Genomic DNA, 115,343 nt, shown 5'->3' on the forward strand with positions numbered 1-115,343 from the left:
GCCAACACTTTGACCTACTTAGAGAGTTTTGCAAAGAGTCCCCTATGGGCCAAATTTCAGGCTTAACCAGAGATTCCGATTTTTTTGCCCTTGAACAAATCGCAAAGGACTTTGGTTTTTACACCCAATATTCAGCCACACATCATTATTCCGGAAACATGTTGACGCACGAAGTCTCTAGTTCGAAAGACACTGCTGAACTGATTACCTCATCACTAAAAAACGCAAAAGAACAATGGCCGCAATGGCTTGCAAATCATATGCGAGTTTTACCGAGAGGGAATGCCCAGCTCGTGACGCAAAAAACACAGATCAGCCTAGCCAATACCGATCAACATGACTTCTTAGTCTCTTGGTCTTTAAGCCCAAATAAAAACAAATAACAATTGGAACAACCATGACTAAACCACTCCCACAAGGCATCACTTTAGGCCAGCTTAATGCGGCGATCGCCGAGATCGAAAAAGTCGTCGGCAAAGAATATGTTTACTTGGATGACATAAAAGAACTTCGCAGCTATCGCGACCCTTATAACACCACCAATGATGCTGACTTTGCTCCATCCGCTGCTGTTGCACCTCATAATGTTGAGCAAATCCAAAAAATTCTTGCCATCGTTAATAATTACAAAATACCTGTTTGGACAATTTCCACCGGTAAAAACTTTGCCTACGGTGGACCCGCTCCTCGTAAGCCCGGCTATATTGTTCTGGATTTAAAGCTCATGAATAGAATTCTTGAGGTTAACGAGAAACATGGTTACGCAATCGTTGAGCCTGGTGTGAGCTATTATGACTTATATAACTACCTTCAAGAAAAAGGCTCAAAGCTTTGGATTGATTGTGCCGCACCCGCCTGGGGCGGAATTGTCGGTAACACCTCTGAGCACGGCGCTGGCTACACACCTTATGGCGATCATCTATTAATGCAATGTGGTATGCAAGTCGTGCTTGCTGATGGTACTGTCGTTGAAACCGGCATGGATACTACTGCAAACAGTAAAACAGGCGGCCTCTACAAGTACGGTCAAGGCGCTGCGATTGATGGATTATTCACCCAATCAAACTTTGGTGTCATTACCCGTATGGGCATCTGGTTAATGCCAGAACCTCCGGGCTATACACCTTTTATGATTACTCTGGAAAATGAGCATGACCTTGAAACAGTAACCGACCTCTCGTTACCACTTCGGGTTAATCAAGTCATTCATAATGCGCCAATGACTGTTGATTTACTATGGGAAGCAGCCATGTCTGTTAGCCGTAGTCAATACTATACGGGCAAAGGCCCAATGCCAGACAGTCATCGTAAAAAAATGGCTAAGGACCTCGATTTGGGTATCTGGAATTACTACGGTGCTGTATACGGCCCAGGCCCGATGATGAAAAACAATATGGATGTTATCAGAGATACATTTGGTAGTATTCCAGGCGCAAAATTTCATTATGACGACACCAGAAAAGGTGACCCCGGTTGGGATTACCGCGTCAAACTAATGAAAGGTGTTCCTAATATGACTGAGTTCAGCCTACTGAATTGGGTTGGTGGCGGTGGTCATATTAACTTTTCGCCTATTTCAGCCGCTGATGGCAAATCATCTATGAATCAATACAAGATGATTGAAAAACGTGCACACGAATACGGCTTTGACTACATTGGCGAATTCTTAATTGGCTGGCGAGATCAACACCATATCTTTATGCTAATGTTTAACCGCATGAGCCCAGAAGAGAAAAAGCGCGCTCACGATCTATTCGCCATTTTAGTTGATGAGGCAGCCGCCTTAGGATACGGCGAATACCGTACTCACTTATCCTTTATGGACCAAATTGCTGGCACATTTTCATGGAACGATAACGCACTTTGGGACACCCATCACGCCCTAAAAGATGAATTAGACCCAAATGGAATCCTTTCTCCAGGAAAACAGGGGATTTGGCCAAAAAATTTAAGGGGTGAGTCATGAGTAAATATTTTTTAATTATTACAAGTCTTCTGTTTTTGACTGCTTGCGATCAACAAACAACAGATTCTGCAACAAACCCAGAACCAAGCACTCAAAAAGAAACTGCCGAAATTCCTGAAACTGTGGCAGAGCCTACTTCAAACTATGAGCCTAGCAACCGCTCAGGAAAGGTAATTTTTGACCTACACTGCGCTGGTTGTCACGATTCTGGTAATGCGTATGCAGCCACCAAACAACTTGCTCTAGTTCGTGGCAAGGATCTAGCCGTTATTAGAGAACGTACAGACTTAGTTCCTGACTATATTAAATATATTGTTAGAGACGGGCTGCTAGAGATGCCTCCTTTCCGCCCAACAGACATTAATGATAAGGAACTAGATAACTTAGCAGCATATATCGTTGACAGTGCTAAAGCACACGCAAATAAGGAAAGCAAATAATGAGTACCGACAAAAAACCGTTATCCGCTGAAGCCAAAGCTGTTGGCGAACGTATTGGCAGCTTACGTGATTTTCTAGAATTTTTAGAAGAAAATGGCCAATGTATTACTTGGACTGATGAAGTCATGCCTGAACCAGATATTCGCAATATAGCTGTTGCTGCTGGTCGTGATTCAATGAATGGCCCAGCTGTTATATTTAATAATATCGCTGGCTACCCAGGCAAAAAACTCGTCCTAGGCGTACATGGTAGTTTCACCAATCTAGCACTATTGTTGGGGCACCCTAAAGGCACCACTATAAAAGAATTGTTTTACGACATTATTTCTCGTTGGGGTGACGATAAACCGCTACTCGATTTTATTGAACCAGAAGCTGCTCCAGTCAACGAAAATCGCCTGACTGACAACTTCAACCTTTATGATTTATTACCGCTTTATCGTATTAATGAATATGACGGTGGCTTTTATATAGGTAAAGCCAACGTTGTCAGCCGTGACCCACGAGACCCCGAAAACTTTGGTAAGCAAAACGTTGGGATTTACCGTATTCAAGTACAAGCACCGGGCGAGTTTACCCTGCTGTCAGTTCCTGCACATGATATGGGTCGTCACATTGTCGCTGCTGAACAAGAAAATGTACCATTAAAAATATCCGTCATGCTCGGCAACCACCCAGCTATGTGTATGTTTGCAGCAACACCTGTTGGTTATGAAGAGTCTGAGTTTGCCTATGCATCTCAAATGATGGGTAGTCCGCTACGACTAACAAAATCAGGCAACGGCATGGATATTTTGGCTGATTCAGAAATGGTTATCGAAGCAGAACTAATGAATGGTGTGCGTAGCTTTGAAGGGCCTTTTGGTGAGTTCCCTGGCAGTTATAGTGGCGTTAGAAAAATACCTCGCTTTAAAGTAACGGCTATTTCACACCGCAACGACCCTATTTTTGAAAATATTTACATTGGTCGCGGCTGGACAGAGCACGACACCTTAATTGGCCTAAACACATCAGCACCAATCTACGCACAACTTAAAAAAGACTTTCCTGAAGTTGTTGCTGTTAACGCCTTGTATCAGCATGGCCTTACCGGCGTAATATCGGTTAAGAATCGGTTTGCTGGCTTCGCAAAATCAGTGGCCATGCGAGCACTTGGCACGCCACATGGCACCATGTACCTTAAAAACTTAATCATGGTTGATGATGATGTTGATCCTTTCGACCTAAACGAAGTGATGTGGGCCTTATCAACACGTACCCGGGCTGATGACACGATTGTTATCCCCAATATGCCATTGATTCCGATTGATCCGGCAGCAGAAGTTGCGGGCAAAGGTCATCGCTTAATTATTGATGCAACAAGCTTTATGCCACCCGATAAATTGGGTTCCGACTCAAAAATTGTTACCCCACCATCGGGGGCAAATATTGATGAATTAGCTAAGGTTATTCAATCATTACAAAATGGAGGTCAATCATGAGTTTATGCCCACGCTGCCAAGCCGCCGAAGAAAAAATCCGAGTTGAACATAAAGGTCTCAATGCTCAAGGTGAACTCGTTTGGACAATCTTTCATTGTAGCGCCTGTGAGTTTACATGGCGAGATAGTGAGCCTGCTACTTCCATAGATTACGAGGAACGGGAAGCATTTTTCAGGGTTGATCCTGAAAAACCATATCCAATAATTATGCCTCCGGCTCAATATAAATAGGTTTATCAGCATGAAAAATATTATAGAAAACCTTAACGGCTTATTAGGTGCTGACAACGTCATTAGCGCTTCAGATCAACCTACAGAATATCAATTTCTAACAGACCGCATCAATAATGGTGAGCGTGAAGTCATCGCCGTGGTAACGCCTAGCAATCTAGAGGAATTAAAAAATCTACTGGTCTCTTCCACAGATGAAAGCTATTCCTTGTTCAACCTATTAAGCCCTGGAGAAATAAACACCGCGCCTATTCCCGCAAAAGGTGCCATCGTAGTTATTGATCTTAAAAAGCTTAATAGTATTATCGAAGTTAACACTCAAGCTGCTTATGCACTGATCGAGCCTGGCGTTAGCTATGCTCAGCTCAATGAATACTTAGAAACCAATAATATTCCTTTTATCGTTGATTTTGATAAAAACTCAACTCAATCGGTTTCAGGTGGGATCAGCAATAGAAGTTATGGCTACACGCCGTATGGTGACCACCTCATGATGCAATGTGGCATGGAAGTGATGCTCGCGAATGGTCGTTTAATACGTACAGGTATGGGGGCGATGCCAAACAGCGACTCGTGGCAATTATTTAAATATGGTTTTGGTCCCTATATTGACGGCACCTTTACCCAATCAAGCTTAGGCATTATTACCAAAGTAGGTATCTGGCTAATGCCCAAGGCACCAGCTTATAAACCGTTTGCCATTCAACTGCCAAACGAAACAGCCATGAATCAAGCCGTTGAGATTATGCGCGACATGAAAATTAATATGCTGGTTCCAAATACGGTAACTGTCGCTTCCGCAAAGTCTGACGCCTTGCAATTCTCTACTGAAGCGCTGGAAGACATTGGCAACAACGATGAAGCGGCGACAAAACACCAATTGGGTGCTTGGAATATGTACGGTGCTTTGTATAACATGCCAGCCAACGTTGATTTCTTATGGCAAGCTATTAATGGCGCCTTCAGCCAAATTGAAGGGGCTAAATTTTTAATGCCTGAGGAAACAGCCAATAACCCTATCTGGGCTCAGCGTGAAATGAAGATGGATGGAAAATTCAATACAATTAATCCAAACTTATCAGGCTACTCATCCATCAATGTACATTTTGCTAGCCCAATTGATGGTGACGATGCAGTTAAGATGCAAACGCTGCTAGAAAGCGTTAACAACCCAGCGGAGCTTAACATCATCGGTCAGTTTGCGCTGACATGGCGTACCATGATGACGCAGCTTCAAGTGCTCTACCCTACAGGTGATGCTGAAAAACTAGCACAAGCACGTCAACTCACTAAGCAGCTTATTGACGACTTTTCAGCTCAAGGATACCCTACTTGCCTAGTGGATGCGGACATGCAAGAAGCCGTTGATGCCGTCAGTCTAGATGGACTCAAAACACTTAAAAACCGTGTTAAAAAAGCACTCGATCCGCAGTCTGTTTTTGGTTAAAACTGCTCCATATTATTATTGCTGAGTCGTGTCACTAAGCATTTTGTTTAATGCACGACTCAGCATAATTGAGTTGTAACAATACGCCGAGTTATTTTAATTAACTTATTCTTCAAACCTTACTAACAGTAGATACTTATTATGATTAAAACCTATGACCTTTGGATTAATGGAGAGCACACAAAACCAGCTTCTGGAAAATATTTTGATGTCCTTAACCCGCTAGATGACAGCCTTTATTGCAAAGCCGCCGAGTCTAATCAAACAGATATCAACAACGCAGTAGATGCTGCTCATGCTTGCTTCTCCAGCTATCGAAAATGCTTAGCTAAAGACCGTGAAGCAATGCTTACAAAAGCCGCTGACCTGCTCGAAAGAGACCGTGAAGAATTCCTTGAAATCCTAATTGATGAAGTCGGCTCTCCAATCAACAAAGCACAATTTGAGGTCACTCAAACAATTGGCCAGCTCCGCGCTGCTGCCGGTAGCGCACGTCGTATTACAGGTCAAACCATGCCGTCTGACACACCGGGCCGTTTAAGCATGAGTGTGCGTAAGCCATTGGGCGTTGTTGCTGCTATTACTCCTTTTAATGTCCCCTTATTAAAAGCTGCAAAATTAGTCGCCTCGCCGTTAGCGACTGGTAATACTGTTGTATTATTAACCTCCGAAGAAGCACCTGCGGTCTCTTTCCGTTTTGCCAAACTAATCGAAGAAGCAGGCTTTCCTGCCGGCAGCTTAAATGTCGTATCTGGTTTTGGTGTGGATATTGGTGACTTTTTGACCGACCACCCTCTAGTAAAAGCTGTTATGTTCACCGGTTCAAGTGTAGTCGGTAAACACATCAGCGAAATTTGCGGCCGAAATATGAAACCCTGTGTTCTAGAACTCGGTGGTAAAAGCCCTTATATCGTTTTAGCTGATGCCGACCTTGGATTAGCGGTACAAAATGCCATTATCGGCATGTTCTTTTATCAAGGCCAAGCATGTATTGCATCCAGCCGTATTATTGTAGAAGCAGCTGTGTACGATCAATTTGTTGAAATGTATAGCGCTGCGGCCAAGCAGTTATCAATGGGAGACTTACATGAGATGTCGACCATCTTAGGGCCCATTATTTCACCACGCCAACGCAACCGAGTACGCACACATATTGAAGATGCCGTATCAAAAGGAGCCACTCTTGTTACTGGTGGTGAGTGGGAAGGCAACCGTTGTCAGCCGACTATTCTTACCAATGTCACCGAGGACATGATTGTCTGTCGCCAAGAAACGTTTGGCCCGGTGACCTCCATTTACTCTGTTGAAAACGCTGAAGAGGCGTTAGCACTCGCAAATGATACACATTATGGACTCAGCGGTGCTATTCACACCAACGACCTTAACAAAGCGCTATCGTTAGCGCATGAAGTAGAAACAGGCATGATACATATCAATGCGCCAAGTGTTTACGATGAACCGCATGTACCTTTTGGCGGTATTGGCGACAGTGGCTTCGGTCGTGAAGGTGTTGATGTAGATATTGATGCGTTAACACAATGGAAATGGATTACGATTCAAATGCCTGGTTACGATCAAGCCCACTAATACCAAGCTTTTCAATTAAAACATTAACTTAAAGACTTTAATATTAAAGGACAAACATGACTACCAAACATGATCTATGGATAAACGGTGAGCACACCCAACCCGACAGTGGAAAATATTTTGACGTTCTAAACCCGTTAGACGATTCTCTCTACTGCCAAGCTGCTGAGTCAAATGATGCAGATATTAACAAAGCAGTAGAAGCAGCACATCGTTGCTTTCAAACTTATAGCAAAACATTAGCAAAAGATATCGAAGCAATGCTATGTAAAGCAGCTGATTTAATGGAAAGGGATCGTGCTGAGTTTACGGACATTCTAATTGACGAAATCGGCTCACCAATAAACAAAGCCAATTTCGAAATCGCCTATGCTATTACTCATTTACGTGCTGCTGCAGGCGTTGCTCGCCGTGTTACTGGGCAAACCATGCCATCTGACACACCGGGCCGGCTCAGCATGAGCGTACGTAAACCTTTAGGCGTTGTTGCTGCCATCACACCGTTTAACGTACCGTTGATTAAAGCAGCAAAGTTAGTCGCCTCACCTTTGGCAACGGGCAACACCGTTGTACTACTGTCCTCAGAAGAAGCACCAACACTGTCTTTCCGTTTTGCTCAACTACTGCATGAAGCCGGCTTCCCTGCGGGTTCTGTTAATGTTGTCTCTGGCTTTGGTGTTGACGTAGGTGATACCTTAAACAGCCACCCACTGGTTAAAACAGTGATGTTTACTGGTTCTAGCCGAGTAGGTAAACATATTGGTGAAATTTGCGGTAAACAAATGAAACACGCCGTGCTTGAGCTTGGCGGAAAAAGCCCACTCGTTATCTTGGCAGATGCTGACCTTGGATTAGCAGTCAAAACGGCTATTTTTGGTATGTTTTTATACCAAGGCCAAGCCTGTATGGCCTCCAGCAGAATCATTGTTGAAGAAGGTATTTATGATCAATTCATCGCAGCCTATAAACAAGCGGCAAGCCAACTGTCTATGGGCGACTTACGTGAAATGTCCACCATCCTTGGCCCTATTATCTCTCAACGCCAGCGTGACCGTGTACGCCGTCATATAGACAATGCAGTAGAAAAAGGTGCTACCATCGAAACCGGCGGTAACTGGCAGGGTAATAAATGTGAGCCAACGATCCTAACCGGAATCACAGAAGAGATGGATGTTTGCTACGAAGAAACTTTTGGTCCTGTAACCTCGGTCTATTCGGTTAAAGATTATGAGACCGCTCTCGAGATGGCAAATGATACGCCCTATGGACTCAGCTCGGCTATTATTACTAACGACTTAAATAAAGCCTTAGATTTTGCCGAGAACATTGACTCTGGCATGGTTCATATCAACGCCCCTACTTTGTATGACGAACCTCACGTACCTTTTGGCGGTACAGGCGACAGTGGCTTTGGCAGAGAAGGAATCGAGGTCGACGTTGATGCACTAACGGAGTGGAAATGGATTACCATTCAACTCCCTGACGCAAGCGCTGGACACTAAGAATTTATGTTTAAGTAACATTAAAAAGCAGCCCTTCCCGGCTGCTTTTTTTGTGTCAAAAATTTATTATTAAACTTCTACTCAAAAGGATAATCTCATGATCAAACCCGCCAGTGATTTTATTAAAGAAGCCCAAAAAATATGCAATTGCCTTGATGCCGTTGCAGCTAAAGAACTTGCCGGGCAGTCAAATAACCTGATTATTTTGGATGTTCGAGAACCACATGAGACCACCGAATCTAAGCTTGAACAGGCCATCAACATTCCTCGCGGCCTATTAGAAATGAAAGTACAAAACCATTGCACCGACCCTGATACTCTGATTCTTATCCATTGCGCAGGTGGTGGCCGTGCATCTTTAGCCGCAGCCAGACTACATGAAATGGGCTATCGTAATGTCCATGCCATTACCGAAAAATTTACCGATATCAAAAAAGTTTTTGACTAACTAGGGCAACACAAATAAAACACTAATCAACCTAATTTGAAGACTTTATTTTATTTCAAACATCTTAAAAGTGAGGGGGAAATATATGTACAAAATAATACTATCGAGTTACAGTTAATTCATAGGTATGCTGAATAGGACTCATGGATGGATGCTCCCAAACAACCCAGCAATGAAACTCAACGTCTTGAGGCTCTAAAAAAGCTCAACATTCTTGACACGCCTGATGAAGAGCGCTTTGACCGCATAACAAACATTGCTCAGCAGTTTTTTAACGTGCCCATTGCGTTAATTAGCTTAGTGGATGAAGATCGCCAGTGGTTTAAATCCAAACAAGGCCTTTCTGTGTGTGAAACATCCCGAGAAATTTCTTTCTGCGGCCACACTATTTTACAATCCGATGTATTTGAAGTTCAAGACACCCTCTTAGATCCACGATTTAAAGACAACCCTTTAGTCACTGCAGCACCTAATATTCGGTTTTATGCAGGCACCCCTCTCCAAACAAAAAGTGGCTTTGCTATCGGCACATTATGCTTGATTGATTCACAACCCAAAAAACTCTCATCCACTGAAAAAAAAGTGCTAAACGATTTAGCAAACTGGGTGCAAGATGAACTGGCTCATAACGAAGCCATGGCGGCCAGCACTATTATTCGAGAAAGTGAAGCACGTTTAAATGCCATTTTAAACACCGTGGCAGATGGCATTATCACCTTAGACTCCAAAGGCACACTTGAAAGCTTCAATGCCGCCGCCACACGTATTTTCCAATACCAGCCAGAAGAAGTCATTGGCAAAAACATCACTATATTAATACCTGAGCTATATCACAATGAGCATATCGGCACCGGCCGTGAAGTAACAGGCCTTCGTAAAGATGGCAGCACCTTCCCAATGGACCTCTCTGTCAGCGAAACTGTTGTTGCTGACCGGCATTTTTATACCGGTATTATGCGTGACATTACCGAGCGTCAAGCGATCGAGAAAGAACTCTTATTAGCGAAACAGTCCGCAGAGGTAGCTAACCAAATGAAGTCTGAGTTTCTTGCCAATATGTCACATGAACTACGAACACCGTTAAACGCTATTATTGGTTATAGCGAATTATTAACTGAAGATGCTCAAGACGTTGGTCTTACACAACAAGTAGCAGACTTAGAAAAAATTCACACGGCAGGCAATCACCTACTGAGCCTAATCAACGATGTGCTCGATTTAGCTAAAATTGAAGCTGGCCGCGTTGAATTGATGCCAGAAAAAATTGCTATTTCAAGACTTATTAAACAGGTCGTGACAGTCGCACAAAAGCAAATTGAAAAAAATGGAAACACCTTCAATGTTATATGCCCAGACGATCTTGGTGATTGCATTACTGACACTGTAAAGGTATGCCAAGTTCTCCTTAATTTATTGTCAAACGCAAGCAAATTCACAGAACAGGGGCAAGTAACATTGTCTGTACAAAAGGAAAACTCACAACTCATTTTTAGCGTAGAAGATACCGGTATTGGTATGACACCCGGCCAATTAGATAAAGTTTTCATCCCCTTTGTTCAAGCAGATAGTGGTACGACTCGACAATATGGTGGTACTGGGCTAGGTCTACCGATAAGCGAGGAAATCTGCCAACTAATGGGTGGTGAAATTAAGGTCAATAGCGCCAAAGGGAGCGGCTCAACATTTACAGTAACGTTACCCATTGATATATCAACCCTCGTTAAAATAAAAACCTATTTAGCAGAACAACCAAAAGAAAACACTTCGCCTGAAAGTAGCCCTAAAGGCTCCATCTTAATCATTGATGATGATCCCCAAGTACACACATTATTGAGCCGACACCTTAATAAAATGCCATTTAAGATCATTACCGCTCAAGATGGCAAAACTGGTGTTAAAAAAGCCCGTGAGCACGCCCCCTCAGTCATCATATTAGACATCATGATGCCCGAAATGAACGGCTGGACAGTTTTACAAATTTTAAAATCTGATCAGCGTACCGCACATATCCCTGTTGTCATGAGCACCTTTTTAGATGAAAAGAAAAAAGCTTTTGAATTGGGCGCAATTGACTACCTTAACAAACCTGTTAATAAAAACAATTTATTACGTGTCGTCAGTAAAGCTATTAGCAACAACAAAATGCCTGAGATATTAATTATCGAAGATGAAGTAAGCACCATAGCTAAACTGGAACAAGCCCTCGAAAATTTTGGTTGCACCATAACAAAAGCACTCAACGGTAAAGAAGGCGTTAATAAAATAAGAAACCACTTCCCCGACTTGATTCTGTTAGACCTGATGATGCCTGAAATGGATGGCTTTACATTCTTAGAAAAACTACACCAACTACCCAATACCAAAGAAATTCCCATCATCGTTATGACAGCCAAAGATCTATCACCCGTTGAAAAAGACCTCTTAAAGACCTCGACTCAACAAATCATTACCAAAACATCACTGCTCATGAATACCGATGATGTCATTCTACAAATTATTAACCGCATCCAAACTAGTGCTCTAAAAGCCTATGACACTTAAAATTTTACTGGTGGAGGATAATGAAATGAACCGTGATATGTTGAGTAGACGCTTATATAGAAAAGGCTACCACATGATCCTTGCTGAAGATGGTCAACAAGGAGTTGAGTTAGCCCTGTCAGTATCGCCTGATGTCATTTTAATGGATATGAATTTACCGATCATTGATGGTTGGCAGGCAACTAAAACCATTCGTAAACATGAAAAGCCGCTAGGCAAGCATACGCCTATTATCGCCGTCACCTCTCATGCGATGACATCAGATCAAGAAAAAGCCATTAATGCGGGTTGCGACCACTATGAACCCAAACCCATTAACTTAGACCAACTGATTGAAAAAATAGAGCTTTTACATGCCACGTATCAATCAAAAAACGCTGAAAAAAGTTGTGATTAAACTCAGCCATAAGGCTTAAGAGTATGACCATGCAAACTATTCTAGTCGTCGATGATCTCTCAGAAAACTTGGAGTTATTGTCACGCATTTTACAACGAGAGGGGTATAAGGTCCTCAGCGCTGTCAATGGTGAAGATGCCTTAGCACAACTCACTACGTCTAACCATATTGATTTAATTATCAGCGATATTTTAATGCCCATTATGGACGGTTACGAGTTTTGCAGACAAGTTCAGCAAAATGATCGTTTTTGCTCCATCCCCTTCATTTTCTATACGGCCACGTATACCGATGAAAAAGATAAAGAGTTTGGATTAAAACTTGGCGCAAATCGCTTTCTCATCAAACCTCAAAAAACACAAGACTTATTAAACATCATCAAAGAAGAGTTAGCCAAACCGTTTAAAGTTGAAAAGAACAACATCACACCCGATGCTAAAAGCCCGCTGATAGAATCTGAACAGCAGTATTTACGGCAATACAGCAGCCGATTAGTCCATAAACTAGAAGATAAACTGCTTGAACTCGAACAAAAAAACACCGAGTTAGAAGAAGAAATGGCCAAGCAATTACAACTTAAACAGCATATTGAATTACTGAACGCTGATTTAGAACGCCGTGTTGCATCACGAACCAAAGACCTGCTCAGCGCCAATCAAAAACTACTGGAAATGGACCAAATAAAAAGCATGTTCATTGCCTCTATGAGTCATGAGCTAAGAACCCCCTTAAACTCAATCATTGGTTTCACCGGCATTATGTTGCAAGGCATGAGCGGCGAGATCACCGATGAACAAGCTAAACAACTCGGCATTGTCAAAAAGAGCGCGTCTCACTTATTAACCCTGATTAATGATGTGATAGATGTCAGTAAAATAGAGTCAGGTGTTGTGTCAATTACTAACCATAATTTTGATCTAATCGAGTTAATAAAAGACGTTATCCAAATACTCTCAAAAGCCTGTTTAGACAAGCAGTTAACTATTCGATCAAACCTACCTGAAAGCTTTTCTTGTTTTAGTGATAAGCGCCGTATTAAACAAATCCTAATTAACCTACTGGATAACGCCATTAAATTCTCCAATGAGGGAGAAATCATCATCTCACTCACTCAAAGAGAATCGTTTTTTACCGTGACTTTCTCTGACACTGGCATCGGAATCAGCGACGATAATGCCAACAAACTTTTTTTACCGTTTAGCAAACTCAACCCAACTCAAGCCAACAATCCACGAGGTAAAGGCACTGGCTTAGGGCTTTATCTTTCACAACGATTAGCTAACAAACTTGGTGGACAAATAACCATGACCAGCGAACCTAATAAAGGTAGCAACTTCTCTTTAACACTACCCATTGGAGGAGCCAGCAAATGAAAACTATTTTAATTGTCGATGATAATCCTGATAACCGTTACCTTATTACCTACATCCTAAAAAACAATGCCTTTCTAACCATTGAAGCTGTTAATGGTACACAGGCGGTTAACAAAGCGCTGGATGAGCAACCTGACTTAATCTTAATGGATATACAGCTACCTGATATGAGTGGCTTAGAAGCGACACAACAAATTAAACAATCCACACCCCATCGCCACATTCCCGTCGTTGCATTAACCTCTTATGCTCTAGATGGCGATAAGGATAAAGCCCTCAAAGCAGGGTGTTCTGGTTATATCGAAAAACCCATTAACCCAGACACTATCATCGATCAAATCCACCAAGCATTAGCGTCATGTTAGCTATAAACACCATTTTAATTGCAGAAGATATCGAAGATGATCGGTTGATGCTGATGACCCTTTTAAAAGGGCATGGCTACCAAACCGTTGGCGCAGAAAATGGTCAAGATGCGATGGATAAATTGGCTAAACAAAAATTTGACCTGATTATCAGCGATATCTTAATGCCAGAAATGGACGGGTACCGCTTTTGCCTGTCTACTAAGTCTGATGAACGCTATCAAAAGATTCCTTTTGTTTTTTATTCAGCAACCTTTACTGAAGATGTTGATGAAGCTTTAGCAAAAGAAGTTGGCGCCGATTTATTCATCGCCAAACCAACAGACCCTGAGCAATTTATCATTCAAATTAAAAATATACTTTCGCCCGTTGAGAAAAAAACTCCAATAGATGCCCCTGTTTCACATACAAATGAAACTAATTTAACGAAGCAATACAACCAAAGTCTCTCAACCAAGCTTGCAATTCAGGCCATAGACCTTAAAGCGTCTGAGATTAAATACAAAGCTTTATTTGAAACAGCTCAATCCGCAATCATCATCTGTGATAGTGAAAAACTCATTGATTGCAATACAACTTGTTTAAAACTGCTTGGCTGCCATCATCGAGACCAATTTATTGGTACCAAGATAACCGATTGGTCTGCCACCACTCAACCAAACGGCTCTAAATCAACCTTAACTGCCGCACGATATATTACTTTGGCTCTTAGGGAACAAAAACAGTCTTTCGAATGGAACTTAAAAAAACTTAATGGCGAGCTATTTCCTGCATCCGTAGAACTCAGCTCGATGGTAATAGATAACCAGTTACTGATCCAGGCTACCGTTCATGACATAAGCCAGCGTAAACGAAAAGAGCAACAAGAGCAGCTCCACAAAGAAGTGCTTAGGCAATTATTAGACTCTCGTAACCTAGCTACCGTACTAGAAAAAATTGCTACCGGATTAGAACATGAAATACCGCATACCCGATGTAGCATTTTATTAGCTGACGCTCAGAACCAATTATCTCTAATAGCGGCCCCTTCAATGCCAGATAGTTACCAACAAGCTATTAGCCAAAGCTTTACAGAGTCCAGCAACTGCTTATATAAGCAAGCAATACAGCAAGGCCGAAAAATCATAGAGCGTACTCCCACCAGTAGCCAGCAGCCAACTGACTATAAAATAATGTCCGAAACAGGGTTTAATGCCTGCTGGTTAGAACCCATCGACCTCTCATCATCAGACGACACTTGCGTTATTGCTATACATTTTCGCGACAAAGCAATGCCTATGACGACTCTAAATATTGAGTTATTTTCTTTTTATGTCAAATTAATTGAAATCGCTATTCAACGATACGAAGCTAATAAACAACTAAACCTAGCCAATGCCATTTTCCAACATTCTGTTGAAGCCATGTTGTTAATTGATAAAGACTATAAAATTATTACCGCTAACCCCTCTTTTACTACCGTGACGGGATACTCTGTTGAAGAAGTAATTGGTAAAACCCCTCATATTTTAAGATCAGGTCGGCACGATGAAAAATTTTACGACAAGATGTGGAAATCATTGGCTGATACTGGCCAATGGCAAGGGGAAGTCTGGCATAAACGGAAAAATGGCGAACATTACACAGAATGGCTAACAATAACAACTATTTACGATGATAACGGCGAGGTACTTCAGCGTGCGGCATTATTTTCAGACATTACCGAAAAGAAAAAAATGGATGAGCTGCTTATTAAACAGGCCAATCATGACAGCCTAACAAAATTGCCAAACCGCAATCTGTTAAAAACACGCATTAGTGAAGAAATAACCAAATATCATCGAACTAAAATTCCGTTTGCCGTACTTTTTGCAGATTTAGATCATTTTAAAGAAGTTAATGACTCATTAGGACATGATCTCGGTGATTTATTATTGATTGACGCGGCAAAACGTATTTCTGAGTGTGTCCGCGAAACCGACTTGCTCGCTAGACTAGGCGGCGATGAGTTTACCATCGTTATGACGGACTTAAACAACCCGCACAGTGTAGAGCGCGTCGCTAATGCTATTATTGAATCATTAAGCCGGCCGTTTAAGCTCGATACAGAAATTGCTTATGTGTCCGCTAGCATAGGCATTGCCTTTTACCCTGATGATGGAGACAGCATCGTTGATTTATTAAGGCATGCAGACCAAGCAATGTATTACGCAAAAGCTCAGGGGAAAGGTCGTTTTTGTTACTTCACCAAAACCATGCAAGAAAATGCAAATTATCGGGCCTCTATTTTAAATGACCTACGTACCGCATTACCGTCAAATCAGTTAGAACTCTATTATCAGCCCATTATCTCGCTAAGAACTAACACTGTTATAAAAGCAGAAGCCTTATTACGCTGGAATCACCCACAAAGAGACATTATTAGTCCGCTACAGTTTATCCCTATTGCAGAAGAGTCTGGCCTAATCATAGATATTGGCGATTGGGTGTTTCAACAGGCGTTAGCCCAACTAAAGCATTGGCGTCAACATTTTCAAGCTGACTTCCAAGTGAGTATTAACAAATCGCCTGTGCAGTTTAAATCACTCAGTCAACACGCCGATTGGATGGACACCTTAAGTCGAGCATCAAACTACCCAGAACCTGGCTTAGTCGTTGAAATCACCGAAAGTCTATTACTCCAAGAAGACCCAAACATAATGTTGCAATTTAAACAAATGCAGCATAACGGCGTAAAACTGTCCCTAGATGACTTTGGAACCGGTTACTCATCACTGTCCTATTTAAATAAATTTGGCTTTGACTTCTTAAAAATAGACAAATCCTTTACCCAAGAAATTGTTGAAAACAGTGACAAACGTGAGTTATGTAATGCCATTATTGTTATGGCTCACGCCCTCGGTATAGAAGTTGTCGCAGAAGGTATTGAAACATTAGCACAACAAGACTTATTAAGTGAAATGGGCTGTGACTATGGTCAAGGCTACCTTTACTCTAAACCTGTGCCCGTTAAAAAGTTTGAACAAATCCTAAAAAATGGTCTAGTAAAGTAGACACTAACACCTATACTCTATAAAGATACCTTAAACTAAAGAGGGTTTAATGGAAAAACCAATCATTCCGGATAATGAGCAAAGCCGTCTCAAAGCACTTCATTCACTCAATGTCTTAGACACGCCGCCAGAAGAGCGGTTTGACCGTTTAACACGCCTAGCTAAACGCATGTTTAATGTTCCCATTGCTCTGGTCAGCCTTGTAGATGAAAACCGTCAATGGTTCAAATCTTGTGTTGGCCTTAGTGTCTGTGAAACACCCCGAGATATTTCGTTTTGTGGGCATACTATTTTGGGTAATGACATTTTCATCGTCCCTGACACACTGGTTGACCCACGTTTTGCAGATAACCCACTCGTGCTAAATGACCCGTGCATTCGTTTCTATGCTGGTTGCCCACTAAGGCACTTAGACGGCAGTATGTTGGGCACGTTATGTATTATTGATCAAGAGCCCAGAGATATTAGTCAAGAAGACTTAGATATCTTGAATGATCTTGCTGACCTTGCATCACGCGAACTGATGGCTATCGAACTAGCAACGCTTGATGAACTCACAAAAATATCTAACCGAAGAGGCTTTATTAAATTAGCTGAACATAGTCTAACAATATGCACCCGCCAAAATATTCCTGTTTCGATTGCTTTTCTAGACCTCAATAGTTTTAAACCCATTAATGATACATTTGGACATGCTGAAGGAGACACTGCGCTAATTGCCTTTGCTGAATTAATGAAAAAATCATTCAGGAAGTCTGACGTGTTTGCACGGATAGGAGGTGATGAATTCGCTATTTTATTAACTGACACCCTCGCTCAACCTGCCGAAAAAACAATGGCCCGTTTTCGTCGTGCTCTAAGGCTATACAATAAAACAGCCAATCGTGGTTATAACATTGAATTCAGTGAAGGTATTATCCCCATTGATCTAGAACAAACCCCATCAATAGAGTCTTTATTAAACCAAGCCGACTCATTAATGTACCAACAAAAAAATACGTCCCGTAAATAACTAAACTAAAAAAAATAAACCATAGAAGTACCGCTACTGAAAATAAAACTTTTTTATTCTCACAAAAGTTTTATTTTAGGTGATTGATAGCGCTGTTGAATCTAAACAAACCAAGCTAGTTTTTCTTCGCTAGTTTTATTTGCTCATAATAATGTTTAGCGTAGTTGGTCAGAATACTTTTCTTTTCTTTTTCCGCTACCTTTAAGGAAGTTAACCCCATCCCAGCCAATTCAATGCTCGCTTCTATGGTGTCTGATACAGCTGCTGAGGCCCCTACTTCTAATAACTGGGTACACTCTAATGAATTGCCACCCCTAACGTAAATCGCTAAATCTGGGTAAGTTTGCCGTAAAGACCCAACAATTAATTTTGATGTTTCCATATCATTAACCGTCACAATGACTATGCGCGAATCTCCGACACCAACTGAATCAAGCAATCCTTTATTACAAACATCTCCATAATAGACAGGAAGGTTATTCGCTTGAGATTTTCGAACAATATTAGGGTCGATATCAATAGCAACAAAGGGCTTTCCCGCTAACTTTAGAATATCTCCTATCCGATGCCCAACACGACCAAAACCCGCTAGTATTATTGGCGATGATTTAGGCACTTCGGAAGGGTTTATTCCTATCAATTTCTTCTTCGTCACCACCTTTCTTGCACATTCGGCCAATATTGGCGTGACTAATAAACTAATTAAGATCACTAATAACAGTTGTTGATGAAGGGCCGGCGCTAAAATGCCTGAGTCTAGTGATAAGGAAAACAGCACCAATGCAAATTCACCACTTTGAGCCAAAACCAATGAAACCGCTAAGCTTTTCCCCTTACTTAAACCAAACATATAAGTTAATGGGAATAAAATCAGTATTTTGATACCAATCAATAACGCAACTAGCCCCATTGAAAGCAACGGCTGATCAATCAGCAAGCCAAGGTTTAATGACATCCCCATTGTCATAAAAAACAACCCCAATAGCAGCCCTCTAAACGGTTTAATTTCAGAAATAACCTGATGTTTATAGGATGAATCAGACATCAGCATACCAACTATAAACGCGCCCATCGCCATTGATAAGCCAACCTTCTCGGCAATCAACGACACACCAAGAACAACCAATATAGCTGACGCCGTAAACACTTCTGGAATTTTTGTTAACGCAATCCGATGAAGAACAGGGTGTAAAAAATAGCGTCCAAATAAAATCACCATCAACAGAGTAAATACAGACTCTGCCAGCGCTAAACCAATATCATCCCCCATACTTATTTCTGACGCGCCTAAAAGACTGACCAATGCCAGTAACGGCACAACGGCCAAATCCTGAAGAAGGAGAATCGAAAATGATGTTCTACCGTATGTTGATTTCAACAAACGTTGTTCACTTAAAAGTTGCAAAACAAAAGCTGTTGATGACAGCGCTAATGCCGGACCAATAATAGCTGCTGCTTGTAATGGAACTTCAAAAACATAGTAACTCACTGCAACAAGGACCAAGCCTGTTATCAGCACTTGGAGCGTACCTAAACCAAAAACCATTCGTTTCATCTGCCAGAGTCGCGACGGCTTAAGCTCAATCCCAATCACAAATAAAAGAAAAGCTATGCCTATTTCAGCAAAGTGACGGATTTCAGATAGATTATGAATGAGCCCTAGGCCTGATGGACCAACAGCTAAACCTGCAATCAAAAAGCCAGGAACAGCACCCAGTTTTAACGTTTGGCATATCGGCACCACCGCTACGGCAGCCACCAGTAGAATAATTAAATCTTCAAGATAACCCGATGACATATCTCTACCCTTCTAAGTAGACTGTTTTCTGCAACAATTAAGGATCCAGTAACCAAAAACTCCCGATGCAAAGGAACCCAACAAGATAGCTAGTTTATCAGTATATTGAAACAAGCTGGCATCGGTGGAGGTTAGAGAGACAATAAACAAGCTCATCATGAAACCTATACCAGTCAGAATAGAGACTCCATATAATTGCATCCAATTACTTCCACTAGATAGTGCCTCTAATTTTAACTTAATGGCTAACCAACTAAAACCAAAAAAAACTAATTGCTTACCTAAAAACAAACCCAGCATGATGCCAACAGTTACTGAGCCAGCCTTTGGTTTAGAGATATATCACCCGCATTAAAAAATGCAAATAAAGGTAAGATGAGAAAAACCACCCCACCAACCGCGCCAATAACCTCGAAACCACCTCTTTGGCAGTTATCGTATATAAAGCTACATTAACTTTACTAACATCGGCTTTTAATATTGTTTTAGCTTCACTTAAATGATGATATACACTTAGTATCCGCAAGTTCTCTGCTTCCAACACCTCCGTGTTAATAGCCAGCCCATCTACATAACAATCTTTGTTTGACCTTAAGTTCTCTTCAAGCCTAGTGAGTATTTTTATTTGATCTGATCAAACACTTAATGTTCTAAAACATAATGTCCTGGAGCATCTATCAAGCTTTTAGCCACGCTACCCTTTATACCCATTTTTGGTGGTGCGACCTTTTCCGCCTCATTTTTACTGACCAACCAGCGCTCCCATTCCAACCACCATGAACCTTCTTTAACACCTGTTGACTCCAACCATTTATCAGGTGAAAGGTACTTATCACTTTTTTTCTTTAATGAAACACGGTAATGACGGTTTGGGTGACCAGGCTCACTAATGATCCCTGCATTATGTCCACCACTAGTCAGTAAAAAGATCACCTCTGTACGCGTTAAGTGTTTGATTTTGTAGACTGATTTCCATGGTGCCACATGATCCTTCTCCGCTCCTACAACAAAGAGCGGACAATCAATATCCCCTAAAGAAACAGGTTTACCATGGACCTTGTAACGATGTTCTGAAAAATCATTATTCATGAAAAGCTGTTCAAGATACTCAGAGTGCATTTTGTAAGGCATTCTTGTTGCATCGCTATTCCAAGCCATTAAGTCATTCATTGGTGCGCGTTGCCCCAACAAATAATCATGTAATACCCTTGACCAGATTAAATCATTGGAGCGCAATAACTGGAATGCTCCCTTCATCTGTTTTGTATCTAGGTAACCTTGTTCCCACATCATATCCTCTAAGTAAGCAACCTGACTGTGGTCAATAAAAAGCATTAACTCTCCAGCCTCAGAGAAATCAGTCTGTGCAGCAAATAACGTAATTGAACCAATGATACTGTTATCTTCTTTAGCCAATGCTGCGGCAACCAATGTTAATAAGGTCCCTCCTAAACAATAACCAACTGTATGAATTTTTTTATTCGGTATAATTGATGAAACTTGCTCTAATGCATGCCCTACACCCAAGTCTATATAATTTTCTAGTGTTAAATCACGATCTTCCTCTGTTGGGTTCTTCCAAGAAATCATAAAAACCGTATACCCATTATCGACCAAGAACTTAACCATTGAATTATGTTCAGATAAATCCATGATGTAGTACTTCATAATCCAAGCTGGCACAAAAAGAATCGGCTCCGCATAAACCTTGTCAGTCGTCGGGCTATATTGAATCAATTCAATCAAGTGATTGCTATACACAACCTTCCCTGGCGTTGTGGCTAGGTTTCCCCCTATTTTGAATGCTTCTATACCGACAGGGCCTTCACCCCTGCTACTTCGTCCCCAATCTTCCAAGAGGTTTTGCATCCCCCTTACTAAGTTTTGCCCCCCTTCTTGTTCGGTGACCTTCAATAAATCCGGGTTTGTCAGCAAAAAATTTGAGGGAGAGATCACATCCAGCAACTGGCGTGTCGTAAACGAAACAACATTCTCATGATGCTTAGAAACACCATTAACACCCGTTATCGCGTTGTGCCACCACTGCTGAGTCAATAAAAATGACTGAGCATAAAGTGAAAACGGTAATCTCTTCCATGCATCTGATTCAAAGCGCTTATCTTGTGGCAACGGTTCTATACAACGCTGATTGTCCACATCATTTCCAAGGTGAGTCAAACACTTAACAACATAATTCAAAAAGCGGCTATTTTTTTTCATCGCTTTTTTAATCAGCTCGCCTTGTTTCCCAGGCGAATTAGCCAAATGTATAGCCCAATCGATATAAGCTAACATCATTGATGTTGGTGAAATCCCCGCCGTTATTTTTCCTTCAGCAGCGTGAATAATACGGTCTAACGTGTTAACACTTTTACTAGGGTCTCTATGTTCCATAATGACTCCTTGCCTTTATAATCAATTAAATATCCATTTCCACACTAATGTAAAGAGAATATAACGATTTAATAAGGTCTACTTAATACATTTGATATTTATCTAACCACCGTGCTGTAATCAGTGAAAGTAAGGCGATAACCAGCATTGGCCAATACTTTGTCCATAACAATGCAAGTTCTACTCCTTCCATAAAAACAAATCTGATCATAATTAAAAATAACGCAAAGGATCAAGCTAAGTTAAATACTGCACAGCATCTGGCCTATTCGATATAAGTGTTACAAACCCAGATAAAATAACAGCGGTAGCAAAAAAAGAAACACCCCAAGATAAAGTGCTATCAAACTACCTAGTTGAACTATCGGTAAACAGTAATATTTTGGTCTCGTACAAAGCCGCGCATCAAATCTAAAATGCTGGAGATCCAGTCAAAGAGTACTGGATCACAATGTGTCTGGTTGGCGTGTTGAGTTTAAGCAGCGTCCCCAACCTACGAGCACAAAAAAACCGACGATTATGTCGGCTTTTTTTGATTAGGATGGTGGGTCGTGCGCGATTCGAACGCGCGACCATCGCATTAAAAGTGCGGTGCTCTACCAGCTGAGCTAACGACCCTCCAAGAGGCGAGAATGATACCGGATTGACGCAAAAAGGCAAGTCGAATGTAGTGTTTAAATGTTACTTTTAAGACTAATATTAATATTTAGTGCTGATATCGTGTCGGGTCTTGTACTTTTGCTTTTTCAAAGCCTTGTTGACGTAAGCGGCAAGACTCACATTCTCCGCATGCTTCACCTTTAGTATTAGCCTGATAACATGAGACTGTTTCACTGTAATCAACGTTTAAGGCTTCACCCTTTTGGATTATTTGTGCTTTGCTCAGGTTAATGAGCGGTGTATGTATTTTAAAGCCACCTTCTTCCACACCTGCCTTAGTCGCTAAATTGGCTAAGTTTTCAAATGCGTTAATAAACTCCTGTCGACAATCGGGGTAACCTGAATAATCCACCGCATTAACACCTATAAAAATATCCCATGCCGAAAGAACTTCGGCCCACCCTAGTGCGATTGACAAAAATACAGTGTTTCTAGCTGGCACGTAAGTGACGGGAATTCCCGTTGCTTTTTCGGTTGGAACGTTTATTTCGTCGTCTGTTAACGCAGAACCACCAAACTCTCCCATCCCTAATTCAATGATTTTATGCTCTTGCACATCATAAATTTTGGCGAGTCGACTAGCCGCTTCTAATTCTGAGTCATGGCGTTGCCCATAGTCAAAACTAAGCGCATAACACTCATAGCCTTGCGACTTGGCAATAGCCAATACAGTAGCCGAATCAAGACCTCCCGACACTAATATAACTGCTTTTTTTAACATTCTGAACCGTATATAACTGTCTACTTACCGGGCTCATCGCCCCATAGGTATTTATGTAATTGAATTTGAAATCTGACTGGTAATTTATCAGTTAATACCCAGTTAGCAAGGTCGCTTGCTTTCAGCTCACCCTGCACCGGTGAAAACAGTACCTCACATTTATCACTTAAGGCATATTCTTGCAGGTGTTGTTTCGACCATTGAAAATCGTCTCTATCACAAATGACATATTTCACTTGATCTTGTTTTGTTAAACAATCGTAATTTTCATGGCGATTTTTAGCCATTTCACCAGATGCCGGTGTTTTCACATCTAACACTTTAATAACCCGCGGATCAACGCCGGACACATCTAAGGCACCGCTGGTTTCCAGCGAAACATGATAACCAGCATCGCACAGCGTTTTCATCAGCTCATGTACCCTTTTCTGAGCCAACGGTTCGCCACCAGTAACATTAATATAGTGCGCACCCAGTTCCTTCACTTGTTGCACAATCTCATCAATACTCCGCGTTTCCCCACCATAAAAAGCATACTCTGTATCACAATAGCCACACCGTAAGGGACAACCTGTTAAACGAATAAAGGTTGTCGGCAGGCCTACTGTTTTCCCTTCGCCTTGAAGTGAGTAGAAAATTTCAGTAATCCGAAGAGTATCTTTGGGCATAGCGATTAAAACTAGAAATTAAGAAGTTGTTTAATGCTTTTCTTGACGCATACGTTCAAGTCTTTTCTGTGCAAGGCTTGAAACCGTTGTATCAGGATAAGAAGCGATGACCTTTTCTAGTGTTTCACGGGCTTGCTGCCACTGTTTATTCTCATATTGAATAAAGCCTATTTTTAACATCGCGTCTTTAGCTTTTGAGTGAGCTGGGTATTGCGAAACAACTTTAGTAAACTCGTCTAGTGCGCGCTTAAAGTTTCGGCTAACGTAGCTAGCTTCACCCAACCAATACAAAGCATTGGGTATATAAACACTGGTTGGAAACGTGGTAACAAACTGAGAAAAATCAGCAATTGATTGCTGATAATCGCCTGATTTCAAACTTGAAAACGCTTCGTCGTATGCAACCTTATCTTGCCCACCGCTTACTTTCGTTTGCGAAGGTGCTGAAGGGCTGCTTTGAGCCGATATACCACTATTTGCTGCCTGTGCTAGCGAACCCGATGATGCTTTGATTGAGGTTGATGAATTACCCGATTCTAATTGTGCGATTCGACCATCTATATCCAAATATAAATCACGCTGTCGTTTCTTTAATGTTTCGATCAGGTAATTTTGTTCTTCAATCTGACCACGCATTTGCTGAACTTCACGTTGCAATTGTTCCAATCGGTTATACATTCCCAGCATACTTGAAGCTGATGCTTGCTGTGCAGGAGATGCTATTACGCGACCACTTCCATCAACAACTGGCGGTAGGGCTGCCGAAGCAGCCCCACTGACAACTAGAAGAGCAGCAAACTGCCCTAATATTTTTTTACTGATCAATGCGCTGGGTAAATAAGTTCAACGCGACGATTTAAACGCCAAGCCGATTCATCATGCCCGATAGCAACTGGTTTTTCTTCTCCAAGTGCTACTGCTTCTGTTTGGTTTTCGCCAGCACCTTGGAGTGACAATAAGTTTTGTACTGTTTTGGCACGTTTTTCACTAAGCGCAACATTGTATTCGCGTGTACCACGCTCATCAGCATGTCCTTCAACAATCACTGACACGCCTGCATTAGCGGCTAAATAAGCACCATGAGCGGCCAAAACAGCTTCATATTGTGGTTCTACTGCACTGCTATCGAATGCGAAATAAATAACCTTTGTTGACAAAGGACTTGCTGGGTTATCAAGCGGATGGCCTGAAAAGCTACTTCCATCACTTACGCCCGAAGTACTTGCACCGCCAGTTGATACACCATTAACTCCATCGCTAGTTCCCGTAGCAACATCATCGCCACCAAACATGCTACATCCTGCCAACGCTGTTGAAAGCAAAAGACCCATTACTACATTTTTATACATTTTCATTTTATTCCTCAATTTACTATTTAAAAGGTGACCAGGCTGGCTCTCTAACTTCACCCTCTTGCAGGCGAAGTTTTTGTCGTACTTTACCGTCAGATGATACCGCAGCCAATATCGATTTCAAGCCATCATTCGTTGAATATAGAATCATACTACCATTAGGCGCATAACTGGGTGATTCATCTAAGCTTCCATTAGTAAGAATATTGGTAAAACCTGATTTTAAATCCAGCGTTGCTATGCGGTACTGGCCATTAACCCGATGTACCATGACGATATATTTTCCATCTGGCGAATAACTGGCTCTGGCATTATACGACCCCTCGAATGTTACGCGAGCGGCTTGGCCACCACTAGCCGATATGCGATAAATTTGCGGCTTCCCACCTCGGTCAGAGGTAAAAATAATGTGCCGCCCATCAGGTGACCAATCAGGCTCAGTATCAATTGCATAACTTCTGGTTAAACGACGAAATGAGCGAGTAATCACATTATAAATATAAATATCAGCGCTGCCATCTTTCGAAAGAGTTAACGCTAATTGGCTGCCGTCTGGCGACCAAGAAGGGGCGCCATTAATCCCTTTGAACGAGCGCAGTTTTTCACGCTGACCGGTTCGTAATGTTTGCGTATAAATAGAGGACCGCCGTCCCTCATACGACACATAAGAAATTTTATCTCCTCTTGGTGACCAAGAAGGCGACATTAACGGTTCAGTTGAAGTAACAATGGTCTTTGCACCGTATCCGTCGGCATCCGCGACTTGAATTTTATACTCCTGCTTTCCATTAGCCCCCATCATTGATGTGACATATGCCATGCGTGTACTAAAGGCACCTTGTTGACCAGTTAAATTTTCGTAAATCAAATCACTGATACGGTGCGCGACACCACGTAAATTAGCTGTGTTAGCAGGAATACTAAACCCCGTTAATTGCTCGCCTTTATATACGTCAAATAGCTGAAACTGCACCGTCAACATGCCATTTGCGGTGGGTGTCACCCTACCAATTACTAAATTGTCTTGCCCCAGCGATTGCCAATTACGAAAATTAACCTGCTCTGCTGATGATGGTTTATTCAACATATCTGTCCGAGGCAGGGGTTTAAATCGACCGCTGCGCGCTAAATCATCACTAACTATCTGAGCAATATCAACCGGCAAACCTCCGACGACTTGTTCACTTGAAAAAGGCACAATCACAATCGGCTGGGCAGATGAAACACCTTGCGTTATTTCAATTCTTAAGGCTTCGCTCATCGCCGAAAAAGTTACAAAAGCACTTAAAAATAAAACCGTTTTAATCATTTTTTGCATTCTTTATTAATCTCCTGGCCTAAAGTAAAACTCAAGCGTTCTAAAAAAATTGAACATCTTAGGGTCATTGGGCAATGGTAAAGGCGCGGCTTTTCTTGTTGCTCGCTCAACCGAACGATCAAAAAGTGCGTTACCACTGGATTTTATCACCTGCGCATCAATCACATCCCCACCTGGAATTAAGCGAACACGAACCACGCAATCTAAGCCGGCAATATCTCCAGGCGGTTGAATCCAGTTTCGTTCTACTTTCTGCCTAATCAAATCAGTATAGCTCGCAACGGCTTCTTGCGCTCTAATCTCCTGCTCTTCTTGATCTGCCAACTCGCGCAATGCTTGCTCTCTTTGAGCCTGCTCTTTTGCTGCTTTCTCTTTTGCTGCTTTCTCTTTTGCTGCTTTCTCTTTTGCTGCTTTCTCTTTTGCTGCTTTTAATTTTTCGGCTTTTTCACGAGCCAGACGCTCTCTCTTCTTTTTTTCATCCGCCTGTTTCTTTTTTTCTGCGGCTTCAGCTTTTTTCTTTGCTAATAGGTTTTTCTCTTTCAACTTCGCTTGTCTGGCGGCTTCGTCGGCTTTTTGTTTAGCGAGCTTCTGTTTTTGTAGTTCTTGCTGTTTTTTCAAATCAGCTATTCTTTTTTCTTCCGCTAACCTTTTCTTTTTAATCTCATTTAAACGTGCCTGCTCTTGTAGACGCTTTTTGTTTTCTATATTTTTAAGCTTTTCCGCCTCGGCTTTAATCTTAGACTCATCAATAACGGTTGCTTTTACAACATTAACTGTTGGTTTTGGATTAATTTTTTTCTCACTAAAAATGTCAGCACTAAACATAAAGAATGCCACTAGCAGCAAATGAAAAACAACAGACAATATGACCGCAACTGGATATTTTTTAAATAAATCCATCATCGTTATTGTTGTTATTGATTTGGGTCCGTTAGCAGACCAATGCTTGGTACTCCTGCAGCTTGCAAGCTAGTCATTGCTCGTACCACTTCACCATATAGCACGCCTTTATCACCCCGTATCATCACCGGCGTTTTAGGTTTATTACGTAAGACAGCTGCTACTTTAATTTGTAAGGTGTCTGTTGAAATTGGCTCATCCGTCTTTTCACCTACGTCTAAATAATATTGCCCTTGCTGATCTACTGTTACGACTAATGGTTGAATATTATCATCGTCAACCTGCTCAGCATCGGCTTGCGGCAAATCAATTTCTACACCTTGTTGAATAAGTGGCGCGGTAATCATAAAAATAATCAGTAATACCAACATAACGTCGATATAAGGCACCACATTAATTTCAGCCATCGGCCGACGTTTTGTGCTACGAGCCACTGCTTTTCTCATTCATGCTGACATGTGCCTGGCGTTGCAACACGGTTGTAAAATCGTCCATAAATGTTTCGTAACGTGTGGCCAAGCGGTCAGCATTGTTTGAAAACCGATTATATGCAACAACCGCTGGAATGGCCGCAAACAAACCCATTGCCGTCGCCACCAGCGCTTCTGAAATACCTGGTGCCACTAAGGCCAATGTTGCTTGCTTCATATTACCTAATGCTTGAAATGAGCTCATAATGCCCCATACCGTACCAAACAAACCAACGTATGGACTTGTTGAGCCGACTGTCGCTAAAAAAGGTAGATGGTTATCTAGCACATCCATTTCTCGTGTGTACTGAGCCTGCATTGCACGGCGTGCACCTTCAACAACATGCATCGGCTCCATGCCAGATTGTTCTTTCAGACGCTTATACTCTTGAAAGCCCATATGAAAAATGCTCTCCATACCACATCGGCTATGGTGAGCCGAACCTATTTGGCGCGATAATTCATTAAGATCAATCCCAGACCAAAACCGCTTTTCAAATGTATTAGTTACCTTAAATGCAGATTGAAATTCTTTGTATTTTGCAAAAATAAAGGTCCACGAAATAACGGAGGCCACAACTAACATCAACATCACCAGTTTTACGATGGGCCCCGCTTGTGTTATCAGGTGAACGATGGATAAATCATTTGTCATGTTAATTGCTCAATCATTTGTTGTGGAATGGCTTTGACTTTCATACTTTGCGCATCAAGGCAAGCCACCTTTATAACGGCTTTGTTTATTATTTCACGATTATTGTCTGCCCGCACAATTGCTTGCTGAAAAACTAATGAGGCACGTTTTAATGTTGCTATTTGTGTAAGCACCAGCAAATTATCATTAAACTTTGCTGGCTTCAAGTAATCCATTTGAACCGCCCTTACTGCAAATGCGACATTTTGTTCGCTTATCAATACATCTTGTTCAACGCCATTGCTACGCAAAAACTCCGTCCGTGCTCGTTCCAAGTATTTCAAGTAATTAGCGTAATACACAATCCCTTGCATATCCGTATCTTCGTAATAAATACGTATTGGCCATTGATGATTATCGTGCATCATATATTGCTATTGGATCAGCTGACCCTACTCTGCCTCAGACACTGCATCGTCTGCATCTATGTTTAATTTATTCGGTGCCTTTAAGCCCAAGTGTTCATAGGCATGACGTGTTGCCATTCGACCACGAGGCGTTCGCATAATATAACCTTTTTGAATAAGGTAGGGCTCTAACACATCTTCAACCGTGCCTCGTTCTTCACTTAATGCAGCGGCCAAACTATCTACACCCACTGGACCACCATCAAACGTATCCACTAAGGTATTTAATAAGCGGCGATCTAATTTATCAAATCCGCTTTTATCCACCTCTAACATCGACAACGCTTTATTTGCTATATCCGCCGTAATCACACCATCACCTTTGACATCCGCATAGTCTCTAACACGTCTTAACAGGCGATTTGCAATGCGCGGTGTTCCTCGTGATCTTACGGCAATTTCTCTAGCCCCCTCAGTGTCTGACCTCAAGGCCAATATATCCATTGAACGCTGAACAATGTGTGATAAATCGGCATCATTATAAAACTCTAAACGCTGCGTAATACCAAACCGATCACGTAATGGGGAGGTTAACAATCCAGCTCTAGTAGTCGCTCCCACTAGCGTAAACTGAGGCAAATCCAGCTTAATTGAACGCGCTGCTGGACCTTCACCTATCATAATATCTAGCTGATAATCTTCCATCGCTGGGTACAAGATTTCTTCTACCACAGGGCTTAGGCGATGAATTTCATCAATAAATAATACATCGCCTTCTTCAAGATTAGTTAGTAGCGCAGCCAAATCACCGGCCTTTTCCAACACAGGGCCAGATGTTTGACGTAAGTTCACCCCCATTTCATTGGCGATGATGTGTGACAAGGTGGTTTTACCTAAGCCCGGTGGGCCAAAAATCAGTACATGGTCTAGCGCTTCTGAACGTGACCTAGCAGCTGACATGAAAATTTCCATCTGCTCACGGATTGCCGGCTGTCCAATATAATCCGTTAAGGTTTTAGGTCTAATAGCTCGGTCTATTGCTTCATCATCCAGCAAGTTGTCAGAACTAATGAGTCGATCGCTTTCTATCATGTCGGTTACTTTTATTTCTTTGCGGCTGATTGTAAGGCAGAACGAATAATTTGTTCACTGCTAGCATCATCACTGGCTACGGCTCGTGCACGCTTTTCAGCATCTTGCGGTTTATAGCCTAACGCCACTAAAGCGCTAATCGCTTCTTCAACAGCTGATGTTTTTTGCGTCAACACGCCCAACGGTTGTGGCGTGGTCGTAACTGTTTCCTCTGGCAAACGATCACGCATATCAATCACTAATCGTTCCGCCGTTTTTTTGCCTATGCCGGGCAAACTCACTAGAGCGGCTACATTGCTATCACTCACCCACAAACAAAAATCACTAACGCTCACGCCTGATAAAATACCCAAGGCAACTTTAGGACCCACTCCATTTACTTTAATCAGGCTTCTAAATAACGCCCGTTCTTGCTCCGTTAAAAAACCATACAATACATGGGCATCCTCTCGAACGACAAGATGAGTCCGGAGAGATACTGTCTCGCCTAATGCTGGTAGGTTAAAGAAGCTCGACATAGGTGTTTCAACATCGTAACCCACCCCATTTACATCTATCACAACATGTGGCGCTTGCTTTTCGTCTACCGTGCCACGTAAAAAACCAATCATGCAAACACCTTCGAAGTTGCTTGATTTGTTTGATCCGTATGGAAATGACACAACGCCACTGCTAACGCATCACTGGCATCCATTTGCGGGTCGCCTTGTAGCTTTAATAAAATTTTAACCATGTGTTGAACCTGTGTTTTATCGGCACTGCCTTTACCAACCAGTGCTTGTTTGATCTGACGTGCTGCGTATTCAAACACTTTAATATCATGATCAAATACCGCACAAATTGCTGAGGCTCTAGCTTGCCCTAACTTCAACGCCGAATCGGCATTACGCCCCATAAAAACTTGCTCTACCGCCATTTCTTGGGGTTGATAATGCTGCATTATTTCACGAACACCAAGGTATATTTTTTTTAACCTGTCAGGTAGCGCACCACCACCGGTTCGTATACACCCACTATCGACGTATTTAACTTCTCGCCCAGACACATCTATAACACCATAACCTGTGGTTCTAGAGCCCGGATCAATACCTAGTATTCGCATCTAACTATAATTACTCAGCGCTGTTCATTATTTCATCTGGATAATCTGCATTTGAATAAACGTTTTGCACATCGTCCAAATCTTCCAACACATCTAACAATCGCAATACCTTTTCGGCATCTTTTTCATTCACCGGCGATAAATTATCTGCCCGCAACGTTACCTCGGCATGCTCATACGGAAAACCCGATTCAACCAAGGCATCACGCACCGTCATAAAATCTTCTGCTGGCGTCAACACCTCAAACGATCCGTCATCATGTGTAATAACGTCATCCGCACCCGCCTCTATAGCGGCATCCATCAAACGATCTTCATCTAACTGACTCGACAAGCTAATCACGCCAAGTTTTTGAAACATGTAATCAACCGATCCACTGGTCCCTAAGTTACCACCTGCTTTACTAAAGGCGTGACGCACTTCAGCAACCGTTCTATTCTTATTATCGGTTAAACAATCGACGATAATCGCTATTCCTGCAGGACCATACCCTTCATAACGGATCTCATCGAAATTCTCTGAATCAGTTGTACCACTGCCTTTTTTAATCGCCGTCTCGATGGTGTCCCGCTTCATATTATTAGATAGGCCTTTGTCTACAGCGGCTCTTAATCGAGGGTTATTATCTGGGTCAGGGCCTGCTGCTTTGGTTGCAACGGTGATTTCACGAATAAGCTTAGTAAATAATTTGCCTCGTTTCGCATCTTGTGCGCCTTTACGAAAACGAATATTCGCCCACTTACTATGACCCGCCATACATCTACCTCTCCAAGTAATATTCAACAAGCGAAGTGTATCACTCCCTTGGGTTTTGCTTAAGCGAAACCACTCTCTATTAGCTTGACCTATAAAGCAGTATGGCCTGAATCAACGAAAGCCTGATATCTTTGAGAACTGCTGTCTACAAGAAATTGCCACTCCTCATTTTTTCATTGAAAATAACGCCTTGTCGATTTAAATAACCGACTGTTAAATCAACCTTGGTAACCCTCAAAAACAGCATTAATGCTAACAAACAAGCTAGCAAAGCGTGCTGTAAGTTTTATTTAATCGCTTTGAACAATGCTAAAATCTTTTAAAACCAATTACTCACCTTATCAGGAGAAACAGATGGCTGATTTATTTGATCCCATAAAGGTTGGTGCGCTTGAGCTACCAAACCGTATTATCATGTCCCCCCTTACCCGCTCACGTTCAGGAAGCAGCCGTATTCCTAACGAATTGATGATTGAGTATTATGTACAACGCAGCTCAGCTGGTTTAATTATCAGCGAAGCGACAGCCGTCTCACCCATGGGCGTTGGCTACGCAGACACACCCGGCATTTGGTCCGATGAACAGGTTGAAGCTTGGAAAAAAGTTACCGACTCGGTACATTCAGCAGGTGGAAGAATCATTATGCAATTATGGCATGTTGGGCGAATCTCTGACCCGATGTTCCTCGATGGTCAATTACCACTGGCCCCTAGCGCCATTCAACCCAAAGGCCACGTTAGTTTAATTCGCCCAGAAAAACCTTTTGTCACACCACATGCGTTGGAACTAAATGAGATCCAAGACATCGTAGAGCAGTTTCGCACTGGGGCTGAAAACGCTAAAAAGGCAGGCTTTGATGGCGTAGAAATTCATGGTGCGAATGGTTACTTACTGGACCAGTTTCTTCAGGACAGCACCAACCATAGAACAGATATATACGGTGGCAGTATAGAAAATCGTGCTCGATTTATGTTGGACGTGACCGATGCTGTTATTTCCGTCTGGGGTGCAGACAAAGTGGGGATGCACTTGGCTCCAAAAGGGGATGCACACGACATGGGCGATTCCAACTTACTAGGCACCTTTAGCTATGTTGCAAAAGAGCTGGGTAAACGAAAAATTGCCTTTATCTGCTCGCGCGAGGCCTACAGTGATGATTGGTTCGGCCCTACATTAAAAAAAGCTTTTGGCGGCGTTTACATTGCCAACCAAGGGTTCACAAAAGAAAGCGCCAGTGCTGTATTAAACTCAAATCAAGCAGATGCAGTCGCCTTTGGCCAACTCTATATTGCGAACCCGGATCTGGTAGAAAGGTTTCGAAACAACGCACCTCTCAACACACCTGACCCAACAACCTTTTATGCCTCAAGCAGCAAAGGTTATACCGATTATCCGTTGGTTTCACAGGTAAGCTAAAACACAGGCTTGTTTTCGGTAAAGGGAAGAATCAAGAAAAAATTAAAGCAGGGAAGAGCCAGACAATTTTAAAAAGCTTTAGACCTAGGCTCTAAAGGCTTCTACGTCTACTCACAGCACTTTTTTAACCGCTTAAGCATAAAAAAAGCCTGAAAGTGAACCACTTTCAGGCTTTTTAAAACGCTACGAACCAGTATTAGCGAAATATGCGGATGATTTACATCATGCCGCCCATTCCACCCATACCGCCCATACCGCCCATACCGCCCATATCTGGCATTGCACCTGCGCCAGCACCGGCTTCTTCAGGCTCATCGGTAATCATAGCTTCTGTCGTAATCATCAAGCCCGCAATAGACGCAGCATTTTGAAGCGCTGTTCTCGTTACTTTTGCAGGGTCAAGAATACCCATTTCAATCATGTCGCCATATTCACCAGTGGCCGCATTGTACCCTTCGTTTCCAGTGCCTTGCTTAACCGCTTGAAGTACAACGGATGCTTCTTCACCAGCATTGGTTACAATTTGACGTAATGGTGCTTCCATTGCGCGTAACGCAATTTTAATACCGATATCTTGATCATGGTTCAGACCTTCAGCTTTGCTTGCAGCCTCTAAAACACGAATTAATGCAGTACCACCACCCGGTACAACACCTTCTTCAACCGCAGCACGTGTTGAATGTAATGCGTCTTCTACACGCGCTTTTTTCTCTTTCATTTCAACTTCTGTTGTTGCGCCTACTTTAATAACAGCAACACCACCAGCTAGTTTAGCCATACGCTCTTGAAGTTTTTCTTTGTCATAATCAGAACTTGCTTCTTCAGCTTGTGAGCGAATTTGTGCTACACGTGCTTCAATGTCTGCCGCTTGACCTGCACCGTCAACAACAACTGTACTGTCTTTAGTAATCGTTACACGTTTTGCAGAACCCAAGTCTTCTAACGTTGCTTTTTCAAGTGTTAAACCAACTTCTTCAGCAATAACAGTACCGCCTGTTAAAATCGCAATGTCTTCTAACATTGCTTTACGACGATCGCCAAAGCCAGGTGCTTTAACAGCCGCTACTTTTACGATACCGCGCATATTATTAACAACTAAGGTTGCTAATGCTTCGCCTTCAATGTCTTCTGCGATAATTAATAATGGACGGCCTGCTTTTGCAACGGCCTCTAGAGTTGGAAGCAAATCACGGATATTTGAGATTTTTTTATCGTGTAATAAAATGAAAGGGTCTTCCATATCAACACTCATGCTTTCTTGATTGTTGATGAAGTAAGGTGACAAGTAACCACGATCAAATTCCATACCTTCAACGACGTCTAATTCGTTTTCTAAACCAGACCCTTCTTCGACAGTAATAACGCCTTCTTTACCCACTTTGTCCATTGCTTCAGCAATGATTTTACCGACTGACTCATCAGAGTTAGCAGAAATTGTACCTACTTGAGCAATTGCTTTGGTATCAGCACAAGGCACTGATAAGTCTTTAATTGCATTAACTGCAGCAACAACCGCCTTATCAATACCACGCTTTAAATCCATTGGGTTCATACCCGCTGCGACAGATTTCAAGCCTTCAGTAAGAATAGCTTGAGCCAACACTGTTGCAGTTGTTGTTCCATCACCGGCAACATCAGATGTTTTAGCGGCAACATCTTTTACCATTTGCGCGCCCATATTTTGGAACTTGTCTTTTAATTCGATTTCTTTTGCAACCGACACACCATCTTTAGTGATAGTTGGGCCGCCGAAGCCTTTGTCTAACACAACATTACGGCCTTTAGGTCCTAATGTTACTTTAACTGCTTTTGCTAGTGTGTTTACACCTTCAACCATTAGGCTGCGTGCATCATCACCAAATTTAACTTGCTTTGCCATGTTTCTTTTCCTTTCTCTAAATAAACTTTAAATTATTCAACAACTGCAATGATGTCGCCTTCGCTCATCACCAATAATTCTTCACCGCCTACTTCAACTTCAGTACCGGAATATTTGCCAAACATCACGTTATCGCCAACCTTTACAGACATCGGCTGAACATCACCTTTACTATTGATAGCACCATTACCCACAGCAACAATGTTGCCTTGACTTGGTTTTTCTTTTGCCGAATCTGGAAGCACGATACCGCCTGCACTAACCGCTTCTTCTTCAACGCGTTTAATAATGACGCGATCACCTAATGGACGTAAGTTCATTTATTGAATCTCCTATTGTTTAATATTGATATAGCCATTATGGCTAGCCCCATAGATATGGGGTGATGTTCAACTAAATCAACCCCATAATATGAAAAATTTTATGGCTTTTTTAAAAGTTTGAAGACTGCAGCATAAAAATGCTTAACTACTGTCGCCTCAGCCTACCTGCTGAACCAACAAATAAGCGTCTTTTGCTTATCTTCTACGAAACTTATGGTTAATAATCATAAAACTCAGTTACCATAATTATTGGCAACAATAACCTATACAGCTGACCATGAATGACGAACAACTTCTTAGATACAGCCGACAAATCATGCTGCCTTCAATTGATATTGAAGGACAACAAGCTTTATTGGATGCACGGGTCCTTATCATCGGTATGGGCGGTCTCGGCAGCCCAGTTGGACTTTACCTTGCTGCCGCTGGCATCGGTCACATGGTCATTAGTGACTTTGACGAAGTAGACCTATCTAATTTACAACGCCAAATCGCCCACACTACTAAGCACATTGGTCAACCAAAGGTTGAATCAGCAAAACAGTCCTTTCACCAAATCAATCCCATGATTGAAATCACCGCCATCAATAAAAAGTTAGAAGGCGATGAGTTATTAGCACAAGTTAAACTTGCTGATATTGTTGTCGATTGCTGTGATAATTTTGAAACCCGCTTTGCCATTAACGATGCCTGTGTTGCCGCTAAAACGCCTTTAGTCTCTGGCGCGGCAATTCGGTTTGAGGGGCAAATTTCCGTCTTTGATGCCCGCGATGCAACCTGCCCATGCTATAACTGCCTCTACCCACGTGACGGATCGGTTGCTCAAAACTGTTCAGAAAATGGTGTCATCGCACCCATTACTGGCATCATCGGTAGTACACAAGCGCTTGAAACCATTAAAGTACTCACAGGTGCCGGCCAATCCTTACAAGGCCGCGTTTTATTGCTTGATGCGCTATCAATGCAGTGGCAGAGCATGCGGCTACCTCGCAATCCAAATTGCCCTACCTGCTCAAATTCTTAAAGCTAATCTATTGCTTATTAAAAACATTAACATAACTAATGACATTTCTTTAGCCCTTTTATAGCCTAAGACGCATAAAACAACGGCACGCCTATCACATCGACTCAAATTGCTTTATTATTTAAACCGTACACATACTATATGGATAAAGCGGCTTAATACGACTAACGATTGTCCACTGAGCGACAATGGTTGTTAGACACTTAAAATAGATAAGGTTGGGCCGTTAAGTTAACTAAATTTTTAAATTGAGGTTATAAAATGGATAACAAAATCGTACAAATAATTTTGGCTATATTCCTTCCCCCCATCGCTGTATTCCTTAAAAAGGGTGCCGGCAAAGACCTTATTATCAATATCCTGCTGTGTTTAGTGTTTTATATTCCTGGTGTTGCTCATGCTTTATGGCTTGTAACAAAATAGGCTAATACCCGCGTCTAACAACTAGCAAAAAAGTAAGGCGCAGCTCTATGCTACTGTCCTAAATCATGAGCTAGCGCGATAAAAGCATCTTTACTCGCCGATTCTAGTGAGCAATCAGCGTAGTGCCCAGCTACCTCATAACGCTTGAGCAGCTGGCAAGCGTTTTAAGTGATAAACACAAGCGCGGTAATGCTTTACAGTAAGGAAATACAAGCACTTGCATTCAGCCGCAGAAAACTTATACTTAGATTCATTCAGCGCACCATTAATTATAATAAATATTAAAAAAATATAACCGCAGGAGATCCAACATGAAGTGGGAAACGCCAACATACAAAGATTTACGTTTCGGTTTTGAAGTAACCATGTACATTTACAACCGATAAATAACAAATTTACAGATACACAAGGGGTTCCAATAGGAACCCCTTTTTTATTTATCAGCACTCATTTAAGGTCCATTATTTAATATGCAAATTCGTATTTTAGGCTCAGGTGCCGGTGGTGGTTTTCCACAATGGAATTGTAGCTGCCCCAATTGTAAGGCACTTCGAGCAGGCACGATTAAAGCCACTGCGCGAAACCAATCCTCCATTGCCGTTTCATCTGACGGTGAACACTGGGCTTTATTTAACGCGTCGCCTGACGTTCGCGCTCAATTAGAGAGCTTTCCTGAAATACACCCAAAAAATAAAGTACGTGGCACCGGTATTGAAGCCATTGTGATGTTTGATTCTCAAATTGATCACGCTACAGGGTTATTGATTTTACGCGAAGGCGACCCATTAACCATTTATTGTACCGAGATGGTAAGGCAAGACCTAACAACCGGTTTTCCAATTTTTAACATTTTGGAACACTTTTGTGGTGTTAAAGACCACACCATTCCATTAAATGGTGATGCGTTTATAATTCCCAATATTCAAGATTTAGAGTTCACCGCCTTGCCGTTAAAAAGCAAAGCGCCGCCTTATTCACCCCATCGTAATGACCCACACGAGGGAGATAATATCGGTATGATTATTCGGCAAATCTCCACCGGCAAAACAACCTTCTATGCACCTGGATTAGGTAAAATAGAAGCCCACGTTGAACAAGCAATGAAGGACGCTGATTGTGTATTGGTTGATGGTACTTTCTGGTCAGATGATGAACTTGCTTCCGTTGGTAGACCCTTATTGGCTAGAAAAATTGGGCACTTACCGCAATCTGGCAAAGGTGGCATGATTGAGTTTCTAGATACCCTTGAAAAGCCGCGCAAAATTTTAATTCATATCAACAACACTAACCCTATTTTGAATGAAGAGTCTGAGGAACGCGATATACTGACCCAACACGGCATTGAGGTGTCGTATGACACTATGAATATCGAACTATAATATGACAGAAAAAGCACCTTGGTCACTGCAAGAATTTGAAACACGCATTCGCGATATGGAGCGTTTTTACCATATCAACCACCCTTACCATGTGATGATGCACGAAGGTGCGTTATCTAAAGAGCAAATTCGTGGCTGGGTAGCTAACCGATTCTATTACCAAGTTAACATTCCCTTAAAGGACGCGGCGATTATGGCAAACTGCCCAGACCGTGATACCCGCGCGCAGTGGGTTCAACGAATTATTGATCACGATGGCGCGCCTGGTGAAGCTGGTGGCATTGAAGCCTGGTTGCAATTGGCGGAAGCAGTAGGTTTAACACGTGAAGAAGTCTTGTCTGAAGAACATGTTTTACCGGGCGTTCGCTTTGCTGTTGATGCCTATGTTAATTTTGCACGTAGAGCCGATTGGCACGAGGCTGCTAGCTCTTCATTAACAGAATTATTTGCACCAAAAATTCACCAACAACGGTTAGATAATTGGCCAGCGCATTACCCTTGGATTGACCCAAAAGGGCTGAGCTACTTTCAAAAACGTTTAAGCGAAGCCCGCCGTGATGTTGAGCATGGCCTACGCATCACCCTAAGCTGGTATAAAACCCGTGAACAACAAGAAAAAATGATTCGTATTTTAAAATTCAAACTGGATATTCTATGGACCATGGCTGATGCAATGCACATGGCTTATGTTCATGAAATGCCACCTTACTTTACTGTTGAATCATGAGTCTGCAACTCACAGAGCCCTTTCAGTTGTTAACAAGCTACCGCTTGCAATGGGAAGAAGCACAAAATATGTTTGTGTTGCTCTACCCTGAAGGGCTTATTGAGTTAAACCAAAGCTCTGCTGAAATTTTAAGCCTCTGCGATGGCCAGCACACACTTGACGATATTGTTTCAGTACTTGAAGTAAAATTTTCAACAACGGGTATTAAAAACGATATTACCCATTTCTTAACTACCGCGCTCAATAATGGCTGGATTACCCAAAACACCTAGCCCACCTCGCTGGTTGCTTGCAGAGCTAACGTACGCTTGCCCATTACAGTGTCCATACTGTTCTAACCCCCTGGACTACAGAAATTTCTCAGCTGAATTATCGACCAATGAATGGAAACGTGTGCTGAAGCAGTCTCGCGAAATGGGTGCCGTACAGCTGGGCTTTTCAGGCGGCGAGCCGCTGGTTAGGAAAGACCTAGCAGAACTGGTTAACTATTCACACCAACTCGGTTATTACACCAACCTCATCACCTCCGGCTACAAGATGGATGAGGCTAAAGTTATCGAGTTAAAAGACGCTGGTTTAGACCACATTCAAATCAGCATTCAAGCCAGCTCAAAAGAATTAAATGACTTTATTGCTGGCACAGAAAGCTTTGACGATAAAAAATCCGTGGCTAAATTAGTTAAGAAACATGGTTACCCAATGGTGTTATGCGTTGTATTACACCGCGAAAACATTCATCAAATGAGGGATATTCTAGAGATGGCGATTGACTTGGGCGCCGACTTTGTAGAACTAGCAAACGCACAGTATTATGGTTGGGCGCATCACAACCGCGATCAACTAATGCCAACGCAAGAACAACTTCAAGACGCTGAAAAAATTGCTAACGAATACCAACGCTCTCAACAAGGCAAGATGAAAATTTATTACGTCATACCTGATTACTACGAAAACCGCCCAAAAGCTTGCATGAACGGCTGGGGAACCACCTTTTTAACCATTGCGCCAGATGGTGCGGCATTACCTTGTCATTCTGCTCGTCAACTGCCTAACTTTGATTGCCCAAATGTTAAAGACTTCTCAATAAGTGACATTTGGAATCACTCTGTAGCCTTCAACTACTTTCGTGGCGATGACTGGATGCAAGAGCCGTGTAGAAGTTGTTCTGAAAAAGATAAAGACTTTGGCGGCTGTCATTGCCAAGCCTTTTTATTAACCGGTGATGCAACAAACGCAGACCCTGTTTGTGATTTATCAACACAACACTACCTAGTAACCGATGCTATTAAACAAGCTACTCAACTAACTGAGCAGCCACTATTATTTAGAAACAGCAAAAACTCTAAACAATTTAATCACTAACCCCAACCCAAGGAACACCTATGAAAGTAACCGCTGCTGTTGCCTGGAAAGCAGGTCAACCATTATCCATAGAAGACATTAACTTAGACGGACCAAAACATGGAGAAGTGTTAATTCGAAACGTCGCCGCGGGTGTTTGTCATACCGATGCGTTTACTTTATCCGGCGATGACCCTGAGGGCATTTTCCCTACCGTATTAGGCCATGAGGCTGGCGCCATCGTTGAAGAAATTGGCCCAGGCGTCACCTCAGTACAAGTAGGTGACCACGTTATTCCGTTGTACACACCAGAATGTGGGCAATGCAAATTTTGCTTATCGGGCAAAACCAATTTGTGCCAAGCCATTCGAGTCACTCAGGGCAAAGGATTAATGCCTGATGGCACCTCTCGCTTTTCCAAAAATGGACAAGCAATATACCATTACATGGGCACCTCCTCTTTTGCCGAATACACGGTTTTACCAGAAATATCACTCGCTAAAATAAACAAAGCAGCGCCGTTAGACAAGGTTTGTTTATTAGGTTGCGGTGTCACTACGGGTATCGGCGCTGTGCTCAACACCGCCAAAGTAGAACCGGGTAGTACTGTCGCTATTTTTGGCTTAGGTGGTATTGGTCTAAGTGCTATTCAAGGTGCTGTTATTGCGAATGCTGAACGGATTATCGCTATTGATATCAATGAAGATAAGTTCGAATTTGCCAAACAACTCGGTGCAACAGATTGTATTAACCCGAAGCATTTTGATCAGCCTATTCAAGATGTTCTTGTCGACATGACCGATGGCGGTGTTGATTACTCATTTGAATGTATCGGCAATGTTAACACCATGCGCTCTGCGCTAGAGTGTTGCCATAAAGGCTGGGGTGAGTCTGTTATTGTTGGCGTAGCGGGTGCAGGACAAGAAATATCCACTCGCCCATTCCAGCTGGTCACAGGCAGGGTTTGGCGCGGTACGGCTTTTGGAGGCGTTAAAGGTCGCAGCGAACTACCCGATTATGTTGAAAAATACCTTCGCGGGGAAATTAAAATAGATGAAATGGTCACCTATACCATGCCCTTAAACGACATTAACCGTGCCTTTGATTTAATGCACCAAGGAAAAAGTATTCGCTCGGTGATTATCTATTAATACGCAGTTTTGTCTGACAGGATCATACAAATTGATCAGTCGCCGACACCAACGCATCAATCATTTCATCACCATGCGCTAAATGCGTTGAATTTGGCAGACGGATAAACTGTGCAAGAGGAAGTGCTTGCGCCAACGAAAATGACGACTCAATCGGACACATAAAATCTTTTTGGCCGTGGATAATAGTGCAGGGTATCTCTTGTATGCGAATAGCATTATCCAAAATTTGATTTTCTCGAATATAGTAGTTATTCATCGCGTAGTGCGTTTCGATACGTGCTTGCGCGATGGCTTTTTCAGGCACCGCTCCATCCAACGCTTCTGCCTTAAAATCATCACCTAACACCACCGCACCACCCCATGCATCCCACTCACGGGTTGTTTCTTGAAGGACCTGCTCATCATCAATACTTAAACGATGATAATATGCCTTCAACACATCTTTACGTTCATTGCTTGAAATATGGCCCGTAAAACGCTGCCACGCTTCAGGGTATAACCTGTTCACACCCTCTTTAAGAAACCAATCTGCATCTTTAAAACGTGCTAAAAATGTACCTCGTAAAACCAACCCCAATACATTATTTGCATATTGTTGGGCATACAACAAGCTTAATGTTGCGCCCCAAGAGCCACCAAACAGCAACCATTTTTCAATGGCCAGTTTTTTACGAATCAACTCCATATCTTGTAATAAATGATTCGTTGTATTGTTTTTCAACCGCCCCAAGGGTCGCGAACGGCCAGCACCGCGCTGATCCATCAAAATAATATGGTATTTATCAGGGTTAAAAAAGCAGCGATGATGCGCCTTACAACTTGAACCTGGCCCACCGTGCAAAAAAATAACCGGCACCCCTTTAGGGTTACCTACTTGCTCAAGATACACTTCATGCCCATCCCCCATATCAAACCACTCATGGGCAAAGGGTTCAATCTCAGGGTACAACGTTTTCAATATTAACATCCTTCGTTTTCATCACTTAAAAGCTGATCAGGCTCAGCAAATATCGAGTTAGACTACGCTATACTACGGCTTTTTAAAACCCCACTTCATTATGTTCGATTTTCTTATTATTGGCGGCGGCCTACTTGGTTTATTAACAGCTAAGGAACTACAGCAAGCGGGGGCAAAGGTTGCGGTGGTTGATAAAAACAGTCGCGGCCAACAAGCTACTTGGGCAGCCGGTGGCATTTTATCCCCGATGCGGCCTTGGTTATATTCCGAACCTGTTAATGCAATCAGCTCACTTAGCCAGTCGGTCTATCAGCAACTTTCCACCGAGCTTCGTGATCAAACAGGAATAGATCCAGAATGGTTATTATCTGGCATGTTAGTACTTGAGGATAATGAACTGCCTCAGGCTATCCAATGGTGCGAACAAAATAACTCACCCGTTGAAGTGTTATCTGTCGAAGAGCTCAACAGCCAGTTCGAGCACTTAGCGCCCTTTACAGAATCTGCCATTTACCGGCCAGACGTTGCCACCATCCGGCCCCACAAACTGTCAGCTGCGTTAACCCAGTATTTAACGCTTAACGGTGTCTCATTTTATAACGACCAAGAAGTAACAAAATTACAGCATACTGATTATGCCGTTACAGGTGCCGAGATTGGAAAAACTACTCTCAGCGCTAATGAATACATCCTTTGTGGCGGCGCTTGGAGTACACAATTAGTACCCAAGCTTTGCCCGCAACCAGATATCAAGCCTGTTAAAGGTCAAATGATCTGTTTCCCACCAACAGATATCACCAACCTATGCATGGTCATGGATGGCAACCGTTATATTATTCCTAGGAAAGATAAGCGAATTGTCGTTGGCAGCACACGCGAATACACTCAATTCGATGCCAGTACCACACAGGCCGCTTTCGACGAACTTAAGCATTTTGCCCAACAGTTATACCCCGCCTTAGCAAGCATTGAACCTGATGCACACTGGGCTGGGCTTCGACCTGCTTCACCCAACAGCATCCCTTATATTTGCAGAGTCGCCCCTCTCAGCAACCTAAGTCTCAATGCTGGGCATTATCGAAATGGTATTGTTACAGCACCGGCAAGTGCCGAATTAATGAGCGATATTTTGTTAAATAGACGCTGTAAAATAGACCCAACACCCTACCAATTACAGCGTTAACTACCCACTAAAAACCTTGTGCTATACTGAGACCAAGAGATCAAGGTGATGATAATGGCTGAAAAAACAGGCGAACAACACGTTAAATACTTACTTAATGCGCATGGCATTACGCCCACTCAACAACGCATTAAAATCGCTAATTTTCTGTTTAAGAAACAACAGCACGTAAGCGCCGACCAAATTTTATCAACCATTAATCAAGGGCAACAACCCGTTTCAAAAGCAACCGTTTACAACACCCTCGGCTTGTTTGCTAATAAAGGCTTATTACGTGAGGTGATTATTGACCCTAACAAAGTCTTCTACGATACTAATACCAAACACCATCACCATTTCTACAATACAGACACCAACACACTCACTGATGTTAACGATGGCGAGATCACCATTCAAAACCTTCCCGCATTACCCAAAGGTACTGATTTTCACTCTGTTGAAGTTATTATTAAAGTTAACAACCAGTAAACGTCTTGTCTCACCTTCAACAATTCCCTATACTTTCTCGCCCATAAAGCCGATGTAGCTCAGGTGGTAGAGCGGCTCATTCGTAATGAGTAGGTCAGCGGTTCGAATCCGCTCATTGGCTCCATTTTAATGACTTTTTAAAGTAATCTGCCCATTAGGGAATATTCAAAAATACTAGGCCTTGGCCCAGCAATATAAAGTAAACCGCTTTCGTCTTAGCTTTTATAGGTTTCGAATATTTCATTAAATACTTCGTGATTAGCCACAAATTTTTCTTTAACTGCCGGATCGAAATGGCCTGACTTAATTTTCTCATCGCCATGTTCTATAATACCTACCGCTTTTTTATGATCAAACGCCTTTTTATAAGGCCGTTCACTTCGTAACGCATCATATACATCACACAGGCCCATAATACGAGCAGACAGTGGAATCTCCTTACCTTTTAAACCATTTGGGTAACCACTTCCATCCCACTTCTCATGATGACATAAGGCCACTTTTTTACCCATTTTGATATAGCTCGAACTATGCTCACTTGTTTTCAAAATCTCAGCGCCAATGGTGGTATGACTTTTCATTATTTCCCATTCACCAGGCTCAAACCCGCCCGGTTTTAAAAGAACACTATCGGGTATACCTATTTTTCCAATATCATGCATCGAACTGGCTAAAAACAAGGTGTCACAAAAAATTTTATTCATTCCAAGCATTTCCGCTAAACGCCTACAATAGTGACTAATGCGTTTAACATGCGCACCGGTTTCATCATCTCTATATTCTGAGGCACGCATTAATAAAAATATGCTCTCTTCAAATGACGCCTTTAGCCGTTGAGTGCGTGCTTTTACTTTCTCGTCCAGAAGATGATTATGGTTCTTCAAAATATCATTCGCAATTTTCAGCCTTAGCAGATTGCGAACTCTAATTTGAATTTCATTGGCTTTAATTGGCTTGGTAATAAACTCTTCAATCCCTCTTGAAAGCCCTTTCTCACGAGAGGCCTGATCATCAAGAGCGGTGACCATAATCACCGGAATACCCTCTGTTTTATCATTACTTTTAAGTTGCGTCGCAACTTCGAAACCATCCATTTCTGGCATCATGGCATCTAATAAAACCAAATCTGGCGAAAACATACTGGTTTGCGCTAACGCCAAGCTGCCACTAGAGGCTTCTTCAACCTGATACCCTTCTTCTTCCATCAGTTTCCTGAGTAACACCCTGTTTCTTTTTTCATCATCTACGATGAGTATTTTGGAACCTTTTGTATCAATCATCACGTCTCACGAATCATTTTTAACAGCTCATCAATCTTTTCTATAAACACTTTAGGGCTTATTAGTTTTATCATGGAACCATTACAAGCAGCCGCTAGCTCCGCCCCATAGTGTTTGTAGTTAAAATAAAGATGATGATTGTTAAGCGTTTTAAACCTCAGCGTGGTTACCTCTCTTCAACCACCCACCTTTAGTAATTAAAAACTATTACTAAAGGCATGCTAACCATATTATCTGTTACAACTAAGCTTTTTTAATGCGGGTGGTCATATGTGTGAAGTAGCTCTCAATTGCTAAATAGCTCTTGCAAATCAATTTTTATCAATACGTCCATCACTCAAAAACGCGTTAACTAAGTTCAGTAACATCAACAAATAACCGACAATCTAAACTAAATAATCAGTCTCTAAGTCTACTTTTTTGTATGGTAAATAAACGCTAAAGGTAGAACCTTCGCCAAGTGTTGATACAACCGTGACAAAACCACCATGAAGCTCAGTCATTGCTTTGACCAAACTTAGTCCTAGCCCCGTTCCCTCAAACTCCCTTGCTAAGGAGCCATCAATCTGTTCGAACCGGCGAAATAACTTACCAATATTCTCTTCAGATATACCAATTCCTGTATCACTAACAGATAACTTTAAATAAGGAGTTTCGCACTGAGCCAACTCGCTATCGTCTAATCTAAAATCAGGATGAAGCACCTTATCTATTGTTGCCGATATAACAATGGAGCCACCTTTTGGAGTAAACTTAACGGCATTGGACAAAAGATTAATTACAATTTGCTTTGTTTTCCGCTCGTCCAACAAACAAACCGTCACTTTTTCCTCTACTTCCTCTGTAATACTAATACCACGCGCATTCGCTTTATCCCTGAGCATATAAACAGTGCTCTGCAATAATAACTGAATAGAGACTTCATCTAATGCCAATTGCTCTTTCCCAGCTTCTATTTTTGATAAATCTAAAATACCGTTTATTAAGTCCAATAGGTGCGAACCACTATCAAATATTTCTGTTGAATATTGGCTCTGTTCCTCCGTTAATGGGCCAAGCACACCACCTTTTAAGAGCTCTGAAAAACCGATGATAGCATTCAAAGGTGTTCTTAGCTCATGGCTCATATTTGACAAAAATTGCGATTTCATCTGACTCGCCAATGCTAGTTCTTTATTTGTCTCTTTTAATTGCTCTTGAACACGCCTTCTACTCTCTTCTTCAAGCAAGACCTCCACTAACATTGATAGTGACTTAACATATTGCGCTTCATCAGACCTTAATACTCGTGCTTCATCTTGGTTCACAACATTAAACACCCCTGCGATGCTTTTATATTTTGTAACAGGGAGCTGGAGGGTAGATACTGGAGAATGAGCTTGCTCAGGAAAATGAGATAATAAGGGTGTTGTCTCATTAGACAGCAACCCGCCTTCCATTAAGAGTTCAGAAAAATAATATTCATGCTCTGACACCAACAATGAGGGTAATGTAAAATACGATTTTTCTCTGCCGCTGTAATAATTCTGACATAACAGCGCATCCCTCTTATTATTAAATAACCAAAGTCCCACCCAGTCTGCCTGAAGTACTTCAGCACACTCTTGTAAAATTTTATTACATGCTTCCTCAAAATTGGTCGAAGCCCTTCTAACAAAATCACTGAGTGATAAATAGCTATTATATTGCTTCTTTAAACGTTCATCGGTCTGCTGAATTTCCAGCTCCATCGCTTTCCTAACCGTTATGTCACGAAAGATACCTATAAAATGCTGTTCTTCATTAACCCTATACTCGTTTATAGATAAGCCCATCGGGAAAACTGAACCACTTTTTCGTCGGCCAACCACTTCCCCATTATGTTCTATTCCTTTTGACGCGCCTGTGTCCTTATAATCAGCATCAGATTTCTCATGCTCTTCCTTAAACAGCTCTGGTATCAACAGATTGATATTGTTACCGACCATCTCCTTTTCGTCATAGCCAAACAAATCAATCACCGCTGGGTTACAAGACTTAATCGTTCCAAACTCATCCATCATTATTAACGCGTCTTCCATATGAACAACAACATTTTCTAACGACTTGGCGCTGGAATCGGCCTGTTTCTTCATTTCTTTTAGTATTACCTCAGACTGCTCGGTATATTCATTAAATGCCTGAAATAATTCCTTAAACTCATCATCAACACTTGTTTCATCAAGCCGAACTGAAAAGTTCCTATCGCCTACAGCACGACAGCCCTCTACCAATCGAACAATAGGATTAATAATAATTCTTGATACAAGCATTGATGCAAAAAAAACGGCCAGCAATACAATCATTAAGCCGGTAATAAGCATCGAGTCGCGTGCTTGATCTAGATGCTTAAAAACAACACTTTTAGGCAGTTCATGAATGACCCCCCAATAGCGCTGAGAGTTTTTTTCATCAAATAAAATTTTATGGACAGCTAAAACACTGTTTCTTTTTTCATTGATGAGAACATACTCGTTTTGTTGTCGTTCATTGGCTAAAAAGTAAGCACTAAAATCAGTAATTTCATTAGGCCCAACCCAAAACTTACCTTTATTATCAATAATATAAGTATCAATTCCCTTTCTTTTTTCAATCGCAGAATTAAGCAACGGCAAAGCTGAAATTTCTGCCACGGCGACACCCTCCACTTGCCCATTGATATAAATAGGTGTTGATACCGTTAATATAGGCAAGCCATCGGCCTGTTGATGCTTAATATCTGAATAATAAACAGCCTTATCAGCTAACCTCATAACTTCTTGATCAGCCGCTAAGTGCAGCGCACCCGCCAACACCTTCCCTTCAGCATTTAACAACGCAAGACTAAGGTAATTAGGATAATTCGCAAGAAAAGCCCGAACCACTTGATTTAACCCACTCGCGCAAACCTTTGCTCCTTCCGTTGATACAGGTTCAATACCACCGTCTTGATTTGTTCTTAAAGTAGCTTCAACGGCAGGTATTTCGGCAAACGTTAATAAATTTGATTTCGAATTTTTTAATACGCTTGTAATTTCATCTGAATAGTCCTCTTGTTGCTCCAACAATAAACCAAGGGCTTGTTTTTCCGCTAAACGCATACTACTAAAATAAATACTCCCCCCCATTAATAGCAAGGAAAGGCTCATCAAAGCCCCCACACTAAACATGACTTTCGCATTAAGACTAAAGCTCAGAGGCTTGATGATTGGTTTTTTCAAGTTCTTTTTTTTAATTTGAGACCCCTTCTTGAACGATGCTGAATTTTGAATACTAATTAATCAAAAAAATATTTTAGTTTTATTACACCGTTTAAATTTATTGTTTAACCATGAATTTGAATACTCGCCAGCGACTTGATTAGATGAATTGGCCATTTTCAAGATAACGCTAATCTAGCTCTACGTAAACTGATTATCGAGGCGCCTCCAGATAAATCATAGACAGAAAACCGTATCAATACATGTCTTTTTATTACCCAAGCATAAAGCGTTACGCCCACAAATATTGCGACCTTCTATACAAATTAAAGTGCCTAAAATAAATAAACGACGTTTTTAATACCATAAAGTACCCAAGCACCTTAATGCTAAAGTCAGTAATCTCTACGAAGCTATTGCCGCTTAAAGCTTATTAATTTTTTTATTCGTTAAGTAACGAAATAATAATAAGACTGCTAACAAGACAGCGTAAATAAATGGTTCTGTATCATCTAGTTTTGTTAACCAAAAGAAATGTACAACACCCATTACCGCTATCAAATAAAGGCTTCTATGTAACTCAACCCAGCGCTTACCCAACCGACGCATCATGCCTTTGGTGGAGGTTATCGCAAGTGGTATTAGCATTAAGTAGGCCAACAAGCCCAGCATAATGTACGGGCTTTCTGGTATATCCTCTAGCATATGATCAACCCTTAATGATTGATCTAAAACCAGCCAAACAGCCAGATGTAAACTGGCATAAAAGAACGCAAATAAACCAAACATCCGTCGAAAACGTATTGGCAAAGAAACGTTAAATGCCCGTTGTAGTGGTGACATTAGCAAGGTGATTAATAAAAACCTTAACGCCCAATCTCCTGTTCTAACATGCAAGGTCTTGATTGGATCAGCGCCTAATAAATCATTAAACCCATCCCATATAATCAATAAAAATGGAATTAAGCAGGTATTAAAAACTATCGTTTTTAATAGCCTTATCTGCTGTTTAGAAGCTTTCTTTCTTAGCATTTTAATTATAGTTTTTTTAAAAAAACTGGCGAAGGTTCATCCCTTTATATAAATAAGCCACGTGCTCACCATAACCATTGAATAGTTCGGTATCACGCTTGGGCGTAAACAATGACGCGCCAATCACCCTTTCTCTACGTTGACTCCATCTTGGGTGAGGAACATCCGGGTTAACATTAGCGTAAAAGCCGTATTCATGTTTTGCTGATTCATTCCATGATGTTTTGGGCATCTGTTCTGTAAATTTAATTTTGACGATCGATTTAATACTCTTAAAACCATATTTCCAAGGCACTATTAAGCGCAACGGTGCACCGTTTTGATTGGGCATTTCTTCACCATACAAACCGGTGGCCATCAGTGAAAGCGGGTTCATTGCTTCGTCCATTCGTAACCCTTCTACATATGGCCATTTTAGAATACGGCTTTTTTGCCCTGGCATTTGCTTAGGATCATACAGCGTTGTAAATTCAACATATTTCGCTTTTGACGTGGGTTCCATCTGCCTAATCAATTCAGCTAATGAAAAGCCAATCCATGGCACCACCATTGACCATGCCTCTACACATCGTAGGCGATAAATACGCTCTTCGAGTTGTTGCTGCTTAAGAATATCTTCTAAATTGTAAACTCCTGGTTTAGCCACCTCGCCTTCAATTGTTAAGCTCCAAGGTTTTGTTTTCAATAGATGTGCTCTTAATGCTGGGTCGCTCTTTGCTGTCCCAAATTCATAAAAATTATTGTAGCCGGTCACATATTCATAAGGTGTTAGTTTTTCTTTCAATGAAAACTGGCTAGTCACATAATTTTCAATTTTATTACCAGCCCATAAGGCATCAGGCGCTAAAGCACCCGCTACCATAAATCCTGAACTACGCGTTAGAAATTGTCGTCGAGAAGCGGATATGAGTGCACGACTTTTATCAAAATCAGCCTTCGGAGTAACATCATTATCGGTAAGAGATGTCAATTTTTTAATACCCATGAGAGTCCTTTTCTTATACCTCAACACTATAGACCCTATCGTACCGTAAAACCTTTCAGACAAAAAAACGGGGCCAAGGCCCCGTTGTTAACATAAGACTATGTCATTTAATTATCTTTATCATTAACCTTTATACGTTTTGGCAATACCGCCGGCTTCTTTGGAATTATTAATTCAAGAACACCTTTTTCATAATTTGCGCTCACTTTATTTTCATCGGTTGTATCGGGTAATACAAAGCGTCGATAAAAAGTACCATTGAAACGCTCTACACGTTTATAGCCATCTTTCTCTTCTTTTGATTCACTAGAACGTTCACCTCGTACAGTTAAAATGCCATCCTCCATTGTCACATCAATCTCGTGTGGGTCTACACCCGGCACATCAGCGTGAAGAACAAAGCGATCATCTTCTTCTTTAATATCCACTGCTGGTGTCCAAGTTGATGTTGAAGAAACACTGTCTTCATCATCTGAAAACCTGCGACTTAAATCGTTTCCATAACGCCCTAAAAGGTTCCATGGTTCATATCTTGCAATTGCCATATCAATTCTCCTATTTAAGTTGTTTACAGTATTTAAATAGGGAGGCATGAACATTTTTTCAAGACTTATCTTGCACTTTTTCGTGGTTTTTAATAAAGAAAAGTGCTGTTGCCGTGACAAAACAGAACGAACCAAACACAATAAAGTTCACATCTAAACCAAACGATGCGGCGACTAAAGCACCCGCTAATAACGGGCCGACAATAGACCCGATCCGTCCAATGCCTAAGGCCCAACCTACCCCAGTAGAACGAATATGTGTTGGGTACATATAGCTGCTCAGTGCATTCAAACTGACCTGCCCACCCACAACAAAAAAGCCAGCAAAGAAGGACAAAATCATCACCATATTAATCGATGAACCAAATTGGCCTACAGCCATCATACTGAACCCAGCCAATACAAAACAAACCACCAAGACCCTCTTAGAGCCCCAGTAAGATATAAATTTAGCTAAAATAAAAGGCGAGATGGCACCGCCAATATTTAAAACAATGACTGTTTTTGTAGCTTCACTTAGCTGATAGCCCGCCTCAACCAGTAGCGTTGGAATCCAGCTATATAGGAAATAAGCCACCAGTAAATTAAAGAAAAAGACCACCCATATTAACAAGGTGTCTGCCTGCCTTCTTTCCATAAATAACGCCTTAACAGGAAAGTGCTTTTCCACTGGGTGATGATAAAACACGCTGTTAGATGGAACCTCTCGCCTACTCTCTATTTTTTGGGCAATCTTACAAAGCAACTTATCATTATCGTTATCATGCTCCACTAAAAACCGAGGTGACTCAGGTAAATATAGAATTAACACAGGAACCAATAGCAGGGGCAAAACTCCACCTACGTAGAACAATGACGCCCAACCATAAGCCGGAATAATTTCTGAAGCAATTATTCCGCCGCTTATACCACCAATCGGCATGCCCAGAAATATCACTGCTATGGCAATGTTTCTATACCGTGTTGATACATATTCAGTCATCAATGCCATAGCATTTGGCAAAGCACCACCAAGTCCAAGACCGGTGAGGAAACGCAACAATACAAGTTCGTTATAGGTTTCTATAAAACCCGTCAACAAGGTACACAAACCAAACATACAAACGCTGGAAATAACCGCATTACGACGGCCAAACTTATCGCCAACCGGGCCTAATATTAATGCCCCCAACATCATACCGAACAACCCTGCCGCAAAGACATAACCCAAGTCGCTGTTAGCTATCTCTAACGCCTTACTAAGGTCTGGCGCAGCAAACGCGATGGCTAACACGTCAAAACCATCAAAAATAATGATCAAGGCACAAAAAAGCATCACTAATTGCTGAAATTTACCTAGCGGGTTTTCTTCGATAATAGCGCTCATATCTAATGGTTTTTGATTCATAATGCTGTCCCCTTTGTTGTTTTAGCGTTCTTCAATGACGCATTTACGATCTTCATGACGGTATCTATTTCTTCTATATCTCTTGGCGCATAAACGAGCGCTATGGTTTCTGGAATAGGCCCCTTACCTGCTAATGGGTGTCGTTCACCCCATTGTTTATCAATCACTGTTTTAAAATCTTCTTCGGATAGCGCCATATGTAGACTACCATCATACGCCGGATGAATATGTGCAAATTCTCGCTCGATCATAAACCCATTCGTACAATTACATGGCTCACCTTCTTCTAGCCATAGCGCTTCAGCACCGGGCACAGAAATAATACTCGGACGACGACTCACCTTATCAAAATGAAATAATTTCTCTTTAAATAATTGATGGCATTCAACACTTGGGTTTTGCGTTAATTGCTCATGCGGATTAGTATTAGTCGTTTCAGGGCGTTCGCCCTCACGGGTTGATATCTGCAACATATTTTGCCTTATAATCTAATTCAAAAACTAACTAGCTTACACTAATATATGAGTCGTTATCGACCTCCTTCACCACCGAAATCTGCCTATATTACCAAAAAAGGCTTTGAACGCTTACAAGCCGAAGAAAAGGATTTGTGGCTAAAGCGTCGCAGCGTTGTCGCAGCTTTATCAGCCGCAGCCGCCGAGGGTGATCGCTCTGAAAATGCTGAATATATTTACCGCAAAAAAGAACTGCGTGAAATCGACCGACGTATCCGATATTTACAAAAACGCCTGCCCATTCTTAACGTTATTCATGAAAAACCAAGCAACTTAGACAGCGTATTTTTTTCCAGTATTGTTACCCTAGAAGACCTTGATGGCGAAGAAAAAACTTATCGCATTGTAGGCCCAGACGAACTGGATCACCAACCCCACTACATCAGTATGGACTCCCCAGTTGCCAAGGCTTTATTCAAGAAACAACTCGATGATGAAGTGACCGTTACCACACCTGCTGGCAAAATAACCTACATGATTACTAGCATCGATTATGAATAATTCTTTATGCCCTTGCGGTTCGGGTCGATTGTACTCACAGTGCTGCGCACTTTTTATAACCGCATCATTAATGCCTGAAACAGCTGAACAATTGATGCGTTCAAGGTTTACTGCTTTCTATTTCAACGAACACCCATATTTAGTCAATACGCATCATCCAAGCCAACGCGAAGCCAATGAATTAACAAGCTTACAAAACAGCCAAGAAACAAGCCATTGGATTAAGTTAATCATCCATCAAGTAAAACACGGTGATAAGCAACACCAAACGGGCCAAGTTGAATTTTCTGCTTTTTTTAACGAAAACAATGAATTTTTTGAGTTACGCGAAAAGTCACGATTTATTAGAGAACAAGACCAGTGGTATTACCTTGATGGAGAGCCCAACATTTACCGCACCAACCTTAAGCTAAAAAGAAATGATCTATGTTGGTGTCAAAGTGGCAAAAAATTTAAACACTGTCACGCATTATAAAAAATTCATTTCTCTTGATTCTTCAGTCAATCAGCGCATAATCAGCATATATGTTTACTACCATGAATAATGAGTACTCATCCTGACAAAGGCTTAACAACGAGCCATGAGAACTTATTTACGTTCCATCTGCTCGATAGTATTACTATTCCCACTTTTGCCATTAACACCCAGCACGAAATAACACACTGGAATAAAGCACTTGAGAAAGCCACCGGCTTTCTAGCTGTCGATATGATTGGCACTAAAAAACAATGGAAACCGTTTTACCCAAACCCTCGGCCAACATTGTCAGACCTTATTATTGAAGGCGCAAAGGATGAGTCCGTTGAGCGTTTCTATACCAATAAATATCATCGGTCTAACGTGTTAGACAATGCTTTTGAAGCTGAAGATTTTTTTCCAACCATAGGCTCCGGTGAATGGTTACTTTTTTCTGCGGCGCCCATATTAAATGCCAACCACGATATTATTGGAGCCGTTGAAACACTGATTAATATTAGTGAGCAAAAACACAGTGAAAAAAGACTTTTCGATAACCAACAAAAATACCGAGAACTCAGCACGCTGGACGATTTAACTCAACTGTATAACGCACGACATTTCTTTTCAGAATTTAACAGCGAGGTCAGTCGTTGCGATAGGTATCGACAGGTTTTATCCATCTGCATGTTAGATTTAGACGACTTCAAACAGGTTAATGATACCTATGGTCACCAGTTTGGCAATACTGTGCTAACAGGCTTTGCAGACATCATCAAAGAAAACATTCGTCACGTCGATGTAGCCTTTCGTTATGGTGGTGAGGAGTTTGTTATTTTATTCCCCTTTGTTATTGCAAATAAAGCAGCGATTGCCGTTAAAAAAATTCGCACCCAGCTAGCACAGAAAAACTTTGTAACTGACGAAGGCAAAACCGTTAACATCACGGTAAGTGCAGGCGTTGCTACCTACCTAACAAAAGAGGGCGCTAACAGTTTTATTAAACGAGCAGACAAGGCTATGTATCAAGCTAAAGAAAATGGTAAAAATCAAGTTGTTATTGCCAAATAAGCAACTCACCTCATTACTCTACGTCGCTATGATTAAACACATCGTTTTATACTCCTTACGCTATGTTGAAACAGCGCAAACAAAAGAAAACTTTAAAACTGAAACCGCAATTAAACGTTATGTTATACAGCATTCTCTGAGCATCAAACGCTTAGCCCTTTTATCAGCTAACTATCACTTGCCCCTAAACCCATTAATAATGAAACTGACTAACAATGAATGCTGACGACTTTGGCTTATGGGCTATGCTGGCCTTTTGGGGTAGCGCCATTGGCGGTATATTTTTAGCTATTCAATGGGCCAGCAAGAAAGGCAAAAAAAGCCCCGCCCCACGTGATGTGATGATTAAATCACTCGACAAGCGGCTAGCTGAAGGTGAAATAACTGCAGAAGAACATCAACGGCGAATCAATGAATTATGAGCGTTTAAAGCGGTTTTTACCCTACCCACTTTCTCGCATTTCTAAACATTCTTAACCACGCGCCATCCTCACCCCACTCTTCTGGTGACCAGCTATTTTGTACGGTTCTAAAGCAACGTTCTGGATGCGGCATCATAATTGTAAAACGGCCATCATCTGTTGTTAGCCCGGTAATGCCTTGCACTGACCCATTTGGGTTAAAGGGGAACTGCTCTGTCACGTCACCATCATGATCAATGTAACGCAACGCCACATGGCCTTGCTCATCAGCCTTAGTATATTCTACCCGACCTTCACCATGCGCCACGGCTACAGGCATTTGTGAACCTTCCATACCCGATAATAAAACAGAAGGTGATGGTTGAATTCCTACCATCGCTACTCGCGCTTCAAATTGCTCAGACTCATTTCTAACAAAATGTGGCCATGCTTGCGCACCGGGAATCAATTCACGCAAATTCGACAACATTTGACAGCCATTACACACACCTAAGCCAAACGTATCGCTACGGTTAAAGAAGTCACTGAAGGTTTGACGTGCATGCTCGTTAAATAAAATAGATTTAGCCCAGCCTTCACCAGCACCTAAAACATCACCATAAGAAAACCCACCACACGCTGCCAACCCTACAAACTCTGCAAGGTCACGTTGACCCAAAATCAATTCACTCATGTGAACATCAACAGATTCAAAACCAGCTTTATCAAAGGCAGCCGCCATTTCAACATGACCATTCACGCCTTGTTCTCGTAGTATAGCCACTTTTGGTCGAGCCTTAGTTGCTGTTAACTCGGCAACGATGTTTTCTCTTGGATCAAAACTTAATTCACTAAATAAGCCCTTATCCGCATTATTGACAATTCGCTCAAACTCTTGTTGAGCACAGCTTGGGTTATCCCTTAATGCCTGAAGTTTGTAGGATGTTTCTGACCATGCCTGTTGCAACTTCGCCCGCGACTCTTCAAAAACGGTCTCCCCGTTTTGCGTAACAATGATGCGTTGAAACGTATACGCCGTACCAATAACACTGACGCAATCTGCCAATCCTTGTTTATTAAAGGCGTCTATTACTGAAGCTTCATCTGTTTTGGATACTTGAATAACAGCGCCAAGCTCTTCATTAAACAGGCTGCTAAGTAGATCGCCTTCAATATCAATAATAGCCCCACAGCGACCAGCAAATGTCATTTCACATAAGGTTGCCCATACACCACCATCCGAACGATCATGGTAGGCCATCAGCTGACCCTTTTCATTAAGTTGCTGAACCGTATTGAAGAAGGCTTTAAATGCTTTAGCATCATCTAAATCGGGCACCGATTCACCCATCATCTGCTGGGTTTGCGCTAACACCGAGCCACCCATACGGTTTTTACCTGCACCCAAATCAATCAAAATTAAACTGTTATCAATATCTGTTTTTAACTCAGGGGTCAGTGTTTTACGTACATCGTTTACTGGTGAAAAAGCCGTAATAATTAACGATAGTGGTGAGCTGACGACTTTTTCTGCCGCATCTTCTTTCCATGCCATTTTCATCGACATTGAATCTTTACCCACTGGAATGGCTAAACCCAAGGCTGGGCACAGTTCCATACCAACGCTTTTTACCGTATCAAATAATGCTGCATCTTCACCTGCTTCACCACAAGCAGCCATCCAATTGGCTGACAAACAAACTTCATCTAAACCACGAATATTTGAGGCTGCAAGGTTAGTTAAGGCTTCACCAATGGCCATGCGCCCCGATGCAGGCCCATCGATAACGGCCAACGGAGTTCGTTCGCCTAACGCCATAGCTTCGCCCGTGTAATGATTAAATCCACTCGTTGTGACCGCCACATCAGCTACTGGAATTTGCCACGGCCCGACCATTTGATCACGTGCAACCAGCCCCGTTACTGAACGGTCTCCAATATGAATAAGGAATGATTTATCAGCAACCGCCGGAAAGCGTAAAACTTGATATGCCGCCGTTTTTAGGTCAATTGTACTTGCATCATAAGCCGGCACATTACATTGAATATGCTCAACCGAGCGTTCCATTTTGGGCGGTTTGCCAAATAATAATGACATCGGCAAATCAATTGGTCGGTTATTAAACAAGCGATCATTAAGAACTAATTGCTCTTCTTGAGTTGCTTCACCAATGTGCGCGTACAAACAACGTTCTCGTGCACATAATGCTTTAAATTCTTCTAACCGATCTGCCTTTAGCGCAATAACATAACGTTCTTGCGATTCATTACACCAAATTTGCATCGGCGATAAACTGCTATCAGCACATAAGATATCACGCAATTCAAAGCGACCACCCAAATCACAATCATGAATGATTTCTGGTACCGCGTTAGATAAACCACCCGCACCTACATCATGAATAGAAATAATGGGGGTTTTTTCGCCCATCGCATTACACGCTTCTATCACCTCTTGGCAACGGCGCTGCATTTCTGGGTTTTCTCGTTGCACGGATGCAAAGTCTAAGGCCTCAGAACCTTCGCTGGAGGTTTGTGATGACGCCGCACCGCCTCCCAAACCAATCAACATCGATGGACCACCCAATACTATAATCGGTGAGCCCGGTTCTATTTTTTGCTTTAAAGCATGCATCGGACGGACTGAACCAACACCACCTGCAAGCATAATTGGTTTGTGATAACCACGCGCTTTTAGGCTGTTTTCATTTGGTACATTTTGTTCAAAGGTACGGAAATAACCGGTTAAATTTGGACGCCCAAATTCATTATTAAACGCCGCCCCGCCGAGTGGGCCTTCCAACATAATATCAAGCGCTGAAGCAATCCTCTCTGGCTTGCCAATGCTTTGCTCCCATGGTTGTGAAAACTCAGGAATATTTAGGTGTGATACGGTAAAACCCGTTAGACCCGCTTTAGTGCGTGAGCCTCGCCCAGTCGCCCCTTCGTCACGAATTTCACCGCCAGAACCTGTTGCCGCACCAGGGTAAGGCGAAATGGCTGTTGGGTGATTATGCGTTTCTACTTTCATGAGATACGGCACATGCTCTTCAACAAACTGATATGAACGACTTTCAGGGTCACGAATCATCACATCTGCGTCACTACCCTCTGCTACTGCAGCATTATCGCTGTATTTAGAAATAATGCCTTTTGGGCTGTGCTTGGCCGTATTTTTTATCATACCGAACAAGGTTTCTTCTTGTTCATCACCATCTATCGTCCAATCTGCATTGAAAATTTTATGTCGACAGTGCTCCGAGTTTGCCTGAGCAAACATCATCAATTCAATGTCATTAGGGTTTCGACCTAGGGCCGTGAAATTGTCAACCAAATAATCAATTTCATCGCTTGATAAAGCCAACCCCATTGTTTTGTTAGCCGCTACTAAGGCCTGCTTACCTTCTGACAAGATATCAACCGATGCCAAGGTGCCGGGTTCTGCATGAGCAAACATATCATCTGCCCGCTCCCCTTGTTTTAAAACCCGCTCTGTCATTCTGTCATGAAGTTGCTCAGCGACTTGAGCGAGTTGCTGCTCGTTAAGGTCACCTTGCACATAATACGCAACACCTCGCTCAAGTCTCTTGACTTGATCCAATCCACAATGTTGTGCAATATCGGTGGCCTTACTAGACCATGGTGATAACGTATTCGCGCGTGGCACAACCAATAAACGTTCACCCACGTGTTCAACCCCGTCACTCTTGGGTCCGTATGTTAAAACACGCGTTAACGTTTCTAGCTCACTATTCGATAGTGTCTGTTCAATATCAACAAAATGAATAAATTCCGCACTAATATCAGTGATGTGTGGAACAGATTGTCTGATTTTTGTTAAGAGTCGTTGTTTACGAAAAGCAGATAGTGCTGTGCTGCCAATAAGTTCAAGCATGTAGAGTCTCGTTACTTTTAATGTTTGTTGTTAGGTTGCGCCAAGCCATACCCATCTCTTGATCAATCACTTCTAACCAAGCTCGGTCGCATTGTATCGCCTTGCTCACGCTATCTAAAACGAGATCATGGCTATTGTTCTTTTCACTGACGTGAGCCAGTACTAAATGTTGTAATGTTGCTGTATTCAGGTGCTGTAATAATTCAATCGCTTGTTGATTATCCAAATGCCCCCAATCACCCATCACCCGTTGTTTTAGCGACTCTGGGTAGACACCATTCAACAGCATCTCCCGGTCATAATTACATTCAAGTATCAAGGCGTCGCAGTCATTCAACACATCAACCATATGCTGGGTAATCGACCCCGTATCGGTCATAACACCGAGTTTCAAATGATTCGATTTAAAAACAAATTGTGTCGGCTCGCGTGCATCGTGCGGCACTAAAATAGGTTCGACTGAAATACCCCCTAATTCAAAGGGTTTATGACTATTAAAGCACTGTACTGAGTCAATATTTTTCATCATCGCCGCGGTGCCATAACTGGCCCAAACAGGGATATTGTAACGACGAGCGTATCGAGCAACACCGCCCACGTGATCGCCGTGTTCATGCGTTACAAGAATAGCGCTAACATCACTACCAGCAACGCCTAAGCGTTGCATCCGTTTATCAGTTTCCTTGATAGAAAACCCGTTATCAATCATCAACAAGGTCTCGTCAAACTGGACGAGCGTTGAATTCCCTCGGCTGCCGCTGCCTAGGGAGGCAAACCTCACGGTGCTAACTGGGCTAATAAATCAGTCAATAGTGTTTGAGAGGTAGCGTTATCAATACGATTTCTTTCTTCATCTAAAACACGCACTGTGATGCCATTTTCGGCTCGTTGTAACTCAACCACATACACATCAGTCTCTGCTTTCTTCCAAAAAGAAAGACTAGACAACATACTGCTCGAACCACTATTTTTTGCAATATTCAAATAAACCAAACTCGTTTGGCGATTCTTGTCTTCTATGTCGTAGTTTTTCTCTTCTAACGCAGAGATCGTTTTACGCCAAGCATTTCGTAAACTATCGCGCACAAGTAAATGGCTATCCACCCCATCTTGTATTAATTCAGCGCTGGGTTGACTCTCGTTTAGCGGCGTTGTTTGAACAACATTACTATACGCTGAGGGACTAACATTATTATTGTTTACACCACCATCATATTCATCCTTAATCACGCTGCCCGATAAGTCAGGCGGCACTTCAAGCGAAGGCAGTTCGTGCGCTCGCTTATACGCTTCTCGTTGATCAACAAACACTTCATCGACTGAAGGCATCATGCCGCATGCACTTAAAACAGCCATTAACATTGCTATTAAAATCAATTTAACCATTACGTTTATCTTCATTATTTTAATTTTTAATACGTTTATTGAGCAGCCAGCATCGCTTTTTTAACAACCTCTTCACATTCTGGGCTTAACCAAGTCATCGGCAAACGGATGCCTTTTTTGATAAGGCCCATTTCACTCACAGCCCACTTCACTGGAATCGGGCTCGACTGAACAAATAAGTCACGATGTAAGGGTTGAAGCGTGGCATCTATTGCTTTTGCAGCCTCGGCATCACCGGCTAATGCTTTCATACACATTTGGTGGTTTTTTGCTGGTGCGACATTACCTGTAACTGTAATAGAGCCCTTTGCGCCCATTAAAATTAACTCACATGAGGTCGCATCGTCGCCAGAATAAACTGCAAAATTTTCATCACTTAAATCAATTAATGCTTGCCCAATGGCCATGTCACCCGTAGCGTCCTTAACCCCTATTATATTGGGGATATTTTTTAATTTAGCCACCGTTTCAGGCAACATATCACAGGCAGTTCTGCCCGGTACATTATATAAAATTTGTGGAATATCTACCGCTTCTGCAATCGCTTTAAAATGCAACACTAAGCCCTCTTGTGTTGGCTTATTATAATAAGGCGTTACTAATAAACAGGCGTCCGCCCCTGCCTGCGCGGCGCAACGTGTCAAGTCGATCGCTTCGGTTGTTGAATTTGCACCGGTGCCAGCAATAACAGGAATACGACCGGCTGCAATACGGACTACCTGACGAATAAAGTGACAATGCTCTTTTTCATTCAAGGTCGCTGATTCACCGGTTGTACCCATCGCCACAAGGGCATCGCTACCCTGTTCGATGTGAAATTCAACCAATTTATTTAAACTCTCTTCGTCAAGCGACCCATCTGCATGCATGGGGGTGACGAGTGCAACAATACTGCCTTGAAACATAGTTGAATCCAATTTAAACGGAAATTTAACGACTATCTTAAAGACCTTTCTTTAAGATAGTCTCGATCAGCAGGATATTATACATACATCAATGCTACAACTAAAAAACAGTCTGCTAAAATACTTCCAATTTCAATAAATTTTTATAAGGTTATTAATCATGGACACCGTAACACTTAATCAAACCGTTCCTGAATTTTCTTGCACCACAACAGCTGACGAATCATTAACGCTGAGCAGCTTGGCAGGTAAAAACATCGTCATTTATTTTTACCCTAAAGACAACACACCTGGCTGCACACAAGAAGGGCAAGATTTTCGTGATCACTACGAAGAGTTTCAAGCGGCCAACACCGAAATTTTTGGTGTTTCACGCGATTCCGTTCGCGTTCATACCGGCTTTAAAACAAAACACAACTTTCCATTCGAGTTGATCAGCGACCCTGATGAGTCTTTATGCAAATTATTTGACGTAATTAAGCTAAAAAAATTATACGGCAAAGAGCACATGGGTATCGAACGCAGCACGTTCATCATTAATGCCGACGGCGTACTCACTCACGAGTGGCGTAAAGTTAAAGTCAAAGAACATGTCACCGAGGTCTTAGACGCTGTAAAGGCTTTAAATACTTAAAACCGAAACAACGGAACGACTTTTTCTACTCCAGCCATGTCATTCACAAACCGCGTTGCTTGCTGCGCGGTTGATTGACTTAACTGGTCACCTAATAGGTATACATAGCCATCGGACACCACCACTTTAATTGTTTCTGCTTTATCAATAATCGATGCATGCAAAAGCTTATTAACAATGCTGGCGCGAAGTAGATCATCGTCACTTCGAGCCACTTCGCTAATTGGCGTGGACACCCTCACCTCATTATAGAAACGATTCACCGTACTACACTCTTCTGCCGTTTTTAAATTAAAACGACGACGATCGTTCGCGGCCATTTTAGATGCTTTCTCGCCACATACTTGGGCATTCGAAGGTTCCACATGGTTAACATCGCCTTGTGTCCATTGTAAATGTGCCTCGGACAACACCACGCTCAACACCTTATTTTTTATTTCTTCTGTCGCTGCTTGACCGGCAATTAATACCGAATTTCGATTACGTGACACAACAATATGCGCTCCTTCACGCAAAGTTTTATTACGTAATAATGCCGAATCTACTTTAAATTCAAACGCAGCATCCTTTAATTGACCCTCTATTCCTGTCGCATTATCTTCAAAAAGACGGTCAGAAATATCTGATAATTCAAATGCATGCACCGTTGTGGCAGCAAATAATAATGTGCAAAAAGTAAGTTGGAGCAATTTCATGAGGATCCTTTTTAAAATTAAATTATTTGATTGGGCTATCAAGCACATTATAACGAGTGGGCCACGCCACTAAAACTGCTTGAACTAATGTAGCCAACGGAATTGCAAAGAAAACGCCCCAAAAGCCCCATATTCCACCAAAAAATAAAATGGCCACAATAATGGCAACAGGGTGAAGGTTAACAACCTCGGAGAATAACAGCGGCACAAGAACATAGCCGTCTAGCGCTTGAATAATTAGAAAAATACTTGTCAGGTAAATAAATTCATTTCCCCATTTCCATTGAACATACGCAACTAGCACCACAGGGATCGTCACAACGGTAGCACCGACATACGGCACCAATACAGATAACCCGACTAAAAAGCTTAGAAGCATTGCATAGTGCAAGCCCACTAAATTAAACGCGATAAAACAGACCGCCCAAACAATTAAAATTTCCCAAACCTTGCCTCTAACATAATTAGCAATTTGCTCATTCACTGTTGACCAAACTTCTATTGTTAAACGTCGATTGGTGGGCAAAAAGCTGGCAAACCATTGTGAAATTTCTGCCTTGTCCATTAAGAAAAAGAACACCATCATCGGCACTAAAAGCAGATAAACAATTAACGCCACAACATTTAAGACCGAGGCGGCTGAAAACGACAATAAATTTTGCCCATATTTAACCGCTTCTGTACTGACTTGATCAAAAATTAATTTAACCTGAGCTTCGGTAATAAAGTTTGGGTACTTTTCAGGCAAGGCCGTAAATAAGTGAACCCCCTGATTTAACATATTGGGTAACTGTTGAGCCAATTGAACTGTTTGTATGGATAACAAAGGAATCAGCCCAAATATCATATAAGACAACAGCGCCATAAATAAGCTAAACGAACTGATAACCGCTAGCTTTCTGGACAAGCCCAAAAATTGGAATTTAGCAACAACCCCTTCCAGTAGGTAAGCTATCACTATACTGGCCAACACTGGTGATAACAATTCACCCACCCAGAGGATGGCTAACAACCCAAATAATAAAGTTCCTAACAAAGCCAAAGCTTCGGGATTTGTCAGCACTCGATTAAACCACTGTTTTATATTTTCCATATCGCATCAAAAATTTAGTTACACCCAACAACCCCAGACATCCTACTGATCATCCCACACAATTGATCAACATAAACCAAATGGATTTATTCGTTGACTACCGACTGATGCCGACCCCTTATATCATAACCTGTTTTTAGCCATCTCATCGCCAGCAGCACATAAATGCTAGAAGATAGCGCCGTTACGATTATTTACGCAGTTTTCTTTCTGTTTTATTCTCCTTAGACCCAATAGCGCTTTTATTGCTGTCCTTGCAAATTGCATAAGGCTTTACAAGCAAACAAAATATGGTGACACTTGCTGCATTATTATCACCTTATTTGGCCCATGTCCTCATCTTCTAAGAAAGTTATCTACGCGGCGCTCATTGGCAACAGCCTCATCTCCATTACTAAATTTATTGCTGCTTTCTACTCGGGCAGCTCTGCTATGCTCTCTGAAGGTATTCATTCGCTGGTCGACACGGGCAACCAAGTGCTACTGTTGCACGGTTTAAAAAAGGCCAAACAACCTGCTGACAAACAATTCCCTTTCGGTTATGGCAAAGAAATATATTTTTGGAGCTTTGTCGTCGCCATCCTTATTTTTGCGGTTGGCGCGGGTGTTTCTATATATGAGGGTATTCACCATATTATTGCCCCCACACCAATGGGCGACCCAACGCTAAGCTTTTGGGTCTTAGGCCTAGCCTTCGTTTTTGAAGGTGTCGCATGGTTTTTTGCCTTAAATGAATTCACTCGCAGCAAGGGCAAATGGGGATACCTTGAAGCCGTACAGCGTGGCAAAGACCCGTCTATGTTTGTTGTATTATTTGAAGACTCTGCTGCCATGCTCGGCCTGTTGATTGCCTTTCTAGGCATAGCCGCCTCTTATTACACTGGCAACCCATTATTCGATGGTATCGCCTCTGTCATTATTGGCTTAATTCTAGCAGGAACTGCCATTTGGCTTGCTTACGAAACTAAAAGTTTATTGATCGGTGAAAGTGCTAAGCCAGAGTTAGTCAGTGATATTCGACGTATTGTTAGTCATTATGACACTGTTGAGTCGATTCATGAATTACTCACCATGCATATGGGGCCAGACTTCATTATAGCGACGCTAAACGTCAACTTTAAAGACGACCTATCAACTGGCCAACTAGAACAAACCATTGCCAACATGGATTTGCAAATCAAACAAAAATATCCGCCTGTTAAACGCGTGTTTATTGAAGCACACACCATCAGCTCATCAGTAACCAAAACCCCGCAGCGTTAAGTTTATCGCTGCTTCCTAAAATTAATTTGCAACAGCACCCCCCCGACAATAAGCGCCGCTCCTAGCCCTAAAGTCATGGTAAACGGCTCACCAAGCCATATGGTTGACGATAATATCCCCATTAATGGCACCATTAGCAAGCCTAGCGAAACAGTCATCGCCGGTAAAATTTGCGTTGCCCTTATAGATGCCCATTGAGCCAGCGCCGTCGCCAGCATGCCGTTATATAACAAAATAAGCACCAGCTCAGCACTCCAAACAACAGCTTGTGTATTAGAAAACCAAGCGTAGGGCACCACGATCAGTAAAGCCACCATAATTTGCCAGGGCGTTAACTCCAGCACACTGCCTTTCCATTTATGTTGTCTAATATGCAAAATAGATATTGCCCAAACCATCGCCGCCACTAGCAATAATATATTGCCCTTAACCACCGAGGCATCATTCCAATCAAAACCTAATGGGTTAAACAGAATTAATAGACCGCAAATTCCAACAGCTGCCCCGACCAACTTTATTCGCGAGACCGGTTCTTTTAAAACAAAATAGGCGCCAGGCGTCACCCACAATGGCGTGGTATAAGCCAGTAACGCGGCCCTTCCAGCATTCACCTCAGTTAAGCCCATATTTATTAAGGTTACAAAGACAGCAAACTGCATCACCCCGACACCTAAAACAATAGGAATATCCTGCCGATGCGGCCGCTTTAAACGTCCCAAGAATAAAAGTAAAACCGAAATAGTAACCAGCGCTATACCCAATCGTGCAGCCGCGAACCAAAGGGGGTCTATCGACCTTAAACCAATTTTTATAATCGGCCAATTTACCCCCCAAATAATCACTATTAAGATCAATAAAACCCATGCAGAAGATAATAATTTATTCACATTCTTGGCCCATTTAGAAAAATACAATATAGCATTACATAATGCTCCTCTATAATGTGAATCACCAATCAATATTGAGGGCGACATGACCAGATTATCTATCACGTACCCAGAACACACCTTATTCAGTTGTACGTTACCTGTTCGCATCGGCGATATTAATTACGGCCAGCATCTAGCACACGACAAGCTCATTTCAATGCTGCATGAAGCTCGCGCCCAATTTTTTATCCACGTTGGTATGCAAGAGTCAAACATTGCTGGCTTGGGCATCATCATGGCCGATTTATCTATCTGCTACCAAGCTGAAGCTTTTCACCCTGACCAGCTAAACATCGACATTGCCATAGAAGACCCAAGCCGTTGTGGCTTCAATATGCTCTATCAAGTCAGTAAGAATAACGGGGAAACCATTATTGCCACTGCGAAGACAGGCTTACTGTTTATGGATTACCATAAGAAAAAAATAAGCGCCATGCCTAAGGAGTTTAAACAGCTCATCGACCCGGACTTATAAAAACACATACCCGTTATACAGGCATTCTTTAGCACGTCCAAAACGCTTAGAAATGGCAAAAATAACGCAAAACAACCCTATTGCTAATATACGTTACAATACAATTGTTCATCAAGAACCTAATCATTGACTACTGACTACATTAAAAACTAATTTGTTAACTCAACATAAACCAACCACTTACACATTACACGAACTCGGTTTATCTGCCGATAAACTTGACCGCCACGCTGTTTCAATTACTGACCGCTTGGTTAAAGCAGGCTTTGAAGCTTATTTAGTTGGCGGTTGTGTTCGCGACTTATTATTAGGACTACACCCTAAAGACTTCGATGTTTCCACCAATGCCGAACCTGAAGAAGTCCAAGCGCTATTCAAAAACTGCCGATTAATTGGCCGCCGTTTTCGGCTCGCACATATTCATTTTGGTCGCCATATTATTGAAGTAGCGACTTTTCGCGGGCCTCACGTTAAACACGATAAAAATGACAGCCATGCTCATCGAGATGGCCGCCTATTGCGTGATAATGTTTATGGAACCTTAGAAGAAGATGCTTGGCGCCGTGATTTTACCGTTAACGCGCTGTATTTAGACCCTAAGAAAAAGACCGTTATTGATTACGTTGGCGGCATTAAAGACCATCAAAATAGAGTCTTACGGCTAATGGGCGACCCTGTCACCCGCTTTAAAGAAGACCCGGTAAGGCTCCTTCGCGCTGTTCGGTTTCAAGCAAAGTTAAACTTTCAAATAGAAAACGACACCGCCGCACCTATGCTCGAAATGGCACCGTTGCTAAAAGATATTCCTTCTGCTCGTTTGTATGATGAAACACTCAAACTTTTCCTCAATACAGACGCAAATCAAATTTTCGACGCACTCCGTCAATATGGTCTATTTGAAGCGCTTTTCCCGCAGACCGACTTATGTCTTAAAAAAGCTACTTCTGATAAACCACTTGGGCTTCTTAAACAAGCCATGAGCAACACAGAAACCCGCTTAAAGAATCAGCAACACGTCACCCCTTATTTTTTATTGGCCACCTTGCTCTGGGAACCTGTCCGCCGGCTTATTGAACAAAACAGGTCATCATTCAGTAATGATACGCAGGCCATTCATGCAGCAGCCAATGAAGTCATTGCACACCAGGTTAGCCGACTAGCTATCCCAAAGCGGATGACCACACCCATGCGTGAGGTTTGGGCTTTGCAACCACGCTTTCATAAGCAAATTGGCGTGCGATGTTTGCGCTTTTTAGAACATCCGCGCTTTCGTGCGGCTTATGATTTTATGCTATTAAGGGCGCAGTACGGAGAGGTGGATGAAAAAATTGCCGATTGGTGGACTCATATCCAAACACTAGACCCTACTGAACAAAAGCTAATGACACGGCCCAATCAGTTCAAACATAAAAGAAAATCACGCAAGAAGCCCCCTAAACCAAACAACACTGAGCTTTAACGTGCAACACTCTGTTTCCGCCTATATTGGATTGGGTAGCAATTTATCAAACCCTACGCAACAAGTACTAACCGCTATTGAGCGCCTTAAGCAACTAAAAAACTGCTCGCTTGAGTTGGTCTCCAGCTTGTACCAAACGCCTCCGATGGGGCCTCAAGATCAGCCTGACTACACTAATGCTGTGGCTAAAGTCAGTACCTCGCTTACGCCCTATGAGCTATTAACTTCATTACAAGCCATCGAAAATCAACACGGTAGAACACGGGACTCGGGGCGTTGGGGCGCAAGAACATTAGATTTAGATATATTGCTTTATGATGCACTGGTTTCTCAAGACCCAGAACTGACCCTCCCTCACCCTGGGATCGCTTCTAGAGCTTTTGTTTTATACCCATTAATTGAACTCAACAAAGATCTCAACATCCCTACCTTAGGCCCTGTTCAAACCTTAATAGACAAGTTGAATGACAGCGCACCCACACGTCTCGATTCAGCCAAAATTTAACCGATGATGGCTTGAAACATATCGTCGTATCGTGCAAAGTTCTCTTCTCACCCATAGAAAGCATTAAACCTTGGATAATCACACTTTAGAAACCGCTCACCCACCCAAGTTCATTGCTGTTGAAGGCCCTATTGGCGTCGGCAAAAGCAGCTTAGCGAAAAAACTTGCAGCAAGTTTTTCGTGCGACCTCGCGCTGGAAAAAGCCGATGAAAACCCCTTTTTAGAACATTTCTATACGCACACCAACCAATCCGCATTACCCGTTCAACTGCATTTTTTAACGGAACGAGCAAAACAATGGAACGAATTAAGCCAAAATGAGCTTTTCTCAACAGGTGTTGTGGCTGATTTTATGCTCGAAAAAGATCGTTTATTTGCGAAGCTCACCCTGACGGATGAAGAGTACAAATTATATGATCAAATGTATCAATCACTTGCCATACAAACAACAAAAGCCGACTTGGTCGTCTACTTACAAGCCCCCGTTAATACTTTACAATCTAGAATAAGAAAACGCGGCATTAAGCACGAAAAGAATATCAGCGGAGAGTACCTACAAAAACTCTCCAATGCTTACACTGAATTTTTCCATCATTATGATTCAGGGCCCTTACTTATCGTCAACGCAAGCGACATCAACCCTGTTGATAACGATGAGGACTACGAGCAACTGCTAAAACACATCTGCTCTACACGCGCAGGTCGCCACTATTTAAACCCCTTACCCATTTTATAACCCCTTTTTGAGATCGACATGAGCCAACATTCAAGCCATAAAAAAATCACCAATACCGACTTACTCACCATGAAAAAACGTGGCGAAAAAATTGTCAGCCTTACCGCTTATGATGCCAGTTTTGCGCATATTCTTGATAAAGCGGGCGTTGAAATGGTACTGGTTGGCGACTCACTCGGCATGGTTGTCCAGGGCCAGTCAAGCACCGTTCCTGTTACAGTAGAAGAAATGGCTTATCACTCAAAAATCGTTTCACGCGGCTTAGAACGCGCTCTGTTGGTCACTGACCTACCGTTTATGAGTTACCCCGATCCTCATACAGCGGTTGATAATGCAGCTATTTTAATGCAGCAAGGCTACGCCAATATGGTTAAGCTTGAAGGTGGCCAAAAAATTCTCGACAGTGTGCAACATATTGTCGATCAGGGCATTCCCGTCTGCGGACACCTTGGGTTATTACCACAGTCGGTCAACCAATTAGGCGGGTATCGCGTCCAAGGTAAGGATGACACACAGGCAAACATAATGATTGAAGACGCTAAGTGTCTTGAACAAGCCGGTGCCAGTGCAATTGTTGTTGAGTGCATTCCTTCATCCTTAGCTAAAAGAATTACCGCCTCTGTTAGTATCCCTATTATCGGTATTGGCGCAGGTGTTGAGTGCGACGGGCAAGTCTTGGTCAGCTATGATATGTTGGATATTACTGCTGGTAAACGCCCCAACTTTAGTAAAGATTTTATGCTTGAGGCAGGTAATGTTTCAGCCGCCGTTAACGCCTATGTTGAAGCTGTAAAAAATAAAACATTCCCTGCAGAAGAACACTCGTTTTAACTATGCTTGTTGTAGCAACCATTAAAGAATTACAAAACGCCCTCCATAAACACCGGCAAGCAAATAAAAAAATTGCTGTCGTACCCACCATGGGGAACTTACACGAAGGGCACCTTGCGTTGGTTAAAACTGCTCAACAACACGCTGATATCGTTGTGGTAACCTTATTCGTTAACCCTACACAATTTGGTGCCAACGAAGACTTAGATAGCTACCCGCGTACCTTTCAAGATGACTGCGACAAGCTTGATGCGCTCAATACAAGCATTCTTTTTGCACCCAACATTGATGAAATGTACCCGTTAGGTGGCGATCAAACAACCCACGTACACGTTCCCAATATGACCCAAGTTTTATGTGGCGCTTCACGACCCGGGCATTTTGATGGGGTGACCACCATTGTGTCCAAATTGTTTAACATTACCCGTGCTGACATTGCTATATTTGGTGAGAAAGATTATCAGCAATTGGCCGTTATTCGTCGCATGGTGAATGACTTAAATATCCCCATCAAGATTATCGGAAAACCAATCGTTAGAGAACCTGATGGATTAGCCATGAGTTCTCGTAATGGTTACTTATCTGAAAAAGAGCGACGAATAGCCCCTCGTCTTCATCAACTTTTACAGACCATTAAACAAGAAATTATTGAAGGAAACCATGATTTAAAAAGCCTAGAAAGTCAGGCCATAACAGACTTAATCGAAGCTGGTTTTAAACCCGACTACCTACAAATTTATCAGCGCAGCGAACTTAGGCCCGCCACTGAAAACGATAAAGAAATTATTATTCTTGCAGCGGCTTTTCTGGGTTCAACAAGGCTAATCGACAACATATACGTTAACCGTTCATAAGCATTATTAACCATGAAATATACGTTACTGACCCTTATACTTCTTCTCAACACCAGCCTTTGCTTTGCAGAAAACGCTGACTCTACAGAGAATGACAATGACCATCAGGTGGTCAGCGCAGAAGCCTTAGGCCTTAGTTCGCCAAGGGATACTTTTGCAACATTCTTGCACAGCATGAATGATATTAAACGTGGTCAGCCAGAAAAAATTAATAAGGCCATCAGCACACTAGATTTATCAGCTATCAACCCACTGGTTCGAGATGAAAAAGGCCGTGACCTAGCATGGATGTTACTTGAAGCCATTGATAAAACCCGCATCGTAAAGCTTGAGAACATTCCAGATAATAAATCAGGCCCTCCCTACGTCTTTGCTCAATACAAAAATGACACTATCAGTATTGTTAAATCATACAATGATCGTTGGTTGTTTAGCCAAGAAACGCTTTCATCGCTCCCCAACATTATTGACCAACTTGCGTCTAAAAAAACCCTAAAAGTTGAGGATCAAAACGCACAGTTTATTCCTTGGCATATTCAATTTCGTCGGCAATTACCCGACACCCTTAAAACGCGCTCTTTCTTGCTTGAAAATTGGAAATGGTTAGGGGTTTTATTGTCTATCGCGCTCGGCGTTATCGCTGACAAAGTTGCCGCTTTCTCACTGCAATTAATGGTGTTAAATTTCCGCAGAAAAACTAAGACGCCGGCCTTCAAAGAAGCACCTGAAGATATGCTTAGGCCGTTGGCGATGCTCGCCATGGCTGCTATTTGGTGGGCTGGTTTAAACCTCCTTGCACTGCCAGAACAGGCAATGGTTATTTTATTGGTTGCCGTTAAAGTTCTCGCAGGCATTGCGGGTGTTTGGGGTGCTTATAGACTGGTTGATTTTGTCACTCTCTATTTACATTACCAAGCCAGCAAAACTGACAATAAAGTAGATGATGTTCTTGTTCCCCTTATTAGAAAAACATTAAAAGTTTTCGTCACTGTCATAGGCATTACCTTTATTGCTTCTAATTTAAATTTGAACGTTTCAAGCCTACTGGCTAGTTTAGGCCTTGGCGGTTTAGCATTTGCTCTGGCTGCAAAAGATGTCGTACAAAACTTATTCGGCTCGATCACGGTTATTCTCGATCAAACTTTCCATAATGGCGATTGGATCGTCGTTAACGATATCGAGGGCAGCGTCGAAGAAGTGGGGTTACGAAGCACCAAAATACGCACCTTTTATGATTCCCTTATTACGCTGCCTAATGCTATTTTTATCAATGCAAAGGTCGACAATATGGGGCAGCGCCGCTATCGCCGACTTAGCTGTAACGTAGCCTTAACGTACGATACACCTCCCGATAAAATTGAAGCCTTCTGCGAGGGTGTAAGAGAAATTATTAGACTGCACCCATACATGAGAAAAGATTATTTTCATGTTTACCTCAATTCACTGGGCGCCTCTTCGCTAGATGTTCTTGTTTATGTCTTTTGGGAAACGCCTGATTGGAGTACCGAATTACGAGAGCGTCAACGTTTTCTATTAGATATATTACGTCTGGCAAAAGCACAGCATGTTGACATTGCATTCCCAACACAAACCTTACATTTATTAACGCCAAACGATGTAGCTGACAATAACAAAGAAGGCACGGCAGTCCCTTCTGACTCTTCTATAAATACACTGTCAGAACAATTCAAACGCTCTGCAAAAGACATTGTTTCTCAATCGATAGACCCAGACAATAAACCCCCGCCAGTAAAGTTCTAACGAATATTTGAATTTTATAGCCCTATGATTTATAAAGAATTATTGCATATGCACATTATTGTTGATGAAAAACGACATATGAGGCATAATTCCCCTCCTATTTAGTCAATCTAGCTTATTTTTATGCGTTCTACGATGTTACAAACAAAGTTACATAGAGCTACTGTAACTCACAGCGAACTTCATTATGAAGGATCCTGTGCTATTGATGGAAGCCTACTCGATCTTTCAGGTATTCGTGAGTACCAACAAATTGACATTTATAATGTTAATAATGGCGAACGCTTCACTACATATGCTATTAGAGCAGAAGATAACAGCGGTATTATTTCTGTTAATGGTGCGGCTGCACGTCGCGCAACAGAAGGCGATATTTTAATTATTTGCGCTTATTCAGAATACAGCGAAGCAGAACTGGCTACCTTTAAACCTTGCCTGGTATACCTTGACGATAATAATGGCGTTAAAGAAACAAAAAACGCCATTCCTGTGCAGGCAGCATAGTTCAAACATATTGAGCAAAACCCGGTGAGAGTTCACCGGGTTTTTTTATGCCTAATAAACAACTTGGACTTAAGCCTATAAGCGACCAATTTGCTTTTTAATAGGTTCTTTAACGGTTATCGCTCAACTGGAAACGCAAGCTTATTCCACGCCAGCATGCCACCTTTCATATTCTTAACATTATGAAACCCCAGCCCTTTTAAAATGGCGGCTGCAGTCGTACTTCTAGCGCCTGACCGACACACTAAGATAACTTCTTTCTTTTTAAGTGGCTCCAAGTCTTCTATTACTTTAGGTAATGAGCGCATTGGAATTAAACGACTACCGGCTATATGCCCAAGCTCACCAGTGAATTCAGAGTCCTCCCTTACATCAATAATTACGCAGTTATCGGTGGTTTCTTCGAGTCGATTTTTTACCGCGGCGGGTTCCATTTGTAATACTTGATTTAACTCTGCAATCATTGGAAATTTAATAAGGTCATCATCGACCTCGCTTTGGTTGATCTGTAAAACTTCTTGAATTTTTTCAGGAAGTGGCAGGTTCAAATTATCCATAATCTCGATATATTCCTCGCGCGTTTTCCCCGCTATTCGGGGATTTGTTGCCTTCTCTAAACCAACCGTTGTTTCTGTATTGCCACGGTAATCATGCGCAGGGAATAACAAGGTTTTATCAGGCAGAGTAAAAATTTTATCCGTAATAGAGTCATATTGATCACCAGCATTTCCACCAGCAAAATCTGACCGCCCTGTGCCTTGAATCAAAATAACATCGCCCGTTAAAACCCTGTCATCATTAACATAGAAACTAACGCTATCTGGAGTATGCCCGGGGGTATGCAGCACTTTAATATGTATATTACCAACCGTTAACTCATCACCATCAATATAGCGCTTATCTACTGTTGGTTGTGGTGATAGCTCATGCATCATCACAAGGCAGTTCGTTAATCGCCTAAGGGCTGTACAGGCTGAACGATGGTCGGCATGCGTATGCGTATCTGCGACAAATTTTAATGTAAGGCGGTGATAGGCCAATATCGCAAGGTAGCGATCTATATAGCTATCAACCGGGTCAATGATAGCGGCCTGCCCAGCATCTAAGTCCGCTATTAAATATGTCTTACAGTTGATATTATTTAATTCTTGAAAAAACATAACACAACCCCTTTTATTCTAATTGTCTATTACCTTATATTAATGACTTATATCAATCCATGATTTATCTCATCAATTAGCGTTAATCCACCCTATCTCTCTCGCTGTTTCTACACCTATCACAGATTGTTTTAACGACTCTGGCATAATTGACTCGTCTTCATTGATTGGAATCTTACCCGCCATTATCTCGGCCTTTGACTGACGATAGCGCAGATTAGGTGATGCAAAACCACTTGGGTAACTCGGCTGCCCCGTTGTTAAACTATATTTATCCGACGCGCCCACTGTATGCAATAACTCATGTGCAATAACCAAATTATTCTGCTCATCATACTCAGCTGAAGCATACGCATTGACCACGCCAATCAAACCTTTTTGCAAACCCAACGAATGTGCTAACGGCTGATTAGCATTGACTGGATGATAACGCACAAAAATATTCACTGTGTTTCTATGACTATCGACAGCCTGTTGGTATGACCAAAACCGTAAGCGTAGACTCCAAAAAATCACCTTTAATATATTACCATCTGTTGGTGGAAAGGGTGGTTGCTGCATGATTTCTGGCTTTAGTGTGATAACGATAGGGTCCGCATCAAATTCCCTATATGTCGCCCATTGCACCTTGAAAAACTGATTTAGACTGAGAAAGTCTTGAGCCGTTAAGGCATTAATATATTGACCTGTTAATACGTCCCCGCCAGCATTAATAGGGTAAATAGATACCTCTAATGGTTTAATCCAAGCCATGGTATCAAGACGTTGCAATTTGCTATAAAAAGCGACAAAAATAAGGATCAGTAATAACAATATAATCCTGAGTAATTTCATATTACTATGCAAAGTATTTTAAAAATTTGCACTCTCCATTAAAGATCATATAATTGTACCTCCTTAGTTAACGGGGCTTCGCCTATGTTATTAGCTTTCATTCTTCTTATATTAGTGGTGTTAGCACTCGTTTACTACAAAAAGAAAACACCACGCACCTCTTCAAAAGCAAACACCTCGACAGAACGTCAACAACAGCGAATTCAATCAATGATTGATTCAAAAAAATACTGGGGTTTTTATATTGAACCCCGCGATGAAAAAAATTGCTGTACCTCTGTTCTGGCCCTTCGTAAAAAGCACTTCCCTATCAATAGCATTCCCGCCTTGCCGTTAGACGACTGCTCAAAAAAAATATGCCATTGTAAACATGTGGGTTTAGTCGAAAAAAGAAGGCCCGTTTATCAGCGCCGCAGAACTAATGACCGCCGTGGCAGTATTAGGTTTGAAGAAGTATCAGATCGACGTTCACATTCAGACCGTCGGTCTAGTAATTGGGTACAATATAGGCATTAGCCTGTCTGTTCAACGCGACAAAATACCCCCCTTTCAATTTCTGTGTTTTCTTTCTTTTACGCTTAACGAATCTATTGTTAACTGCGTTGCTATACCCATTCGTATAAAAAACACTCTTAGTCAAATATCATAACCTAATCATTTAGCTTTCATGTGCTTTCTCCAAGAAGAGCCCCTCATATTTATCACACTCAATACAAAGTATCTCTGCTGATAAAAAGAACTGGTTTATAATGCTTAAAAGTATACTCTACGAGTTAAAAATCATGACTTTTAAAACAGCAGACCTATGTGATGACTATTCAGATAACCTGCAGATTGCGACCCCCATGTTTCAGTCTTTTGGTGGTCACAAAACCTTTAATGGCACTATTCAAACGGTAAAAGTCTTCGAAGACAATGTATTCGTTCGTGAAATGCTATCCCAAAAAGTAAACGGCGATGTTTTAGTCGTAGATGGTGGGGGTTCTTTACGTTGCGCTTTGCTTGGCGACATGCTCGCTGAAATGGGGCACCAAAATGGCTGGAGTGGTGTCATTATCTATGGCTGCATTCGAGATTCCGTTGATATAAATAAAATGCCTATTGGAGTACGTGCATTACAAACCAACCCTCTAAAAAGTATTAAAAAGGGCTGGGGAGATAAAAACATTCCTGTCACCTTTGCTGGCGTCACTTTTAACCCTGGCCACTACCTTTATGCAGACGAGGATGGCATTATTCTTTCAAAAAAGGCTCTACTTTAATTTATGGGACATCGGCTTTCTAAAATTTACACCCGAACTGGTGATGCTGGCACCACTGGCTTAGGAGATGGTACTCGGGTAGATAAAGACTCACTACGTGTTGAGGCATATGGCACTGTTGACGAATTGAACAGTCAAATTGGCCTAGTGATTGCCTTCGGCATAGAAAAAAAGATAGCCGATCAACTGCTAGACATACAACACGATCTTTTTGACCTAGGCAGCGAATTATGCGTGCCAGGCTATAGCGCTATCAACGACAGCCACACGGATTTGCTCGAAAAAGTTCTAGACGAACATAATGCAACACTACCCGCCTTAAAAGAGTTTATTTTACCCGGTGGTAATCTCGCAGCAGCAAGCTGCCATATTGCAAGAACCGTATGCAGGCGATCTGAGCGAATTGTTGTGCGCCTAATGCGAGAAGAAAAAATCAATCCACCCGTTATAAAATACCTCAACAGACTATCCGATTTATTATTCGTTTTATGCCGAGTACTGGCCCGCCAAGACGGCCAATCAGAAATCCTCTGGGATAAAAATCGCCAACCAGAAAAAGGTAAGCAGTAAATGCAAATATTTTTAGCTAATCCTCGTGGTTTCTGCGCCGGTGTTGACCGTGCCATTGAGATCGTCGAGCGCGCACTTGAATTACTCGGTTCACCCATATACGTTCGACACGAAGTCGTACATAACCGTTTTGTGGTAGAGAATTTAAAGAAAAGAGGCGCCATTTTTGTTGAAGAGCTTAACGAAGTCCCCGATGACTCAACTGTTATCTTTAGCGCTCACGGCGTCTCTAAAGCAGTAGAAGACGAAGCAAAACGCCGTCAATTAAATGTTTTTGATGCGACCTGCCCCTTGGTAACTAAAGTCCATATGGAAGTTGTTAGTAATGCAAAAAAAGGCCGTTGCGTTATCCTCATTGGACACAAAGGCCATCCAGAAGTAGAAGGCACAATGGGGCGCTATGAACAACAAAACCCAGATGTTCGAATTATCCTCGTAGAATCCCCTGAGGATGTAGAGTCATTAGAAATACCAGCAAATACAGGGCTTTCCTATGTAACACAGACAACCCTTTCAATGGATGATACCAGTTCAATTATTGATGCTTTACGTGATAAATTCCCACATATTACTGGTCCTAAAAAAAGCGATATTTGTTATGCCACACAAAACCGCCAAGATGCGGTCAAAGAACTCGCCGAAAAATCAGATTTAGTATTAGTCGTTGGCTCACCGAATAGTTCAAACTCAAACAGGCTTCGCGAAATTGCTGAAAAACTTGGCAAACCTGCTTACCTGATTGATGGCTCAGAGGATATTGATAAGCGTTGGCTAGAAGGCGTACACAGTATCGGCGTAACAGCGGGAGCCTCCGCACCTGAAGAACTCGTTCAACGAGTCATCGATCAACTTAAATGCTGGGGTGGTGAAACAGCTCTTGAAACCCCTGGTATTCAAGAAAAGGTAACGTTTTCCTTACCTAAAGCTCTACAAAAATAATATTCTTTTTAGAGCATAAAAAAACGGGCTTAGAGCCCGTTTTTTTATGTCTAACCCTATTAAACTACATGCGTTCCCAAAGAGTCGCTATACCTTGCCCACCACCAATACACAAAGTAGCCAATGCGTATTTGCCTTGAACACGCTCTAACTCATGCAGTGCTTTTACAACAATAATATTTGCAGATGCCCCGATTGGGTGACCTAATGAAATCCCACTTCCGTTAACATTCACCTTATCCATTGGAAGGTCAAGTTCTCGACAAACGCTTAACGCCTGGGCAGCAAACGCTTCATTCACCTCAAACACATCAATATCGCCAATCGTCAAACCTGTTGCCGCTAAAATTTTCTCAACAGCAGGTACAGGACCAATCCCCATAATTTCTGGTTCAACACCAGCATGGGAGTAAGCCACTAATTTTGCCATCGGTTTTAAACCACGCGCTTCTGCTGCCTCTTTAGCCATCAATACCATTGCAGACGACGCATCGTTAATGCCCGATGCATTACCCGCTGTGATGCTACCGTCTTTCTTAAAGGCTGGGCGCATACCAGATAACTTCTCAACGCTGATATCAGGACGAACATGCTCGTCTTTATCAAAGACCGTCACACCCTTACGCGTTTTAATTTCTACTGGAACAATTTGACTATCAAAACGACCTTCTGCTTGTGCACGCGCTGCATTTTGATGACTCGTCACGGCTAATGCGTCTTGGTCTTCTCGAGAAATATTGTATTTATCTGCTAAGTTTTCAGCCGTCATCCCCATATGACCTGTTCCAAATGGATCAGTTAATGCGGAGATCATTAAATCAATCATTTGACCAGCACCCATTTTTTGCCCCCAACGAGCGCCAGGTAAGGCATACAAGGAGTTACTCATTGATTCAACACCGGCACCAATGGCAACGTCATAATCACCTAGCATAATCCCTTGCGCAGCATCCACAATAGCTTGCATACCACTGCCACAGAGCCTGTTGACCGCAACACAAGATGTTTCACAAGGAATACCCGCTTCGATTTGTGCAATACGAGCAGTATAAGGCGCCCTCTCTTCTTCAGGAACAACCGTACCCATCACCACCATACCAACCTCTGCAGGTTCAATACCTGATCTGGCAACACTTTCCTTGAGCGTAATGGCCGCTAAGGTGCTCGGCTCTACGGTTTTTAAACTTCCACCAAAATCACCAATCGCAGTTCTGACAGCGCTTAGTACGACAACCTCTCTTACTTCACTCATGCTTCTCTCCAAATTTTAGGTTATGCTTTATAAAACAACAGTTCGATTATAGATGCATCGCAACAATAAATCATCAAATAACATGAAAACTCAATACCTTACTAGCTGTTCCACTGAAGGCTTACACCACCTTGCTTACACCGATTGGGGTAACAAAGATAACCCCAATATTCTTGTTTGTTCGCATGGTTTAACACGTAACAAGCATGATTTTGATGCACTGGCTAATAAACTATCTACTGAACGTAGAGTCATCTGTTTTGATTTACCCGGCCGTGGTGAAAGTGATTGGTTAAACGATAAATCAGCCTATGATTACAAACAATATATCGTAGATGCTTTGATGATTATTGCTCGAACAGGTGCCAACAAAATTGATTGGCTAGGCACCTCAATGGGCGGCCTATTAGGCATGATGCTCGCCTCGTTGGAAAACTCACCCATTAAATCGTTAATCCTCAATGATGTTGGCCCGTTTGTCCCTAAGGCCGCCTTAATTCGTATCGCTAACTATGTGGGCAAACTACCTTATTATGATACAGCCCAAGAGCTTGAGAACTATATGCGAACCACCTACGCTGGCTTTGGAGACCTAAGCGATGAACAATGGAAACATTTGTTACGTTATGGGCAAAAGAAATTAGATAATGGGCAAATAACGCTTAATTATGACCCCGGTATTTCTCTCGCCTTTAACCATCAACCCATTGAGGATATCGATTTATGGCCTATATGGAATAATATTCAGCAGCGAGCCTTGATTATTCGCGGCGAAAACTCTGACCTGTTAGCACGCTCAACAACTGAACAAATGCTTGAACAACACCCTAACGCTGAGTTTTTAGAAATACCGAATACGGCCCACTCTCCAGCACTCATGAATAATGCTGATATTCACTCAATTGAACAATGGCTTGATAAAGCCGAACCAAACAGCTTTATCGTTTGAGAGAGACTTATGCCCCTTTGGGTATAAAGCCGAACCAAACAGCTTTATCGTTTGAGAGAGACTTATGCCCCTTTGGGTATAAAGCCGAACCAAACAGCTTTATCGTTTGAGAGAGACTTATGCCCCTTTGGGTATAAAGCCGAACCAAATAGCTTCATCGTTTGAGAGAGACTTATGCCCCTTTGGGTATAAAGCCGAACCAAATAGCTTCATCGTTTGAGAGAGACTAGCCAACCTCAACCACCTTATTATTTGAGCAGGGCTACTATCTTTATACTCTAAACACGTTTAACTCACTATGTTTTTTCTTTCCAGCCATTTAAACAAATAACCTCGCGCTGGATCTTTCCCTGTTAACAAGTACTCTAGGGTATATCTATTGGACAAGTTAGACTCTAGAAATATTTTTTCTTTTGGCTGCATACAAAATAATATTTCATCATTCACTCTTAACTGCAAATCATTGGCAGGTAATACTTTAATCACCTTCCCCCGACGAAGAACCAACGGAACCATTTTTAACGCGTTTTCTCTGTTCGATGGTTTTTTGTAAATATCGCCTAAACTAACCTCGCCATTATTTGATAGCTTGGCACACACCGCAGGGGCTGTTTTCTTATCAAGAATATACGTCCTAAGAGCAGGAAAATTGCCGCCTACCTCTAGTGCGAGTCTATTGGTTATATCTGCAAGTTTTGAGGGGTCATTCTCATACAATAACCTAAGGTGTGCAAAAAAGGATTTCAATAATGGCGCCATCAGCATAAATAAAACCATTCGAGCGATGACTAAACTGGGTTGCAAAATATAGTCTACATCTGCTTTTTTAAACAGCACTTCGTTAACATGTCTGTTTTGCCTGACGATAGAAAACAGCGATGGGTTTTCCCTATTCGCTTGATGTACCATGCTTAAGTTGAACGTATCGTTGTCTGTACCGGCGACTAAACCCACACAGCCCTTCAACCCTGCTTTATTTAAGTTTTCTAAGTTTGCTCTTCCTAAGACAGCGTGATCGGCAATCTCCTCAACATTTTCAACCAGTGGTTCGACTACTGTCAGATCAATCCCTTTTTCACAGAGTTTCTTATAAACAATTTGCCCCATCCGACCATGCCCACACAAAATCCACCGACCTGCTTTCAGTGGGCAAATATTGCGATCCAATGTTGCCCCTGGCTCTCCTGACATCCATTCATTCAATGTATGTACGGTGGGGTTATAAATGATTAAGCTGAGGTAACTTGCAAAAACACGAAATGGATCAACAACATGCGTGTCCCCACCAATGGCTAAAATTTCACTCTCATTTTCTGCGGAGGTTGAACGACAAATAATTTTAATATCAGGCCTTAATATTCTCGCCGACACAGCTACTTTTAGATTAGCTTCTTCATCATTGGACAAAATTAAGACACCGATACACTTATCCCTTTCAATACCAGCATCTAGCAAATAGCGCGGTACCGTTGCGTCTGCGCAAAGCCCCAATACCTTGGATTTATAGTTACGCAAATCGAGCGCTTTAATACGTTCATTGTCCAACTCTAAAACAACCGCGGAAAAGCCTGCATTGGTCAAACCACGCAATAAGAGACTGCCTGTATCTCCAAAGCCACACACCAAATAATAATCTCTGCTTTTTTTTCTAACCGCTCGTATAAATTTCTCTTCAGCAAAAGCCGAATATAGATAGGGGTTCTTTAATAAAGAAATTATTTTTCCAACCGTATACAGCCAAGTAATGACACTAATATATAAGCAGCAAATTGCCCATATTCTTTGTGCATCACTAAAGGGCCTAGGTAATTCCCCAAACCCTGTTGTTGTAGCGGTATACGCAAGGAAATAATACGCATGGAAAAATGACATATACGTCGTTTGGCCATTTGCATCCGGCAGACCGGGCACTAACACCATCCCTAAAATGCACAAAGCATACACAGATATAAAAATAATAATCGGTGTGCGCATATGGCGCAGCACGATGAACGATACTCTACCCAGTGATGAGCCTGACATAGTCGTACTTTTAACGTCGTGACATAAGTGTTTCTGACACCAGCATCACCACAGAAACAATGTTAGCAACCAATGCACCACCCAATAATGAAACAATCACTGAGGTATTGTCTGCCGTCAATCCAGTTTCTGAAATTTGTGTTACATAACCCCACACGAAGGCCCCTGCAAGTAATTGTAAATTAGCGACTATACTTGTCGACAATAAAACAGCACCCACTTGCGAACGATCTCCCAGTTTCAAGCCCATCGCAACAAGGTTAACGAAAATTGTAGCGAATAGCACATAGATATTATGGTCTGTTGGGTTGCCCAACTTACCCAGAAAAAAACCAAAATTCAGTGTCAGTGCTAAAACAATAAAGAAACTGAAAACAACTTTTTCGGCATTCATGCAAACCCTCCAATCTATATTATATAAGTCAATTAGTTTACCCCTAAGGTTTAGGTAATCAAGGGCCTATTGAGGGTTAATTCATTTACTAGCCACCTCACTTCTTTTGGTCGACTAAACTCGGCTTCCATGTTTTTAATGCCTGCAAACGATTCTGACACTGCGTCATAACCTCAGCACGTTTTTGCTCCGAAAAAGATACCCATGATGTGATTTCACCAAGCATTCGCCCACAGCCAAGACACATGTCGTTTTCATTTAACGTACACTGCCTGACACAAGGGGATTTCATAACCACTCCAATCGTTTCTTTTTTACACATGAAAAAGCCACCGTATAAACGGTGGCTTCTATAATCACATAGCTAAGCTAAGTTGTCAGGTAAAGCTTCAATAAAACTTAACGCTAACTGGCTTTCGCCATAACAAATGACCCCGGTGCAGGTTCTAACTCTGGGTATTTATCTGTCCCTAATTGAGAGGGGGCATCAACTGTTTTATTACCATTAGCTTTCAACCACGCATCCCAATGTGGCCACCAGCTTCCCGGCACTTCCTCCGCTGACTCTAACCAATGCTCAGGCCCTTTACCCAGCTCACCGTCTTTCCAGAAATGACGTTTGTTTTTACTCGCAGGGTTAATAACACCCGCCACATGACCACTTGCCGCCAAAACAAATTCTATCGACTCAGATTTAACCAACTCTGTACCAATAAACGTAGTTTTCCATGGAGCAATATGATCTTCAATAGCCGACAAGAAATACACAGGACAATCAATCTTCCCTAAATCAACCTTAACACCACAAAGTTCAACACCACCCGGTTTTGCCAAATTATTTTCTAAATACATATTGCGCAAATACCATGTGTACATCGCAGATGTCATATTAGTTGAATCACCATTCCAAAATAAAATATCGAATGGAGGTGGCGTTTTACCTTTTAGGTAGTTATTAACAACATAACTCCATACAAGGTCATTCGCACGTAGCATTGCAAAGGTTGATGCCAGTTGCTTACCCGGCATGACACCGCCTTCTTTTAGTTTGTGTTCATGTTGTTGAACCTGTGACTCATCGATAAATACACCCAATTCGCCCGGGTCAGAAAAATCTAATAAGGTTGTAAAAAATGTTGCTGTTGCTATTGGTTTTTTGCGTTTTGAAGCCAACACAGACATTGTTGTCGCTAACATCGTGCCACCTATACACCAAGAAACCGCATTGATTTTCTTCGCACCAGAAATTTCTTTCACTGCATCAATAGCAGGTATTGTCCCAACAGAAATATATTCATCCCAAGTAACATCACCCAAGGACTCATCTGGGTTTCTCCAAGAGATAATATAAACATCATTGCCTTGTTCTAAACAGTAACGAACATATGAATTATGTTCCGACAAATCAAGAATATAATATTTATTAATGCATGGCGGAATAATTAAAATAGGACGCTCATTCACTTTCTCAGTCATCGGCTTAAAGTGAACCAATTGAATCAGCTTGTTTTCAAACACTACCGAGCCGGGTGTAGTCGCCAAGTTTTCACCTAATGTAAACTTTGACTCATCGGTCATGCTGATACGCCCTTTATCTATATCAGACATTAGGTTTTCAAGCCCTGCAACCAAATTCTGACCATTAGACTCTATGGTTTCTTTCAACACTTCTGGGTTCGTTAAGGCAAAATTAGATGGCGACATCGCATCAATAAATTGGCGCGTGTAAAAATCGCACTTTTGCTTAGTTTTCTCATCCAGCGTTGAGTTTTCAACCAAGCCTGTTAGCCAACGGCTCGATAATAAATAGGACTGCTTCAAGTAATTATGAACGGGGCTTTCTTCCCATTCATCACCTGAGAAACGACGGTCGCCGCGCTCTGGATGAACTGTAGATTGACTCGCTGGATTAAACATATTAATCCAGAGGTTAAATTGATCTTGGTAAAAACCAGACATCGTTTTCACCCACTCTTCAGGACTCTCCATGGCACGAGTAACAATTGTATTCCATGCATTCCCAAACTGAGACAACATTTCTTTTGATTCTGCCGCTGAAAAATCTTTAAACATGTTATGGCCTTTTTCCGCCATTTTCTCAAATATTTCTTGTGGGGATTTATCATCCATTTGCCCGCCTCCAATTTAATTAATCATTTTATTGCGTTGCATCATTGTATGCTTTTTTTTCGCCCTTTACCAGAAAATGGCTACAACGGAATTTTATTGATCATAGTTTTTTTCAGCTAATAGTTCACCATTATCAGACCAAGATTTAAATACACCCGTTCGCTCCCCCTTATCAAAATGACCTTGTTCACGCATTTCGCCGTTTGGCCAATACGCAGTAAAGAGGCCATGATAATTACCCTGTGCAACAGTTGCGGTTAGTGCAATATGCCCTGTTAAATACCATGATGTATGATGGCCTTGCATAACACCTTGAATAAAATCTGTTTCAGAAATTTTCACGCCAGAGGGGTGCCAAATTGTTCGCTTTCCATGCATAACCTCACCGAGGTATTCACACTCCTCTATGAGCTTCCCATCATTATTGTGCTTAAGTTTCACGCTAACGTCTTGACTCATTGTCTATCCTTATATTTTATAGATACAAAAAACGCGCAAGAATGCGCGTTTTTTGTATCTACTAATTTTAAATTTAAGTCTTATTTTTTCAGTGTCTTCAAGCCTTCTTGACTGGCAAAATAAGCTGCTAAATCAACGATATCCTCTTCAGTCAGCGCCGCAACTGAAGCTCGCATAATAGGGTCATTACGTAGCCCCGATTGATATCCTTTTAACGTATGAACCATATAATCTGCATGTTGCCCAGCAATAGTAGGAAACATCGGGCTAGCACTCACCCCACTTACACCGTGGCATGCTGCACAGGCTGTTGACTTTTCTTTGCCTGCTTGAATATCACCCGCTGCTATAGCACTGACAGATACCACAGTAAGCAATACGGTAAAAATCATCTTATTTAATTGTTTCATTTTCTTCCTCGTGATCTTTAATATTAACGTTTATTTTCCGTCTTGCTCAAAATATGCCGCAATATCTTGCATATCTTGCTCTGATAAATCAGCCACATTACCATGCATGGTGGCATGGGTGCGTGTACCGTTTTTATAGGCTTTCATGGCAGTTACCAGATAGCCAGCATGCTGACCACCCAATCTTGGCACATGATAGGTTGGATACGCATTGTTGTAATTTTCCACACCGTGACAACCAAGGCAGGTTTGCCCTTTAATTGTTCCAGCGGCAACATCACCCGCTGCGTTTGCCGTTACAGAAAACGCCATTCCCAACACCAATAAACTTACTAATAATCGCTTCATTGACTCTTTCTCTCTATGATTTTATTAATTCTTCAACATCCCGTGATTCTACTGAAAACAGGCCCATAGCGCTAGCATAAACCCGTTAATCCAACAGATTTCCCTTCCAAATCTGTTAAAATTAACTGAAATTAATTTAACGCTATCGACCTCCTATGTCCAAGATCACTATATACACTTCTTCTTTATGTCCTTATTGCACTCAGGCTAAACGTTTGTTAAATAATAAAAACATTCCATTTACTGAAATTTCCATTGCAAATGACCCAAACAAAAGAGCTGAAATGATACAAAAAAGTCAGCGCTCTACCGTTCCGCAAATTTTTAATGGTGACAAACACGTTGGTGATTGCACAGAAATTTACGATTTAGAAAGTCGCGGAAAACTAGACGAGTTACTCGCTTAATTATCTAGTGACTGAAAACGTTCTAACAAAACAGCGTTTAGATACTTGGTTATGGGCTGCTCGTTTTTTTAAGACACGACGGCTCGCCACCGAAGCGATTTCAGGTGGAAAAATCCACCTCAACGGTCAACGAAGCAAACCCAGTAAAGAAGTTCGCATTGATGATAGCCTGCAAATCCATAAGGCTGGTTATCAATGGACGGTTAAGATTGTCGGCTTAAACCCTCAACGTCGCCCCGCCAAAGAAGCCGTCCTTTTGTACAAAGAAAGCGATGAAAGCCTTCAACAACGTCAAGCGCTGAAAGCACTCAATAAAGACATGAACGCCTCTATGCCTCGCTCTGAACGGCCTAATAAAAAACAGCGACGGCAAATTCACCGATTTAAACAAACGGATTAATACAGCGTCTTTATATGCATGAAGGTGGAATAGGTAACCCCGCATATTTATTCGCGTATTTTAATGGTCCGTTTGGAAATAATTTATATAAATAAATAGACGACCCTTTTTCAGCGCCCAATCTCTTCTTGATCGCTTGGCCAAATAATCGCGCATTGGGTTGGTGATTAAATTCATCGTAGTATGCTTGCGCAAAATGAATAATTTCCCAATGCAATGGCGTCAGTAATAGCTCATCTTCTTTCGCCATTGCCTCAGCCACGGCCTCGCTCCAGTCGCTTCTATTCTGCAAAAAGCCATATTCATCGCGTTTTAACTGCACTAACATCAACAGCAAGACCTAACAGGATTATTATTTTCTACTAACTCAACAAAGCCTGCATAATCAACATACCGAATATGCTCATAGCAGCGGTTAACATCAATGCCTCTCGCTTTCATATCAGGGCTTAACGCATAGATCTGAACCTGATCGATAGGTTTAGATAAAATGGACGGTGGCTTTGTAATGACCGTAGCTAAAACAGCTTCTTCAATTAATAAGACAACATCATTTGACATCACTCTTTCAATGCAACTGTCTAGGGCCTCGGTTCTTTTATTAACAATATATAACATCAGATACTGAATACATGGTGTGCTGCATTAAGTTGTTCAACCATCTCATGACGAGAAACCAACGTAGTTTCAATGGTCAGCTGTTCCTTCACTAAGCCCCATTGATCCATTGACTCTTTTTCAACAAACACGTCATTAATATCATATAACGGCAAGGCCTTTAATATAGGTGTCATGTTTTTTAAGGCAATATTTTCAGGCTGCTGGTTTTTAACTAAGGCATTCACAGCTTCACCTTCAAACAAGATAACAACCTTTTGGTCAAAAGCCGCCGCCATTAATGCCATATCTAAAAACTCATGACCTCGCACATTTCCATGAAACCCTTTATTAAAAATAAAAAATAGCGTTTTCACTTCAAGCCCCAAAAGTAACATGACGGTCCGACTCAATAACCGCCTCCATTAACAAACCTAACCCTGCGATTCGAAACCCATCCGCCAAGGCATTTTCGTAACCCGATACTTTGTGAGCGACAGTTTTTTCAAGCAAACCTCTTCGCTGCGCTGATGAAACGCACACCACTAAATCCACACCTTTTTCTGCTTGTAAGGCCGTCCACCTTTTTACAATATCCCTTTCATCACTCGGTGGGCGTGAATCACGGCAGGCATTAAAAATGCCATCATGGTAAAAAAACACCCGGTATATGTCATGCCCACTGGCAATCGCCGCTTCAATAAAGTGCCACGCCGTATCCGCTGCTTGATATTGGTAGGGGCTTGCATTGATCTGAATAGAGATTTTCATTTAACTTGCATTTAAACTCAATTACACTAAAACGGCTTATGAACAAATATCATAATATCATGCGTCGTTTTCTTACCGTACTAATCGCCTCAAGTTTTACATGCATTATTGCGAGTAGCGCCTTTGTTTGGTCTAAAAATAGCCAAGCTAATGAGCGAATTAAATTACCCGACATTGGTAATACATCAAATATCATCATTTCAGGTGAACTTGAAAAGAAACTTGGTAAAGCATTCCTTAGGAGCATTCGACTAAGGGTTCCACTCAGTAACGACCAAGAAATTAATGACTACGCACAACAACTTGGTGACAGGGTCGCTAAATTCAGCGAACAACCTGACCGACAATTTAATTTCTTTGTCGTGCAAGATGATCGAATCAATGCGTTTGCAGGCCCCGATGCTAATATCGGACTAAACACTGGACTTATTTTAGCGGCTGAATCTGAAAGCGAATTAGCGTCAGTCGTTGCTCATGAAATTGGCCACGTTACCCAACAGCATTTACAACGCGCTATTGAATCAGCCAGTCAAATGTCGATGCCCAGCGCAGCGGCTATGCTTGCCGCCGTCGTTTTAGGCGTAACTGTTCCAGGTGTTGGCCCAGCCGCTGTTTTGGCGGTACAAGCTGGGCAAGTGCAACAACAAATTAATTTTACGCGAAGTCATGAAGCTGAAGCCGACCGAGTAGGTGTACAAAACCTTGCCGCTGCTGGCTTTGACCCTAGAAGCATGCCGATTTTCTTTGGTCGACTTCAAACGGCAACCACCCAATACGGTCAAAAAATTCCTGAAATTCTGCTCACTCACCCAGCGCCCGCTTCGCGTATCTCGGACACCGCTGCACGTGCGGAAAAATTCCCTTATAAACAAGTTGAGGACTCCCAAGATTTTCGTTTAATTCGAATGAAAATTCGCGTTAACAAACACCCACAAAACTTAACCGGCGAGTTAATAAACGCCTTAAAGGATGAATCATCACAAGGCATTACAAAAATTAAAGAGGCGGCTCGTTATGGCCTTGCACTCGCCTTAATGAAGGATAGGCAATTTGAAAAAGCACGCGACATTCTCTCTACGCTGACAGAGCAAAACCCCACCCAACTCCATTATTTAACTGCTCTCGCTCTGAATGAATACCGTGACAATAAGCCGCAGCAATCCTTGGCGTTACTTGATCAGGGCAAACAACGATTCCCTCAAAGTCGCGCGGTTAATTTATTATATGCCATGGTTCTATTACACAATGGTAAACCGCAACAGGCCTTAACGAACCTCAATGAGGACCTACAAAATTACGAACCGACACCCAATGTGTACGACCTCCTTTCCATCGCTTACGGCCAGGTTAACAACCCAGTACGAGGTTTCCAATATAAGGCTGAGTACTTTTACTCGCTTGGGTTAACCAAAGACGCTATTATCCAGCTTGAACAAGCCTTACGAGCCGCTAATAATAATTTTTACTTAAGCAGCCAAATTGAAAACCGTATTAATCAACTTCAAGCCGAACTTAGGGCCCCCAAACTACTGTAACCAATCTATATAACACCCCATGCCTAATTTAACAAAGCCACCTGGTCTGCTAAGACGGTTAGCGATCATCACTTATGATGCGCTATTACTGATTGCCATCTTATTTTTAGCGACATTAGTATTGCTTCCCTTTCAAGATAGTCATTTATTTCAACCAAACTCATGGCTATATTCGCTGTACCTCTTGTCGGTCAGCTTCTTATTTTATGGCTGGTTTTGGACTAAAAGTGGTCAAACGCTGGGGTTGCTCGCCTGGAAGTTAAAAATAGCTAATAACAAAGGCCAAAATATTAGCTGGCGACAAGCCTTGATACGTTTCACAATGGCCATTCTGTCTTGGGGGGTTCTTGGCCTTGGTGTTTTGTGGATACTCGTCAATAAAGATCGGCTGAGCTGGCATGACATCGCCTCAAATAGTCGTTTAATTTGGGTGGAAAAGGAGCCTTCAGCCCATTCGCCGGATGGTGAAGACTGATATACATAATGCCAAGAAAAACGGCAGCGATGCAGCGATAACTGGGTTTAAACCGTACAACACCCCAATATTTCCAAACAGTCTATCAACCAAATTAAAACCTATTCCAATTAACGCACCGATTAAAATTCGCGTGCCAGTACTACCTGCTCGCTTTACCCCTAACACCATCGGGATGGCAATCAAGAGCATAACCAGAATTACAAAAGGCCGAATTAATTTACTGGTCATCGCAACAATAAAATGCGTAGCATCTTGCCCGTTATTGTCTAAAAAGTTGATATAACTGGCTAAGCCCATGATAGATAAACGCTCTGGTTTAACAACAATAACATCAAGCAAACCAGGGTCTAATAACGAGTCTAATTTTGCCGAATCAGACAAGGCAACTTTTACACCGGCATCATTAATGGTGGTTTGCTCAACGCCGCTTAACTCCCACTTATTATCAATAAAACTAGCGGTCTTTGCATGCGTTGCATACTTTAGCTCGTTCATATCCGTCATTTCATAAATACTGACGTCTTTGAGTTCAGCTGAGTTTAAAATTTCACGGATATTTAAATACGTATCACCATCTCGCGTCCAAAAGCCATATTTCGTTCTCAACGCTACTTGTTCATTTTTAGCCGTAAACTTTAGCATTTGAGCCGCTTGTTCAGATACCGGTGCCACCCCTTCGCTAACCAGTAAAGAAACTACCATCAATATCATGCCGACACGCAATGCAGAAAAAATAATTTGCCAACGACTAATCCCTGCCGCTCGCATAGCGGTTAATTCATAATTATTGGCCATTCCACCTAAGGTAATCAAAGCGCCCAACAGAGCCGCCGAAGGCAGTAATTCATAAAAATTACGCGGTGCAATTAATGCCAAGTACTTAAAAATCTCAACTAAACCATATTGACCTTTGCCCATATCGTCTAGCTCATCGGCAAACGTAATGACCAATACCAGTGATAACAAAAAAAGCACCGCCACCGCCGTGCTTTTTAACATTTCTACGGCTATGTATTTATTAACGACCTTCATCTTTTAAACATCACTTTCTTTTTAACATAGCTAACACCGTGCATATTAACCACCATAATTGCTGTAACACCTATTAGCAGTAGATGCACCCACCATATGCCAAACCAAGGTGCCGTTACCCCTTTTACTAACCACGAGTGCGATAAACTCATGAAGTTTTCAAACACAATATAGATCAGCAAAGCCGTTAATAAATTCCCATACATTCCCGCCCGTGGCGATACACGGCTAATGGGTACTGCTAATAAGGCAAATGTTATTAAGGCCAACGGCACAGACCAACGCTTTTGCAGTTCACTGATTGCTCTAGGCGACTTCATCGCCATCAACTGAATAGTAGAGGTTTCTTTGGTACCAAATGACACCTGTGCTGACGACTTTTCCGCCACTACAACACCGTATTCCTTAAAATTGGTAATTTTATAATCTGCTTGGCCCGGCACGCCTTCATAACGGTTACCGTCTTTTAGAATAATAAAACGATCGCCTGTGACAGGGTCCACCTTTATTTCGCCACTTTTCGAAGAGGTAATCCCCAACTTGCCATGCTGACGATTTTGTATAAATACGTTCAACATCTTGTCGTCGCTGGTTATTTTCTCAACATAAAAAACCAAGTCGCCACGACTGTATTCATTAAAGCGCCCATCCGTAATGCCACGAATATCTAAGTTAGCTTGATCGCTTGTCTTCACTCGCTCAATCGCTTGCATTAATGTTGGGGCTGTTACTAATGAGAGGTATATCGTTAAAGCGAATAAGGGGACAACAAAAATAAATATTCCACGATAGATCTGAGTTAAGCCTATACCTGACGAGAACAGTGCCGTCATTTCATGGTCTCGATACATCCGGCCTAACACCAGTAATATCGACAACAACAAAGCCACCGGTAGAATTTTAATCATCAATAGCAACAGGTTAAAGCCAACCAATGACAACACAACATCAGCGGACAACTCACCGGCTGTAACCTTAGAAAACAAACGAACCAATCGCTGACTCAATAAGATAACCGTCAACACCGTCATGACCCCTAACATCATTTTGCTAATTTGAGTCACTAGCAATCGATCAATAATTTTTAATTTAAACGCAGACATCAACAGTGTATTTGGCTTATAGTTAGGCACATAAATCCATAGAGTTATGGTGTCGTATCCTAACGGAAAAGCCAAACAAAAACATTACTTATCATTCAGAGGTATCCGCATGCAATTCGTTTCAAAAACAGGGTCAATCGATAAACTTTCAACTCCTTGCCTTCTTTTGCCCGTTTTCAGTAAAGGTAAACAGCTTGAAATAACCACCCACTTCGACCAAGCCCATGATGGACAAATAGCTGCCGTTTTAAAACAAGGTGACGCTTCTGGCAAAGCGGGCAATACACTGTTACTTCAAATGCCTGCCAGCAGCAAAATAAAGCGTGTGCTTCTTGTCGGTTTTGGCGAGCAAGGCAACACCTCTGCGGAAGATTACACAAAGGCCATCAGCGAAAGCATCAACTCGCTCAAAAACTTACCGATTAAGGCTGTTTGCTCTACATTATTAGCTGTTGAAGTTAGCGGTAAAGATATCAACTGGAAAGTTCGTCAGTTAGTATTGAAGTCTCGTGAAGCCCTTTACCAATACACCGATACGCTCACAACCTCCGCGCCCGATGCCAACATATTAGAAAAATGCCAACTATGGCATACCGATGATTACACTGCAAAAATGATCAACAGTGCTGCAGACACCGCCTCGAGTATCGCTAATGGCATTGACAGCGCAAAAAAATTAGCCAATTTACCCGGTAATATTTGCACCCCAAGCTACTTAGCTGAGACAGCAAAAGAACTTGGCAAACAACACGCATCGCTCAAAGTAATCATTTTAGATGAAGCCAAAATGGAAGCACTAGGAATGGGCTCATTATTATCTGTTTCTAGGGGTTCTCGCCAACCGGCGAAGCTCATTACTATGGAACATAAAGGTGGCCCAAGTTCTCAAAAACCCATCGTTCTGGTTGGTAAAGGCCTCACTTTTGATGCCGGTGGAATTTCCATAAAACCCTCATCCGGTATGGATGAAATGAAATACGATATGTGCGGTGGTGCAAGTGTCTTCGGCGTGATTCAAATGTGCGCCGAATTAAATTTACCCATCAATGTAGTTGGCGTTGTTCCATCATCAGAAAACCTGCCCGATGGTGATGCCAACAAACCTGGTGATATCGTTACCAGCATGGCCGGTCTAACCATTGAAATTTTAAACACTGATGCAGAAGGACGTTTAATTTTATGTGACGCACTCACCTACTCTGCTAAATTTAAACCTGAAGTAGTCATTGATATTGCTACCTTAACTGGCGCTTGTGTAGTCGCGTTAGGAAAACATGCCACCGGCTTACTAGGCAATAACGATAAATTGGCTAACGAATTGCTAGACGCTGGCATTAAAGCCAATGACAAAGCATGGCAATTGCCACTGTGGGATGAATACAAACCCCAGCTAAAAAGTAACTTCGCCGATCTCGCTAATATTGGTGGCCCTGCTGGTGGCACTATTACCGCAGCCTGCTTCTTGTCACACTTTACCGAAGATTATAAATGGGCTCATTTAGACATTGCCGGCACTGCCTGGAAATCGGGTACGGATAAAGGCGCAACTGGTCGCCCTGTTCACATGCTAAGCCAATTTATATTGGATCGCTGTTAAACAAGCCATTACAAAATGACCAGAATCGACTTTTATGTACTGCCAGATGACACCCCTGATGCACAGCACCTTTTTGCCTGTCGGCTAGCTCAAAAAGCTAGCAAACAGGGTCATCGCGTCTATATTCATACCGATTCAGAACAACAATCCAAGACAGTGGATGACTTGCTTTGGTCCTTCTCGCCCACCAGTTTTGTACCACATACTATGGACCCAACAAAGTGCGCCAACCACCCAGTGTACATTAACCACACTGGTGACCCGTTAGATATTCACGACGTGCTAATTAACCTTACTGAGAAAACACCCGATTGTTTTGCTCGGTTTGAACGATTTGCTGAGCTTGTTAATCAAAATGAATCAATTAAACAAGCAGGACGGGAGCGGTTTAAGTTTTATAAAAGCAGAGGGTATCCACTGCAGACGCATAAAATTTGATTTTTATTATCGCTGCCGCTGGGCGTTCATTTCTTTTGTATGCCCAAAAGAAACAGAACCAAAGAAAAAGGCACCCAACTATCGCTTATTTCCCATAAAACTCATTTGGTATTGGGTGAGCGCTAAACTCGCTATGCTCAGACAACGCGCTCACTCATCCAATACCAAATGAGTTTTATGGGCGCGATAAATGGGGGTTAAAATCAAAACCTGCTCTGCTCCACTCGCCTTGCCACACTGAAAATCTAATCATTAGAAGCACGCCTTATACTGCGTATATTAAGGAAAATTCAACCCGAAGTTCTTTTTTATACTTCATTTGGGTATTGCCCCTCTTCATATCAAGATTCATAATCGACTTCAAAACATTAAGCATGTAGTGAAGCTAAGATTGGTTAAAATCAACCACAGATCATTTATGCTTTTAACTTACCCCCCCTTATCCCGCTAGTAATTAATTTATTTTCGGATAAGTAAGCGCGTTGTCTGAGCATAGCGAGTTTAGCGCGAGCCCGACAATAAATTAATTACTAGGATTTGGGCGACATTTTCTTTGGTTCGTTTTTAGTCTAATTTGGCAGATATTCGCTATCTGCTTAATGAGACTTATGCCTTAGGTGCTTTTTGTCGTAAAAAGAAATGAACACCCTCGCGGCAGCGAAAAACCATAAATACTATGTCCGCAATAAAATTCACTGCAAACAAATTTTTTCTTGCGAAATATTATTACGTAAGAAAAATTGCTTACCAATAACCCCACCCTCCCCAACAAAGTTATAATACCGCCTTTAAAAATCAACACCGAACACACACGATGGATAAGACATACGCCCCGCATGACATAGAATCTCGCTGGTATCGCCAATGGGAAGAACAAGGTTACTTCGAACCCAAAGGAGGCGATAGCGCCTATTGCATTATGATTCCGCCGCCCAATGTTACCGGTAGCTTACACATGGGGCATGCTTTCCAAGACACGATCATGGATTCACTAACGCGTTACCATCGTATGCAAGGACACAACACCCTTTGGCAAGCCGGTAGTGATCATGCCGGTATTGCGACCCAAATGGTGGTTGAACGCCAATTAAACGCAGAAGGTAAAACTCGCCATGACTTAGGACGTGAAGAGTTTGTTGAGCGCATTTGGGATTGGAAAGAATTATCTGGCAACACCATCACTAAGCAATTACGCCGCATGGGCACCTCCCTAGATTGGTCGCGCGAGCGTTTCACCATGGACGAAGGGCTGTCTAAAGCGGTTAACGAAGTGTTTGTAAAACTACATGAAGAAGGGCTCATTTATCGCGGTAAACGCCTGGTTAACTGGGATCCTAAATTACACACTGCGGTATCCGACCTTGAAGTTATTTCGCAAGAAGAACAAGGCCATATGTGGCATATGCGCTATCCATTAGCCGATGGTAGCGGTGAACTTGTGGTTGCAACGACCCGCCCAGAAACCATGCTAGGCGATGTTTGTGTCGCCGTTCACCCATCTGACGAACGCTACCAACACCTTATTGGCAAAATGATCGCGTTGCCTTTATGTAACCGTGAAATCCCAGTTATTGCCGATGATTATGTAGACCCAGAATTTGGCACTGGCTGTGTAAAAATAACCCCTGCTCACGATTTTAACGATTATGAGGTGGGTCAACGCCACAATATGCCGTTAATCAACATCTTCACCGTTGACGCCAGCATCAATGATGAGATGCCAGAAAAATACCGTGGCTTGGATCGCGTGGCAGCGCGTAAACAAATCGTACAAGATCTGGATGATTTAGGCTTATTAGCTAAAATTGATGACCATAAACTCATGGTGCCTCGTGGCGACCGGTCAGGGGTGATCATTGAACCTTTGTTAACAGACCAATGGTTTGTTAAGGCCAAACCGCTGGCAGAACCTGCTATTGAAGCGGTTAAAAGCGGCAAAATTAAATTTGTACCTGAAAACTGGGATAAAACCTATTACAACTGGATGAACGATATTCAGGACTGGTGCATTTCTCGTCAAATTTGGTGGGGGCACAGAATCCCCGCTTGGTACGATGAGAGTGGCAACATATATGTTGGCCGCAATGAAGCCGAAGTCCGTGAAAAAAACAACCTAGCCGATAGCCTTGTCTTATCTCAAGATGAAGACGTATTAGACACCTGGTTCTCATCCGCATTATGGCCGTTCTCTACCCTTGGTTGGCCTGATAAAACACCCGAGCTTGATACTTTTTACCCAACCAGCGTATTAGTAACCGGTTTCGACATCATCTTTTTTTGGGTCGCCAGAATGATTATGATGGGCTTGAAGTTTATGGACGATGTGCCATTTAAAGAAATATACATTCACGGTTTAGTGCGCGATGCGGAAGGGCAAAAAATGTCCAAATCCAAAGGTAACGTACTGGACCCGATTGATTTAATTGACGGTATTACGCTAGATGACTTACTTGAAAAGCGTACAAAAGGCCTTATGCAACCTAAAATGGCTGCTAAAATCGAGAAAGATACACGTAAGCATTTCCCCGATGGCATCCCTTCTTTTGGCACCGATGCACTACGTTTTACCTTTGCCTCACTGGCCTCGACTGGGCGCGACATTCGATTCGATTTAAACCGAATTGAAGGCAACCGTAATTTCTGTAATAAACTGTGGAACGCTACTCGCTACGTGTTAATGAATACCGAAGGCGAAGATACGGGTTTAACCAACGAGCCTTGTATTTACAGCTTGCCAGATCAATGGATTGTGTCACGCTTACAAAAAACCGAAGCCAGCGTTATTGCCTCTATCGAAAAATACCGCTTTGATTTAGCCGCACAATCGCTGTATGAGTTCCTTTGGAATGAATACTGTGATTGGTATTTAGAGTTATCAAAACCAATTTTGCTTGATGACAATAGTTCAGCCGAACAAAAACGGGGAACTCGCCAAACCTTAATTCGCGTGCTAGAAAGTGTCCTACGCTTACTACACCCGCTGATGCCGTTTATTACCGAAGAAATTTGGCAGCAAATAGCACCACTGGCAGGCAAAACGGGCGATACCATTATGCTACAGGCCTACCCAAAGCCCGATGACAGCAAAATATCCGCCGCTGCTGAAAGTGATATGCAATGGGTAATGGATTTCGTTATGGGCATTCGTCAAATTCGTGGTGAAATGAATATCCCCCCTAGTAAGCCATTACCGGTACTGTTAAACCACTGTTCAGAACAAGACCAACAGCGTCTTACAGATAATCGTTTATTATTGGAAAAACTAGCACGTATAGAATCCATCACCACATTAAACGCAGCAGATGAAGCACCACAATCTGCTATTGCTCTAGTCGGTGATATGCAAGTGCTAATACCAATGGCTGGGCTCATTGATAAAAATGCCGAGCTAGAACGCTTAAATAAAGAAATTGAAAAGCTTGAAAAAGAGGCATCACGCATCAGCGGTAAATTATCAAACGCTTCTTTTATCGACAAAGCACCCGCTGCCGTTATAGAAAAAGAAAGAGCAAAACAGCTCGATATTACCTCAAAACTTAGCAATTTAAACGCTCAAAAAGAGAAGATCGCCACCCTATAACTGCCTTATTAACTAGCTAGGCCGGTCATTCTTCATCGGTCTAGCTAGGCAATACCATTTTAACAACGCCTAACACAGCAAAAATAAACAACAAGGCCAAGATAAACCCAGTCACAATAAACACCTTAGGGTTTCCATATTGAAAATCTCGCCTTCTTCGTGACTCTTTAGAACCCCCCAAAAATGACAACATTGTACTGCCTACCATTTGCCAAAAAGAAGGTGCTAATCCATCATCTTGCTTCATTTAATACTCCTAAGGTCAAATAAATTAAACACATTTTACACCCCCTAATACCTTATTGCTAAAGTCCTTACGATTAAAGACATCAGAATAGGGGCATTAAATTAGCGTCAAATAGGACTCTTGCTAAGCAAGCATAAATCTTCTGCCTATTTAGACAAAGCACGTCCTAATAAAAAATATGAGACAATTAAACTTACAATTAATTTTAACGGTTTAAACATGGTAAAAAACACACCTACTCTCAGCATTGTAATGCCCTGTTTAAATGAGGCAGAAAACCTTGAAGCCTTGCTACCCCAACTAAAATCAGCACAACCAACTGCTGAAATTTTAGTTATTGATGATGGCTCAACCGACCTTTCTAAATCTATTTGCGAACAACACGGTATCAAAGTTATTTCTCACCCTCACTCATTAGGAAACGGCGCCTCCATTAAAACGGGCGCACGAAATGCCTCCGGAGACATTATTGTTTTTATGGATGCTGATGGACAACATAACCCAGATGATATCCAACGGTTACTATCTAAATTGGCCGAAGGATATGACATGGTTATTGGTGCTCGGCAATCAGGCTCTCATGCGTCAACCAAAAGGCTGTTAGGTAATGCCGTCTTTAATAAACTGGCTTCTTTTATGACCGGCCATAAAATAGAAGACCTCACGTCGGGCTTTAGAGCGGTTCGAGCAAACCATTTCAGAAAGTTTTTATACCTTTTACCTAATGGCTTCTCCTACCCCACCACCTCGACCATGGCATTCTTCCGTTCAGCCTTACCGGTCGCCTATATTCCTATTAAGGCAGGAAAGCGTGAAGGCAAAAGCAAAATAAAGCTACTAAAAGATGGCTTACGTTTCTTTATTATTATCTTAAAAATTGGCGCACTTTTCTCACCCATGCGTTTATTTTTACCCACTAGTGCTTTTTGTTTCCTATGCGGGGTCATCAATCATATTGACAGCTATCTATCTTCGGGCGCATTCAGCAATGGCAGTTTATTTTTGTACGTCGCATCTGTATTTATTTTTTTAATGGGAATATTGTCTGAGCAAATATCATCGTTACATTATAGAAACTCTGAAAGCAAAAGGCTCCAATAACTAGATATGATTTACTGCATTATTGGAACTCGAGCCCAATTAATCAAAATGGCTCCTGTCATAGCCAGTATTGAAAAAAAAGGCTGGCCACTAAGCGTAATTCATACAGGCCAACACATGATAAGCATGGATGAGCTACGCGACGATTTTTCCCTACAAACCCCCTGGATATACTTAACAAAAAAAACAGAAGCGAAAACGGTTTTAAGTAGTTTGAAATGGTTAGTCCAGCTTCTTTACTCAACAGTATTTAGAGCCAAAAAACTCATTCCTAATGCGAGCAAAAGTAAAGACATTGTATTAGTTCATGGTGATACCTTTTCAACAGTTATTGGCGCTCTACTGGGAAAAATCAGTGGTGCATCCGTTGGCCACGTTGAGTCAGGGCTTCGCTCTTTCAATATATGGAACCCTTTTCCAGAAGAAATAAATCGGTTAATAACGTTCTCTTTATCAAATAAAGCATACTGCCCTGGTGACTGGGCTGTTAATAACCTCAAAAAACACAAGCACCTCGAACTTATAAATACTCAACAAAACACCTTAATAGACTCGCTTAACATCGCTATTACACAAATAAAAAAAGAAGGCTCAGCATTAAAAAGATATGCGGTTGTCTCAATTCACCGTTTTGAAAATATATATAACCAAAAACGCATTCAATTTATTATAGATACCGTCCATGATGCAGCAAAAATTTCCCCTATTATTTTTGTTATGCACCCCGTAACGCAAAAACGTTTAACTAAAACAGGGCTTTTATCATCGTTGCAATCAAATAAAAACATCACCCTAAAAGAAAGGTGTGGATATATCGAGTTTACGGCGCTGTTAGCACAAAGTACATTTGTAATTACAGATGGCGGAAGTAACCAAGAAGAACTTACTTATCTAAAAATACCTACTCTTTTAATGCGAAAGGCCACGGAGCGCCCTGAGGGTTTGGGGAAAAATGTAGTCTTATCCGAATATTCTTCTGTAAGAACAAAAAGCTTTCTTGCGAATGTACAACCCAAATCACATCTTACATTTAAAAGTCATTTATTAAAAAATTCACCGACCAGTATAATAACCAACTCACTCACTCAATATAAGAGCTAACCTCAGCCTCACTTGTTCCATGTAAGTACACTAAACCGGAAATGTATTTAACTACATTTTTAGCGAACCAATAAGGTAAAATTCCTTTTACTAAAATCCAGTCGAACATCTTTACCACTGGCCAAACGATTCGCTTTGTCAATAAAACCAATACTTGCAAACCGCCTTTTGAATACCTTACATCTGCTTTCACAAAATGCATTTTTTCATACGCTAATGGGTGCTTCTTAATGAAAAGAGCTGAAGAGTACATGCCGCCTTTATACAACTTAGCAACCACCGAGTTCAATGTAAGGTCACATTTATGCTCAACCGAACAATGCTTACAATAACGTATTTCAAATTGCTTGCTAATTAACCTAAGCAACAAATCCCTATCCTCAAACCCATATTGAGTAAACTCCTCATCAAACCCCCCCCACCTCTATAAAACACTTTCGGGTCATCATACAGTTAGCCGTTGTAAAAGCGGCTAAATCACCGCATTTAAATAACTCTTCTCGTCTTAACGCCACCTCATTCTGATATTTACCCCAAAAAGATACAGAATCCACATAAATATTCCCACAACTAACCGACACATTAGCCTCACTTAATATCTCAATATGAGATAAAAGCACATGGTTATTCTGTAATACGCAGTCTGAATCCAAAATATATACTAAATCACCATTTCCCATACAAACACCTGTATTACAGGCTGCCCCGCGCCCTTTATTTACAGGATGTCTATGAAGCGTTATGTCATCGCTTGATATGTTCATATCTTTAAGAAAAATTTCATGTTCTGAGCCGTCATCAACAACATGAACATGAAAAGACCAACCTGTAGGTAAAAGTTGAGATTCTAAAGAATTAACTGTTTGTGCTAAAAGAGAGTCGTCGTTATAAACAGGTATAACAATATCAATTATGTTCATTAATAACACCTCTACAAAGTTTCAATAATTTTTTGGCTTGAAACATGTAGCTATATTCTTTAAATACGTTTTTATTATTATCTAAATCACTTCTCTCACATTCCAATACCGATAAAACAGCTTGCTTAGTACTTTTTTTATCGTGCCCACAAAACCAACCATTTGCCTTGGATGCTAACTGAGAAACTTCAACTTCTGGGTGAGAAATAACAATGCCTGGCACGCCTGAAACTAATAATGGAAATAACTTTCCTGTTACCGTCCCTTTCTGCCAGTTGTTGGGTTCTAGCTCTTCTAAAATCAACACCCCAACCGATAGGCTCATTTCATTTTCAAGTTCATTATTTGAAACCGGCGGAAAAACCTCTACAAGACTATCAAAACCATTCTCCAATAACCATGCATCCAGTCGCCCGGAATAATCACTTACTAACCTAATACGCAAAACAGTATTTTTTTCAGCTTTTAAAGCATCCAAAAATAACTTTAACGCATTTAACCGGTGCTCATAAACTGAACCAGCATATAAGAAGTATGGTTTCAATACTGGCTCTTGCTGAAATTTAAGAGCATCAGTATCAAGCCAGCCATTATAAACATACTCAAACTTATTCTGATACTTGTCGCTTAAGTAATCAGCAAGTACTTGCCCAATAGTTACAAGCAACGCAGCCTGACCAACAATTAATTTTTCAATTCGGCTATTAAGCTTCAATAAAGGCTTAAAAGTAAACAAGGCCGGCAACTGGAAACTATCTCTCAAGTCTAAAACCCAAGGCCGTTTAAATTTACGTGATAGCCATAACCCCGCTAACATAGCTCCCGCTGGGCCGTATGTACTAATCAAAACATCTGATCTTGAGCAATGAAATGCCACTCTACTATTGCGAACAGCACAATACCAATTTACAACAGACACATCTAAATATGGAAAAGGTGTGTGAATAACCCGCTTACCAGCCGTTTTTTTTAAACCAATATCTGTATTTTTTTTTACTCGCTTTGATTTAAAAACCAAGACTGTTTCACCACAGTCACCTGTATATTCAACATCTTCTCCACCAGGGGTTACAACACAGATAGCAACACCTTCTTTACGAAGAGCAAAAACCAGTGATCGCCAGCGACGAGACGCAATCATTAGTTTATTTTCGTAATGCGTAGCAAACAGCGTTACAAACATGACTAAAGTTCCTTATTCAACATCACGAATGCGTAAAAACATTCATAATTGAGTATATTGAATTTCATTTACAATCTTGTACGCAGCTTCCCCATCACCATACATACCTTCCATCCATCTATGAGAAAAACTAGCTGTTATTGATTTTGCAATGGCATTTTCATCATAACCAACTAAAAGGTTAACCCCCTGTTCAACCAACTCAACCCATTCGGTTTCTTCTCTTAAAGTTACACAAGGCACTTGATAAAAATAAGCTTCCTTTTGGACTCCTCCACTATCGGTTGCTATTGCTCTAGCGTTCTTTTCCAGCATTATCATATCCAAATAACCCACTGGCTCAACCACCTTAATAGGCGTTCCAATATTAATACCAAATAAGTTTAATTGTTTTTTTGTTCTGGGGTGTAAGGGCAAAATAACAGGCACTGAAGATTGCGACAAACCATTAATAATAGATGACAGTCGGTGCTTATCATCCGTGTTTTCTTGGCGGTGTACTGTAGCCAAAACATATTCTTTTGAACTTAGCTTCAATGTCTCTAAAATTTTACTTTTCTGCTCAGCCTTTTTATAAAAATATAAGGCGGCGTCATACATTACATCACCCACTAGGTGAATCTTGGAGCGTTCTATACCTTCTTTCAATAAATTTTTCAATGCAAGCTCAGTTGGGGCAAACAATAAGGTTGCGATATGATCTGTTAAAACTCGGTTAACCTCTTCTGGCATACGCCGGTTAAATGATCGTAGCCCAGCTTCTATATGTACTACAGGTATATGCAACTTAACCGCCGCCAATGCACCTGCCAACGTACTATCGGTATCCCCATATACCAATACCCAGTCAGGTTTTTCAAGCAACAATAGCCCTTCTATTTCCTCTATCATACGGCCTGTGTTCTGGCCGTGCGTGCCACCACCAATACCCAAATTATAATCAGGTTTAGAGATACCTAATTCATCAAAGAATACCTTCGACATATTCTCGTCGTAATGTTGACCGGTATGAACAAGAATTTCTTCAACGCTTTCGCAACACTGTTTAAAAACACGGGACACTACAGAGGCTTTTATAAACTGAGGCCTTGCACCTATGATTGTTATAACTTTCACATCATTCACATTCTGTAATTTTTTATGAATTTTTATAGCTCTCAATATTAATCTTCCCAAAAGGTACATCTGATCTTTTAGAAAAAGAGGTACCTAAAAAGCATTCAATTTGCAGCAAATAAAGCTCTGAAACTTACCATTTCAGAGGCTTTTACTAACATTACTTCCTTTATAGCTACATTCGTAACCCGACTGTAAATAAATACTATGTATACATATGTAGAAACGTAACTCAAGCTTGTCGCTATTGCCGCCCCCGTTAACCCATATTTAGGTATCAAGGTAATATTTGTAATTATATTAAGAACCAAAGAAAGAGCTGATGCATACATGTTTAATTCTGGCTTCCCCCTAGCTGCCAAATCGTTGGCTAACACTCTAGCGCTTGAGAATACTACTACGCCAGGTAATAATACCAACATCGGAGATATTGATCCTAAATAATCATTCCCAAAAACGAGTATTACAAAAGGAAAAGCCAAGACAGCCATTAAGGCTGCACCAATAAAAGTGATAAAAACCACCCACCTTGACACAATTGGCGTCAATAACTTTCGGGTTTTTTCATCATCAGATAGTTCCGACAATCGAGGCAACAAAACAGTACTAACAGCTTGAGATATCATCCATAATCTCTCTACGATTTGCACCGCAATAACATATATTCCAGCACCCACTGGTCCAACAAAGAAATTCACTAAAAATATATCGGCCTTATAATTAATAAATGCCAAGGTATTACTCAAGTGCGCTTTATATCCATAGCTTAATAACGCGCGCCCATAATCACTTTGTATTTCAGCACTAGTCGAATTTGCTACAAATGGTCTAAGGAGAAGGATACTCACGATTAGTGCGATAATACTCCCTATAAAGCTTGCCACTAGCAACCATAATACGTCTTCATTCTCCAGTAGTTGAAGGCAAACTATTACTAGTAAAGTAATACTCGGTTGGATTAATAAAACTCGGTTGAAAATCCTAAACTCCTGTAAACCTTGAAATATACTGGTAACAAAACTCAAGAAAAGACTTACCGGGAAAAGCAAAAGGGAAAACCACAGTAATAACGGTGAAACTCCATCGAACCAAGACCCAGCAAACCACCATATGACTGCTGCACCAAAACAAAGCCCCATAATTGATAATATTAAAAAAAACTTGATTACTGATACCCAAGCAGTTTTCACTCCTACTTTCCCCGCACCAATAAAGTAAATATTTGCAGGTGAAAGACCAAGGTTGAAAAAAGTCCCCAACATACTTGGTAATAACAAGGCCATTGTGTAGAGACCATTACTTTCAGGACCATATTCGCGAGCAATAATAGCAATAACTACAAGCTGTAATACTCCTGCAAGTAATTGTCGCAAAAATGTACTCGCTGAATTTCCTAATAGGTTGCGTAAGCCTAGACCCCTCATTCCCAACTCATCCCCTCTTGCATTCTTCCTCTAAAAGCTCACGATAAACCTGCATCAGCTTATTAATGACAACCTTTTCACTAAAACGCTCATAACAAGCCTCTCTCAGCTCTCCCCTATCATATGTCTTTCTATGCGCGTACAGATGCAACATAGCCTCAGCCAAGCTGCCCTCATCGCCGACATCTACAAGTATTCCATCCTGCTCTCTAACAATGTCTTCAGGGCCACCACACCTTGTTGAAATAACGGGTCTACCCAAAGCCAATGCCTCTATCAGTACCACTCCAAAGGTCTCATAAAAACTACTATGTACAAATACATCTGAAGATAAAATGTGTTGAACTACTTGCTTACGACTAAGTGCACCAAGCAAATCCACCTTGTCTGAAATGCCACACTTTTTTGCAAGCGACTGTAGTTCAGGTTGCTCGCTACCAACTCCACCAATTATTAAACGCACATCCGGTTGAACCTTAAGAACTTGTGCAAATGCTTTCATCAAAATATCGTATCCCTTCCTTTTAGTTAAAGAACCAATACCGACAAATGAAAATGGTTTGCTTTCGTCACTATTATCACTCGAGGCATTAAAAAAAGGACTCGTAACCATGTTCGGCATTACACCCCAAGCGACACCTTTCTCTTTAAAATAAGCTGATAAAAATTTAGCAAAGGAGCTACTAACGGCAAACCTTTTACTAGCTGATTCACTAATCTTTTTAGCTAATTTCTTTTGATTTTTGGTTATCAAGCCCCTTTCATATAAGCTACTATGTTCAGTAATGATATAAGGTATATTATATTTTTGAGAAATAGACTTTGCAGCCCAACCAGCATATAACATTGAATGAACGTGAATAATATCGGGCTGCCCATAGGCTTGCATATATCGCTCAAATGCGCCTAACAAGTTTTTTTTGCATTGCCATGCCTGGAAATTCTCCATCCACGGAAACCACTTCATACCATGTTTTCGAAAAGTAGAGACTTCTTGATCATTTTCGTAAGTAACACCATATCTACCAAGAAAGATTGACCGCCAATTCCGCAATGGTCTTAACTGTTGAGTAAGTACAGCTACCGTACAGCCTTGTTCTTTTAACGCTAGTGCTTGCTCTCGAAAAAAACTACCACCAGTATCGTTACTATCATAAGGATACCAAGAGGGTAAAATTAGCACATTCACTTTTGTTTACAAAAAATCTTTTTAAAAACAGACAAGGTTATTCGGTTGAAAGCTCGAATACTTTTCATAACCAATGTATACAATGTCAACTCTAACCACCTTAAATTAGATAAGCTCGTTGCATGTGAAAAGTGCCAAACTGGACTATCGGCATAAGAGTACAATTTTTTATAATCCAATTGAAATAGAATCCTTTCTATTTTTTTCATAGCTGCATCATCATTAATCTCTACAAACAAATCAGGTCTGTAGTTTTTCAACACCCCTGTCGCTCCCTTTAACATCGCTGGCTCCATACCTTCAATATCGACCTTTATTGCAACCAGCCCATCCCTTTGAAACTTTATTTCATTAAAAACCTTATCCAGCGGTTTAACTCTAATCTCTCCACCTAAGGCTTTTGATAGTTTAACCGCCCCAATATTGTCTTTTGCACCTTCGTGTGTCTCATTGATTTCAAATGAAGCATCTTCAGCACCAAGCCCAAAATTAAACGCTTCATAAATAACATGGTTTTTATTTAAGTTCCGTTCCAATATCCCAAAAACGGATGGATTAGCTTCAAAACACACAACCTTTCTATTCATAATTAACCCAAAAAAAACAGAATGATTCCCTATATTCGCTCCAACATCTAATATAAAGCCACTCCGTTTCCTTAAGGCAAATTTCATATATTTGAGAAGTTCAATTTCATAAAATGTTTTCTTCTTAATGATAGATTTATATATCCAGTCATTTTGAGAATACCCCTCTAATGCAATTTTTTTGCCGCCTAACTTAAATGACGCTATTACAGACAATGCTACCTCCTAAGAAATTAGCCATCTATTGATATCAAAAGCCTACGTGAAACAACATCAACCACCTCACTATTCATAAATGCATTCATTGGCAAACTAAGCACTTCTTTAGCAACTTGTTCTGATATTGGAAAATCACCTTTCTTGACATCAAGATAATTAAAGCACTCTTGCAAATGCAGTGGTAAAGGGTAGTGTACGGGTGTTGACACACCATTTTCCTTAAGCACCCATTGCAATTGCTCTCGCTTTTTTGTACGTATCGTATATTGCGCCCAGACACTGGTACGATCTATTTTTACCCTCGGCGTTGCCACAACAATTTTTATGCCGGCATTATATTTCTTCGCCACTGCCTGCCGAGCTTTTACTTCTTCAGCATAAAATGGCAGCTTGGCTAGTAATACTGCTGCTTGAAGCGTATCTAACCGTGCACCTAAACCAATATATTTATGCTGGTAACGCTTATTTTGTCCATGCACCCGTAACATTCTTATTTTTTCGGCGTACTCATCATTATTGGTAAACACTGCTCCACCATCCCCATAACAACCGAGCGGTTTAGATGGGAAAAAACTGGTGGTATATACATCGCAATGATGAACCTCTGCTTGCTCTTTATAGGTTGCACCAAATGACTGAGCTCCATCAATAATAACTTTTAAATTATATTTTTTTGCAATGGCATTAATTTCGTCCATATCGGCTGGTTGCCCATAAAGACTTACCGGCATAATCGCTTTTGTTTTAGATGTAATAGCCGCTTCGATTTTACTGGCATCAATATTAAAGGTGCTTTCCTCTATATCTACAAAAACAGGTTGGGCTTTCATCAGAGCTATTGTTTCAGCTGTTGCAATAAAACTGAATGTTGTTGTTATGACTTCATCATCAGGTTGGATATCTATTGCCATCAGCGCTAACAATAAAGCATCTGTACCACTTGAACAGGTGATAGCATGCTGCGCTTGGGTGAATTTCTCTAACTCTCGTTCAAGCCGTTGCACCTCTTCACCCATGATGTAATTAGAGTTATCAAGTACTTTTTGGATATTCGCATCAATGTCTTTTTTATACCGTTGGTATTGATACTGAAGGTTTGCAAAGTCAATTTTCATTCGACAACCTTAACCACCCTAACCCTACTGGCTTTTAATTCATATTCTGTTTTTGTATGAGAACACGTCGCTTTAGCATCACCTTGTAGAGGCAGCTCAAGCCTTTCGCCGTATTCGCTCATCCACCCAATTTGCTTTGCGGGGTTGCCTACCATCAGTGCGTAAGGTTTTATATCTTTGGTAATGACTGAACCTGCCCCTACAAAGGCGAACTGTCCAATCGTTACACCACATACTATGGTGCAATTAGCACCTAAAGTTGCGCCTTTTTTTACAAGTGTATCCAAATACTCGTCCTTCCTTTCAACCAACGAACGGGGGTTATATACGTTTGTAAATACCATACTGGGCCCACAAAAAACACCTGCTTCTAAGGTGACATTATCGTAAATAGAAACATTATTTTGAACCTTGCAATGATTACCAATAATCACTTTATTACCTACGAAAACATTTTGGCCAAGAGATACATTTTCTCCAATTTTCGCACCGCCACACACATGTACCCAGTGCCAAATGCGTGAGCCTTTACCTATTTGCGCACCTGTATCGATAATAGCTGTTTCGTGTATTGTAATATCCATATATGTATTAATACTCCAAGGGTAGCGAGATTGTTTTTCCATCCCGTGCTGACAGATAAGCAGCTATCAAAACCTCAAGCGATTTTAGCCCTTCTCTACCATCTGTTTCAGGTTCTTCTATGCCCCGTAATACATCAACCACATTTTTGTAATACAGTGGGTGGCCAAAACCATACACAGAGGTTGTTTCATAATTAGCCGCTTTTACTTGTTGATCATACTCTTTCGGCTCATCAAACTCCCAATGTTGTATCTCATTCACAGCCACTCCACCAATACGAACGCTACCTTTCTCACCCAATATAGTGATGGAACCTTCCATGTTTTTAGGGTATGTCAGCATAGTGACACTCATTGAACCTAACGCACCGCTTCGCCAACGAACATTCATCACACCGGTATCTTCTACTTCAATATCACGCGTTGTGCTCATCATGGCTTGAACCTTATCGATAGGGCCAATTAACCAATCAAAAAGGTCAACGTAATGACTGGCCTGGTTCATAAAGGCGCCTCCATCAAATTCCCAAGTACCACGCCATTTTGCTTGGTCATAATATGACTGTGGCCTTGTCCAAAATACATTGATATGAACCATATGGATTTTACCAAAACGTTTTTCTTCAATGGCTCGCTTCAACAACTGTAAAGTAGAGTTCCGACGGTTCTGTTTTACAACAAATAAATATACGCCTGCCTGATCACAAGCCTTTACCATGCTCACACCGTCTTGCCAACGCGTTGCCATCGGCTTTTCGGTTATTACATTTACTCCGTATTTAGCTGCTATTTTTGCTTGTTCTGCATGTAGGCCACTTGGTGTACAAAGAGCAACAACATCTACTTGCTCAACCTCTAATAACTCAGCCATTTTGCTATACCCACACACCTTATATATTGAAATGTATTGCTCAAGTATTTCACTATTAGTATCACATAACGCTACCAACTCCATCTCAGAAGAATGCTTTTCAATAGCAGTTAAGTGATTTTTTGAAATTCGACCACAACCAATAATAGCTATTCGAATTTTCCTCCCGTTAACCTTTGTATAACTATGCATTTACTTGTGTTTCCATAATTTATTTTAAAAATATATGAGTAGGTGTGAAAGAACTACTATAAACACTCAACGTTAAAACCCTAACCACAATGTTTCCAAATATAGACCATAGCCCTATCGGTTTATGAAACTATATTACACCTTCAGAAATTCAATCATTAGCCACTCTCAAACCGAGAGTGACCAGTTTTTTTATAATTACACTGTAATTTACTGCATTAAACCTTATTTTCTACTAATATTAGTTAAAGTATCGTTTATTATGTACTAACTATAGGAAATTAATCGATTTAACATGGCTGTATCCGGCGAAAAATTTTATTTAGGTGGCTTAGCAAGACGATTGGTCTTAGACGGTCTAATTACTGAAGACGTTGCACTCAAATATTCTGAGGAGGCTTATAAAAAGAAAAGACCTTTTGTTAGCTTTCTTGTAGAGAAAAAAGTTTTAGATAGTCAAATTATTGCTCTTTCTGCTTCTGAAGAGTTTGGCGTTCCATTATTTGATATTACAGCACTGAGCAAGGACGTTATTCCCAAAGGTATTGTTGACGAAAAATTAGTTCGTAAACACCATGCATTACCGATATTTAAACGTGGCAATAAGCTGTTTGTTGCCGTATCTGACCCGACTAACCTTCAAGCGCTTGATGAAATAAAGTTCCAAACAAGGATGAGCACCGAAGCCATTCTTGTTGAAGAGGATAAGTTAGCACGTGTTATTGACACCGCCATGGATGATGAAGATACATCCATGAGTGACTTATTGGATGACGACCTTGAAAATATCAATTTCGATGACCCCGATGCAGAACCGGTTGACGATCTTGACAGTGAAATTGATGACGCACCCGTTGTGCGATTTGTTAATAAAATCTTATTGGATGCCATTAAAAAAGGTGCATCAGACATTCATTTTGAACCGTATGAGAAAAGTTTTAGAATCCGAACTCGGCAAGATGGTATTTTAAAAGAAATTGCTTCGCCACCAATTAATATCTCAAACAAACTGATATCACGAATTAAGGTGATGTCGCGGATGAATATTTCAGAACGCCGTATTCCACAGGACGGTCGTATTAAAATGGCTTTATCGAAAAAAAGGGCCATCGACTTCCGTGTTAATACTTGCCCTACTCTATATGGTGAAAAAATCGTGCTGCGTATTTTAGACCCAACCAGCGCACAAGTCGGTATTGAGCAACTTGGGTTTGACGAAACTCAAAAGGAAGCTTTTCTAACCGCTATCAAAAAGCCATACGGTATGATTTTGGTGACAGGACCTACCGGTAGTGGTAAGACCGTTAGCCTTTATACCGCGCTTAACTTATTAAACGACCCAAACATCAACATTTCAACAGCTGAAGACCCGGTTGAAATTACTGTATCGGGTATTAACCAAGTCAACGTAAACCCAAAAACTGGCTTAACCTTTGCTGAAGCGCTTCGAGCTTTTTTACGCCAAGATCCAGATATAATCATGGTCGGCGAGATTCGAGACCTTGAAACCGCTGAAATTTCTGTTAAAGCCGCACAAACCGGTCACCTTGTTCTATCTACATTACACACAAACGATGCCCCACAAACCTTAAACCGTTTAAACCAAATGGGCGTTCCACCCTACAATATTGCAGCATCTGTGTTATTAATTATGGCGCAACGTTTAGCAAGAAAACTATGCGATAAATGTAAAAAAGAAGAGACTTTACCAACAGAGTTATTAATCAAAGAAGGCTTTAGCCCTGAAGAAGCTGAAGGATTAACAACTTACAAGGCTGTAGGCTGTGATCATTGCACTAACGGCTATAAGGGCCGTATTGGCATTTTCCAGGTAATGCCTGTTTCTGAAGCCATGGAAAACCTTATCATTAAAGGTGGTTTAACAACTGAACTTGAAGAACAAGCTGCACAAGAGGGCGTTTTAACACTCAGGGAGTCTGGCTTTAAAAAGGTCATCGCTGGTATTACCAGCATAGAAGAAATAAACCGAATCACTAAAGATTAAACATTATGGCATCTAGTGCATCAAAAATTACCTATATTTGGGAAGGAACCGACAATAAAGGCAACCGCAGCAAAGGGGAAATAAATGCCCGAAGTGATGCCCTTGTTAAAGCAGAACTGAGGCGTCAAGGGATTCGCCCTCTTAAGGTTAAGAAAAAGCCTCAAGCACTTTTTGGTAGCATGGGTCAAAAACCAATTGTTCCTAAAGATATCGCGGTTTTCAGCCGTCAATTAGCAACCATGATGGCGTCCGGCATTCCATTAGTACAATCTTTTGATATTATTGGCAAAGGACACGAAAAGCCTGCCATGCAAGACATGCTTGCCAACATTAAATCAGACATTGAGGGTGGGTCAACACTCGCTGAAAGTTTAGGAAAATACCCTTTTCAATTCGATGAGCTATTTTGTAATTTAGTAGAAGCTGGCGAACATGCCGGTATTCTCGAAGATTTACTAGTCAAAATTGCTGAATATAAAGAAAAAACAGAAAGCTTAAAAGCTAAAATCAAAAAAGCCCTTACCTATCCTATTTCAGTATTAGTAGTGGCCGTTGTTGTTACCGCAATCTTATTGATTTTTGTGGTGCCTCAGTTTGAAAGCTTATTTAGCGGCTTTGGTGCAGATTTACCTGCGTTTACACAAATGGTCGTCGAACTGTCTCGTTTTATGCAAGAGTGGTGGTGGGCTGTCTTTGGCATAATAGGCGGTGTTGTATTTGTTCTAATGCAAGTTAAAAAACGTTCACGTAAATTTAACCACCTGCTCGATAGAATGATACTGAAAATGCCAATTATTGGCGACATCATGAACAAAGCAGCCATTGCTCGTTATGCTAGAACGTTGTCCACCATGTCTGCTGCTGGCGTACCCTTAGTAGAAGCACTAGAGTCTGTTTCAGGGGCAACCGGAAACATTGTTTACTCTGAAGCCGTTTTACAAATGAGAGAACAAGTGGCGACCGGCATCCAATTACAACAAGCCATGAAAAATGTAGGTCTTTTCCCTCATATGGTTGTACAAATGGTCGCTATTGGCGAAGAAGCAGGCTCGGTCGAAAGCATGCTTGGTAAAGTGGCTGATTTTTATGAAGAAGAGGTCGACAACGCTGTGGATTCCTTATCTAGCCTTATTGAACCCTTAATTATGGCTATTCTCGGTATCTTAGTGGGTGGTTTAATTGTTGCCATGTACCTGCCTATCTTTATGTTAGGGTCTGTTTTTTAATAATAAACCCAACGGCTTAACCGTCTTACATGAGCATTATCCAAGCGCTTGAACAAAGCCCCTTTTTATTCTATTTAACCGTTTGCTTACTAGGACTTCTGGTTGGTAGCTTTCTTAATGTTGTCGCCTATCGGCTACCCATCATGTTACAAAATGCTTGGCGCCAAGAATGCCTCGCCTTTCTTGAGCAAGAAGATACAAATAATCCTTCACCAGCGGCCTTTAATTTATCGCAACCGCGTTCACGCTGCCCTTCTTGCCAACACCCTATTAGCGCACTCGAAAACATTCCCGTTTTGAGCTACTTATTTCTACAAGGGCGATGTAAAAACTGCCAACAAGCTATCTCAATTAGATACCCCGCCGTCGAGTTAATCACTGCTCTTTTGTCGCTTCTCATTGCCGTACAGTTTGGCGTGTCGTTACAAATGTGCGTCGCTTTATTATTTACCTGGGCGTTAATCTGCCTAACATTGATAGACCTTGACACTCAACTATTGCCCGACTCTATCACCCTTCCACTTTTATGGTTTGCCTTATCCATCAGCCTATTTGAAATTTTCATAACACCTAAAACCGCACTCATCGGCGCACTTGCCGGTTACCTTAGCCTTTGGTCAGTTTTTTGGTTATTTAAATTAATCACCGGTAAAGAAGGGATGGGCTACGGTGACTTTAAGCTACTTGCCGCTATTGGCGCTTTATTGGGCTGGAAAATGTTACCTCTGGTCATTATGTTATCTGCTTTAGCTGGTGCAATCATTGGAATAACACTCATCATTATTCACGGACGAGATAAGAACATACCCATACCATTTGGCCCCTATTTATCTATTGCCGCGTTTATTGCGTTGATCTGGGGCGAAAAAATTAACCTAACTTACCTCCAGTTTGTCGGCTTATAACATCGTATGTTAACCATTGGTTTAAGGGGGGGTATTGGCTGTGGCAAATCGACTGTCACCCAATTGTTCGAAAAAAGAAACGTCCCCGTGGTGGATGCAGATATTATCTCCCACACCATTGTACAATCAGGACAACCCGCCCTCCTCCAGCTGCAACAAGCCTTTGGGGATTCCATTCTTTTACCGAGTGGTGCACTAAATAGGGACTACTTACGTGATTTAATTTTTAACAACCCCAGCAAAAAAGAAACCTTAGAATCCATACTCCATCCCATTATTTACAAAACCATGTACCAAACCTTGGCTAGCTTTTACTATCCTTATGGTATTTTAAGTATTCCTCTTCTACTTGAAACCAAGCACCAAGCAAACATTGACCGCATCTTGGTCATTGATTGCCCAGAAGCCACTCAAATTAAACGCGTTAAAGCACGCGATCAACTGAGTGATTCTATGATTAACTCAATTATGAACGCTCAATGTACCCGCGCATTCCGCCTCAGTCAGGCTGATGATATTATCACCAATGTTGGGTCATTAAATAGTCTAGAAAAAAAAGTAGAGCAGCTACATAACTTCTACTTAGAAATGAGCGCTGGAAAAACCAAATAATATCCTGCAAAATAACCGTTTTAGGATTTATCTATTACTTGTGTCTGAACAGATCACTTACGAACTACCTCTTAGTGAACGTATCCGCACCTTTTTGCGGCTAGAGGATTTATTCGAGCAAATGTTACACTTTTCTCAACATGACGGAGAATGGCAAAACAGAGCAGAGCTGAGTTGTTTACTTGATATTCTTGCCATCTCAAGCAGAACAGACCTAAGAAATGAAATTACAAAAGAAATTGAACGACACACAAAGTGCCTTGTCATTTTTGCTAAAAACCCAAAAGTAGACCGCGAAAAACTAGAGCAAAGCATTGACCAACTCAATTCATTAAACCGCCAGCTTTTAACATCTAACGGAAGAATTGATCAGGTCCTAGGGCAGGTTGACTTATTAAAGTGCTTATCACAGCG

Annotated in this window: 118 protein-coding genes, 2 tRNA genes and 1 pseudogene (2 of these 121 cut by a window edge); 60 read left to right on the forward strand and 61 right to left on the reverse strand. The window is 41.6% G+C overall.

Annotated features, from left to right (window positions below; all coding sequences use genetic code 11):
* The 15 genes from CPC19_RS10580 to CPC19_RS10650 form a co-directional block, all read left to right on the forward strand.
* On the forward strand, positions 1–383 hold the 3' portion of the coding sequence (locus CPC19_RS10580; protein ID WP_016389836.1) for a hypothetical protein. It extends 202 nt beyond the left edge of the window; 383 of the gene's 585 nt are visible here — the last part of the coding sequence; its start codon lies beyond the left edge, outside the window; the stop codon is at positions 381–383.
* Positions 384–397: 14 nt separating this feature from the next.
* Positions 398–1,966, forward strand: a complete 1,569-nt coding sequence (locus CPC19_RS10585) for an FAD-binding oxidoreductase (RefSeq protein ID WP_015005305.1) — start codon at positions 398–400, stop codon at positions 1,964–1,966.
* Positions 1,963–2,406 carry a cytochrome c gene (locus CPC19_RS10590; protein WP_015005304.1) on the forward strand — a complete coding sequence of 148 codons (444 nt, stop codon included), beginning with the start codon at positions 1,963–1,965 and terminating at the stop codon, positions 2,404–2,406. Before CPC19_RS10585 ends, CPC19_RS10590 begins: the two co-directional genes overlap by 4 nt.
* Positions 2,406–3,887 carry a non-oxidative hydroxyarylic acid decarboxylases subunit C gene (locus CPC19_RS10595; protein ID WP_016389838.1) on the forward strand — a complete coding sequence of 494 codons (1,482 nt, stop codon included), beginning with the start codon at positions 2,406–2,408 and terminating at the stop codon, positions 3,885–3,887. Before CPC19_RS10590 ends, CPC19_RS10595 begins: the two co-directional genes overlap by 1 nt.
* Positions 3,884–4,117, forward strand: coding sequence for a non-oxidative hydroxyarylic acid decarboxylases subunit D (locus CPC19_RS10600; protein WP_015005302.1), 234 nt, complete (start codon positions 3,884–3,886; stop codon positions 4,115–4,117). Before CPC19_RS10595 ends, CPC19_RS10600 begins: the two co-directional genes overlap by 4 nt.
* 10 nt (positions 4,118–4,127) lie before the next feature.
* A complete protein-coding gene (locus CPC19_RS10605) occupies positions 4,128–5,564 on the forward strand; it encodes an FAD-binding protein (protein WP_016389839.1) in 1,437 nt (478 codons plus the stop codon).
* Positions 5,565–5,705: 141 nt separating this feature from the next.
* Positions 5,706–7,151 (forward strand): aldehyde dehydrogenase family protein, encoded by a 1,446-nt coding sequence (locus CPC19_RS10610; protein ID WP_016389840.1) that lies wholly within the window; start codon positions 5,706–5,708, stop codon positions 7,149–7,151.
* Between the two features lie 56 nt (positions 7,152–7,207).
* The gene (locus CPC19_RS10615; protein ID WP_016389841.1) at positions 7,208–8,653 is read left to right on the forward strand and encodes an aldehyde dehydrogenase family protein; all 1,446 of its coding nucleotides are present in this window, start codon (positions 7,208–7,210) and stop codon (positions 8,651–8,653) included.
* 97 nt (positions 8,654–8,750) lie between these two features.
* A complete protein-coding gene (locus tag CPC19_RS10620; RefSeq protein WP_016389842.1) occupies positions 8,751–9,101 on the forward strand; it encodes a rhodanese-like domain-containing protein in 351 nt (116 codons plus the stop codon).
* 147 nt (positions 9,102–9,248) lie between these two features.
* Positions 9,249–11,642 carry a response regulator gene (locus CPC19_RS10625; protein ID WP_016389843.1) on the forward strand — a complete coding sequence of 798 codons (2,394 nt, stop codon included), beginning with the start codon at positions 9,249–9,251 and terminating at the stop codon, positions 11,640–11,642.
* Between the two features lie 25 nt (positions 11,643–11,667).
* A complete protein-coding gene (locus CPC19_RS10630; RefSeq protein WP_236610513.1) occupies positions 11,668–12,039 on the forward strand; it encodes a response regulator in 372 nt (123 codons plus the stop codon).
* Positions 12,040–12,062: 23 nt separating this feature from the next.
* Positions 12,063–13,412, forward strand: a complete 1,350-nt coding sequence (locus CPC19_RS10635; RefSeq protein ID WP_016389846.1) for an ATP-binding protein — start codon at positions 12,063–12,065, stop codon at positions 13,410–13,412.
* A complete protein-coding gene (locus CPC19_RS10640; protein ID WP_015005294.1) occupies positions 13,409–13,777 on the forward strand; it encodes a response regulator in 369 nt (122 codons plus the stop codon). The genes CPC19_RS10635 and CPC19_RS10640 overlap by 4 nt, the downstream gene beginning before the upstream one ends.
* Positions 13,771–16,809 carry an EAL domain-containing protein gene (locus CPC19_RS10645; RefSeq protein WP_016389847.1) on the forward strand — a complete coding sequence of 1,013 codons (3,039 nt, stop codon included), beginning with the start codon at positions 13,771–13,773 and terminating at the stop codon, positions 16,807–16,809. Before CPC19_RS10640 ends, CPC19_RS10645 begins: the two co-directional genes overlap by 7 nt.
* A gap of 49 nt (positions 16,810–16,858) precedes the next feature.
* A complete protein-coding gene (locus CPC19_RS10650; RefSeq protein WP_016389848.1) occupies positions 16,859–17,821 on the forward strand; it encodes a sensor domain-containing diguanylate cyclase in 963 nt (320 codons plus the stop codon).
* 115 nt (positions 17,822–17,936) lie between these two features.
* Here CPC19_RS10650 and CPC19_RS10655 read toward each other — a convergent pair whose 3' ends face one another.
* From CPC19_RS10655 to CPC19_RS10735, 17 genes are all read right to left on the reverse strand, one after another.
* Positions 17,937–19,619, reverse strand: a complete 1,683-nt coding sequence (locus CPC19_RS10655) for a monovalent cation:proton antiporter-2 (CPA2) family protein (protein WP_016389849.1) — start codon at positions 19,617–19,619, stop codon at positions 17,937–17,939.
* A 12-nt stretch (positions 19,620–19,631) separates the two neighbouring features.
* Positions 19,632–19,919 (reverse strand): Na+/H+ antiporter NhaA, encoded by a 288-nt coding sequence (locus tag CPC19_RS12090; protein ID WP_016389851.1) that lies wholly within the window; start codon positions 19,917–19,919, stop codon positions 19,632–19,634.
* Positions 19,920–20,261: 342 nt separating this feature from the next.
* Complete coding sequence (locus tag CPC19_RS10665) at positions 20,262–22,013, reverse strand: alpha/beta hydrolase (protein WP_016389852.1); 1,752 nt, start codon at positions 22,011–22,013, stop codon at positions 20,262–20,264.
* 542 nt (positions 22,014–22,555) lie between these two features.
* Positions 22,556–22,631: transfer RNA gene (locus CPC19_RS10670), tRNA-Lys, on the reverse strand.
* Positions 22,632–22,719: 88 nt separating this feature from the next.
* Positions 22,720–23,394: a 7-cyano-7-deazaguanine synthase QueC gene (gene queC, locus CPC19_RS10675; RefSeq protein ID WP_015005290.1), complete on the reverse strand. Its 675-nt coding sequence runs from the start codon at positions 23,392–23,394 to the stop codon at positions 22,720–22,722.
* 20 nt (positions 23,395–23,414) lie between these two features.
* A complete protein-coding gene (gene queE, locus CPC19_RS10680; protein ID WP_016389854.1) occupies positions 23,415–24,062 on the reverse strand; it encodes a 7-carboxy-7-deazaguanine synthase QueE in 648 nt (215 codons plus the stop codon).
* Between the two features lie 30 nt (positions 24,063–24,092).
* Positions 24,093–24,887: a tol-pal system protein YbgF gene (gene ybgF, locus CPC19_RS10685; protein ID WP_016389855.1), complete on the reverse strand. Its 795-nt coding sequence runs from the start codon at positions 24,885–24,887 to the stop codon at positions 24,093–24,095.
* Positions 24,884–25,417: an OmpA family protein gene (locus CPC19_RS10690; protein ID WP_016389856.1), complete on the reverse strand. Its 534-nt coding sequence runs from the start codon at positions 25,415–25,417 to the stop codon at positions 24,884–24,886. The genes ybgF and CPC19_RS10690 overlap by 4 nt, the downstream gene beginning before the upstream one ends.
* A 16-nt stretch (positions 25,418–25,433) precedes the next feature.
* Positions 25,434–26,732 carry a Tol-Pal system beta propeller repeat protein TolB gene (gene tolB, locus CPC19_RS10695; protein ID WP_016389857.1) on the reverse strand — a complete coding sequence of 433 codons (1,299 nt, stop codon included), beginning with the start codon at positions 26,730–26,732 and terminating at the stop codon, positions 25,434–25,436.
* A 6-nt stretch (positions 26,733–26,738) separates the two neighbouring features.
* Positions 26,739–27,635, reverse strand: coding sequence for a cell envelope integrity protein TolA (gene tolA / locus CPC19_RS10700; RefSeq protein ID WP_016389858.1), 897 nt, complete (start codon positions 27,633–27,635; stop codon positions 26,739–26,741).
* Between the two features lie 11 nt (positions 27,636–27,646).
* Positions 27,647–28,078, reverse strand: coding sequence for a protein TolR (gene tolR, locus CPC19_RS10705; protein WP_016389859.1), 432 nt, complete (start codon positions 28,076–28,078; stop codon positions 27,647–27,649).
* Positions 28,056–28,757 (reverse strand): protein TolQ, encoded by a 702-nt coding sequence (gene tolQ, locus CPC19_RS10710; protein ID WP_016389860.1) that lies wholly within the window; start codon positions 28,755–28,757, stop codon positions 28,056–28,058. The genes tolR and tolQ overlap by 23 nt, the downstream gene beginning before the upstream one ends.
* Entirely contained in the window at positions 28,754–29,164 is a 411-nt protein-coding gene (ybgC, locus tag CPC19_RS10715; protein ID WP_015005282.1) for a tol-pal system-associated acyl-CoA thioesterase, read from the reverse strand. The genes tolQ and ybgC overlap by 4 nt, the downstream gene beginning before the upstream one ends.
* Positions 29,165–29,188: 24 nt before the next feature.
* Positions 29,189–30,235: a Holliday junction branch migration DNA helicase RuvB gene (gene ruvB, locus CPC19_RS10720; RefSeq protein ID WP_016389862.1), complete on the reverse strand. Its 1,047-nt coding sequence runs from the start codon at positions 30,233–30,235 to the stop codon at positions 29,189–29,191.
* An 11-nt stretch (positions 30,236–30,246) separates the two neighbouring features.
* Positions 30,247–30,846, reverse strand: coding sequence for a Holliday junction branch migration protein RuvA (ruvA, locus tag CPC19_RS10725; protein WP_016389863.1), 600 nt, complete (start codon positions 30,844–30,846; stop codon positions 30,247–30,249).
* Positions 30,843–31,337, reverse strand: a complete 495-nt coding sequence (gene ruvC / locus CPC19_RS10730; protein ID WP_015005279.1) for a crossover junction endodeoxyribonuclease RuvC — start codon at positions 31,335–31,337, stop codon at positions 30,843–30,845. The genes ruvA and ruvC overlap by 4 nt, the downstream gene beginning before the upstream one ends.
* A gap of 10 nt (positions 31,338–31,347) precedes the next feature.
* Positions 31,348–32,094, reverse strand: coding sequence for a YebC/PmpR family DNA-binding transcriptional regulator (locus CPC19_RS10735; RefSeq protein ID WP_016389864.1), 747 nt, complete (start codon positions 32,092–32,094; stop codon positions 31,348–31,350).
* A gap of 354 nt (positions 32,095–32,448) precedes the next feature.
* Between CPC19_RS10735 and CPC19_RS10740 the strand changes: the two genes are divergently transcribed.
* Positions 32,449–33,510, forward strand: coding sequence for an alkene reductase (locus CPC19_RS10740; protein ID WP_016389865.1), 1,062 nt, complete (start codon positions 32,449–32,451; stop codon positions 33,508–33,510).
* A 217-nt stretch (positions 33,511–33,727) separates the two neighbouring features.
* Here the strand turns inward: CPC19_RS10740 and groL are convergent, their stop codons facing one another.
* Entirely contained in the window at positions 33,728–35,389 is a 1,662-nt protein-coding gene (groL, locus tag CPC19_RS10745; RefSeq protein WP_015005276.1) for a chaperonin GroEL, read from the reverse strand.
* 32 nt (positions 35,390–35,421) lie between these two features.
* On the reverse strand, positions 35,422–35,709 hold the full coding sequence (gene groES, locus CPC19_RS10750) for a co-chaperone GroES (protein WP_015005275.1): 288 nt from the start codon (positions 35,707–35,709) through the stop codon (positions 35,422–35,424).
* Positions 35,710–35,989: 280 nt separating this feature from the next.
* Between groES and CPC19_RS10755 the strand changes: the two genes are divergently transcribed.
* From CPC19_RS10755 to CPC19_RS10790, 8 genes are all read left to right on the forward strand, one after another.
* Entirely contained in the window at positions 35,990–36,736 is a 747-nt protein-coding gene (locus CPC19_RS10755; RefSeq protein WP_035850382.1) for a molybdopterin-synthase adenylyltransferase MoeB, read from the forward strand.
* A gap of 261 nt (positions 36,737–36,997) precedes the next feature.
* Complete coding sequence (locus CPC19_RS10760) at positions 36,998–37,159, forward strand: YqaE/Pmp3 family membrane protein (protein WP_015005273.1); 162 nt, start codon at positions 36,998–37,000, stop codon at positions 37,157–37,159.
* A 311-nt stretch (positions 37,160–37,470) separates the two neighbouring features.
* On the forward strand, positions 37,471–37,545 hold the full coding sequence (gene pqqA / locus CPC19_RS10765; protein ID WP_016389867.1) for a pyrroloquinoline quinone precursor peptide PqqA: 75 nt from the start codon (positions 37,471–37,473) through the stop codon (positions 37,543–37,545).
* Positions 37,546–37,629: 84 nt separating this feature from the next.
* Complete coding sequence (pqqB, locus tag CPC19_RS10770; protein ID WP_016389868.1) at positions 37,630–38,538, forward strand: pyrroloquinoline quinone biosynthesis protein PqqB; 909 nt, start codon at positions 37,630–37,632, stop codon at positions 38,536–38,538.
* A gap of 1 nt (position 38,539) precedes the next feature.
* Complete coding sequence (pqqC, locus tag CPC19_RS10775) at positions 38,540–39,265, forward strand: pyrroloquinoline-quinone synthase PqqC (RefSeq protein WP_016389869.1); 726 nt, start codon at positions 38,540–38,542, stop codon at positions 39,263–39,265.
* A complete protein-coding gene (gene pqqD, locus CPC19_RS10780) occupies positions 39,262–39,537 on the forward strand; it encodes a pyrroloquinoline quinone biosynthesis peptide chaperone PqqD (RefSeq protein WP_015005270.1) in 276 nt (91 codons plus the stop codon). The genes pqqC and pqqD overlap by 4 nt, the downstream gene beginning before the upstream one ends.
* Entirely contained in the window at positions 39,512–40,627 is a 1,116-nt protein-coding gene (gene pqqE / locus CPC19_RS10785; protein WP_035850385.1) for a pyrroloquinoline quinone biosynthesis protein PqqE, read from the forward strand. Before pqqD ends, pqqE begins: the two co-directional genes overlap by 26 nt.
* Positions 40,628–40,647: 20 nt before the next feature.
* Positions 40,648–41,757 carry an S-(hydroxymethyl)glutathione dehydrogenase/class III alcohol dehydrogenase gene (locus tag CPC19_RS10790; protein ID WP_016389871.1) on the forward strand — a complete coding sequence of 370 codons (1,110 nt, stop codon included), beginning with the start codon at positions 40,648–40,650 and terminating at the stop codon, positions 41,755–41,757.
* A 22-nt stretch (positions 41,758–41,779) separates the two neighbouring features.
* Here the strand turns inward: CPC19_RS10790 and pip are convergent, their stop codons facing one another.
* Entirely contained in the window at positions 41,780–42,727 is a 948-nt protein-coding gene (gene pip, locus CPC19_RS10795; RefSeq protein WP_084709553.1) for a prolyl aminopeptidase, read from the reverse strand.
* Positions 42,728–42,818: 91 nt separating this feature from the next.
* On the opposite strand from pip, the gene CPC19_RS10800 reads away from it, so the two are divergent.
* The 3 genes from CPC19_RS10800 to CPC19_RS10810 all read left to right on the forward strand — a co-directional run bounded on the left by CPC19_RS10800 (position 42,819) and on the right by CPC19_RS10810 (position 44,493).
* Entirely contained in the window at positions 42,819–43,901 is a 1,083-nt protein-coding gene (locus tag CPC19_RS10800) for an FAD-binding oxidoreductase (RefSeq protein ID WP_016389873.1), read from the forward strand.
* Positions 43,902–43,955: 54 nt separating this feature from the next.
* Positions 43,956–44,369, forward strand: a complete 414-nt coding sequence (locus CPC19_RS10805) for a Fur family transcriptional regulator (RefSeq protein WP_015005265.1) — start codon at positions 43,956–43,958, stop codon at positions 44,367–44,369.
* Positions 44,370–44,417: 48 nt separating this feature from the next.
* Positions 44,418–44,493 (forward strand) — tRNA-Thr (locus CPC19_RS10810).
* Between the two features lie 91 nt (positions 44,494–44,584).
* Here the strand turns inward: CPC19_RS10810 and CPC19_RS10815 are convergent.
* The 7 genes from CPC19_RS10815 to CPC19_RS10845 all read right to left on the reverse strand — a co-directional run bounded on the left by CPC19_RS10815 (position 44,585) and on the right by CPC19_RS10845 (position 53,268).
* Positions 44,585–45,649, reverse strand: a complete 1,065-nt coding sequence (locus CPC19_RS10815) for an HD domain-containing phosphohydrolase (protein ID WP_016389874.1) — start codon at positions 45,647–45,649, stop codon at positions 44,585–44,587.
* Between the two features lie 386 nt (positions 45,650–46,035).
* Positions 46,036–48,795, reverse strand: coding sequence for an ATP-binding protein (locus tag CPC19_RS10820; protein WP_236610514.1), 2,760 nt, complete (start codon positions 48,793–48,795; stop codon positions 46,036–46,038).
* A 474-nt stretch (positions 48,796–49,269) separates the two neighbouring features.
* Entirely contained in the window at positions 49,270–49,878 is a 609-nt protein-coding gene (locus CPC19_RS10825; RefSeq protein ID WP_016389877.1) for a sulfite oxidase heme-binding subunit YedZ, read from the reverse strand.
* A 16-nt stretch (positions 49,879–49,894) separates the two neighbouring features.
* Positions 49,895–50,863, reverse strand: coding sequence for a protein-methionine-sulfoxide reductase catalytic subunit MsrP (msrP, locus tag CPC19_RS10830; RefSeq protein ID WP_016389879.1), 969 nt, complete (start codon positions 50,861–50,863; stop codon positions 49,895–49,897).
* Between the two features lie 107 nt (positions 50,864–50,970).
* Complete coding sequence (locus CPC19_RS10835) at positions 50,971–51,408, reverse strand: Hsp20/alpha crystallin family protein (RefSeq protein WP_015005260.1); 438 nt, start codon at positions 51,406–51,408, stop codon at positions 50,971–50,973.
* Positions 51,409–51,466: 58 nt separating this feature from the next.
* The gene (locus tag CPC19_RS10840) at positions 51,467–52,795 is read right to left on the reverse strand and encodes an MFS transporter (protein WP_015005259.1); all 1,329 of its coding nucleotides are present in this window, start codon (positions 52,793–52,795) and stop codon (positions 51,467–51,469) included.
* Positions 52,792–53,268 (reverse strand): luciferase family protein, encoded by a 477-nt coding sequence (locus tag CPC19_RS10845; protein WP_015005258.1) that lies wholly within the window; start codon positions 53,266–53,268, stop codon positions 52,792–52,794. The genes CPC19_RS10840 and CPC19_RS10845 overlap by 4 nt, the downstream gene beginning before the upstream one ends.
* Before the next feature lie 48 nt (positions 53,269–53,316).
* Between CPC19_RS10845 and greB the strand changes: the two genes are divergently transcribed.
* The 4 genes from greB to CPC19_RS10870 all read left to right on the forward strand — a co-directional run bounded on the left by greB (position 53,317) and on the right by CPC19_RS10870 (position 55,761).
* Positions 53,317–53,811 (forward strand): transcription elongation factor GreB, encoded by a 495-nt coding sequence (gene greB / locus CPC19_RS10850; RefSeq protein WP_015005257.1) that lies wholly within the window; start codon positions 53,317–53,319, stop codon positions 53,809–53,811.
* A complete protein-coding gene (locus CPC19_RS10855; RefSeq protein ID WP_016389880.1) occupies positions 53,804–54,286 on the forward strand; it encodes a YchJ family protein in 483 nt (160 codons plus the stop codon). The genes greB and CPC19_RS10855 overlap by 8 nt, the downstream gene beginning before the upstream one ends.
* A 69-nt stretch (positions 54,287–54,355) precedes the next feature.
* Positions 54,356–55,339 carry a diguanylate cyclase gene (locus tag CPC19_RS10860; protein ID WP_015005255.1) on the forward strand — a complete coding sequence of 328 codons (984 nt, stop codon included), beginning with the start codon at positions 54,356–54,358 and terminating at the stop codon, positions 55,337–55,339.
* Positions 55,340–55,554: 215 nt separating this feature from the next.
* The gene (locus CPC19_RS10870) at positions 55,555–55,761 is read left to right on the forward strand and encodes an SHOCT domain-containing protein (protein ID WP_016389882.1); all 207 of its coding nucleotides are present in this window, start codon (positions 55,555–55,557) and stop codon (positions 55,759–55,761) included.
* Positions 55,762–55,777: 16 nt separating this feature from the next.
* Here CPC19_RS10870 and purL read toward each other — a convergent pair whose 3' ends face one another.
* The 4 genes from purL to dapA all read right to left on the reverse strand — a co-directional run bounded on the left by purL (position 55,778) and on the right by dapA (position 61,926).
* Positions 55,778–59,635, reverse strand: a complete 3,858-nt coding sequence (purL, locus tag CPC19_RS10875) for a phosphoribosylformylglycinamidine synthase (RefSeq protein WP_016389883.1) — start codon at positions 59,633–59,635, stop codon at positions 55,778–55,780.
* The gene (locus CPC19_RS10880; protein ID WP_016389884.1) at positions 59,628–60,344 is read right to left on the reverse strand and encodes an MBL fold metallo-hydrolase; all 717 of its coding nucleotides are present in this window, start codon (positions 60,342–60,344) and stop codon (positions 59,628–59,630) included. Before CPC19_RS10880 ends, purL begins: the two co-directional genes overlap by 8 nt.
* 68 nt (positions 60,345–60,412) lie before the next feature.
* Positions 60,413–61,021, reverse strand: coding sequence for an outer membrane protein assembly factor BamC (bamC, locus tag CPC19_RS10885; RefSeq protein WP_016389885.1), 609 nt, complete (start codon positions 61,019–61,021; stop codon positions 60,413–60,415).
* 35 nt (positions 61,022–61,056) lie between these two features.
* Positions 61,057–61,926: a 4-hydroxy-tetrahydrodipicolinate synthase gene (gene dapA / locus CPC19_RS10890; RefSeq protein WP_015005249.1), complete on the reverse strand. Its 870-nt coding sequence runs from the start codon at positions 61,924–61,926 to the stop codon at positions 61,057–61,059.
* A 160-nt stretch (positions 61,927–62,086) separates the two neighbouring features.
* Between dapA and CPC19_RS10895 the strand changes: the two genes are divergently transcribed.
* The gene (locus CPC19_RS10895; RefSeq protein WP_016389886.1) at positions 62,087–62,560 is read left to right on the forward strand and encodes a peroxiredoxin; all 474 of its coding nucleotides are present in this window, start codon (positions 62,087–62,089) and stop codon (positions 62,558–62,560) included.
* On the opposite strand, the gene CPC19_RS10900 is transcribed toward CPC19_RS10895, so the two are convergent.
* Together CPC19_RS10900 and CPC19_RS10905 are read right to left on the reverse strand one after the other, a co-directional pair.
* Positions 62,557–63,255, reverse strand: a complete 699-nt coding sequence (locus tag CPC19_RS10900) for a BON domain-containing protein (RefSeq protein WP_016389887.1) — start codon at positions 63,253–63,255, stop codon at positions 62,557–62,559. The genes CPC19_RS10895 and CPC19_RS10900 overlap by 4 nt on opposite strands.
* 22 nt (positions 63,256–63,277) lie before the next feature.
* Positions 63,278–64,348, reverse strand: coding sequence for an AI-2E family transporter (locus CPC19_RS10905; protein WP_015005246.1), 1,071 nt, complete (start codon positions 64,346–64,348; stop codon positions 63,278–63,280).
* 330 nt (positions 64,349–64,678) lie between these two features.
* Here CPC19_RS10905 and CPC19_RS10910 point away from each other — a divergent pair, with 330 nt between their 5' ends.
* Positions 64,679–65,611, forward strand: a complete 933-nt coding sequence (locus tag CPC19_RS10910; protein WP_035850389.1) for a cation diffusion facilitator family transporter — start codon at positions 64,679–64,681, stop codon at positions 65,609–65,611.
* A gap of 2 nt (positions 65,612–65,613) precedes the next feature.
* Here the strand turns inward: CPC19_RS10910 and CPC19_RS10915 are convergent, their stop codons facing one another.
* Positions 65,614–66,498 (reverse strand): DMT family transporter, encoded by an 885-nt coding sequence (locus tag CPC19_RS10915; protein WP_035850484.1) that lies wholly within the window; start codon positions 66,496–66,498, stop codon positions 65,614–65,616.
* An 85-nt stretch (positions 66,499–66,583) separates the two neighbouring features.
* Here CPC19_RS10915 and CPC19_RS10920 point away from each other — a divergent pair, with 85 nt between their 5' ends.
* The 8 genes from CPC19_RS10920 to panD all read left to right on the forward strand — a co-directional run bounded on the left by CPC19_RS10920 (position 66,584) and on the right by panD (position 73,665).
* Positions 66,584–67,015, forward strand: a complete 432-nt coding sequence (locus CPC19_RS10920; protein WP_016389892.1) for a thioesterase family protein — start codon at positions 66,584–66,586, stop codon at positions 67,013–67,015.
* Between the two features lie 154 nt (positions 67,016–67,169).
* Positions 67,170–68,474 carry a polynucleotide adenylyltransferase PcnB gene (pcnB, locus tag CPC19_RS10925; protein WP_015005242.1) on the forward strand — a complete coding sequence of 435 codons (1,305 nt, stop codon included), beginning with the start codon at positions 67,170–67,172 and terminating at the stop codon, positions 68,472–68,474.
* Between the two features lies 1 nt (position 68,475).
* Complete coding sequence (gene folK / locus CPC19_RS10930) at positions 68,476–68,979, forward strand: 2-amino-4-hydroxy-6-hydroxymethyldihydropteridine diphosphokinase (RefSeq protein ID WP_016389893.1); 504 nt, start codon at positions 68,476–68,478, stop codon at positions 68,977–68,979.
* 70 nt (positions 68,980–69,049) lie between these two features.
* Positions 69,050–69,715 (forward strand): deoxynucleoside kinase, encoded by a 666-nt coding sequence (locus CPC19_RS10935; RefSeq protein WP_015005240.1) that lies wholly within the window; start codon positions 69,050–69,052, stop codon positions 69,713–69,715.
* Between the two features lie 18 nt (positions 69,716–69,733).
* Positions 69,734–70,546: a 3-methyl-2-oxobutanoate hydroxymethyltransferase gene (panB, locus tag CPC19_RS10940; protein WP_015005239.1), complete on the forward strand. Its 813-nt coding sequence runs from the start codon at positions 69,734–69,736 to the stop codon at positions 70,544–70,546.
* Positions 70,547–70,548: 2 nt separating this feature from the next.
* Positions 70,549–71,400: a pantoate--beta-alanine ligase gene (gene panC / locus CPC19_RS10945; RefSeq protein WP_016389894.1), complete on the forward strand. Its 852-nt coding sequence runs from the start codon at positions 70,549–70,551 to the stop codon at positions 71,398–71,400.
* Between the two features lie 12 nt (positions 71,401–71,412).
* Positions 71,413–73,161: a mechanosensitive ion channel family protein gene (locus CPC19_RS10950; RefSeq protein WP_016389895.1), complete on the forward strand. Its 1,749-nt coding sequence runs from the start codon at positions 71,413–71,415 to the stop codon at positions 73,159–73,161.
* A 123-nt stretch (positions 73,162–73,284) separates the two neighbouring features.
* Entirely contained in the window at positions 73,285–73,665 is a 381-nt protein-coding gene (gene panD / locus CPC19_RS10955) for an aspartate 1-decarboxylase (RefSeq protein WP_015005236.1), read from the forward strand.
* Positions 73,666–73,781: 116 nt separating this feature from the next.
* Here panD and CPC19_RS10960 read toward each other — a convergent pair whose 3' ends face one another.
* Positions 73,782–74,825, reverse strand: coding sequence for a rhodanese-like domain-containing protein (locus tag CPC19_RS10960; RefSeq protein ID WP_016389896.1), 1,044 nt, complete (start codon positions 74,823–74,825; stop codon positions 73,782–73,784).
* 72 nt (positions 74,826–74,897) lie between these two features.
* Positions 74,898–75,659: a hypothetical protein gene (locus CPC19_RS10965; RefSeq protein ID WP_016389898.1), complete on the reverse strand. Its 762-nt coding sequence runs from the start codon at positions 75,657–75,659 to the stop codon at positions 74,898–74,900.
* 84 nt (positions 75,660–75,743) lie between these two features.
* Between CPC19_RS10965 and CPC19_RS10970 the strand changes: the two genes are divergently transcribed.
* The 4 genes from CPC19_RS10970 (at position 75,744) to ispH (ending at position 78,430) form a co-directional block, all read left to right on the forward strand.
* The gene (locus tag CPC19_RS10970) at positions 75,744–76,175 is read left to right on the forward strand and encodes a hypothetical protein (protein WP_016389899.1); all 432 of its coding nucleotides are present in this window, start codon (positions 75,744–75,746) and stop codon (positions 76,173–76,175) included.
* Between the two features lie 266 nt (positions 76,176–76,441).
* Positions 76,442–76,921, forward strand: coding sequence for a ribonuclease E activity regulator RraA (rraA, locus tag CPC19_RS10975; RefSeq protein ID WP_035850485.1), 480 nt, complete (start codon positions 76,442–76,444; stop codon positions 76,919–76,921).
* 3 nt (positions 76,922–76,924) lie between these two features.
* Positions 76,925–77,491 carry a cob(I)yrinic acid a,c-diamide adenosyltransferase gene (locus CPC19_RS10980; protein ID WP_016389901.1) on the forward strand — a complete coding sequence of 189 codons (567 nt, stop codon included), beginning with the start codon at positions 76,925–76,927 and terminating at the stop codon, positions 77,489–77,491.
* Entirely contained in the window at positions 77,492–78,430 is a 939-nt protein-coding gene (gene ispH / locus CPC19_RS10985) for a 4-hydroxy-3-methylbut-2-enyl diphosphate reductase (protein ID WP_016389902.1), read from the forward strand. It abuts the gene before it with no gap.
* Positions 78,431–78,494: 64 nt separating this feature from the next.
* On the opposite strand, the gene bktB is transcribed toward ispH, so the two are convergent.
* Positions 78,495–79,682: a beta-ketothiolase BktB gene (bktB, locus tag CPC19_RS10990; RefSeq protein ID WP_015005229.1), complete on the reverse strand. Its 1,188-nt coding sequence runs from the start codon at positions 79,680–79,682 to the stop codon at positions 78,495–78,497.
* An 82-nt stretch (positions 79,683–79,764) separates the two neighbouring features.
* Here bktB and CPC19_RS10995 point away from each other — a divergent pair, with 82 nt between their 5' ends.
* The gene (locus CPC19_RS10995; protein ID WP_016389903.1) at positions 79,765–80,631 is read left to right on the forward strand and encodes an alpha/beta fold hydrolase; all 867 of its coding nucleotides are present in this window, start codon (positions 79,765–79,767) and stop codon (positions 80,629–80,631) included.
* A 288-nt stretch (positions 80,632–80,919) separates the two neighbouring features.
* Here the strand turns inward: CPC19_RS10995 and CPC19_RS11000 are convergent, their stop codons facing one another.
* The 7 genes from CPC19_RS11000 to CPC19_RS11030 all read right to left on the reverse strand — a co-directional run bounded on the left by CPC19_RS11000 (position 80,920) and on the right by CPC19_RS11030 (position 86,394).
* Positions 80,920–82,653, reverse strand: a complete 1,734-nt coding sequence (locus CPC19_RS11000; protein ID WP_035851080.1) for a TrkA family potassium uptake protein — start codon at positions 82,651–82,653, stop codon at positions 80,920–80,922.
* Positions 82,654–82,663: 10 nt separating this feature from the next.
* A complete protein-coding gene (locus CPC19_RS11005; RefSeq protein ID WP_096910799.1) occupies positions 82,664–83,047 on the reverse strand; it encodes a DUF6394 family protein in 384 nt (127 codons plus the stop codon).
* A gap of 97 nt (positions 83,048–83,144) precedes the next feature.
* Positions 83,145–83,339: a DUF1289 domain-containing protein gene (locus tag CPC19_RS11010; protein ID WP_236610543.1), complete on the reverse strand. Its 195-nt coding sequence runs from the start codon at positions 83,337–83,339 to the stop codon at positions 83,145–83,147.
* Between the two features lie 113 nt (positions 83,340–83,452).
* The gene (locus CPC19_RS11015) at positions 83,453–85,177 is read right to left on the reverse strand and encodes an alpha/beta hydrolase (RefSeq protein ID WP_015005224.1); all 1,725 of its coding nucleotides are present in this window, start codon (positions 85,175–85,177) and stop codon (positions 83,453–83,455) included.
* A 93-nt stretch (positions 85,178–85,270) separates the two neighbouring features.
* Positions 85,271–85,636 carry a toxin-antitoxin system YwqK family antitoxin gene (locus CPC19_RS11020; RefSeq protein WP_015005223.1) on the reverse strand — a complete coding sequence of 122 codons (366 nt, stop codon included), beginning with the start codon at positions 85,634–85,636 and terminating at the stop codon, positions 85,271–85,273.
* 80 nt (positions 85,637–85,716) lie between these two features.
* Positions 85,717–86,046, reverse strand: coding sequence for a cytochrome c (locus tag CPC19_RS11025; RefSeq protein WP_015005222.1), 330 nt, complete (start codon positions 86,044–86,046; stop codon positions 85,717–85,719).
* 30 nt (positions 86,047–86,076) lie between these two features.
* Complete coding sequence (locus CPC19_RS11030) at positions 86,077–86,394, reverse strand: cytochrome c (RefSeq protein WP_015005221.1); 318 nt, start codon at positions 86,392–86,394, stop codon at positions 86,077–86,079.
* 155 nt (positions 86,395–86,549) lie between these two features.
* On the opposite strand from CPC19_RS11030, the gene grxC reads away from it, so the two are divergent.
* Both grxC and CPC19_RS11040 read left to right on the forward strand, forming a co-directional pair.
* Positions 86,550–86,801, forward strand: coding sequence for a glutaredoxin 3 (grxC, locus tag CPC19_RS11035; protein ID WP_020933044.1), 252 nt, complete (start codon positions 86,550–86,552; stop codon positions 86,799–86,801).
* 7 nt (positions 86,802–86,808) lie between these two features.
* Positions 86,809–87,201 carry an RNA-binding S4 domain-containing protein gene (locus CPC19_RS11040; RefSeq protein ID WP_015005219.1) on the forward strand — a complete coding sequence of 131 codons (393 nt, stop codon included), beginning with the start codon at positions 86,809–86,811 and terminating at the stop codon, positions 87,199–87,201.
* Positions 87,202–87,211: 10 nt separating this feature from the next.
* Here the strand turns inward: CPC19_RS11040 and CPC19_RS11045 are convergent, their stop codons facing one another.
* The 4 genes from CPC19_RS11045 to tusD are packed head-to-tail and all read right to left on the reverse strand — an operon-like array spanning position 87,212 to position 88,569.
* Positions 87,212–87,529 (reverse strand): TusE/DsrC/DsvC family sulfur relay protein, encoded by a 318-nt coding sequence (locus tag CPC19_RS11045; protein ID WP_015005218.1) that lies wholly within the window; start codon positions 87,527–87,529, stop codon positions 87,212–87,214.
* Positions 87,529–87,819 (reverse strand): sulfurtransferase complex subunit TusB, encoded by a 291-nt coding sequence (gene tusB, locus CPC19_RS11050; RefSeq protein WP_015005217.1) that lies wholly within the window; start codon positions 87,817–87,819, stop codon positions 87,529–87,531. The genes CPC19_RS11045 and tusB overlap by 1 nt, the downstream gene beginning before the upstream one ends.
* The gene (gene tusC / locus CPC19_RS11055) at positions 87,819–88,175 is read right to left on the reverse strand and encodes a sulfurtransferase complex subunit TusC (RefSeq protein WP_223253189.1); all 357 of its coding nucleotides are present in this window, start codon (positions 88,173–88,175) and stop codon (positions 87,819–87,821) included. Before tusC ends, tusB begins: the two co-directional genes overlap by 1 nt.
* Position 88,176: 1 nt before the next feature.
* Positions 88,177–88,569 (reverse strand): sulfurtransferase complex subunit TusD, encoded by a 393-nt coding sequence (gene tusD, locus CPC19_RS11060; RefSeq protein ID WP_016390912.1) that lies wholly within the window; start codon positions 88,567–88,569, stop codon positions 88,177–88,179.
* Positions 88,570–88,607: 38 nt separating this feature from the next.
* Between tusD and CPC19_RS11065 the strand changes: the two genes are divergently transcribed.
* Together CPC19_RS11065 and CPC19_RS11070 are read left to right on the forward strand one after the other, a co-directional pair.
* The gene (locus CPC19_RS11065) at positions 88,608–90,104 is read left to right on the forward strand and encodes a M48 family metalloprotease (protein ID WP_223253190.1); all 1,497 of its coding nucleotides are present in this window, start codon (positions 88,608–88,610) and stop codon (positions 90,102–90,104) included.
* 19 nt (positions 90,105–90,123) lie between these two features.
* Positions 90,124–90,579, forward strand: coding sequence for an RDD family protein (locus CPC19_RS11070; RefSeq protein WP_016390914.1), 456 nt, complete (start codon positions 90,124–90,126; stop codon positions 90,577–90,579).
* Here the strand turns inward: CPC19_RS11070 and lptG are convergent.
* The gene (lptG, locus tag CPC19_RS11075; RefSeq protein WP_015005212.1) at positions 90,550–91,614 is read right to left on the reverse strand and encodes an LPS export ABC transporter permease LptG; all 1,065 of its coding nucleotides are present in this window, start codon (positions 91,612–91,614) and stop codon (positions 90,550–90,552) included. The genes CPC19_RS11070 and lptG overlap by 30 nt on opposite strands.
* Complete coding sequence (gene lptF / locus CPC19_RS11080; protein ID WP_015005211.1) at positions 91,611–92,747, reverse strand: LPS export ABC transporter permease LptF; 1,137 nt, start codon at positions 92,745–92,747, stop codon at positions 91,611–91,613. Before lptF ends, lptG begins: the two co-directional genes overlap by 4 nt.
* 79 nt (positions 92,748–92,826) lie before the next feature.
* On the opposite strand from lptF, the gene CPC19_RS11085 reads away from it, so the two are divergent.
* The 3 genes from CPC19_RS11085 to CPC19_RS11095 all read left to right on the forward strand — a co-directional run bounded on the left by CPC19_RS11085 (position 92,827) and on the right by CPC19_RS11095 (position 98,332).
* Complete coding sequence (locus tag CPC19_RS11085) at positions 92,827–94,314, forward strand: leucyl aminopeptidase (protein WP_016390916.1); 1,488 nt, start codon at positions 92,827–92,829, stop codon at positions 94,312–94,314.
* Positions 94,315–94,329: 15 nt separating this feature from the next.
* Entirely contained in the window at positions 94,330–94,752 is a 423-nt protein-coding gene (locus CPC19_RS11090; protein ID WP_015005209.1) for a DNA polymerase III subunit chi, read from the forward strand.
* Positions 94,753–95,566: 814 nt separating this feature from the next.
* Positions 95,567–98,332 (forward strand): valine--tRNA ligase, encoded by a 2,766-nt coding sequence (locus tag CPC19_RS11095; RefSeq protein WP_016390917.1) that lies wholly within the window; start codon positions 95,567–95,569, stop codon positions 98,330–98,332.
* Positions 98,333–98,372: 40 nt separating this feature from the next.
* Here the strand turns inward: CPC19_RS11095 and CPC19_RS11100 are convergent, their stop codons facing one another.
* The gene (locus CPC19_RS11100; RefSeq protein ID WP_096910800.1) at positions 98,373–98,579 is read right to left on the reverse strand and encodes a DUF2970 domain-containing protein; all 207 of its coding nucleotides are present in this window, start codon (positions 98,577–98,579) and stop codon (positions 98,373–98,375) included.
* Positions 98,580–98,798: 219 nt separating this feature from the next.
* Between CPC19_RS11100 and CPC19_RS11105 the strand changes: the two genes are divergently transcribed.
* Together CPC19_RS11105 and CPC19_RS11110 are read left to right on the forward strand one after the other, a co-directional pair.
* A complete protein-coding gene (locus tag CPC19_RS11105; protein ID WP_035851118.1) occupies positions 98,799–99,680 on the forward strand; it encodes a glycosyltransferase family 2 protein in 882 nt (293 codons plus the stop codon).
* Positions 99,681–99,806: 126 nt separating this feature from the next.
* Positions 99,807–100,781: a UDP-N-acetylglucosamine 2-epimerase gene (locus tag CPC19_RS11110; protein ID WP_240183339.1), complete on the forward strand. Its 975-nt coding sequence runs from the start codon at positions 99,807–99,809 to the stop codon at positions 100,779–100,781.
* Here the strand turns inward: CPC19_RS11110 and CPC19_RS11115 are convergent.
* The 10 genes and pseudogenes from CPC19_RS11115 to CPC19_RS11160 form a co-directional block, all read right to left on the reverse strand.
* Positions 100,762–101,154 (reverse strand): annotated as a pseudogene (locus CPC19_RS11115) (hypothetical protein); the annotation flags it as partial. The gene CPC19_RS11110 and the pseudogene CPC19_RS11115 sit on opposite strands and share 20 nt — an antisense overlap.
* A gap of 34 nt (positions 101,155–101,188) precedes the next feature.
* Complete coding sequence (locus CPC19_RS11120; RefSeq protein ID WP_096910802.1) at positions 101,189–101,701, reverse strand: glycosyltransferase family A protein; 513 nt, start codon at positions 101,699–101,701, stop codon at positions 101,189–101,191.
* Entirely contained in the window at positions 101,688–102,884 is a 1,197-nt protein-coding gene (locus tag CPC19_RS11125) for a glycosyltransferase (protein WP_016390921.1), read from the reverse strand. Before CPC19_RS11125 ends, CPC19_RS11120 begins: the two co-directional genes overlap by 14 nt.
* Before the next feature lie 42 nt (positions 102,885–102,926).
* Entirely contained in the window at positions 102,927–104,000 is a 1,074-nt protein-coding gene (gene wecB, locus CPC19_RS11130) for a non-hydrolyzing UDP-N-acetylglucosamine 2-epimerase (RefSeq protein ID WP_035851121.1), read from the reverse strand.
* A 104-nt stretch (positions 104,001–104,104) separates the two neighbouring features.
* On the reverse strand, positions 104,105–105,373 hold the full coding sequence (locus CPC19_RS11135; RefSeq protein WP_162789646.1) for a flippase: 1,269 nt from the start codon (positions 105,371–105,373) through the stop codon (positions 104,105–104,107).
* 58 nt (positions 105,374–105,431) lie between these two features.
* Positions 105,432–106,613: a glycosyltransferase gene (locus CPC19_RS11140; RefSeq protein WP_016390924.1), complete on the reverse strand. Its 1,182-nt coding sequence runs from the start codon at positions 106,611–106,613 to the stop codon at positions 105,432–105,434.
* The gene (locus CPC19_RS11145) at positions 106,610–107,416 is read right to left on the reverse strand and encodes an FkbM family methyltransferase (RefSeq protein WP_016390925.1); all 807 of its coding nucleotides are present in this window, start codon (positions 107,414–107,416) and stop codon (positions 106,610–106,612) included. The genes CPC19_RS11140 and CPC19_RS11145 overlap by 4 nt, the downstream gene beginning before the upstream one ends.
* A gap of 17 nt (positions 107,417–107,433) precedes the next feature.
* A complete protein-coding gene (locus CPC19_RS11150; protein ID WP_016390926.1) occupies positions 107,434–108,534 on the reverse strand; it encodes a DegT/DnrJ/EryC1/StrS aminotransferase family protein in 1,101 nt (366 codons plus the stop codon).
* On the reverse strand, positions 108,531–109,118 hold the full coding sequence (locus CPC19_RS11155; RefSeq protein WP_016390927.1) for an acyltransferase: 588 nt from the start codon (positions 109,116–109,118) through the stop codon (positions 108,531–108,533). Before CPC19_RS11155 ends, CPC19_RS11150 begins: the two co-directional genes overlap by 4 nt.
* 7 nt (positions 109,119–109,125) lie before the next feature.
* Positions 109,126–110,181 (reverse strand): Gfo/Idh/MocA family protein, encoded by a 1,056-nt coding sequence (locus CPC19_RS11160; RefSeq protein ID WP_016390928.1) that lies wholly within the window; start codon positions 110,179–110,181, stop codon positions 109,126–109,128.
* 295 nt (positions 110,182–110,476) lie between these two features.
* Between CPC19_RS11160 and pilB the strand changes: the two genes are divergently transcribed.
* The 5 genes in view from pilB to zapD are tightly spaced (at most 40 nt apart) and all read left to right on the forward strand, a layout consistent with a single transcriptional unit that may run on beyond the window.
* Positions 110,477–112,186 carry a type IV-A pilus assembly ATPase PilB gene (pilB, locus tag CPC19_RS11165; RefSeq protein ID WP_016390929.1) on the forward strand — a complete coding sequence of 570 codons (1,710 nt, stop codon included), beginning with the start codon at positions 110,477–110,479 and terminating at the stop codon, positions 112,184–112,186.
* A gap of 5 nt (positions 112,187–112,191) precedes the next feature.
* Positions 112,192–113,412, forward strand: coding sequence for a type II secretion system F family protein (locus CPC19_RS11170; RefSeq protein WP_015005194.1), 1,221 nt, complete (start codon positions 112,192–112,194; stop codon positions 113,410–113,412).
* Between the two features lie 29 nt (positions 113,413–113,441).
* Entirely contained in the window at positions 113,442–114,317 is an 876-nt protein-coding gene (locus CPC19_RS11175; protein WP_016390930.1) for an A24 family peptidase, read from the forward strand.
* 6 nt (positions 114,318–114,323) lie between these two features.
* Positions 114,324–114,929 (forward strand): dephospho-CoA kinase, encoded by a 606-nt coding sequence (coaE, locus tag CPC19_RS11180; RefSeq protein WP_096910803.1) that lies wholly within the window; start codon positions 114,324–114,326, stop codon positions 114,927–114,929.
* 40 nt (positions 114,930–114,969) lie between these two features.
* Positions 114,970–115,343, forward strand: partial view of a cell division protein ZapD gene (gene zapD / locus CPC19_RS11185; RefSeq protein WP_020933068.1) — the 5' portion only. 394 nt of this gene lie beyond the right edge of the window; the window shows 374 of its 768 coding nt (coding positions 1–374); it begins with the start codon at positions 114,970–114,972; its stop codon lies off the right edge, out of view.

The organism is Cycloclasticus sp. PY97N (assembly GCF_002443175.1).
Taxonomy (GTDB): Bacteria; Pseudomonadota; Gammaproteobacteria; order Methylococcales; family Cycloclasticaceae; genus Cycloclasticus; species Cycloclasticus pugetii.

Coding starts and splice junctions, on each gene's coding strand:
- CPC19_RS11020 (WP_015005223.1), bottom strand. CDS start 85,636: ATGAGTCAAGACGTTAGCGTGAAACTTAAGCACAATAATGATGGGAAG.
- CPC19_RS12090 (WP_016389851.1), bottom strand. CDS start 19,919: ATGCTGGGTTTGTTTTTAGGTAAGCAATTAGTTTTTTTTGGTTTTAGT.
- lptG (WP_015005212.1), bottom strand. CDS start 91,614: ATGAAGGTCGTTAATAAATACATAGCCGTAGAAATGTTAAAAAGCACG.
- CPC19_RS11025 (WP_015005222.1), bottom strand. CDS start 86,046: ATGAAACAATTAAATAAGATGATTTTTACCGTATTGCTTACTGTGGTA.
- tusD (WP_016390912.1), bottom strand. CDS start 88,569: ATGAAAATCTCTATTCAGATCAATGCAAGCCCCTACCAATATCAAGCA.
- CPC19_RS10950 (WP_016389895.1), top strand. CDS start 71,413: ATGAAATATACGTTACTGACCCTTATACTTCTTCTCAACACCAGCCTT.
- CPC19_RS10755 (WP_035850382.1), top strand. CDS start 35,990: ATGAATGACGAACAACTTCTTAGATACAGCCGACAAATCATGCTGCCT.
- ruvC (WP_015005279.1), bottom strand. CDS start 31,337: ATGCGAATACTAGGTATTGATCCGGGCTCTAGAACCACAGGTTATGGT.
- CPC19_RS10650 (WP_016389848.1), top strand. CDS start 16,859: ATGGAAAAACCAATCATTCCGGATAATGAGCAAAGCCGTCTCAAAGCA.
- CPC19_RS11150 (WP_016390926.1), bottom strand. CDS start 108,534: ATGAAAATTGACTTTGCAAACCTTCAGTATCAATACCAACGGTATAAA.
- CPC19_RS11045 (WP_015005218.1), bottom strand. CDS start 87,529: ATGTTAGTGCAGTTAAAACGCGATGAATATGGCTTTTTGCAGAATAGA.
- CPC19_RS10900 (WP_016389887.1), bottom strand. CDS start 63,255: ATGAAATTGCTCCAACTTACTTTTTGCACATTATTATTTGCTGCCACA.
- CPC19_RS11095 (WP_016390917.1), top strand. CDS start 95,567: ATGGATAAGACATACGCCCCGCATGACATAGAATCTCGCTGGTATCGC.
- CPC19_RS10880 (WP_016389884.1), bottom strand. CDS start 60,344: ATGATTGATAACGGGTTTTCTATCAAGGAAACTGATAAACGGATGCAA.
- CPC19_RS11105 (WP_035851118.1), top strand. CDS start 98,799: ATGGTAAAAAACACACCTACTCTCAGCATTGTAATGCCCTGTTTAAAT.
- CPC19_RS10615 (WP_016389841.1), top strand. CDS start 7,208: ATGACTACCAAACATGATCTATGGATAAACGGTGAGCACACCCAACCC.
- CPC19_RS10860 (WP_015005255.1), top strand. CDS start 54,356: ATGAGTACTCATCCTGACAAAGGCTTAACAACGAGCCATGAGAACTTA.
- CPC19_RS11175 (WP_016390930.1), top strand. CDS start 113,442: ATGAGCATTATCCAAGCGCTTGAACAAAGCCCCTTTTTATTCTATTTA.
- CPC19_RS10735 (WP_016389864.1), bottom strand. CDS start 32,094: ATGGCGGGTCATAGTAAGTGGGCGAATATTCGTTTTCGTAAAGGCGCA.
- CPC19_RS10760 (WP_015005273.1), top strand. CDS start 36,998: ATGGATAACAAAATCGTACAAATAATTTTGGCTATATTCCTTCCCCCC.
- CPC19_RS10790 (WP_016389871.1), top strand. CDS start 40,648: ATGAAAGTAACCGCTGCTGTTGCCTGGAAAGCAGGTCAACCATTATCC.
- CPC19_RS10845 (WP_015005258.1), bottom strand. CDS start 53,268: ATGTTGCAGATATCAACCCGTGAGGGCGAACGCCCTGAAACGACTAAT.
- CPC19_RS11110 (WP_240183339.1), top strand. CDS start 99,807: ATGGATGAGCTACGCGACGATTTTTCCCTACAAACCCCCTGGATATAC.
- CPC19_RS10800 (WP_016389873.1), top strand. CDS start 42,819: ATGTTCGATTTTCTTATTATTGGCGGCGGCCTACTTGGTTTATTAACA.
- CPC19_RS10645 (WP_016389847.1), top strand. CDS start 13,771: ATGTTAGCTATAAACACCATTTTAATTGCAGAAGATATCGAAGATGAT.
- CPC19_RS11070 (WP_016390914.1), top strand. CDS start 90,124: ATGCCTAATTTAACAAAGCCACCTGGTCTGCTAAGACGGTTAGCGATC.
- CPC19_RS11100 (WP_096910800.1), bottom strand. CDS start 98,579: ATGAAGCAAGATGATGGATTAGCACCTTCTTTTTGGCAAATGGTAGGC.
- CPC19_RS10895 (WP_016389886.1), top strand. CDS start 62,087: ATGGACACCGTAACACTTAATCAAACCGTTCCTGAATTTTCTTGCACC.
- panC (WP_016389894.1), top strand. CDS start 70,549: ATGCTTGTTGTAGCAACCATTAAAGAATTACAAAACGCCCTCCATAAA.
- CPC19_RS11000 (WP_035851080.1), bottom strand. CDS start 82,653: ATGTCAGGCTCATCACTGGGTAGAGTATCGTTCATCGTGCTGCGCCAT.
- CPC19_RS10910 (WP_035850389.1), top strand. CDS start 64,679: ATGTCCTCATCTTCTAAGAAAGTTATCTACGCGGCGCTCATTGGCAAC.
- pip (WP_084709553.1), bottom strand. CDS start 42,727: ATGTTAATATTGAAAACGTTGTACCCTGAGATTGAACCCTTTGCCCAT.
- CPC19_RS10590 (WP_015005304.1), top strand. CDS start 1,963: ATGAGTAAATATTTTTTAATTATTACAAGTCTTCTGTTTTTGACTGCT.
- CPC19_RS11090 (WP_015005209.1), top strand. CDS start 94,330: ATGACCAGAATCGACTTTTATGTACTGCCAGATGACACCCCTGATGCA.
- pilB (WP_016390929.1), top strand. CDS start 110,477: ATGGCTGTATCCGGCGAAAAATTTTATTTAGGTGGCTTAGCAAGACGA.
- pqqC (WP_016389869.1), top strand. CDS start 38,540: ATGACAGAAAAAGCACCTTGGTCACTGCAAGAATTTGAAACACGCATT.
- pqqB (WP_016389868.1), top strand. CDS start 37,630: ATGCAAATTCGTATTTTAGGCTCAGGTGCCGGTGGTGGTTTTCCACAA.
- groES (WP_015005275.1), bottom strand. CDS start 35,709: ATGAACTTACGTCCATTAGGTGATCGCGTCATTATTAAACGCGTTGAA.
- msrP (WP_016389879.1), bottom strand. CDS start 50,863: ATGGGTATTAAAAAATTGACATCTCTTACCGATAATGATGTTACTCCG.
- CPC19_RS10595 (WP_016389838.1), top strand. CDS start 2,406: ATGAGTACCGACAAAAAACCGTTATCCGCTGAAGCCAAAGCTGTTGGC.
- ispH (WP_016389902.1), top strand. CDS start 77,492: ATGCAAATATTTTTAGCTAATCCTCGTGGTTTCTGCGCCGGTGTTGAC.
- panD (WP_015005236.1), top strand. CDS start 73,285: ATGCGTTCTACGATGTTACAAACAAAGTTACATAGAGCTACTGTAACT.
- CPC19_RS11065 (WP_223253190.1), top strand. CDS start 88,608: ATGAACAAATATCATAATATCATGCGTCGTTTTCTTACCGTACTAATC.
- tusB (WP_015005217.1), bottom strand. CDS start 87,819: ATGTTATATATTGTTAATAAAAGAACCGAGGCCCTAGACAGTTGCATT.
- CPC19_RS10995 (WP_016389903.1), top strand. CDS start 79,765: ATGAAAACTCAATACCTTACTAGCTGTTCCACTGAAGGCTTACACCAC.
- coaE (WP_096910803.1), top strand. CDS start 114,324: ATGTTAACCATTGGTTTAAGGGGGGGTATTGGCTGTGGCAAATCGACT.
- CPC19_RS11155 (WP_016390927.1), bottom strand. CDS start 109,118: ATGGATATTACAATACACGAAACAGCTATTATCGATACAGGTGCGCAA.
- CPC19_RS10600 (WP_015005302.1), top strand. CDS start 3,884: ATGAGTTTATGCCCACGCTGCCAAGCCGCCGAAGAAAAAATCCGAGTT.
- tolQ (WP_016389860.1), bottom strand. CDS start 28,757: ATGACAAATGATTTATCCATCGTTCACCTGATAACACAAGCGGGGCCC.
- ruvA (WP_016389863.1), bottom strand. CDS start 30,846: ATGATTGGTTTTTTACGTGGCACGGTAGACGAAAAGCAAGCGCCACAT.
- tolB (WP_016389857.1), bottom strand. CDS start 26,732: ATGCAAAAAATGATTAAAACGGTTTTATTTTTAAGTGCTTTTGTAACT.
- queE (WP_016389854.1), bottom strand. CDS start 24,062: ATGCCCAAAGATACTCTTCGGATTACTGAAATTTTCTACTCACTTCAA.
- CPC19_RS10625 (WP_016389843.1), top strand. CDS start 9,249: ATGGATGCTCCCAAACAACCCAGCAATGAAACTCAACGTCTTGAGGCT.
- CPC19_RS11085 (WP_016390916.1), top strand. CDS start 92,827: ATGCAATTCGTTTCAAAAACAGGGTCAATCGATAAACTTTCAACTCCT.
- CPC19_RS10970 (WP_016389899.1), top strand. CDS start 75,744: ATGTTATTAGCTTTCATTCTTCTTATATTAGTGGTGTTAGCACTCGTT.
- CPC19_RS10965 (WP_016389898.1), bottom strand. CDS start 75,659: ATGAAATTACTCAGGATTATATTGTTATTACTGATCCTTATTTTTGTC.
- bktB (WP_015005229.1), bottom strand. CDS start 79,682: ATGAGTGAAGTAAGAGAGGTTGTCGTACTAAGCGCTGTCAGAACTGCG.
- tolA (WP_016389858.1), bottom strand. CDS start 27,635: ATGATGGATTTATTTAAAAAATATCCAGTTGCGGTCATATTGTCTGTT.
- purL (WP_016389883.1), bottom strand. CDS start 59,635: ATGCTTGAACTTATTGGCAGCACAGCACTATCTGCTTTTCGTAAACAA.
- CPC19_RS10630 (WP_236610513.1), top strand. CDS start 11,668: ATGAACCGTGATATGTTGAGTAGACGCTTATATAGAAAAGGCTACCAC.
- CPC19_RS11005 (WP_096910799.1), bottom strand. CDS start 83,047: ATGAATGCCGAAAAAGTTGTTTTCAGTTTCTTTATTGTTTTAGCACTG.
- CPC19_RS11120 (WP_096910802.1), bottom strand. CDS start 101,701: ATGAACATAATTGATATTGTTATACCTGTTTATAACGACGACTCTCTT.
- panB (WP_015005239.1), top strand. CDS start 69,734: ATGAGCCAACATTCAAGCCATAAAAAAATCACCAATACCGACTTACTC.
- tolR (WP_016389859.1), bottom strand. CDS start 28,078: ATGAGAAAAGCAGTGGCTCGTAGCACAAAACGTCGGCCGATGGCTGAA.
- groL (WP_015005276.1), bottom strand. CDS start 35,389: ATGGCAAAGCAAGTTAAATTTGGTGATGATGCACGCAGCCTAATGGTT.
- CPC19_RS10655 (WP_016389849.1), bottom strand. CDS start 19,619: ATGTCATCGGGTTATCTTGAAGATTTAATTATTCTACTGGTGGCTGCC.
- CPC19_RS10635 (WP_016389846.1), top strand. CDS start 12,063: ATGACCATGCAAACTATTCTAGTCGTCGATGATCTCTCAGAAAACTTG.
- grxC (WP_020933044.1), top strand. CDS start 86,550: ATGTCCAAGATCACTATATACACTTCTTCTTTATGTCCTTATTGCACT.
- CPC19_RS10980 (WP_016389901.1), top strand. CDS start 76,925: ATGGGACATCGGCTTTCTAAAATTTACACCCGAACTGGTGATGCTGGC.
- pqqD (WP_015005270.1), top strand. CDS start 39,262: ATGAGTCTGCAACTCACAGAGCCCTTTCAGTTGTTAACAAGCTACCGC.
- CPC19_RS10605 (WP_016389839.1), top strand. CDS start 4,128: ATGAAAAATATTATAGAAAACCTTAACGGCTTATTAGGTGCTGACAAC.
- greB (WP_015005257.1), top strand. CDS start 53,317: ATGAGTCGTTATCGACCTCCTTCACCACCGAAATCTGCCTATATTACC.
- CPC19_RS10825 (WP_016389877.1), bottom strand. CDS start 49,878: ATGCTAAGAAAGAAAGCTTCTAAACAGCAGATAAGGCTATTAAAAACG.
- CPC19_RS10690 (WP_016389856.1), bottom strand. CDS start 25,417: ATGAAAATGTATAAAAATGTAGTAATGGGTCTTTTGCTTTCAACAGCG.
- CPC19_RS10820 (WP_236610514.1), bottom strand. CDS start 48,795: ATGAGCCTTTCCTTGCTATTAATGGGGGGGAGTATTTATTTTAGTAGT.
- pqqE (WP_035850385.1), top strand. CDS start 39,512: ATGGCTGGATTACCCAAAACACCTAGCCCACCTCGCTGGTTGCTTGCA.
- rraA (WP_035850485.1), top strand. CDS start 76,442: ATGACTTTTAAAACAGCAGACCTATGTGATGACTATTCAGATAACCTG.
- CPC19_RS11030 (WP_015005221.1), bottom strand. CDS start 86,394: ATGAAGCGATTATTAGTAAGTTTATTGGTGTTGGGAATGGCGTTTTCT.
- CPC19_RS11160 (WP_016390928.1), bottom strand. CDS start 110,181: ATGCATAGTTATACAAAGGTTAACGGGAGGAAAATTCGAATAGCTATT.
- bamC (WP_016389885.1), bottom strand. CDS start 61,021: ATGGTTAAATTGATTTTAATAGCAATGTTAATGGCTGTTTTAAGTGCA.
- CPC19_RS10840 (WP_015005259.1), bottom strand. CDS start 52,795: ATGAATCAAAAACCATTAGATATGAGCGCTATTATCGAAGAAAACCCG.
- CPC19_RS10620 (WP_016389842.1), top strand. CDS start 8,751: ATGATCAAACCCGCCAGTGATTTTATTAAAGAAGCCCAAAAAATATGC.
- CPC19_RS10585 (WP_015005305.1), top strand. CDS start 398: ATGACTAAACCACTCCCACAAGGCATCACTTTAGGCCAGCTTAATGCG.
- dapA (WP_015005249.1), bottom strand. CDS start 61,926: ATGTTTCAAGGCAGTATTGTTGCACTCGTCACCCCCATGCATGCAGAT.
- CPC19_RS11015 (WP_015005224.1), bottom strand. CDS start 85,177: ATGGATGATAAATCCCCACAAGAAATATTTGAGAAAATGGCGGAAAAA.
- CPC19_RS11125 (WP_016390921.1), bottom strand. CDS start 102,884: ATGTTTGTAACGCTGTTTGCTACGCATTACGAAAATAAACTAATGATT.
- CPC19_RS11010 (WP_236610543.1), bottom strand. CDS start 83,339: ATGAAATCCCCTTGTGTCAGGCAGTGTACGTTAAATGAAAACGACATG.
- ruvB (WP_016389862.1), bottom strand. CDS start 30,235: ATGATAGAAAGCGATCGACTCATTAGTTCTGACAACTTGCTGGATGAT.
- CPC19_RS10920 (WP_016389892.1), top strand. CDS start 66,584: ATGACCAGATTATCTATCACGTACCCAGAACACACCTTATTCAGTTGT.
- CPC19_RS10870 (WP_016389882.1), top strand. CDS start 55,555: ATGAATGCTGACGACTTTGGCTTATGGGCTATGCTGGCCTTTTGGGGT.
- CPC19_RS10905 (WP_015005246.1), bottom strand. CDS start 64,348: ATGGAAAATATAAAACAGTGGTTTAATCGAGTGCTGACAAATCCCGAA.
- CPC19_RS10815 (WP_016389874.1), bottom strand. CDS start 45,649: ATGATTGATACAAAAGGTTCCAAAATACTCATCGTAGATGATGAAAAA.
- CPC19_RS10855 (WP_016389880.1), top strand. CDS start 53,804: ATGAATAATTCTTTATGCCCTTGCGGTTCGGGTCGATTGTACTCACAG.
- CPC19_RS10610 (WP_016389840.1), top strand. CDS start 5,706: ATGATTAAAACCTATGACCTTTGGATTAATGGAGAGCACACAAAACCA.
- CPC19_RS10835 (WP_015005260.1), bottom strand. CDS start 51,408: ATGGCAATTGCAAGATATGAACCATGGAACCTTTTAGGGCGTTATGGA.
- CPC19_RS10640 (WP_015005294.1), top strand. CDS start 13,409: ATGAAAACTATTTTAATTGTCGATGATAATCCTGATAACCGTTACCTT.
- ybgC (WP_015005282.1), bottom strand. CDS start 29,164: ATGATGCACGATAATCATCAATGGCCAATACGTATTTATTACGAAGAT.
- CPC19_RS11170 (WP_015005194.1), top strand. CDS start 112,192: ATGGCATCTAGTGCATCAAAAATTACCTATATTTGGGAAGGAACCGAC.
- queC (WP_015005290.1), bottom strand. CDS start 23,394: ATGTTAAAAAAAGCAGTTATATTAGTGTCGGGAGGTCTTGATTCGGCT.
- CPC19_RS10960 (WP_016389896.1), bottom strand. CDS start 74,825: ATGTTTTTTCAAGAATTAAATAATATCAACTGTAAGACATATTTAATA.
- CPC19_RS10805 (WP_015005265.1), top strand. CDS start 43,956: ATGGCTGAAAAAACAGGCGAACAACACGTTAAATACTTACTTAATGCG.
- CPC19_RS10665 (WP_016389852.1), bottom strand. CDS start 22,013: ATGGAACATAGAGACCCTAGTAAAAGTGTTAACACGTTAGACCGTATT.
- CPC19_RS10740 (WP_016389865.1), top strand. CDS start 32,449: ATGGCTGATTTATTTGATCCCATAAAGGTTGGTGCGCTTGAGCTACCA.